Source organism: Nocardia higoensis NBRC 100133 (genome assembly GCF_000308595.1).
Taxonomy (GTDB): domain Bacteria; phylum Actinomycetota; class Actinomycetes; order Mycobacteriales; family Mycobacteriaceae; genus Nocardia; species Nocardia higoensis.
The window spans coordinates 1-113,625 of record NZ_BAGA01000138.1; the positions used below are offsets into that span (position 1 = coordinate 1).

The window sequence follows — 113,625 nt, forward strand, 5'->3', positions numbered from 1 at the left end:
GCGCCTGGCCGGGCGCTGTCGGCCGCGCCGCTCACCGACGGCACCGCCGCTGCCTCCGCGCCCACCGGCTCTCCCGAGTCGCGCCTCATCGGTCCAGCATCGGCGAGCCCGGCCGCTCTCGCCAGCCGAAGGCGACAAGATCACTTCCGGCGTGTCGGAATCGGCACGGTCTGTCGTACCGGGTGTTTCCGGATGGTCACACAACCGCAACCGGAGGTGGTTACCGTGACCGGCATGTCTGCCGTTGCCGTCGGAATCGTGCTCGCCGCGGGCGCCGGTACCCGTTACGGATATCCCAAGGCGCTGGCCGAGGACGGCGCCTGGTTGCGGGCGGCGATCGCGGCATTGCGCGAGGGCGGTTGCGAGCGGGTGGTCGTCGTGCTCGGGGCGACCGGGCCGCATCACGACGGGCTCGGTATCCCGGAGGCCGTGCAGACGGTGTGGGCGCACGATTGGGCGCGCGGGCTGTCGGCCTCGCTGCGCGCGGGCCTGCGCGCGGCCGCGGGCGGCGACTACGCGGTGATCATGCCGGTGGACACCCCGGACGTCGGCGCCGCGGTGGTCGCCCGCGTTGTCGAGGCGGCCTTACACGCGCCCGGCGGACTGGCCAGGGCGGTTTTCGCGGGTCGTCCCGGCCATCCCGTTGTGATCGAGCACAGCCACTGGGCGGGCGTGGTCGCGGCCTCGACAGCAGATCACGGCGCCGCCACCTATATCCGGTCGAGGGGCGATATGGTGTGCGTCACGTGCGATGATCTGGCGACGGGCGTCGACCATGACTTCCCGGCCACTACCGCACGTTGAGCGGAGTTGAGAACTGATGCGCGACATCGTCGACGACCTCTTACGGGTGTGGTATTCGGGTCGGACGGGTGGGCTGGCGACCGTCGTGCGCAGCGTCGGGGACGGCCGCTGGCCGGTCGGCAGCGCGCTGCTGGTCGACCCGGACGGCGTGGTGTACGGCGCGGGCCTCGGCGGTTCGGTGGACGACGCCATCCGTGACGCGGCGGCAACCGCCGCCCGCACCGGCAGGCGCGCCATGCACCGGCTGCCCGTCCCCTCCGGCGAGCCGGGCGTCGCGGCGGGCGCCACCATCGACGTCTTCGCCGAGCCCTTCTCCCAGCAGGACTTCATCGAGTTCCCCACCGTCGCCGCCGAGATCGCCGCGCACCGGCGGGTCACGGTGTTCACCGTGGTGTGGAACCCGGACACCGATCTGATCGGCCAGCACCTGATCACCGACAAGCGGCACAACACCGAGCTGGTCGCGCTACCCGAATCCGATATCTTCGTCGCCTCGTTCGCGCCCGCGCCGCGCATGATCATCTTCGGCGCCAATTCCTATGCCGCCGCGCTCACCGTGCAGGCCCGGCTGCTCGGCTATCGAGTCACCATCTGTGATTCCCGCGAAGAGTTCGCCGTGCCCGAGGCCTTCCCGGGCGCCGAGATGGTCGTCGATTGGCCGCACCGCTATCTCAACACCCTGGCCGGCGCGGGCGAGATCGACGCGAGCACCGCCATCGTCGCCTTCGCCCACGACCCCAAATTCGAGATCCCGCTGCTCACCGTCGCGCTGCGCCTGACCGACCTCGGCTACCTCGGCGCGGCCGGTTCCTACGCGGCGCACCTGCGCCGGATGGAGGACCTGCGCGCGGGTGGTTTCGACGAGGCGGCACTGTCGCGGCTGCACTCCCCCGCCGGGCTCGACGTGGGGGCGCACACGCCCGCCGAGACCGCGGTGGCCATCATCGCCGAACTGCTGGCCGTCCGCACCGGCCGCGACGGCGGATCGCTGTCCCAGCACGGCGCGGCGCTGCCGGCGACGGGGATCTTCGACGGACGAGCGACCGTGGGACTGTAATTCCCCCGAGGGGGAGCCGATTCGCACCCGGCGGTGAGGACGAACCACAGTTGCGCCCGGTGCCCGATGGGGGACAGTGGTTGACGTGATCCTCACTGTGACAATGAATCCCGCCTACGACATGACCTACCGGGTCGAACGATTCGAACGCGGACGCCCGCATCGGGTCCGTTCGGTCGAGCAGCGCATCGGCGGCGAGGGCATCAATGTGACGCGGGTGCTCAACCAGCTGGGCCGATACGCGCGTGCGACGGGCTTCTCCGATCATTCCTTCGCGGCCGCAGCCGAGCTGGAACTGCCGGTGGACTTCGTGCACGCGCTGCCGTGGGTCCGGCGCACCGTGGTGATCAGCGAATCCGACGACGGCACCGCCACCGCCCTGGCCGAACCGGGCGCCCGGGTGACCAACCCGCACGCGGGCGATCAGCTCGCGGTCCGGGTGGCCGGGCTGCTGCCCGATATCGGCGGCCTGGTGATCTCTGGATCGCTGCCGGGAGGAATCGATGCGAGCCTCCCGGCAGCGATCGCCGATACCGCCATCGCGGCCGGGGTGCCGACCATCTGCGATGTCGAGGACGAGGCACTGCGGCTGGCGGCCAAGGTGCCCGGCGTGGTGCTCATGCCCAACCGCGCCGAACTGCGCACCCTGACCGGGCAGGATCCCGCCACGCCACGCGAGGTCGCCCTGTGCGCGCGCCCGCTGGTGGAGTCCGGAGCACGGGCGGTGGTGGTGACCAGGGGCGCGCACGGCATGGTCGCGGTCACCGCACGGGGCGCCTGGACCGCCTGCCTGCCGCGGCCGCTGGCGGGCAATCCCACCGGAGCCGGTGACTCCGCGGCCGCCGCGGTGATCTCCGCGCTGTCCGGAACCGGCGAGCCGGACTGGCCCGCCATCCTCACCGACGCCGTCGCCACGGCCGCGGCCGCGGTGGTCATCCCGGTGGCGGGCGAGATCGACCGGAGCCTGCGCACCCGGCTCGCACCGACCGTCCGGGTCGAGGAACTATCGCTGCTCTAGTCCGGGGCGGTGGCACCCCGGCCCGGGTCGGTCGCGTCGGCGGCGGGCGGATCGGCGAGGGTGTCCTCCAGTAACCAGCCACCGGCGGCCAGGTGCTCGGCGACCCTGGCCACATCGCCCGGATCGGGCTGTTCCATCGCGAAGCGGGCGATGGCCTGCACGATGGCCTCGCGGGTGATCTCGGCCTCCGGATTGCGGCGCACCAGTTCCTCGGCGACCATCACGACTTCGTAATCGGTCAGATGCCGGTGCAGCACCGCGAACAACGCGACGTAATCCGATGTGGGCACGCCCTGCGGATATCCGGCCCGCAGCCAGTCCAGGATGCGCGCGAGCAGCCCGGGGCGATCGGCGGACGCAGTTTCGCGATCGGTCCCTCCCACCGGGTCCGCCGTCACGGCGCCCGGCGCCGCCGGGTCCGCCGTCACCGGGTCCGACGCCGTCGCATTCGTCTCTGGCTCGGTCACTGGACGACGCCTCCTACTCTCCGAACAGGTGTATACCCAGCCGGGCGGCCAGGAATGCCTTGGCGGTGTAGAGGATGCCGGTGAGCACCGCCGCGATGATCAGGGCGAAACAGGCGTACGCCCCCGCCATCGCGACATTGTTGCGTCGGGCGACACCGCCTTCGTCGACCGTATCGGCAGCCGACAACCAGCGCACGCCGAGTGCGAAGACGGCGGGCAGCCCCGCACCGAGGATCAGCGCGGCCACGACGACATGCCATAGCGAGCTCAGACTGGTGAGCAGTGTCTGCACGGGCTTGCTCCTTCTACGGCCGCGCTCGGCGGGTCGGCAACGATGCCCGGTCGGCCTCGGCCGGTTCGGCGGGCCGCGCTTCGGCGCGTTGTGATCCGACGGAGGTCGACGCCACGCTCGGCGACCCGACCGGCTGGGCTCCGACCGGCTGGGATGCGACCGAGGACGGCACCACGGGCTGCGCGGTGGCCGGCTGTGATGGCGCGGACCGGGGGTCGGCGGAGTCGGCCGCCGGGGCGGTGTCGCTCGGCCAGACGTTGACATTGCCGGTGTCCACCCGGTCCCGGCGCGAACGCAGCCACATGAACCCGCACAGTCCGACCAGCAGGGCGAACACCACCAGCACGCCGGGCAGGCCGCCGATGGAGTGCGCCAGCGCCCAGCAGATCGCCCCCACCAGACCGGCCATCGGCAGCGTCAGCAGCCAGGCCACCGCCATCCGGCCCATCACCGACCAGCGCACCTCCGCGCCCTTGCCGATGCCGGAGCCCAGGATCGAGCCGGTCGCGGTCTGCGTGGTCGACAGCGGCAGGCCGAAGTGCGCCGAGCTGAGGATGATGGCCGCCGACGAGGTCTCCGCCGCTAGGCCCTGCGGCGACTCGATGTCCACCAGCCCCTTGCCCAGGGTGCGGATGATCCGCCAGCCGCCGAGATAGGTGCCCGCCGCGATGGCGACCGCGCAGGAGGCCATCACCCACAGCGGCAGCTCGTCGTCCTTGGCCACCGTGCCGTGCGCGACCAGGGCCAAGAAGATCACGCCCATCGTCTTCTGCGCGTCGTTGGTGCCGTGCGCGAGCGAGACCAGCGAAGCCGAGCCGACCTGACCCCAGCGGAATCCTTTGCGCCTGACGTCCGCGTCGGCCGATGCGGTGATCCGGTAGACCGCCCAGGTGCCGATCGAGGCGACCAGCGCCGCGACCACCGGTGCCAGCAGCGCGGGCAGCACGATCTTGCCGAGCACCCCCGAGGATCCCGACGACCAGATGACCCCGTTCCACCCGAGCGCGGCGATGGTGGTGCCGATCAGACCGCCGAACAGTGCGTGCGAGGAACTCGACGGCAGCCCGAACAGCCAGGTCGCGACATTCCACAGGATGCCGCCGACCAGTCCGGCGAAGACGATGAGCAGCAGATCCTGCCCACTGACGGCATCGAGTTGCACAATCCCTTTGGCCACCGTCGCGGCCACCTCGACCGAGAGGAAGGCGCCGATGAGGTTGAGCACCGCGGAGAGCCCGACCGCGACGCGCGGCTTGAGCGCGCCGGTGGCGATCGAGGTCGCCATGGCGTTGGCGGTGTCGTGGAAGCCGTTGGTGAAGTCGAACGCGAGGGCCGTCGCGATGACGATCAGCAGCACCAGTAATTCGGCGGTCACCCGTCCAGTGTGCGGTAACCGAAAGTTCGATTGCCATGCAGTTGCCATACGAACGCGCGCCGGATCGGCACCCTATAATGCCGAACCCGCCTCCTCGGCGGCGGCGTTTTCGTGCAGGTAGAGCCGGGGACCAGCCGGTCAGGGCAGCAGGCCGCGCACGGTGTCGATGCTGTCGACCTGATCGGGGGTCTTGTCCGGCCGGTACCGGACCACCCGCGCGAACCGCAGCGCGACGCCGCCGGGATAGCGCGGACTCACCTGCACGCCGTCGAGCGCCACCTCCACCACCAGCTCCGGCCACAGATACACGGTGCGCTCGTCGCGGGCGCGCTCGTGGCGGGGGAACTCGGCGGTCTGCCAGGCCAGCAGCGCGTCGGTCAGGCCCTTGAAGGTTTTACCCACCATGACCGGCTCGCCGGTGCGCGGATCGCGCGCGCCGAGGTGCAGGTTGGACAGATAGCCCGTGCGCCTGCCGTAGCCCCATTCCGCGCCGAGCACGATCAGGTCCAGCGAATGCACCGGTTTGATCTTCAGCCAGGACCGCCCGCGCCTGCCCGCCGCGTACGGCGCACTCAGCGACTTGACCATCAACCCCTCGTGCCCGGCTGCCAGCGCGCCGTCGAGGTACTCCGCGGCGGTCTCGCAATCGGGCCGGATCAGCGCCGGGATGGCATGCGGCCCGGCCACCGAGAGCAGCGCCTCCCGCCGCTCCGACAGCGGGGCGTCCAGCAGATCCCGCCCGTCCAGGTGCAGGCAGTCGAAGAAATACGGATGCAGCAGCAGTTCACGCGAGGAACTGACCGGCGGCAGCAGCAGCGCGCCCGGCGGCAGGTGCCTGGCCGTCGCCGCGTCGAACTCCGGAGCGACGGTGAACCCGGCAGGACGGGACCGCTCCGCCGCCGCGGCACCGTGCGCCCCGTCGGGACCATCGATTTCGAGGGCGCCCTCGGCGACGTCGATTCCATCGGCGCTGCCGGTGGCGTCGGCGGACGGCGCCGCCGAGGTGGCGAAACGGCTCATCGTCTCCTGGAACGGCCGCGGCCGCCCGTCGTCGGTGAGCGCCAGCGTCTCCCCGTCGAGGACCACCCGCTCGCAGTTCAGGCCGCGCACCAGGGCGACGAGTTCGGGGACGCCGTCGGTGATCTCGCGCAGCGTGCGGGTGAACACCCGGACCAGGTCGCCGTGGCGGTGTACCTGGATGCGGGCGCCGTCCAGCTTGTGCTCGATGCTGACCTCCCCGCCGAACTCGGCGGTGGCCTCCTCCAGCGAGGAGCCCGGCGAGGCCAGCATGGGCTGGATGGGCCTGCCCACCTCCAGCGTGAACGCCGCCAGTTCCGCGGCGCCGCCGCGCAGCGCCGCGACCGCGGTCACCGGCAGCCGCCCCGAGAGCATGTAGGCGCGGCGTACCAGCGGCACCGGCACTCCGGCCGCCTCGGCGACGGCCTCGGCGACCAGCGCGGTCAGCGCGCCCTGACGCAGTTCTCCGGTGAGCAGGCGGGGCAGGTATTCCTGCTCGGCCACGGTCGCCGCCGACCACAGCTCGGTCAGCAGATCCTTGCGCCGCGCTCCGGAACCGGGACCCGACTGCGCCGCCACCCGGTCGAGGATCGACTCCACGGTGGTCACGGTGGTACTGGGCAGCGAGGCGGGCGGCGTGGCGTCCAGCCCGGCCAGCGTGCGCCAGCCCGCGCCGAGGCGCCCCTGGGTCAGTTCGCCGGACAGCCACGCGGCCACCGGCCCGACCTCCTCGGGCGCGGCCGCGCGCAACAGCTCGGCCAGCGCGACGATCTTCGCTTTCCTGGACGGCGTCGACCGCACTGCGGCCGAGGTTCTCACGACGTCGGCGAACAACACACTCTCACGGTAACCGGGCCCGGCGACAGCGCCTGTGACCGCACTGCTAATTTCGCATTGGCAGAGCTGCGAAAAGCGCTCTAAACTGGACGAATGGCCAAGACCTATGTGGGCGCGCGACTGCGCCAGCTGCGCACCGAGCGCGGCCTGAGTCAGGTCGTGCTCGCCCAGCAGCTCGAGATCTCGGCCAGCTACCTCAACCAGATCGAACACGACGTGCGCCCGCTGACGGTGCCGGTGCTGCTCAAGATCAGCGAAGTGTTCGGCGTCGACGCGACCTTCTTCTCCTCCCAGGACGACACCCGGCTCATCGCCGAGCTCCAGGAGGTCGTGATGGACCAGGAACTGGGCATCGAGGCCGATACCCAGGAGATCGCCGAGATGGTCTCCGCGCACCCGAGCATGGCGCGCGCGATGGTGGCCATGCACAACCGCTACCGCAACACCAGCGCCCAGCTGGCCGCCGCCACCGAGGACCGCTTCGCCGACGGCGCGGGCAGCGCCACCATCTCCAAGCCGCACGAGGAAGTGCGCGACTACTTCTACCAGCGCCAGAACTACATCCACGAACTCGACACCGCGGCAGAGGAACTCACCTCACGCATCCGCTTCCACGGCGGCGACATCGCCAACGGTGTCTCGCGCCTGCTGCGCGAGCACGGCGTTCGGATCATCGAGCGCATCGATCTCGGCGAGGGCGTGCTGCACCGCTACGATCCCGACCACCTGCGCCTGGAGATCTCCCCGCACCTGTCCGGCGGGCAGCGCTCGTTCAAGCTGGCCGCCGAGCTGGCCTACTTCGAATGCGGCGAGCTGCTCGAAAAGCTGGTGGAAGACGGCAATTTCGCCTCCGAGGACGCCCGCAAGCTGGCGATGCTCGGCCTGGCCAACTACTTCGCGGCCGCCACCGTGTTGCCCTACACGCATTTCCTCGAGGTCGCCGAGGACTTCCGCTACGACATCGAGCGGCTCTCGGCGTTCTTCTCACAGAGTTACGAGACCATCTGCCACCGGCTCTCGACCATGCAGCGCCCGTCGCAGCGGGGCGTGCCGTTCTCGTTCGTGCGGGTGGACCGGGCGGGCAATATGTCGAAACGGCAATCCGCCACCGGCTTCCACTTCTCCTCCAGCGGCGGCACCTGCCCGCTGTGGAACGTCTACGAGACCTTCGCCTATCCGGGCAAGATCATGACCCAGATCGCGCAGATGCCCGACGGACGAAAGTACCTGTGGGTCGCGCGCACCGTGGAACGCCGCGCGACGCGCTACGGCCAGCCGAGCAAGACCTTCGCCATCGGCCTGGGATGCGAAGTGCGCCATGCCGGCCGGGTGGTCTACGCCGACGGCATCGACCTCGACCAGGTCAAGGCGACTCCGATCGGCGCGGGCTGCCGGGTGTGCGAGCGAGCCAACTGCCCGCAACGCGCCTTCCCGCCGCTGGGCAAAACTCTCGACATCAGTGAGCACCGCAGCTCGGTCTCGCCGTATGTGCTGAAGTAGCAGCGCTCTTCCTGGACAATCAGGATCGAACCGGACACACCGGACGTTTCGTTCACCGAACCGAAACATCGGCAACCCACTTGTCACCGACAGATATTCCGGCGCAACAACTCCTGGCTACCGTTCGCAGCACGGATACAGCCGTTGTATACGCGCTAGAAGGGTTCGCCACATGTCAGATCCACGTTCCACTCGTCGGCAGAAGTCTCGTCGAGTGAGCAAAGCGCTGGTCGCGCCGACCGCACTCGCACTCACCGGCCTCCTGCTGACCGCCTGTGGCGCCAAGGACGACGCCGATTCCGACGTTGCCGCCGCCTCGTGCGTCGACACCTCGGGTCCGACCATCAAAGTCGGCTCGCTCCATTCCCTTTCGGGCACGATGGCCATCTCCGAGGTCACCGTCGCCAACTCCACCAAGCTGGCCGTCGACCAGATCAACGCCGCGGGTGGTGTGCTCGGCAAGAAGATCGAGCTGGTCCTCGAGGACGGCGCGTCCGACCCGAAGACCTTCGCCGAGAAGGCCGAGAAGCTGATCAGCTCCGACTGTGTCGCAGCGGTGTTCGGCGGCTGGACCTCGTCGAGCCGCAAGGCCATGCTGCCCAAGTTCGAGAGCCTGAACTCGCTGCTGTACTACCCCGTGCAGTACGAGGGTCTCGAGGACAGCAAGAACATCTTCTACACCGGCGCCACCACCAACCAGCAGATCATCCCCGCGCTGGACTACCTGAAGCAGAAGGGCGTGAAGTCGCTCTACCTGGTGGGTTCGGACTACGTCTTCCCGCAGACCGCCAACCGTGAGATCAAGGCCTACGCCGAGGCCAACGGCATCGAGATCAAGGGCGAGGACTACACCCCGCTCGGCTCGACGGACTTCTCCACCATCGTCAACAAGGTCCGCACCGCCGACGCCGACGCCGTCTTCAACACCCTCAACGGCGACTCCAACGTCGCGTTCTTCCGCGAGTACACCAACGCGGGCCTGAAAGCCGCCGACATGCCGGTGGTCTCGGTCTCCATCGCCGAGGAAGAGGTCGCCGGCATCGGCGCCCAGAACATCGCGGGCCAGCTGACCGCCTGGAACTACTACCAGACCGTCGACACCCCGCAGAACAAGGCCTTCGTCGACGCATACAAGGCCGCCTTCGGCGCCGACAAGCCCACCTCCGACCCGATGGAAGCCGCCTACGCCTCGGTCTACCTGTGGAAGAACACCGTCGAGAAGGCCAACTCCTTCGCGGTGGCCGACATCCAGGCCAATGCCGACGGCGTGACCTTCGACGCCCCGGAAGGCCTGGTCACCATCGACGGCTCCAACCACCACATCACCAAGACCGCCCGCATCGGCGAGATCCGGCCCGACGGCCTGATCTACACGGTCTGGGATTCGGGTCAGCCGATCCAGCCGGATCCGTACCTGAAGACCTACCCGTGGGCCGACGGACTGTGATCGAGGAGCGCTGACCTGACGTGGACGTGATTGTCGGACAACTCTTCACCGGATTGAGCCTCGGCTCGATTCTGCTGCTCGCCGCTCTCGGCTTGTCGCTGACCTTCGGTCAAATGGGCGTGATCAACATGGCCCATGGGGAATTCATCATGGCCGGCTGCTACACGACCTATGTCGTGCAGAAGGTGTTCACCTCTGCCGGTGTGTCGCTGTTCGTGGCGCTGGTGATCGGATTCCTCGTCGGCGGCGCGCTGGGCGCGGCGCTGGAGATGGGGTTGATCCGCTGGATGTACGACCGGCCGCTGGACACGCTGCTGGTGACATTCGGTGTGGGCCTGGTATTGCAGCAGCTGGCCCGCGACATCTTCGGCGCACCCGCCAAGAACGTGCTGGTGCCCGAGTTCCTGAGCGGCGGCGTCGAGATCATGGGCGCCGTCGTTCCGAAAACACGAATCTTCATCCTGGTGCTGGCGATCGTCGCGGTGACGGTGCTGGCGGCGGTGCTGAAGGCGACGCCGCTCGGCCGCCGGATCCGGGCCGTGGTGCAGAACCGCGGCCTGGCCGAAACCAGTGGCGTGTCCAGCCGATTCACCGACATCAGCACCTTCTTCATCGGTTCCGGCCTGGCCGGCGTGGCCGGTGTGGCGCTGACGCTGATCGGCTCGACCAGCCCGACCATCGGGCAGAGCTATCTGATCGACGCATTCCTGGTGGTCGTGATCGGTGGCCTCGGACAGATCAAGGGCACGGTCATCGCGGCCTTCGCCCTCGGCCTGCTCAATTCCTTCATCGAGTACTCGACCACCGCTTCGATCGCGAAGGTCATCGTCTTCGTGATCATCGTGATCGTGCTGCAGGTCCGCCCGCAGGGTCTGTTCACGGTCCGGACAAGGAGCCTCGCATGACCTCACTCATCGGGACCGTCCGGGAACGGCTCGGCGGATCGCAGCGGGAATCCTCCCCGCTCACCGTGCTCGCCGGCTTCGCTGTCGCCGCGATCCTGCTGTTCGCGGTGGCGCCCGCGGTGCTCAGCGACTTCCGGCTCAATCTGCTCGCGAAGTTCCTGTGCTTCGCCATCGTGGCGGTCGGCATCGGCCTGGCCTGGGGGCGCGGCGGCATGCTGACCCTCGGCCAGGGCGTGTTCTTCGGTCTCGGCGCCTACATCATGGCCATGCACATGCAGATGGCCGATGCCGCCAGGATGAAGCAGGACGTGCCCGGCTTCATGCAGATCGCGGGCATCCGGGAACTGCCGACGCTGTGGCAGCCGTTCGCCTCCGCGCCGGTCACCCTGATCGCCATCCTGGTGGTGCCCGGCCTGGTGGCCGCGGTGCTCGGCTACGGCGTGTTCAAGCGCCGCGTCAAGGGCGCCTACTTCGCCATCCTGAGCCAGGCGCTCGCGGCGGCGATGGCCATCCTGCTCACCGGCCAGCAGATGCTCGGCGGTTTCACCGGCCTGTCGGATTTCCGCGCCTTCTTCGGCTTCAAGCTCTCCGACCCGGCCAACCGGCAGATGCTGTTCTTCATCGCCGCGGGCACCCTGCTCGTGGTGGTCGCCATCGTGCGCCAGTTGATGTACAGCCGTTACGGCGAACTGCTGGTGGCGGTGCGCGACCAGGAGGAGCGGGTCCGCTTCCTCGGCTACGACCCGGCCAACGTCAAGATCCTGGCCTACGTGGTGGCGGCGGTCTTCGCCGGCGTCGCGGGCGCGCTGTTCACCCCCATCGTCGGCATCATCTCCCCCGCCGATATCGGCGTGGTGCCCTCGATCGCCTTCCTGATCGGCGTCGCGATCGGCGGCCGGACCACCCTGCTCGGCCCCGTGCTCGGCGCGATCGGCGTGGCCTGGGCACAGACCACGCTGTCCGAGCAGTTCCCCTCGGGCTGGACCTACCTGCAGGGCATCCTGTTCATCGTCGTAGTCGGCTTCATCCCCGCCGGTCTGGCCGGCGTCTGGCCGATGGCCAAGGGGTTCTGGCAGTCCCGCTTCGGCACACCCGCGACCTCGGACACACCAGTCACCCCGGTCGAGGCGGCGCCCGCGGATGATGCCGTGCCCGCGGCCGCCGAGCCGAAGACACTCGCCGCGCCGGAGACGGCCGCCGCCGGGGAAAGCGTCTCGGACGAGGCCGGATCGGTCGAGGCCGCACCGGACGAAGAGCAGAAGGTGGAATCGCGATGACCGCTCCCACGCAAGAGCCCAAGCTCGGCGGCAATGCCGGCATGGACAGCGAATATCTCGAGATCCGCGGCCTCTCCGTGAGTTTCGACGGCTTCAAGGCCGTGACGGAGGTCGATCTGACGGTGCTGCAGGGCGACCTGCGGTTCCTCATCGGTCCCAACGGCGCGGGCAAGACCACCCTGATCGACGCCATCACCGGACTCGTGCCCGCCACCGGCTCGGCGCAGAAGTCCGGCGCCGAACTACTCGGCAAGAAGGTGCACCAGATCGCCCGGCTCGGCGTCGGGCGAACCTTCCAGACCGCCAGCGTCTTCGAGGAACTGTCGGTCCTGCAGAACCTCGACATCGCCGCGGGCGCGGGCCGATCCTTCCTCACCATGCTGCGCAGGCGTAAGTCCGTGCTGCCCGCCATCGAGGAGGCGCTGGAGACCACCGGCCTCACCGCCCTGCGCGACAAGCCCGCCGGCGTGCTCGCCCACGGCCAGAAGCAGTGGCTGGAGATCGGCATGCTGCTGGTGCAGAACGCCTCGGTGCTGCTGCTCGACGAGCCGGTCGCGGGCATGAGCGCCGAGGAGCGCGAGGAGACCGGAAACCTGTTGCGCCGCATCGGCGCCGAGCGAGTGGTGGTGGTCGTCGAGCACGACATGGAGTTCATGCGCCAGTTCGCCACCTCGGTGACGGTGCTGGCGGGCGGGAAGGTGCTCAGCGAGGGCACCGTCGAACAGGTGCAGGCCGATCCGAAGGTGCAGGAGGTCTACCTCGGCACCGCCGCGGCGATCGGCACCGAACTCGAAACCGAGGACGCCGCGCCCGAAGCCGTTGCGCCCGAGTCCGTTGCGTCGGAGTCCGATGCGACGCGGGACGGCAAGCCCGAACTCGAGAAGGAGGCCGACGATGCTCGAGCTCGTTGACATCAAGTCCGGCTACGGCCGCACCGAGGTCATCCACAATGTGTCGCTGACCGTTCCCGACGACAGCGTGGTCGCCATCATGGGCCACAACGGCGCGGGCAAGACCACCCTGCTGCGCACCGCCGTCGGGCTGATCGGCGCCAAGTCCGGCGAGATCCGGTTCGACGGAGAGAACATCACCAAGTACTCCCCCTCCAAGCGCGTCAAGCGCGGCATCGCCTACGTCCCGCAGGGGCAGCAGAGTTTTCCCCAGCTGACCACAGCCGAGAATCTGCAGGTGGTGGCCGACGGCCGCAAGCGCGGCAAGGCGCTGATCGAGGAATCCCTCGAGCTGTTCCCCGCGCTGCGCGAACTGCTCACCCGCAAGGCCGGTCTGCTCTCCGGCGGTCAACGCCAGCAGCTGGCGATCGCGCGGGCGCTGATCACCGAGCCGAAACTGCTGATCCTGGACGAGCCGACCGAGGGCATCCAGCCGTCGGTGGTGGCCGAGATCGAGCGCACCATCATCGATCTCACCAATCGCGGCGGGCTCAGCGTGCTGCTCGTCGAACAGCACATCGGCTTCGCGCTCCAGGCCGCGCAACGCTATTACGTGCTGGAATCCGGCAGAGCGACCTCGAGCGGCGAAGGCGGCAAGGGCGCGGAAACCGCGGTGCGCGCCGCGATGGCGATCTGAGGGGCGATGATGACGCGCCGGGGGCGGGTGCCGCTGGGTGAACAGGTCTATCACCAGCTGCGCCACGATCTCGCCTCCGGCGCCGTCGTGCCCACCGAACGGCTCAGCGAGGAGCGGCTGGCCGGCGCCTACGGCGTCTCCCGCACTCCGGTGCGCGAGGCGCTGACCCGCCTGCAGGCCGACGGCCTGGTCGAACGCCACCCCGACGGCCTCTATCCCTACCGTCCGCGCCTGGAAGATCTCGACGAGCTCTTCGAGTTGCGTATCACCCTGGAAGCACGCGGGATCCAACGCGTCGCCGGCCCGCACCGCGCCTCGGGCGCGCCCCGCACCCACGACCTCGACGAGGTGCGTGCCCAGCTACGCCACTGGCGCCGCCTGCACGAGAACCCGCCCGCCCCGAGCCTGGACCTGCTCACCGAGGACGAGCACTTCCACACCACGCTGCTCGCCGCCGCGGGCAATACCGCGCTGGCCGACGCCCTCACCTCGGTGCACGTCCGCCTGCGCCCGGTCCGCATCCTCGACCTGCCCACCCCCGAGCGCATCGTCGACATGATCGCCGAGCACATCACCATCGCCGAGCACCTGCTGGCCGGCGAACCCGAGACCGCCCTGTCGGTGCTGATCGACCACATCGAATCCTCGCGCACACACGTACTGACCCGCACCGGCCATGCCTTGGAGATGGCCGAACTCGGCCGGGCCGTGCGCGATTGAGCACGACCTACCACCCGGCGCAGGCGACGGCGAACACCACGGCGGCCGCGATCACACCCACCGCCGCCGCGATCCGGACCAGCGCCCGGCTCCGCCGGTAGAGCGTCTCGGCGACCCAGTAGAGCCCGCCGAAGAACAGGATCGGCAGCACCGCGAGCAGCAGGATCGCGGTGATCGGGCCGAGAATCCAGCCCGCGACGCGGAATCTGCCCCACAGGGTGCCGAGCGCGAGCGGAATCACCACGCTGCCCGCGAACCCGCCGAGGAAGCCCTGCCACGGCCCGCCCGCGTCCTGGACTGCGATCTCCATCACTTCATGGTGGCACCGAAATGGCACGCCCCCGCGCACCCACGCCGCCCGCGACGAGAATGCATCACGTGATCACCGAACACGTAGTGCTGCCCGTCATCCCGGGCCGCGAAGCGGACTTCGAAACGGCCTTCGCCCAGGCCCGCACCATCATCGAGTCGATGCGGGGCTTCCTGCGCCTGACCCTGTCCCGCTCCATCGAATCCCCCAGCAGCTACCTGCTTCTCGTCGACTGGGAACGCATCGAGGACCACACCGAAGGCTTCCGCCTGTCCCCCGAGTTCCAGCGCTGGAGGGAACTGTTGCACCACTTCTACGACCCACGCCCCACCGTCGAGCACTTCCACCAGGTCGCCTGAACGACTGGCTCGCGGCCGAACTCGGAGCACGGGGCCGGCCGGAACACGGCCCACTCGTTCAGTCGGTCACCTTCGGGTGCCCGGCCGAAGCAGCTCGGAGCCACAGGGTGCGCGTCTCGACATCGACCAGATAAAAGATGCGACCGCCGGCGGTGACTTCGAATTGCCACTGCTCCATCTCGACCCCGCGATGCCGCGCCGTCGAGAGCCGACCCTTCAACCGGTGGTGCCGCGAGGTCGGCACCGGCGCATCGGGCCGCGCGCGCAATACCTCCCATGCGGCCAGGGTGTTTGCCGGCGCTTGCTGACACAGGACTTCCCATCCCTTCGCCGCCTCGCCGGTCGCGAACCGCAGCTCCCAGTGTTCGCGGCCCGCCGGCGGCGCGACCCGATCCCCCCGCTTCCCGCTCATGCCCTTTCCGGCTCAGGGACCGGGCCCAGGTCCTCGTCGGAGTCCCGGCCGAGGATGGCGGCCAGCTCGGGATCGGCCAGGACTTCGGCCGTGTGGCGCCAGCTCTCGATCACCTGCACGACGGGCGCGGGGTTGTGCAGCGAATCCGCAGCCCGCATCGTCGAGACCAGTTCGAGGACGAACTCCTGGACCTCCGAGCGGGATAGGAACGCGACCCAGGGAAACACCTCCGGTAAGACATCGGTGACCAGCCGACGAGCCTCGGGGGCGCGCTGCATCATCGCGACGAACATCTGCGTGGTGACCGAAGCGGCCGTGCGCTCGAGCTGTGCGCGCGCGGCAGTGGTCAGCACCAGATCTTCGGCGTCCCGGCGACGGACGAGCAGCGCCTGTTCAGGAGTACGACGCAATCGCTCGACCGTGGCCTTGCCGTGCAACTGCAGCTCCGAGAAAAGCACCTCTTGAACGGTCATACTTATAAAGTACTTTAAAAGTATCGAGCTGTCGATCGCTACCGCCTGCACGGCGCGCCGTTCCGGATCGTCAGCGGCCGCCGCTGCCCGGGGCGCCCGCGCCGGGGAGACCACCGCCGACACCGCCGACATCGGTGATGGTCCAGTTCGAGGCGCGGTCCATGGTGACCGTGTAGGTGGCGGTGGCGGCCACGCCGTCGGGGGTCTGCTTGCTCTTGGAGGTCATGTCGACGAAGACCTGGACCACGAAGCGGTCGCCGTCGGACTCGGAGACATCGGCGGCGAGCAGGCGGGCGGTCGCGGTGTACTCCATCTGGCTCAGCCAGGGGCCGACCACGTCGACGGCGGCTTCGAGCTTGGGGGCCAGCTGTTCGGTGACGCCGTCGGTCAGCGCCTTGCGCCAGGCATCGAGGTCGCGGTAGTCGACCTCCGAGACGCGCAGGGCGTACTGCGAGGCGGCGGTTTCGGCCGCGGCCTCGGTGTCCAGGCGGGATTGCAGGGCTGACAGCTGGTCCGCTGAGTCGTCGGTAGCCCAGAGCACGCCGAACGTGACGGCCGCGACCAGGGCGAGGACCGCCAGGACCGCGACGGCGCGGACGGACTGCCACCACGGCGTGCGGGAGTTGTTCGCCTCCCGCGCATGGGGTTCGGCGGCTTCACGGCCTCCGGCGCTCCGGGAATCGGCGCCTTCGGTCTCGCCCGCCGCACCCTTGTCACTCGCGACCTTCACCGTTGCGACCTTCGTGGCCGCGACAGGCGTGGTCGCGGTCTCCGCAGTCCCGGCCTTCGCGGTATCGGCTTGGGTGGTCTCGCTCTTCGCGGTCTTGCTCTCGGCGGCCGCCGTCTCGGCGATCTCGTCCGTCGAGGTCTCGTTCAGCACGCCCTCGTCGGTGTCGGGAGCATCGGTCATGATTCTTCGTCTCTTCTCATCGGGGAACGGTCACGGTGAAGCGGACGCTCTCGCCCGGCAGTGTCGCAATCGCCTGTTCGAGCAATGTGCCCAGGTCGATCGTTCCGAGCAGCGGGCCGGTGGCCTGGGTCGCGGGCCGCAGCGCCACGCCGATGGCGCCGATCTCGGGAGCCATCTTCGCCAGATACTCGAACAGTTGCTCCTCCTGATCACGCCAGGACCCGAGGATCTCGTCGCCGCGCAGCACCTGCGAACCGGCGAACAGATACTTGTAGGAGACGCCGAGAGTCTCACCGAACTCGTCGAGCATCGGCGGCGCCTCGGTGAGCGCGGCGCGGGCCCACCCCACGTCGCCCATCATCCGCACCATCTCGCGCAGCACCGTTTCGAGCGAGCCCTCGTGCCTGGACAAGGTCGCCAGCAGCAGTTCGGCGCCCCGGCGGGCCTGCGGGACCGTGTCGTCGAGACCGACGAGCGCCTCGGAGAAGGCGTCGGTGAGCCTGCGCACGGACTCGGCGTCCACCTGATCGAGCAGGCTCGAGGTGTTGGCGAGCAGATCCGGCACCGAGGTCGGCAGTTCCACCGCCTCGGTCAGGTGTGCGCCGTCTTCCAGCCACGGTCCCTCGGTGGTCTGCGGGAGCAGCGCGAAAACCGGTTCGCCGAGCGCGGAGAGGTTCTCCACCCGCATCTCGCTGTCGACCGGGATGCGGTATTTCGCGTCGTAGGAGAAACGCATCCGGACCAGTCCGTCGTGGCTGCGCACCTCATCGACCCGGCCGATGTTCACACCGCGGTAGACGACCTCGCTGCCCGCTCGCAGCCCGGCCGCGTCGCGCAGATCCACGATCGCGTGCTGGCGGCGTTGCGTCGGGTCGATGGTGAGCACATCGACGACGAGATACCAGGAGCCGAGGATCATCACCGCGACCAGGGCCACGGCCGACAGCCAAGGGGGAATCCGGGTCATGGCAGAGCTCCGATCATCCGCAGGAGAACCAGCCCGTCCTTGGCGGGATCGCCCTCGCCCGCGCCGGCGATGCCGACCTGGCGGATGTCGACGCCGGGACCGAGCAGGAACGGCAGCAGTTTGTCGTTGACCAGCGCGAGCATGTCGGCGGCGTTGCCCGCCAGCTCGTTCGCGCTGGGTGAGGGATCGCGGAGCAACGGCACGATCGTCTCGAGGTTCTCGTTGATGTGCGGCAGGCGCGGTATCAGCCACTCCAGGCCGGAGACCAGCGTGCCCGCGTCGATGACGGTGTTGAGCACCGCGTCCATGAACAGCGGCACGCGTTGCAGGCGCCGGCGGGCGACATCGGAGAAGACGAAGCCCACCTCGTCGCGCGCGGCGTTCAGGCGCTGGGTCAGGTCGTCGGTGGCGACCACGATCCGGTCGATCTGGTCCAGATTCGCGGCGGCCGCGCTCACGTCCGTCGCCACCGCGGCCGCGAGCACGCGGGTCTGCGCCGGGTCCTCGGGCAGTACCTCGTTGAGCCGGGCGATCGAGTCCTGCAATCGCATCAGGCTGCCGCCGTTGACGAATGTCGCGATCCGGTCGAGCATCTCCTCGATCTGCGGACCGGGATCGGTCTGCTGGAGCGGGATGGTGTCGCCGTCGCGCAGCGGACGGTCGCCGTCGGTCTCCGGCGGCAGCAACGCGATGTAGATGTCGCCGAGCACGGTCGTCTGGCGCAGTTCGGCCCTGGTGTTCGCGGGGACGACCACCGAGTCGCGCACGTCGATGTGGGCGACCGCGCTGTGCGGCTCGAGGCTGATGGAGTCCAGGGTGCCGACGGAGACGCCGCCGCTGCGCACGTCGGCGCCCGCGGGCAGGCTGAGCAGCGATTCGAACTCGAGGTGCAGCCGGTAGGTCGGCCCGCGCACACCCGCACCGGGCAGCGCGTGATCGCTGGGGTCGAAACCACAGCCGCTGAGCACGAACACCATCGCCAGCGGGGCGGCGATCAGACGGCCCAGCCGGGTGCGTGTGCTGGTCCGCGTGCGGGTGATGGTCACGGAGTCGCTCCGATCGTCGACAGCACCAGTTGGGGAAGGGGAACCGAGACCGACCGCTCCGACAGCACGGTGCAGCTGTCCGGCGCGACCTGTGCCAGCGCGGCGCACACCAGCCCCGCGTCCGGGGTGGCCACCTCGGCGCGCGCCGGTTCGAGTTCGACGCCGAGCGATCCCTCGTGTGACCCGACCATCGTCTGCAACATGCCCACGACGCCGGGGATCTTGGCGAGCAGCTCGCCGGAGTTCTCGGCCCGGGTGCGCACCATCGTCAGGATCGGCAGGGTCGAGTTCAGCGTGTTCATCAGGTACGGGAAATGGTCGTGGAAGAGCCGGTCCAGCGGACCCACCGCGGCGGACAGCCGCTCGACGAGGTCCTTGACGACGACGAGCATCTCCGCGATCGAGCCGAGGCCCGGCCCGAAGGTCTGCAGGGTGATCTTGACGTCTTCCCAATCCCGGCTGACGAACTCGCTCATCGCGGCCGAGTTGTCGAGCAGGTCGCCGAGCTGGGCCATGAAGCTGTCCGGTGTCGCCAGCAGATCGGCCAGGTCCCGCAGCTCGCGGTTGAGCGTGGGGCCGAGTCCCTCGACCTGGCCACCGGCGTCGCGCAGCACCGCTTCCAGCGGCGCGGTGCCGTCGGGGCCGAGTTCGGTGATCTGCCTGACCAGTGTGGAGAACGATCCGAGGGCGTCGGAAACGCTGACCGGCGTGCGGGTTCGGCTCTGGTCGATGCACGTGTCCGACGGCAGCTTCGGTCCCGCGCCCGGATCGGCGTCGACGAGTTCCACCCGCCGATCGGTCAGGATCGAGGCATTGGCGATCACCGCGCCGGTCTCGGCGGGCAGTTCCCGCCGATCGGTGCGCATGTCGACCCGCACTCGCGCGCCGTCGGGCTCGATACCGCGCACGGTGCCGACCGTGACGCCGCGGATGGTGACCGGCGAGCCGGGATAGAGACCGAAGGAATCGTCGAAATACGCGCACAGCGAGCTGGTTTCGCTCCCGCTCACGGCCCGCACGGTGGCCGCTCCCGCGAGGGCGAGCGCTGTCGCGGTCACGGCCGCCACGGCCAGTCGTCGTTTTCCGGTGAAATGTGTACGCACGTCAGCACCGTGTTCCCGGCATCGGGAGGCAGGCATCGGGCCGCTGGACCGTCAGCCCGCTCTGATCGATCAGCACCTGCCCCTCGGGCCCCGCGACCCCCGCGAGTCCGTTCAGGGTGGTGGCTATGGACGTCATCATCGAATCGACCTGGGCGCGCAATTGTTCGCCCTGGTCCGCGGCCTCCTCCAGCGGCGGCAGCAACGGCTCCACCTTCTCGGCGTAGGGGCCGCTGAGGAAGTCGAAGAGCGCACCGCTCAGGCCACCGAGCACCTCGGCGAACAGGGCGACGTCGTCGCGTGCGGCGATCATCTGGGGAGCGAGCGTCGCGTACCCGCGGATGATCTCGAGAGCCAGTTGCTGATTGTCGATGGCCGTGTGCAGGTATTCGTTCGACAACTCGAGCAGACCCTCGATCTGGCTCTTCTGCTGGGCGAGCACCCGCATCACCGCTTCGAGGTCGATGACCGTGGAGTTGATCGCCTCGGGCGATTCCGACAGTGCGGCGGAGGTCTTGTCCAGCGCGTTGCGCAATGCCTCGGCGTCGAGTTCCTCGAACACCGCGTCGGCCTCGTCGAACAGATCGCCGACCAGGAAGGGCAGTTCGGCGCGCTGCTGCGGAATGGCTTCGCGCAGCGGCTCGTCCCCCTCCGGACGCACGGCGAGGTACAGGCCGCCGATGGGGGTGAGCATGCGCACCGCCACCGAGGTCCGGTCGCCCAACGCGTACTGCGAGTCGACGGTGAAGGTGACGTCCACGTGATCGTCGGCGAGCGCGACCGAGGCCACCGAGCCGACCGGCACGCCGGCGATCCTGACCTCGTCACCCTCGGCCAGACCGCCCGCTTCGGGCAGCTCCAGCGAGTAGGTGGCGGTGCCGGGCGGGTGCAGATACAGCGCGAGCACGATCGCGAAGATCACCCCGAGCACTCCGAGTCCGGCCAGCGCCCAGCGTGTCTGGGCGGCCGGGTCGGCGTCCTCGGAGCCGAGATCGAACGAGGCGAACCACTGGGGCAGGCCCATCAGGCACCTCCGTTGCAGACGACCAACTGCCTGCCGTGCAGCAGGACGTCGGCGGTGACGGGCAGCGGGAGCAGGCCGTTGCTGCACTGCCGCTGCGGATCGGTGTTCGGGATGAGGGCGTTGAGCCCCTCGAAGACGCCGGGCAGCACCGACAGGGTGCGCATGGCGATCGCCGGATCGGGAATGACCTCCGACACCCGTCGGGTGAACTCGTCCTTGTAGTCGGTGGCTCCCAGGCCCAGCCGCGCCAGCGCGTTCACGGTCCTGCCCACCTCCGACATCTCCAGCGCGCCCTTCTCGACCATGTCGAGGAACTCGCCCATCCGGGTCACCAGCGGCGTGAAGATCGAGTGGAAGACCTGCAGGATGTTCTCCAGGTTCTGCGAGCGCCCCTGCAGGCGATCCGACAGCGCCTGCAGGTTGGTGAGCATGGTGCTCATCAGCGCGCTGCGGTCCTCGGCGTAGGTCGCCAGCGTGGCGATATCGCGCATGACCGGCGTGACGCTGTCCTCGCTGCCGTCGATCACGGCGGCCACGTTCATGGCCAGACGGTTGTACACGGCGGGATCCGCCTCGCGCAGCAGGGGTTTGAGGCCGTTGAAGACGATGGTGATGTCGAACGAGTCCACCGTGTTGGTGACCAGTTCCCTCGGATCGAGTTCCGGGCCGTCCTCGTCGGCGCGCTCGAGTTCGAGATAGCGCTGCCCGGTGAGGTTCTGGAACTTGATCGCGAGCAGGTCGGGTTCGCGCAGCCGGTACTCGTCGAGAACGGTGAATTCCACGATCGCCCGACTGTTCTCCGCGATCGCGATATCGACGACCTTGCCGATCTGAACGCCGCGCAACCGGACGTCGGTGTTCTCCTTCAGCCCGAACACATCGCCGAACTCGGCGCGATAGGTGGTGGTCGACCCGGAGACCGGGCGCTGGATGGCCTGCACGACCAGCACGATGATCGCGACGACCACGCACGCGAGCACGCCGAGCCGGATCGCCGCCTGTCCCGGTGTCCTCATCGCGGCACACCGCCGATCGCCTCGATCGGCATCCGGAAGGCCGGGAATGTCTCGACCAGCACATCCACGCCCAGCACCACCTTGTCGCCGTTCTTGTACAACGCGCCGTCGAGTCCGTCGATCAGGCGCGTCATCTGGTCGGGGGTGACATTGCTCAGCGACCGGTTCAACGGGATGATCAGGTCGAGCAGCATGTCGACCGCGTCCGCGGTAGGACCGAGCTCGTCGGCCACGGTGCCCGACAGGGCGAGCACGAGATTCGAGACCTCGGTGATCGTGTCGCTGGCCTGCTGCGCGCGGGCTTCGTCGTCGAGTTCCTCGACGGCAGCCAGGGAGTACAGGATGCCGAGCGCCGAGGGCGTGAAGACCGCCGTTCCCTCGGACACGTCGGCCATTCTGGGCAGCATTTCGCTCAGTGACATATTCCTCGCCCGCGCCGTCGTGCGCGCCACCAGCAGGGCCGAGGCGAGCAGCGGCGCCATCTGCTCGGTGAGCGCGACCGAACTGTCGATCGAATCCGACAGCTTCGTGGTCACCGCGTCGAGCAGCAGGCGGCCCGAGTCGCGCAGCACGGTGGTGACGGTGTAGTCGCCGACCTCGCCCAGATCGAGCACGGTGCTCGGCCCGATGGGCGTTCCGCCCGGCATCGGGATGAGCTCCAGGGCGGTCGAGCCGAAGATGTTCGACGAGACGAAGCGCGTGTGCATGGCTGTGGACAGCTCACGCACCCGCTCCTCGTCGACGCTCAGGGTGACCACCTGCATGTTGGGACCCTGTGCCTGGACGTCGACCACCGAACCGATCGGCATGCCACGCAGGCGCACCGCGGTGTCGGTGGACACGCCGTCGCCGAGATGCGCGGCCCGCACCGCGAATTCGATCTGCCCGTCCCGATCCGGCCGGCTGATCTGCCACGCGCCCGCGAGCACGACCGCGACGACCGCGATCACCCCGATGCCGCGCACCCGCAGACCCCACGGGGTCGGGCCGTGCGCTGAATACAATGCTGCTCTGCTCATCTCACCTCACCCCGAGAAACTGACCGTCGCGTTGAGTCCCCACATGCACAGCGTGAGGATCATGTCGGCGGTCACGATCAGCACCAGGCTGGCGCGGATCGCCCGGCCCGAGGCGATGCCGACGCCCTCCGGTCCGCCGCTGGCGTGGAAGCCCTCGTAGGCGTGCACCAGCGTGACCACCAGAACGAACACCACCACCTTGATCAGCGAATAGATCAGGTCGCTCGGCTCGGTGAACATGTGGAAGTAGTGGTCGTAGGCGCCGGAGGCGTTCCCGGCGACGAGGGCCACGGTCGCGCCGGTGGTCGCGAAACCCAGGGCCAGCGCGATGAGGTATGACGGGATGACCGCCCCGACAGCGGCGATGAGCCGGGTGGAAACGACATACGGGATCGGGTCGATCGCCTGCGACTCCAGCGCGTCGATCTCCTCGGAGATGCGCATCGCGCCGACCTCGGCGGTGATCCGGCACCCGGCTTGGGCGGCGAAGCCGACGGCGGCGATCAGTGGCGCCAGCTCGCGCGGATTGGCCAGCGCCGACATCGCACCGGCCAGCGGCCCCATGCCGAGCATGTCCAGGGCGGAGAAGCCGACGATACCGACCACACCGCCCGCGACGATGCCCATGATGGCCAGGACCGGGGCGACACCTCCGCCGACGATGACCGCGCGGCCGTTGCCCCAGGTCAGGTCGGTGAAGATCGCGACGGCATGGCGACGGTGGCGGCGCAGCGCGTGCCCGATGCCGAGAATCGCCTGCACGATGAAATGCATGACGTGCCCGAGGGATTCGATCGGTGACCACAGCCGTTCGGCATGCCGCGTCCAGCGCAGCGCCCTCGGCCGGTATCGGGTCGGCACCGCGACCTCACCGGCGTGCGGAGAAGACATCAGAGAAACCTCATGGGGACGAACATCAGAACGATTTGGGTGATCACGAGATTGGCGACCATGCAGGCGAGGATGCCGAGCACGACCGCGGCATTGACGCTGTCGGCCACGCCTTTCGGCCCGCCCTTGGCCTCGAGCCCGCGATGGCTGGAGATCACCGCGACCACATAGCCGAAGACCGCGGCTTTGCCGAGGCAGACGATCAGGTCGGTGACCGAGGCGAAGCTGCCGAACGACATCCAGTACGAACCGGGCGCCACGCCCTGCCCCAGCGAGGCCACCGCGAAGCCGGCCACGATGCTCATCAGGATGATCAGCACCGACAGCATCGGCGCGACCACGACCATGGCCAGGATGCGCGGGGCGACCAGGCGCCGGTGCGGGTCGACGCCCATCGTGCGCAGCGCGTCGATCTCGTCACGGATGGTGCGCGAGGCCAGGTCGGCCGAGATCGCCGAGCCGCCCGCGCCGCCGATCAGCAGCGCGGCGGCGAGCGGGGCGATCTGCTGCATGACGCCCATGCCGCCGACCGCGCCCGCCATCGAATTGGCGCCGACGTTGTCGGTCATGCTGCCGACCTGGACGGCGATGACCACGCCGAGCGGGAGGGCGACGAGCACCGCGGGCAGGGCGGACACCGAGACGAAGAACCAGCCCTGGACGACGGCCTCCCGCAGCGGGAATCGTCCGCGCACGAGGTCGACGACCAGCAGCGTCGAGGAGCGCACGCCGAGCCGGAACAGTCGTCCGAAGGTGCGCGTGGACTCGGTCGTGCGCGTCGTCGCGGCCCCCTCGGGGCGGGCGTCGACTGGAGCAGTCATCGGGAATTCCTCTCCGTACGGAGGATCGGGCTGGTGCGTGGGGCCGGCTGCGGACGCATTCGGCTGCCGTGGGCGGGCGCGCGCGGGCGCGCGGTAGCGACGGCTCTCCGGGTCCGGGCTGAAGGCGGCAGCTGTCGCCCGATCGGACTTCGTATGTGCGGTGGACGGGTCTCGGTGGTCGTTGCCCTCAGTGGGTGTCGTCGGGGGCTCGCGGAACGAGCAGGAAGGAGAACATGGTCCGGGCGAGCTTGCGCACCCCGGCATCGGTGGCGGCGGCGGTCCCCAGATCCGGTGTGAGCCAGACGCTGGCGAAGAAGCGGGAGACGAGTTCCGCGGCCACCTCGGTGTCGATCTCGGCGCCGGTGCGTTCGGCAACGCCGTCGAGTTCGTGTCCCACCGCGGCGATCAGCATGGCGGCGACCTCGGGATCGCGTATCACCGGAAGCGCGCCGTTGTCGGCGACCAGCCTGCGCGCCACCGGATGGGTGCGCGCCACCCGCACGGCCTGCACGATCCACTCGATCGCGCGCTCCAGCGGGTCCTCGATCGCGTCGGTGGCCTCGTGGAACCGGTCGACGACGCGCGCGAGCTCCCAGGCGAGTGCGCGGCGCACGAGATCCTCTTTGGAGACGAAGCGCCGGAACACGGTCGCCCGGCCCACGCCGGCCTCCGTGGCGACGTCGGCCACGGTCATCCTCTCGATGCCGTGCCTGCTGAGGCAGTCGATGGCCGCTCGCAGGATGGCCGCGTCGGTCGTATCCCCTTCGTCGGGAGAGGAGGCCAGTGCATCGATCAGCAGCGAACGCACCGGTTTGAGACTCATAGTTCGGTGAGAGTATCACCGATCTCACCCGCCGAGAAGATCCATTTTCGGCGGGCTCGATTCACGGACGGAATACAGCCGCCCGGACCGTGGTCAGCAGTCGGTCTGGAAGGGGAAGCAGGCGTTCGGCCCCGGCGGGACCGTGGTCGGCTCGACGGTGACCGTGCCGGAGACACGCGTGCTGCTCGGGACCGGCTCGGATACGCCGTCGTCGGTCGTCTGCGCGGTGACGATCATGGCGACCACCGCGATCAAGCCGAGCCCCGCGATCACCAGCACAATCCAGGCCGGCGCACCCCGCAGGCGCGACCGCGGCTTCGGGGCCGGGGCCGGGGGCGGCGGCGCGAAAGGTGGCGGAGCCATCTCGTCGCGCGGCAGCGGTTTCAGCCTGGCGGGGCCTGCCGTCGGGTCCGCCGGGTCCGCGGGCGTCGGATCCCATCCGGACTGCGCGTATCCGGGCGGCGGGGACGAGGGCGGAGCATCCGGCTGCGCCTGCGGGGCCACCATCTCTTCCTGCGGCAGCGGCTTCAGCCGCGTGGGGTGGGCCGTCGGCTCCGGGGGGTCCGTGGGCGACGGCTCCCATTCCGGCGGCGCGTATCCGGGGGACGAGGGCGGGGCGTCCGGCATCGGGGGCGCCGCGGGTGAGGATGTGACGCCCGGAGGCGGCGGTGCGGCGGGCGGGGGTGTGTCGCCGGGCGAAGGAGGCGGCGGAGCCATGGGCGAGTGGGTGTCGCCCGGGGACGGGGGCGGCGGGGCGAACGAGGTCGCCGGCGGCACATAGGGCGGCGGGGTGCGGTCGGTCGGTGTCGCGGGGTCCGGCGCGACCGCGGATCCACTCCCCGCTCCCGACTGCGTGGGTATCGGGACGGCCTCGGCACGATCCCATCCGGACTCCCCCGGCGACGCGCCGGAGGACCCGGCCGCCGCGTGCGGCGGCGCGGGCATCGGGATGGCCCCGGACGGAGTTCGCTCGGGCTCGGAAGCAGACACCGGCACGGCCGCGAAAGGCTCCTCGCCGGACCCCGGGGCCGCGAACTCGGGAGCCGCGGGCACCGCGGACGCGGACTGCTCCCGATCCGACGGATCCGAAGAGACGGCCGCGGGCGGAGACGACTCCCCGACCGACGCCGGAGCGGACGGTCCCGGGGCGGGCCGGGGCGAGGCGGAAGTCCGCCTGCGCGGCTCGGGCCCGCCGGGATTCCGGTCGACGAACCCGTCGTCGCGCAGATCGGCGCGCGACAACCCGTCCCCCATGTCGAGCGCGTCGACCGCACCGAGCACCCGGTCGATATCCCACACCGCGGGTTCGTCGCCGAACTTCTCGATATAGGAACGGAACTCGGCGGTGTCGGTGACATTGGCGACGACCACGTCGAGGCCGGGGCGCAGAGTGGTGCGCGCGGGACGCACCACGACGCCCCGATAGGGCAGCAGCGCGACGAATCCGCACACATGACCCGGGTCGAGCAGCGCCCGTTCCAGGGTGGCGCGCACCGCGTAGATCCCGTGTTCGAGCTGTTCCGACGGCGAGGACTCGTCGTCGAGCACCACCGGCTCGCCGCTGATCTTCCACGGACCGTCCGCCCGCGCGCTCAGGATGCCGCTCTGGCGTCGCTGGAAACCCCTGACCTCCGCGACCGTCATTCCGCGCGGGGTGAACAACACGGCGTCGACCCGTCGGCCGCCGCGATCGACCCGCACGTCGACGAGCGTGAGACAGGTGGTCGGCACGGCGCGCAGGCAGTCCACGAATTCTCGTTCGGCCGCGGACAATTCCGCCTCCGGCCTGATCCTCACCAGCATCGCGTCGCCTCAGCCCCTGTTCGTGACCCGTGTGGGGCGCATCGACCCCCTGCCCCGGTACTGATGATGCCGGGCCGGGGCGCCGAAAACCACCGCAGCGCGAGGAACATCGAATCGAAGGGCCCGGCGGGTAGGCTCGGCGCACGGTCCGGCGGCGCCGCCCGGGCCGATCCGACGGCGGGAGGCAGCGACGATGACGTCCACGTCACGGGCACGGATCGATCCGGGCCGATTCCGTGCCCTCGGGCCGGTCAACTGGGTTGTCTGGCAGGTTCTTTCGCGCGCGGCAGGCACCGCGGACGCCCAGCTGTTCAGCACCCTCGGCCGCACCGGTGGCCTGTTCCGCGGCTGGTTGCACTTCTCCGGCAAGCTCATGCCGGGCGGGAAGCTGTCGCGCCACGAGTCCGAACTCGTCATCCTGCGCGTCGCCCACCTGCGTGAGTGCGACTACGAGATGGACCATCACATCCGCCTCGGCAGGCGCGCGGGCGTCACCCCGGAAATTCTCGACCGGGTGCGCATCGGCCCCGCCGCCCCGGCCTGGTCGGACAAGCGCCGCGCACTGCTGAAGGCGGTCGACCAGTTGGTCGCCACCCGCGATATCGACGACGCGACCTGGGCCGAACTGTCCGCGCACTACGACGAACGCAGGCTCATCGAGATCGTCCTGCTGGTGAACCAGTACGAGGGCCTGGCCTCGACCATCACGGCACTGCGCGTGCAACGCGACCGCTTCTGATCACCACCGAGGTCGGCGGCGGCTCGGCGCACCCGAAATAACCGTACGCCGTACGGTGTACTATGTACGGAGTTGCCCGCCACGACCCGTTCGGAGTCTCCTTTGCAGATCACCGGCACCGCCCTGTCCCTGAACGTCGCCGACCCCGCCGCCTCCGCCCGCTTCGTCACCGATCACTTCGGCTTCACCGAGCAGATGTCCGCCGACGGCTTCGTCTCGCTCGCCCGGCCGGACGCCGGAAACCTGATCTTCCTGCGCACCGGCCTGCCCACCTTCAAGCCCGCCGAGATCGCGGGCAGCGCGGGCGAGGGCCTGCTCGTCGTGTTCGTGGTCGAGGACATCGACGCCGAATACGACCGCTTGCGCGGCGAGGGCGTTCCGATCGTCACCGAGATCGAGACCGAGGAGTGGGGCGAGCGCTACTTCCAGATGCGCGACCCGAACGGCATCATCTTCCAGCTGGTGCAATGGGTCTGACCCGACCCCGGCGGGCCGCCCGCACCGGCGGCCCGACCCCACCGGGAACGCGTCCGGCGCCCGCGTGGTTGCACCGACCATGGAACTCAGCCACGCAGTCGAATTCGCCCGCACCACCCGCAATTCCGTCCTGACGGCCCTGCGCCGCGACGGCCGCCCCCAGCTCTCCAATGTCCTGCACGTGGTCGACGACAACGGCCTGGTCCTCATCTCCATCACCGCCGACCGCGCCAAGTACCACAACCTGCGCCGCACCCCCTGGGCCGCCCTGCACGTCACCGGCGACGACTTCCGCTCCTACGCCGTCCTGGAATGCGAGGTCGACCTGACCGACATCGCCACCGATCCCCACGACGCTGCCGTCGAAGCCCTCATCGCCTACTACCGCGCCGGCGCGGGCGAACACCCCGACTGGGACGACTACCGCCGAGCCATGGTCGCCGACCGCCGTGTCCTGGCCCGCCTCACCCCGGTACGCGCCTACGGTCTCCTCCGCGAGGTCAGCTCTTCATGAGTTCGGAGACGGTGACGAAGCGGTAGCCCTGGGCGCGCAGGTCCTCGACGATCTGCGGGACGGCGGCGAGGGATTCGGCGGCGTTGCCGTACATGACGTGCAGCAGGATGATCGAGCCCGGGCCGGCTTCACGGACGGCCTGCTCGGCGATGGTCTCCGCGGTCGCGGTGACGCCGGAATCCGGTTCCACGTCCCACATGACGGTGGTGCGGTCGTGGTCGGCGAGGTAGTGGGGCAGGCTCCAGAGCTTCTTGCCGTAGGGCGGGCGGAACGTGATCGGGCCCTGGTAGCCGATGCCGCGCAGGGCCGTGTCGGTCTTCTCGACCTCCTCGCGGACGGCGCCGGGCGAGACGAAGACCATGCGGCGGTGGGTGTAGGTGTGGTTGCCGAGTTCGTGACCGGCCGCCATGATGGCCCGCGCGTGCTCGGGCCTGGCGTCGACGTCGCGGCCGTTGAGATAGAAGGTGGCGGTCACATCGAGTTCGTCCAGTACCCGCAGCACGTCGGGGGCGCGGTCGCTCGGGCCGTCGTCCAAGGTCAGCGCGACGACCTTCCGCTGGGTGTCCACGCGGTCCACGAGCGTGCCGGCCAGCTGATAGGAGCGGGCACTGATCAATTGGTATCCGCCGATCGCCACCACCACGACGATCACCAGGCCGACAGCAATACCGATCCATCCTCCGCGACGCACCGGCCCATGGAAGCACATCACGCGCCCGGCCGCAGGCCCCGGAAACGACGGCAGCGCCCGGCCCGGGAAGGGCACAGGCGCTGCCGCGCAGGGAGACTCAGAAGTTGATCATGTGTCCGGCCAGGCCGTGGATGGCCTCCTGCATGGCTTCGCTCAGCGTCGGGTGCGTGTGCACATTGCGGGCGAGTTCGTTGACGGTGAGGTCCCACTTCTGGGCCAGCGTCAGCTCCGGCAGCAGTTCGGAGACGTCGGGGCCGATGAGGTGGCCGCCGAGCAGTTCACCGTAGCGGTTGTCGGAGATCAGCTTGACGAAGCCGTTGGGGTCGCCGAGGCCGTGCGCCTTGCCGTTGGCGGTGAACGGGAAGGTCGCGACCTTCACGTCGTAGCCCTCGGCGCGGGCCTGCTCCTCGGTGAGACCGAAGCTGGCCACCTGCGGCTGACAGAAGGTGGCGCGCGGCATCATCCGGTAGTCGCCCAGAGGCAGCGTCTCGGCGCCGCCGATGGTCTCGGCGGCCACCACGCCCATCGCCTCGGCCACGTGCGCGAGCTGGAGCTTGGCGGTGACATCGCCGATGGCGTAGATGTGCGGCACGTTGGTGCGCATGTAGTCGTCGATGGCGATGGCGCCACGGTCGGTCAGCGCCACACCGGTGTTCTCCAGGCCGTAGCCCTCCACGCGCGGGGCGAAACCGACGGCCTGCAGCACCTTGTCCACGGTGACGGTCTCGACGGCGCCGGACTTGTTGTCCTTGATGGCGACGGTGACCTTGGCGCCGTCGTCGTCGATGGACTGCACGGCCGCACCGGTGGTGATGGTGATGCCGAGCTTCTTGTAGGCCTTGGTGATCTCCTTGGAGACGTCGGCGTCCTCGTTGGGCAGCGCGCGGTCGAGGAACTCCACGATCCGCACGTCCACGCCGTAGTTCTTCAGGACGTAGCCGAACTCCATGCCGATGGCGCCGGCACCCACGATGAGGATCGAGCCGGGCAGGTCACGGGTGGTGATCTGCTCCTCGTAGGTGACCACGTTCTTGCTCAGCGAGGTGCCGGGCAGCAGCTTGGTGACGGTGCCGGTGGCGATGATGGCGTTGTCGAAGGTGATCGACTCCGTACCGCCCGCGCTCAGCTCGACCGAAAGGGTGTTCGCGTCGACGAAACTGCCCTTCCCGTCGTACTCGTCGATCTTGTTCTTCTTCATCAGGAAGTGGACGCCCTTGACCCGGCCGTCGGCGACCTTACGGCTGCGGTCGAATGCCGCGCCGAAGTCGAAGCTGACGTCGCCGGAGATTCCGAACGTCTTGGCTTCCTTGTGGAAGATATGGGCGAGCTCCGCATTGCGCAGCAGCGCCTTCGACGGGATGCAGCCCACGTTCAGGCACACGCCACCCCAGTATTTCTGCTCGACAATCGCTGTTCGCAGGCCGAGTTGTGCGGCGCGGATCGCGGCGACGTAACCGCCGGGACCAGCACCGAGAACGACGACATCGTAGTGGGAAGTCACGCTGTCGAGCCTAACTCTGCCGATGCGAGTTCACCCACCGCGCCCCCGCATCGATGAGATTCGGGCCACATCGCGCGGCCCGGCCGAGCATCATCCCGGCGCGGCGACACGACAGGATTCATACATATCGGCTATCACCGCCCGGCCGGGCCTCGCCGGCGGCTCGGCGGAAGTTGCCGCCGAAGACCGTGGCCTGGTCCTCGGGGCCGAAACCGCGCCCGCCGGTACCTCGGCGCGTCCGGGACGCCGGCCGAGCCGGTCGGCTCCGCCGGCCCCACCCACTGCAGCGGCCGCACAGACAGCAGTGCTGTGCGCAGCGGAAAGGCGCCGACTCGAGAACTCCTTGTCGCCGCCGCGGACCCGATCCTGTTGAGCCGCACCCGGAATCCCGCGCGGGCCCGGGCAAACGCCGGGCAGCCCGCGCGCCGGGCGCGTCGCCCGCATCGGCCGACCGAGCACACACCTGTCGATCGGCTCGGCGACAATATGGGAATGAGCGGCGTGGAGCACAACGTGACCGATCCCTACCTGTGGCTCGAGGAAGTGACCGACGAGCGCGCTTTGGACTGGGCCAGAGCCCACAACGAGGTGGTCGCGCAGCGGTTCGCGGCCACGGACCGGTTCGCCCGGCTCGAACAGCGCATCCTCGACATGCTCGACACCGACACCAAGATCGCCTACCCGGGCCGTCGCGGACAGTGGCTGTACAACTTCTGGCGCGACGCCGATCACCCCCGCGGGCTGTGGCGGCGCACCACCTTCGAGGAGTACGCGCGACCCACTCCGCGGTGGGACGTGCTCATCGACCTGGATGCCCTGGCCGAGGACGAGGACGAGAACTGGGTGTGGGGCGGGGCGGCCGTGCTGCGCCCGCAGCAACATCGCGCGTTGATCAGCCTGTCGCGCGGCGGCGCCGACGCCAAGGTGGTGCGCGAGTTCGACATCGAGACACGGCGGTTCATCCCGGCCGCGGACGGCGGCTACGTGCTGCCCGAGGCCAAGTCCGAGATCCGCTGGATCGATATCGACCAGGTGTACGTCGGCACCGATTTCGGGCCGGGGTCGCTGACCGACTCGGGCTATCCGCGCATCGCCAAGCGCTGGACGCGCGGCACCGATCCGGCGGACGCGGAGGTGGTCTTCGAGGGCGAGCCCGGCGATGTCGCGGTCTCCGCGGGCTACGACCGCACCCCCGGTTACGAACGGCATTTCGTGGGCCGCGCCACCGACTTCTTCAACGAAGAGGTCTACCTGATCGACCCCGAGGACGGCAGCTCGCACCTGCTGGACGTGCCGACCGATGCCAGCGAATCCTGGTACAAGGACTGGCTGTTGGTGCGGCTGCGCTCGCCGTGGGAAGTCGGCGGGCGGATCTATCCGACCGGCGCGCTGCTGGCCACCGACTTCGAGCGCTTTCTCGCCGGCGAGCGCGAGTTCGAGGTGCTGTTCACCCCCGACGGGCACACCTCCCTGCACGGCTACGGCTGGACCGAGAACTATCTGCTGCTGATCACCCTGCAGGACGTGCAGACCAAGCTGCATGTGCTCACCCCGGGCAGCTGGGAGATCCAGCCGCTGGCCGATGCCCCGCCGATGGCCACCACCAGCGTGATCAACCTCGACCCGCTCGAGGGCGGCGACGAGTTCATGCTCACCACGAGCGGTTTCACCACCCCCGCGACCCTGCTGGCCGGCTCGGTGGGCGGGCCGACCACCACGCTCGCGCAGGAGCCGCAGTTCTTCGACGCCGAGGGCATCGAGACCGAGCAGTTCTTCGCCACCTCCGACGACGGCACCCAGGTCCCCTACTTCGTGATCCGGCACCGGGACCGCAGGGGCACTCCCGGCCCCACGGTCATGTCGGGCTACGGCGGCTTCGAGGTCTCCCGGACCCCCGCCTACAGCGGCGCCTCCGGCATGGGCTGGCTCGAACGCGGCGGCACCTGGGTGATGACCAATATCCGCGGCGGCGGCGAGTACGGCCCGGAATGGCACACCTCCGCCCAGAAGGAGCACCGGCACCGGGTGTACGAGGACTTCGCCGCCGTCGCCCGGGATCTGGTGGCGCGCGGCATCACCACCCCCGAGCAGCTCGGCGCGGTCGGCGGCAGCAACGGCGGCCTGCTCATGGGCGTCATGCTCACCCGCTACCCGGAATTGTTCGGCGCCATCGTGTGCCAGGTGCCGCTGCTGGACATGAAGCGCTACCACCTGCTGCTGGCGGGCGCGTCCTGGATGGCCGAGTACGGCGACCCGGACAAGCCGGAGGAATGGGCCTACATCAGCGAGTACTCGCCGTACCAGAACGTGCGCGCCGACGCGCAGTACCCGCCGATCCTGCTCACCACCTCCACCCGTGACGACCGGGTGCATCCCGGTCACGCCCGCAAGATGGCGGCCTTGCTCGAGGAGCAGGGCCACACCTTCTGGTACCACGAGAACATCGAGGGCGGGCACGGTGGCGCGGCCGACAACAAGCAGTCGGCCTTCCAGGCATCGCTGATCTACGAGTTCTTCACCCAGATGCTGATGGAGAAGCAGGGCTGAGGTCCTCCCGGCCGGTAACGGCCGAGCCGGATCGACGGCCTGCCGGGCTCACACCGGCAGGCCGGGCACCTCGGCCGGAGATATTGTCGAGCTCGTTCGTTGCCACGCACCGCGACGATGAGGAGGATGAGCGCCATGAGCAGGGCGATGAGGACGCCGACCGTGGTGGTGACGGCGGATCGGTAGACGTCGGGGTGGCCGAACCGGCCGGCGGCGGTTCCGCCGCGCTCGGCGGGCACCACCGCGAGCGCATGACCGTCGACCAGGCCGATCGGCAGACCGAAGCCGAGGCCGAGCAGCACCATCGGCACGATGATCCAGAGCACCGAGCGGTCCTGCGCGAGCGCGAGCACGCCGGCATTGCCGAGGGTCAGCGCGGCCAGGCTCAGGTAGACGACCTTGCCGATGGTCAGCGCCGGGAAGCGGGTGATGAGCCGCCCGACGGCCACCGGCGCCACGAAGACCGGGATCGTCATGGCGAGCATGAGCAGCCCGGCGTCCGGCAGACGGGTTTTGTTCCCGGGTGATTCGTATATGTATCCGCTGCTCTGTGCCGGCTACCCCCTCAGCGATCCCGCAGCCACTTCTCGATCCGGTCGACGGTGCCCGCCGGATCGGGAATCCAGCCGTTGTGCCCCAGCCGTTTCGGCTCGTGCCAGGTGGTGACCTCGGCGTCGGGCATCTTGGACAACAGATGCCGCGCCGAGGACGGCGGGGTCAGTTCGTCGCCCTCCATGGTCACCGACAGCACCGGCAGCTTCAGCCGGGAGATGCGCTCCTCGTAGTCGATGTCGGCACCGACGGGGACGAAGCGGCCGGTGCGCGAGAGCCGCGCCCAGTCCGAGATCAACACCTTGGACTGCGGTCCGAATCCACCCACGTCGATCTTGTGCCCCGGCCAGAAGCCGACCAGGCTCGCGGTGAGCGTGGCCGCGGTGGTGCCGAACAGCAAGCCGGGGCCCGCGATACCGCGATAGCCGCGGTAGTAGGGGGTGCCGGAGGCGATCAGGATGAGCCCGCCGAGCCTGCCGCGCACCCGCGCCGCGTACATCACCGACAGCTGCCCGCCCATGCTGTGGCCGAGCAGATACGGAGTGCTGTCCGGGAATTCCTCGCGCACCACGGCGAAGATCGCCGGGAAATCGACCGAGACGAGTTCGTGGTAGCCGTAGGTGCTGGCGGGGCCCGGCCGCGGCTTGCTGTCGCCGTTGCCGCGTAGTTCGCCGATGGCGGCATCGAACCCGCGCGCGGCGAGCTGGCGGGCGAAGTATTCGTAGTAAGCGCCGGGCACGCCGAGGCCCGGCATGATCACGACCACCGGTCGCGGCATGTCGGGGGTGACCGCATGCCGATGACTGCCCTCGGCCGGGATCAGCCGCACCGGAATGCTGCTGCCGTCCGGCATCTGGATGGGAACGGTCCGCATTCGCGCAGGGTACCCCCGTCGGCGCGGCGCCGGAGCGCGTTGCCGGTCAGGCGCGCACGGCCCCCATGATGACCCGGCTGAGCACCCGGATCACATCATCGAGAGGCGGGCGCGGATCCGCCCCGCTCCAGGAATCGACCACGTAGTTGACCGCGCCGATGATCGCCAGCACCCGCATCTCGTAGTCACCGGGCGGTATCTCCCCCTGCAGGGCCGCGTCCTCGGTCGCGCTGGCCAGCAGCGCGCCCCACATACGGCGCAGATCGAGACGGAACTTCTCCACTTTCGGCCCGGCGCCGACCACCTCGACCAGCGCCACCCGCGCCTTGCGGGGATCCGAGCCGATGGTCTCGATATAGGCGCGCACCGCCGCGTCGAGCCGTTGCAGAGCGGTGGCTGTGGCACTGCCCTCCAGGGCCGCGGTCACCGCCTCGCGCGACTCGCGGTCGATCTGCTCGTAGAGCTCGAGCAACAGGGATTCGCGGCCGGTGAACTCCTCGTAGAACTGCCGCGAGGAAAGTCCGGCGTCTTTGCAGATAGCGCCCACCGAGCTGTTGGCGTAGCCGTCGCGCGCGAAAACCGTCAGTCCTGATTCCAGAAAACGCGCACGCCGCTGGCGTTGCCGGTCCTCTACGGGTTGCCCGGCATACATTCGTCCCGTATTCGCATCCTGTGACATTGGGCCAGACAATACCGAAGGGCCCGATCCCCTCGTCATGGATCGGGCCCTTCGTTCCAACGTCCGACCCACCGCGCGTTAGCCGAAAGTTGTCTGGCACCGGGGAATCGATCGTCGGGTGATCTTTTCGCCGGCGAGCATGCACAGTTGTCGTCGCACGACCCGGGACGACGAGCAGACTTCCCCGCCCCGCCGGTGCGACCGAGTGGCCCGACGAATCGTCACCACCTGTTTGCCGAAATGGACGATAACCGATCGGCGGGGGCACGCGAAAGAGTTTGCCGAAGCTTTCTAGTGTTTTTTCCGCGACGGCCTCCGCCCCGGCATCGGCAGGGATGACAGGCGAACAGCGCGCTCCGAACCTAGGGTTTGTCCCATGAGGGTCCCCGGATGCTGACCGCGCTGCTCTACGGGCTCGGCGCCGCGGTCCCACTGCTGGCGGGCGCGGCTGTCGGCCTGCGCTGGACGCTGCCGAGGCCGGCGCTCGGCGCGCTCATGGCCTTCGGCTCGGGCACCATGATCGCCGCGGTCTCCCTGGAGTTGTTCCAGCCCGCCTTCCATCGGACCGGGATGCTCGTCGCGGGCGCGGCTCTGTTACTCGGCGCGGCGTTCTACGTGGTGGCCGACCGGTTGATCGAAACCAGACTCGGCTCGGGCGCGATCGGCTGGGCACTGCTGCTCGGCGTCGTGCTCGACGGCGTCCCCGAGAGCAGCGCGCTCGGCGTCTCCCTCGGTGCGGGAGAGGGAATCGCGCTGCTGGTCGCCATCGCCGTCGGCAATGTGCCGGAAGCGATCAGCGGCGCGTCGCTGATGCGTGAGCGCTCCCGTGCGTCCACATCCGTCATGCTGTGGTTGTGGACGGCGATCACCGCCGCGCTGGTCGCGGTGACGGTGCTGGGACACCTGCTCTCCGAACAACTGCCCGAGACCCATGTGGCCACGGTGCAGGCATTCGCGGGCGGCGCGACGATCGCCGTCCTGGCCGATTCGCTCATGCCGGAGGCCTATCGAGAAGGCGGCTGGTGGATCGGAATGGCCACCGCCGCAGGTTTTCTGGTCTCGTTCGTCCTCGCGAGTTGAATGGACACGCCGATGAGCGACTCTCCCGCGGGTAGCGGTATCGACGCCGGTGGAATACGCTTTCGCGCGGAGCAGACCGCCGCATGGAGGAAAGAGTGACCACTCCGAGTACGCCGGAGGGCGGTGCGGACGGAACCGATGTTCGGCGCACAGTGTCTTTGACGCAGCTCGTGCACCTGATGTCCGAATATCTCGCACTCGGCGCGCACCGGCAGACATTTCTCGCCGCACCCATCAGTGACACTTTCGTGCGCGGTTGCGGAATCGTCGCCGCCTGCCTCGGCGCGGTGGCGATCATGACCGCCGCCGTCGGAGCGGTGGGCGGCGGCGCGGCGGTCGGCATCGTCGCCATGGTCCCCGCGGGCCTCGCCCTCTACCGGGGCCATCTGAACAACCGTAATCGCGCGGCCCGCCTCGACCTTTTCGACCACGGCATGACCGTCTACCGAAAGGGCGAGCGGGTCGCCGGATTCCGCTGGGATTCCGCCGAAGTACGCCAGCAGGTCATTCCTTTCCAGAACACCGCGCACATCGAATACGCCCTGGAGATGTCCGGGCCCGACGGCTCCACCGCCCGCTTCGACGAAACCCGCTTCGCCGAAGGCCGGGAATGGGCCCGTGCCATCCAATCCGCGGTCACCGCCACCCAATTGCCCCGCGCGGTCGCCACCATCGACGAGGGCGATACCGCGCATTTCGGCGACATCGCCCTGAATCTCGACGCCCTGATCTTCGCCGGAAAGTCCTACTCCTGGGACCACATCCAGCTCATCGACGCCCGGAGCGGGCTGGTCCGCATCAAATACGACGGCACCTGGATTTCGCTGGCCCCGGTCGGCACGATTCCGAATTTCTACATCTTCAACGAACTCGCCGAGCGACTCCGGTTGCCCGCCACGGCCTGAGCCGAATTCCGCGCCGCCCGCTCGCCGGTGACCGGTGCCGCCCCGGCGCGCGGGCCGCGCCCCGGATCGACGACGAACGACCGCACGACACGCAGCACTGAACACCCGGTACCGAACAAGGCCGAAGGCCGGCCCACCAGATGGTGGACCGGCCTTCGGGGTGAAAAGGTTGCCGTGCGGCGAGGACTCAGAAGTCCATGCCACCCATGCCACCGGTCGGGTCGCCGGCGGGAGCGGCGGCCTTCTCCGGCTTGTCGGCGACGACGGCCTCGGTGGTCAGGAACAGGGCCGCGATGGAGGCCGCGTTCTGCAGAGCCGAGCGGGTGACCTTGACCGGGTCGGCGACGCCGGCGGCCAGCAGGTCCTCGTACTCGCCCGAGTCGGCGTTCAGGCCGTTGCCCGCGGGGAGGTTGGAAACCTTCTCCGCGACCACGCCGGGCTCGAGGCCGGCGTTGAAGGCGATCTGCTTCAGCGGGGCCGACAGCGCGACGCGCACGATGTTGGCACCGGTCGCCTCGTCGCCGGTGAGCTTCAGCTCGTCCAGCGCCGGAGCGGCCTGCAGCAGGGCCACGCCGCCACCGGCGACGATGCCCTCTTCGACGGCGGCCTTGGCGTTACGCACGGCATCTTCGATGCGGTGCTTGCGCTCCTTGAGCTCGACCTCGGTGGCCGCGCCCGCCTTGATCACCGCGACGCCGCCGGCCAGCTTGGCCAGGCGCTCCTGCAGCTTCTCACGGTCGTAGTCCGAGTCGGAGTTCTCGATCTCGGCCCGGATCTGCGCGACCCGGCCCTTGATGGCCTCCGCGTCGCCCGCACCCTCGACGATGGTGGTCTCGTCCTTGGTGACGACGACCTTGCGGGCCTGGCCCAGCAGCTCGACGCCGGCGGTCTCCAGGGAGAGGCCGACCTCTTCGCTGACGACCTCGCCGCCGGTCAGGATGGCGATATCGGCCAGCTGCGCCTTACGGCGGTCGCCGAAGCCCGGAGCCTTGACGGCGACGGACTTGAAGGTGCCGCGGATCTTGTTCACGACCAGGGTCGACAGGGCCTCGCCCTCGACGTCCTCGGCGATGATCAGCAGCGGCTTGCCGGCCTGGATGACCTTCTCCAGCAGCGGCAGCAGGTCCTTGACAGTGGAGACCTTCGAGCCGACGAGCAGGATGTACGGATCCTCGAGGACCGCTTCCTGACGCTCGGGATCGGTCACGAAGTAACCGGAGATGTAGCCCTTGTCGAAGCGCATGCCCTCGGTCAGCTCCAGCTGGAGACCGAAGGTGTTGCTCTCCTCGACGGTGATGACACCTTCCTTGCCGACCTTGTCCATGGCCTCGGCGATCAGTTCACCGATGGACGCGTCGCCGGCCGAGATACCGGCGGTGGCAGCGATCTGCTCCTTGGTCTCGACCTCCTTGGCGGTGTCGAGCAGCTTGGCGGTGACGGCCTCGACGGCCTTCTCGATGCCGCGCTTCAGACCGAGCGGGTTCGCGCCGGCCGCGACGTTGCGCAGACCCTCGCGCACCAGCGCCTGGGCCAGAACGGTGGCGGTGGTGGTGCCGTCGCCCGCGACGTCGTCGGTCTTCTTGGCGACTTCCTTGACCAGCTCGGCGCCGATCTTCTCGTACGGGTCCTCCAGCTCGATCTCCTTGGCGATGGAAACACCATCGTTGGTGATCGTGGGGGCGCCCCACTTCTTCTCGAGGACGACGTTGCGACCCTTCGGGCCCAGCGTCACCTTCACGGCGTCGGCGAGGGCGTTCAGGCCCCGCTCGAGGCCGCGGCGAGCCTCTTCGTCATACGCAATTGTCTTGGCCATGGCGTTGTTGAGATCCTCCATGTGTATGGCTGACACACAGGACGACCGCCGGTTGGGCCGCCCCATTTACGCTGGCCAGGTTCGGTGCCCGCGACGGACGACCGAGGGTGTCGATGAAACCCGGTCTCACCGTCCCGACCTGGCACTCACACGTGGAGAGTGCCAAAGCCATTTCTAGCACTCACCGGGTGAGAGTGCAAGGTGTAGATCGGCGTCGATTCGAAGGTCAGAGGCCGTCGTCGATACGCAACAGCAACGCCACGAAGGCGTCGGTCCGGCGCTCCTCCGGCGTACGCGGCTGCTCGTTGCCGACGGTCACGAGCTCCGCGTCGCCGAGCAACAGTTCGGCCTCCACCCGCATGACGGCCCGGATGAACGGCGGCGCCACCTCGGGGGGCAGATCGCCGTGAATGATGAATTCGCCGTCCGGACCGGACTCGGTCTCCACATAGGACAGCGCGCGCAGCAGGTCGATACGGCGTTCTCCCGCTACCAGGTCGGAATCCTCGGCCGTTTCATCCGGCATCGCTATAGCTTAACCGGCCGTCCGGCGTTATCCCCGGCGCGACTTACAGTTGGCCGCGTGAGTGTGAGACCCGGTCGGGACGCGATCGACAGCGTCCTGGCACAGCTGTACGGAGCGACCGAACCCGAACACTGGACGGTGTCGCACCACTGGACCGTAGGCAGCGCCGACCCGCTGGAGGGCATTTCGGCCTATGCCCGCACCGATCCCGTGCCGCACTGGCACTACATCAGCTACGGCATGTCCGAATTGGACGAGAAGGCCTGGGGCGAGCCGTCGATATCCGGCTGGGGTTTCGAATTCACCTTCCGGCTGCTCGGCGACATCGACGTCGATCCGGCGCCGGTGTGGCCGGCGAATTTCATCCAGAATCTGGCCCGCTACGTATTCACCTCGGGCAAGCGCTTCGCTCCCGGGCAGACCATCAAGGCCAACGGGCCGATCGCGGCCGATCACGCCGAGTCGCCGATCCGGGCGGTGGGATTCGCGACCGATCCCGAACTCGGCATCATCGAGACGGTCAACGGGCGGGTGGAGTTCCTGCAGATCATCGGGCTGGCCGAGACCGAATACCAGGCCGCGCGGGGCGGCAAGCTGCTCGGCGTGCTCGACGCCTTGCGCGACCGATTACCGCTGCTGGTGACCGACATCGACCGGGAGTCGCTACTGCCGCCGCCCGCCCCGCGCGCGCAGTGGCCGCGCTGGGGCGGCGGACTGCGCGGGCGGGGCTGACGTCCGGGCGCCCGGAAAGCCGGGCGCCCTGGATCCGGCTCAAGCCGTGGGGTCCGCGGGGATCAGCTGGGCGAGCAACTCCACCAGATGGTCCTCGACCGCACCCTTCTCGATGCCGAGGCCGCTGATCGGGCCGCTGCCGTGCTCCTCCTCGAGCAGCGCGAGCAGCACGTGCTCGGTGCCGATGTAGTTGTGGCCGAGTCGCAGCGCTTCCCGGAAGGTCAGCTCGAGCACCTTTTTGGCGTCGGCGGCGAACGGGATCAACCCGGCCTCGTGTTCGGGCCGCTCGGCCGGAGCGGGCGGCAGCGCGGCGGTGGCGGCCGCCCGCAGCGCGTCCTCGGTGACGCCGCGACCGGCGAGCTCGCGCATCGCCAGCCCCTCGGGCTCGGCGATCAGGCCGAGGATCAGATGGGGTGCGCCGATCTCGGCGTGCCCGCTGATACGCGCGGCTTCCTGCGCGGCCACCACGACCTTGCGGGCGCGGGGCGTGAAGCGCGCGAAACCGTCCTTCGGGTCCATCGCGGCGTTCGGCCCCTTGGGGACGAAGCGCTTCTGAGCGGCCTGTTTGGAGACGCCCATGCTGGCGCCGATCTCGGTCCAGGAGGCGCCGGAGCGGCGAGCCTGGTCGACGAAGTGGCCGATGAGGTGGTCGGCCACTTCGCCGAGGTGATCCCCGACGACGACGGCGTCGGAGAGCTGTTCGAGCACATTGTCGGGGCGAGCGGTCTTGATGCCTGCGATGAGGTCGTCCAGGCGAATCTGCGAGGTCATGCGTCAACCGTAGGTTGACGAACCTCGTGCGTCAACCCTTGGTTGACGGCTCTTTCAGCGCAATCCCGCCATGGGGATCGTGCTGCGCACCACCAGCTCTTTCACCATCGCCGCGGGCCTGCCGCGCAGCATCCAGCCGGCCGGGCGATCGTCGGCACGCAGCCCCTGGATGAGGCCGTCGCCGCGACCCAGGCTCAGGCACTGCGCCTGGTACCGGAAGCTCAGCGGCTTCGGTGCGCGTCCGCGTAGGCGGGCGGCGATCACCGCACCGGCGTGCGCGCCGGTCGGCAGCGCGGTCGCGCAGGCCATCCGCAGTTCGCGGCCGCCCGGACCCGCGATCACCGCACTGTCGCCTGCCGCGTAGATGTCCGGGTGCGAGGTCGAACGCAGGTACGCGTCGGTGCGTACCCGCCCGGCCTGGTCGACGTCCAGGCCCGCTCGCGCCGCGAGATCCGGCACCGCGAAACCGGTGGTCCACACCGTGATCGCGGCAGGCACCAGGCTGCTGTCGGCCAGGCGCGGCCCGTCCGCGGTCACCTCGACCACCTTCGCGCCCGCGCGCACCTCGACGCCGAGCTCGCCGAGCACCCGCCGCACATGAGCGACCGCCTTGTCCCCCAGCCACGCGGCCGGCTCGTCGGCACCCAGCAACACGACCCGCGTCCCCGGTCGCGCCTCGGCGAGTTCGGCCGCCAGCTCGATGCCCGTCGCGCCCGCCCCGACGACGGCCACCGGCCCCTCGGTCCCGGCGACCCACCGCGCGTCCTCCGGGGTGGCGATCGATCGGGCGTATTCGGCAACGCCGGGAACATGATTCGGCGCCGTGCTGCCGAGCGCGTAGACGAGGGTGTCGTAGCCGAGCGTGCCGCCGGTGTCCAGGCGCAGCGTGCGGGCGACGGGGTCCAGATCGGTCGCGCGAGCCCGCACGAACGCGGCGCCGTGCCGGTCGAGGGCGCGCGCCAGATCCCACCGCCGCACGTGCTGCCCGGCGACCCGCTGATGCAACCGCACCCGCTCGGCGAACTCGGCCCTGGCGTCCACCACGGTCACCCGCGCCCCGCGCGCCCGCCCGAGTTTCCGCGCCGCGGCCAGGCCCGCGTACCCCGCGCCGAGCACGACGATCCGATGCTCTTCTCCGGTCATGATGAGGCTCCTTCCATCCGCCTTCATCAGCAAGACCGGACAGCCCCGCCGAATCTGACCGCCACGGATGTGATCTGCGCCATAGTCGTGCGGCGACGCCGGGCATGGTCGGCGCGATCAGCGCCGCGTCAGCGCGAAGATGCGCAATGTCCGGTCGGTGCGCCCACGGTAGGCGTCGTAGGCGGCGGTGTAGCCGGAAAACCACGCCGGTCACCGGAGCCGAGTACGACCGCGTCTTCGCGGTGTTCGCGAGCGATCACGCGGTCGCGGTGGCCCGGGTGTAGTAGGCGAGCTTCTCGGGGTTCACCGACAGCCACAGCGCGTGGATCTCGCCGTCGCGCACGTCGAGGCTCATCACCAGCACCGGCAGGCCGTCCACCCGGACCACCAGCGCCGGTGCGGCATTGACCTCTTCGAGGCCGAGCACCATGCCGGGCACCCCGCGCCGGGCCACGCCGTGCAGGTAGGCGGCGACCCGGTCGCCGCCGACGACCGGGCGCCGGGCGGCGTGCACCGCGCCGCCGCCGTCCGCGGTCGCGGTCGCGTCCCTGGACAGCACCGAGCGCAGGAGGTCGACGTCGCCGGTGTTCGCGGCTGTGAGGAAGCGCTCCAGCAGTTCTCGCGTGGCCGCACCGGAGGGCTGGAACCGCGGGCGGCCGCGCCTGACCCGTTCCGTCGCACGATGCAGCGCCTGCTGGGAGGCCGCCTCGGAGATCTCGAGCATCTCGGCGATCTCCCGGTGCGGATAGCCGAAGGCCTCGCGCAGCACGAACACCGCGCGTTCGAGCGGGTTCAGCCGTTCCAGGGCGGCGAGCAGGGCCAGCGAAACCGACTCGCGCAGTTCGACGGTCTCCAGCGGGCCGAGTTCCGAGGTGGGCACGGGTTCGGGCAGCCAGGGCCCGGTGTAGGTCTCCCGCCGGGCGCGGGCCGAGACCAGCCAGGTGCGGCAGAGGTTCACCACGGCGGTGGTCAGCCAGGCCTCGGCGGAGTGGATCCCGGAGCGGTCGGCGCCGTCCCAGCGCAGGTAGGTCTCCTGCACGGCGTCCTCGGCTTCGGTCGCCGAGCCGAGCATCCGGTAGGCGAGCGCGAACAAGCGCCTGCGCTGCGCCTCGAATACGCGCAGCCCGTCCTCGTCCACCGGCGCCTCCTTACCGGATCAGCCCTCGTGACTCTCGGTCAGCTGCTTGGCCCCCGGCCTGCGCAGCCGCAGCCGGGCGCTGGAGCCGCGGATGGCGGGGCGCATGGCCGGGATGCGCCGCTGGGCCCGCCGCTGCGCCCTGCGCTCGGCCGGCTTGTGCTGCCAGGTCTCCGGCCGCGCGGCGACCCAGCGCTGCGAATGCCAGGCGAACGGAATGTGCGCCAGGTAGACCGCGACCAGCACCATGAGCAGGATCAGTGGGTAGGTGACCAGCAGCGCGGCGGCCAGTGCGACCAGCACCAGCAGTCCGGCCGCGGCCTGCGGAGCCACCGACACCGACTTCATCGCCAGTGTCGGGATGGTGCTCACCGCGAGCGCGGCCGCCAGCACGGTCCACGCCGCGACCTCGTAGAAGCCGACCCACCAGCCGTCGCCGAACTGCACCAGCAGCGCGATCGGCACCAGCGCGATCAGCGCCGCCGCGGGCGCGGGCACGCCGACGAAGTACTCGCGCGCCCAGTCGGGGCGGTTGTCGTCGTCGAGCAGAGTGTTGAACCTGGCCAGTCGCAACACGATGCTGACCCCGAACAGCAACGCCACGATCCAGCCGATGCTGTTGTCGTCCAGCAGCGCCACATACAGCACCAACGCGGGCGCGACGCCGAAGGAGATCGCGTCGGACAGCGAATCCAGTTCGGCGCCGATCTTGGTGGTCGCGTCGAGCATCCGCGCCAGCCTGCCGTCGAGCATGTCGAACACGGCGGCGGCGCCGATCATGGCCAGCGCCACGGCGAGATCGCCGTCGAGGGCGAACTTCACCGACGACAGCCCCGAGCACAGCGCCAGGATCGTCACGACGCTCGGCAGCAGGCGAATGCTGCGACGGCGGCGCCTGGGGGACGGCGTGGCCGCCTCCATCACGGCAACTCCCTTACGTCAGCTGGGCGAGGACGGTCTCGCCGCCGATGGTGCGCTGGCCCGGCTGCACCAGCAGCTCGGTGCCGACCGGGAAATAGGTGTCGACCCGGGAGCCGAAGCGGATCAGGCCGTAGGTGTCGCCGATGGTCAGCACGTCGCCGACCTGGGCGTCGCACACGATGCGCCGGGCCAGCAAGCCGGCGATCTGCACGACCACCACGGTCGCGCCTTTCGCCGTCTCCAGAACCATGCTGTTGCGCTCGTTGACCGCACTCGCCTCGGGCAGGTCGGCGGACTTGAACTGCCCGCTCTGGTGCCTGACCTCGCGCACCACGCCGGAAACCGGGGTGCGCTGCACGTGCACGTCGAGCACCGAGAGGAAGATGCTCACCCGGGGCAGCGGCTGATCGCCCAGGCCTAGTTCGGCGGGCGGTGCGGCGCTGTCGACCAGGGCGATCTCACCATCGGCCGGAGCGACGACGACGCCGGCCCGGTTCGGCGGCACCCGATGCGGATGGCGGAAGAAACCCGCGCACGCGGCGGCGGTGACCAGACCGGCCCGGCGCAGCCACCTGCGTTTGCCCGCGGCGACCGCGACCGCGAGCGGAACGGCCACGAACGGCAGTCCGGCGGGGTGCAGCGGTGGGATCGTGGATCGCACCAGATCGACGATATGGCCGACCCCGGTGGTCTCGGGTGTGCCGGGCGGGGTGGGACGGCGTGCCACAGACTCCTCTTTCGTGCTCGATGCGCTCGGTTGCAAGCCACCACACAGTACGCCGAACGTCCACTCGGGCGCTCTGCGCTCGTCCCGGTCCGGTTCCCGAAGTCCGGTCCCGCTCACCGATATGGCGATCCGGCGGCGCGTCCGCAACCCGGGGGCTAATATGAGGGTGCCTCATGTCTAAGGGAGTTCGAAGCAGAATCCGCAGGTAACCAGGAGACGCACATGTCCGTACGCATCGCCCAGACGACCGGCGTCGAAAACACCGCGATCCTCGGACTCGGCGTCTATCGCCCGGCCCGGATCGTCACCAACGACGAGATCGCCGGTCCGATCAACTCCAGCGACGAATGGATCCGGACCCGCTCCGGGATCAGAACCAGGCGATTCGCGGACGCCACGGAAACCCTGCGATCGATGAGCGTGGCCGCCGCGCGCGACGCGCTGGCCGCCGCCGAGGTCTCCGCCGACGAGATCGACTGCGTCATCGTCGCCACCTCCACACACCTGCTGCTCACTCCCGCCGCCGCCCCGCGCATCGCCACCGAACTCGGCATGAACGGCGCCGCCGCCTTCGACATCTCCGCGGGGTGCGCGGGCTTCTGCCACGCCCTGGCCATGGCCTCGGACCTCGTCCGGGCGGGCACCTCGAAGAAAGTACTGGTCATCGGCGTCGAGAAGCTCACCGACACCGTCGACATGACCGACCGCTCGACCGCCTTCCTGTTCGCCGACGGCGCGGGCGCGGTGGTGGTCGGCCCGGCCGATGAGCCGGGGATCGGCCCCACGGTGTGGGGTTCGGACGGCACCCAGCACCACGCCATCCGCCAGACCAAGGACTGGGTCGAGTTCTTCGCCGAGATCGAGGAGAAGGGGCTCGAGGCGGTCCGCCCCTATCTGGCGATGGAGGGCACCGCGGTGTTCCGCTGGGCGGCGCACTCGCTGGAGAAGGTCTGCCGCGACGCGATCGACCGGGCCGGACTCACCACCGACGACCTGCAGGCCATGATCCCGCACCAGGCCAACGGCCGGATCATCGAGATCATGGCGCGGGTGCTGAAGCTGCCGGAGAACTGCGCGCTCGCCAACGACATCGAGGAAACCGGTAACACCTCGGCCGCCTCGATCCCGCTGGCGATGGAAGCACTGCTGCGCAAAGGAGATTCACGTCCCGGCGACACCGCCCTGCTGATCGCCTTCGGCGCCGGACTCTCCTACGCCGCGCAGGTGGTCACCCTGCCGAACTGGAAGTAGCCCGGCGACAACGGCCGGTCAGGCCGTCGTCGTCTCGGCGGCGGCCTTGATCCTGGCCAGCGTCGTGGTCATGCCGCCGATCAGTTGCTTCTCGAAGGCGGTTTCGCCACCGAAGAGCAGGTCGATGGCCTTGCGAGGCGCCCAGCGCACGCCCGCCGAGGCATCGCGCAGCTGGGTCAGCCGGGTGCCGGTCGAGGTGGGCTCCAGGGTGAAGCGCCAGGTGACGCCGTTCTCGTTCATCCGGAAGGCGAATTCGCGCTCGGGTTCGTAGGAGACGATGCGCGAGCTGGTCGGCCACACCCGCCAGCCCGCCTTGTTCCAGTTGACCGTCCAGGTCCCCGCCTTCGGCGTGCCCAGCGGCTTCATGGCCTTGGTCGTCGGACTGAACTCCGGCATCCGATCGAGATCGGTGAGGATCTTCCAGACTCTTTCGGGCGGAGCGACGATGTCGACTTCTGCTTCGAGGCTTTCGGCCATGGGCACCTCCGTTGTCGGACGGATCGGTCCCGGCCCATCGTAGACCGCGCGGCCCGCGCCACACCCCGACGACATTTGCATCACGAATCGGCACGACACGGCAGAGACGTTGTCGCATCGGGCATCCCGAGACCGATGAGACAACTGTCAGCGTCCCACCTACTCGAGTGAGGTGATCAGGCCGTGAATCTGCGATCCCTGCTCCACCACCACCGCCGCCCGGAAACGGCCCCGCCGCTCACCCTGATCGAATCCGACGACCGCCGCGTCGTGGAACCCGCCGCGGCAGCACCGCCCCCACCCCCGCGCACGCCTCCGCTCACCGACGAGGAACGCCTCGAACGCCTGCCCACCGCGACCGAACTCGAACTGGTCCTCGAGCACCGGATGGGCCCCGATCCCGATTCCGCTCCGCCACGCCGCCACGACGCCGCTGCCCCCTGACTCCCGCGACCCCCAGCGCTCTTCCCGATACCCGCGGGTAGGCTCTGCGATCGCGCCGGAGGCTCCGGCGCCTGATAGCACCCCCGGGAAGAGCGAGCATGAAGCGATTTTCCGTCGTCCTGTCCACCGCAGCGGCGCTGACCCTGGCCCTTTCCGGCTGTGGCGGTTCGGATTCCGGCGAGGCAGCCGCCGACTCGGCAGACAAGACCGCGCAGACCACCTGCGCGGAGTTCAAGACCCTCGACACCGAGGCCGAGCAGGCCGTCGTCGAGGCGATCCTCACCGAGCACCCGGACAGCCAGTACGCGGGCAGCCCGAACGTCGCCCTCGGCACCGCCAAGCTGGTGTGCCTGGCGGAAGCGAACGCCGACAAGACCGTCGCCGAGGCGGCGGGGCTGCTCACTCCGGCCGCGAAGTAGTCCCGGCACCCAGGATCGGCCCGAGCGCGAGGACCGTCTCCGCCCCAAAGCGGTGACGGAACCGGGCGCGATGGCGGACTCCCGGACAGCGGGCAGAATGGCACAGTGGCAGAACTGGCGCTCACCGCTCGCTTGAATCCCTCCGCCGCCGACGCCAGGCGCGGGGTGGTGCGGCTGCACCCGGAAGCGCTGGCGGCGCTGGGATTGCGCGAGTGGGACGGGATCGCGCTGTCGGGAGCCAGGCATACCGCGGCCGTCGTCGCGCTGGCTCCGGCGGGGACTCCGGCCGGAGTGGCGCTGCTCGACGACGTCACGCTGTCCAACGCGGGCATCAAGGAGAACCAGACCGTCGTCGTCGCGCCCGCCCTCGTGCACGGCGCGCGGCAGGTCGTGCTGAGCGGATCGGTGCACGCCACCCGCAGTATTCCCGCGGCGACGCTGCGCCAGGCGCTGCTCGGCAAGGTGGTGACCGTGGGCGACACGGTGTCGCTGCTGCCCCGCGATCTCGGCCCCGACATGCCCACCGCGACCGCGGGCCAGGCCCTCTCGCGCACCTTCGGCATCGCCTGGACCACCGAGCTGCTGACGGTGACCGCCACCGATCCCGGGCCGGGCCCGGTCAGCGTGCAGCCGAACACGGCGGTGTCGTGGACGGCGGGCGCGATGGCCGCGCGCGAGGCCGTGGACCGAGCGGCGGCGGGCGACCCGATACCCAGCGGTCCGGCCTCGCACGCGGCCACCGAGGCGGCGGTCTTCGACGCGACCGCCGTGCAGTCGCCGAGCGCGGCCATCGCCGGCCGCCGCTGGACCTCCGCCGAAGCGCCGATCCCGACGGAGGACCTGACCGGCGTGCACGCCCAGGCCGCCAAGCTCGCCGAATGGCTGAGCCTGGCGCTGGACGAGCCCGAACTGCTGCGCGCGCTCGGCGCGAACGCCCGCCTCGGTGTCTTGATCACCGGACCCGCGGGCGTCGGCAAGGCCACCCTGGCGCGCGCGGTCGCGGCTCCGCGCAGGCTGATCGAACTCGACGGCCCGACCGTGGGCGCGGCCGAGAGCGGCGCCCGGTTGCGGGAGGTCGCCGCGGCGGTGGCCGAAGTGGGTTCCGGGCAGGGCGGGGTCCTGCTGGTCAGCGACATCGACGCGCTGCTGCCCGAACAGCCCGAGCCGGTGGCCACCCTGATCCTCGACCAGCTGCGCGCCGCCGTGTCCGGGCCGGGCGTGGCGTTCCTGGCCACCACCGCGCACCCGACCCGGGTCGACGCCCGGCTGCGCGGCCCCGAATTGTGCGACCGGGAACTCGCGCTGCCGCTGCCGACCGCGCCGGTGCGCCGGGCGCTGCTCGAGCAGGTGCTGCGCAAGGTTCCCACCGGGGAGCTGGCACTGGACGCGGTCGCCGCGCGCACGCCGGGTTTCGTCGTCGCCGATCTGGCCGCGCTGGCCAGGGAGGCCGGGTTGCGGGCGGCCTCGCGAGCCAGCAGGCACGGAGCCGCTCCCGAGCTGACCCAGGACGACCTGCTCGGCGCGCTCGAGGTGATCCGCCCGCTGTCGCGCTCGGGTACCGAGGAGCTGGCCGTCGGCAGTCTCGGCCTCGACGACGTGGGCGACATGGTCGAGACCAAGCAGGCGCTCACCGAGGCCGTGCTGTGGCCGCTGCGCCACCCCGACTCCTTCGCCCGGCTCGGCGTGGAGCCACCGCGCGGGGTGCTGCTCTACGGCCCGCCCGGGTGCGGCAAGACCTTCCTGGTGCGCGCGCTCGCCGGTTCCGGCCAGCTCAGTGTGCACGCGGTGAAGGGCGCCGAACTGATGGACAAGTGGGTCGGCTCGTCCGAGCGCGCCGTGCGCGAGCTGTTCCAGCGCGCCCGTGACTCCGCGCCCTCGCTGATCTTCCTCGACGAGGTCGACGCGCTCGCCCCGCGGCGCGGCCAGACCGGCGACTCCGGGGTGGGCGATCGGGTGGTGGCCGCCCTGCTCACCGAGCTCGACGGCGTCGAACCGCTGCGCGATGTGGTGGTGCTCGGCGCGACCAATCGCCCCGAACTCATCGACCCGGCGCTGCTGCGCCCGGGCCGCCTGGAACGGCTGGTGTTCGTGCCGCCACCGGACGCCGAGGCCCGGCTGGCGATCCTGCGCACCGCGGGCAAGTCGGTGCCGCTGGCCGCCGACGTGGACCTGGCCGCGCTGGCCGCCGATCTCGACGGCTACTCCGCCGCGGACTGTGCTGCGTTGTTGCGCGAGGCCGCGCTGACCGCCATGCGCCGCGATGTCGAGGCCGCCGATGTGACGGCCGCCGATGTCGAAACAGCGCGCCGCGCGGTGCGTCCCTCACTGGATTCGGATCAAGTGGAGTCGTTGCGTCGCTACGCCGACTCGCGCGGATGAGCGGCGTCCCCGCCGTCGCGGTCGCACACTCCCGACAGTCCAGGACGGGCGTGCCAATCCGATGGTGTGGGTGGCGTGCCGAGTGGCAGTACGGATACCCCGACTGACCAGCCGTTACACAAAGAAGAGCCGACCCGCCCGACTTCCGGCTGGAAACGCCACATAGGATGAGCAGACAACCACCCCGCCGCTACTACCCGACGGAGTGCAGTTTTGCTCATAATTCTGCTCGCACACGCCTGTGCCGCGCTTGTCGCGCCCGTTTGCGTGCGGATGTGGGGTCGCCGGTCTTTCGCTGCACTCGCTCTCGTGCCTTTCCTCTCACTCGGCTGGGTGATCGCGAACTGGGGTACGACCAGCGATGTCCAGCTCGAATGGGCGCCCAGTATCTCGATGAACTTCGACCTGCGATTCGATTCCCTGGCCGCGGTGATGGCCGTGCTCGTGCTGGGGATCGGCGCGCTGGTCCTGCTGTACTGCATGCGCTACTTCGAAGACGACGAACCGGGGCTCGGGCAGTTCGCCGCCTACCTCGTCGCCTTCGCCGGCGCCATGTTCGGCCTGGTCACCAGCGACAACATGCTCCTGCTGTTCGTCTTCTGGGAGATCACCACGGTCCTGTCGTTCCTGCTGGTCGGCCACAACACCGCCCGGCCGAGCAGGCGCGCGGCACTGCAGGCGCTGCTGGTCACCGGTTCCGGCGGCCTGGCGATGCTGGTCGGCATCATCATCCTCGGCCAGTCGGCCGGCACCTACCGGCTCTCGGAGATCATCGCCATGCCGGAGCCGCCCGGCGGGACCGCGGTCACCGTGGCGGTGGTGCTGCTGCTGGTCGGCGCGCTGAGCAAGTCCGCGATCGTCCCGCTGCACTTCTGGCTGCCCGGCGCGATGGCCGCGCCCACCCCGGTCAGCGCGTATCTGCACGCGGCGGCGATGGTCAAGGCCGGCGTCTATCTGATCGCCCGCCTGGCGCCCGGCTTCGCCGACTCACCGCTGTGGCATCCGATCGTGCTCACCCTCGGCGCGGTGACGATGATCCTGGCGGGCTGGCGCGCACTGCAGGTCACCGACCTGAAACTGGTGCTGGCCTTCGGCACCGTCTCCCAGCTGGGCTTCATGGTGCTGCTGGTCGGCATCGGCACCCCCGCGGCCGCACTGGCCGGTGTCGCGATGATCGTCGCGCACGCGCTGTTCAAAGCGTCGCTGTTCATGGTGGTCGGCATCATCGATCACAGCGCGGGCACCCGTGACCTGCGACAGCTGACCGGGCTCGGCAAACGCGAACCCTGGCTGCTCGGGTTCTCCGCACTGGCCGCGCTGAGCATGGCGGGCATCCCGCCGCTGTTCGGCTTCGTCGGCAAGGAAGCCGCCCTCGCCGCGGAACTCGAGGCGGGCAATCTCACCGATCCGGCGCGGATCGCGCTGGCCGCCGTCCTGGTCGTCGGCTCGGCGCTGACGGTCGGCTACAGCGCCCGCTTCGTCTGGGGCGCCTTCGCCGACAAGGCGGATGTGCCGGAAGTCGACTGGCACCGTCCCGGCCGTCTGATGGTCACACCGCCCGCCCTGCTCGCGGTGGCGAGTCTCGCGGCGGGCCTCGCCGCGCCGTGGATGGACGAGCTGCTCACCCCCTACGCCCGCACCCTGCCCGGCGAGCTGCGCGATCATCTGGCGCTGTGGCACGGCCTCACGCTCGCCCTGGCCTTGACGGTGGTCATCGTGGCGGGCGGTGTCGCGCTGTTCCTGGTCCGCGGGCGCATCGTCGATCCGAAGCATCACATGCTCGGCAACGCCGACCGCGCCTACGACGCGACACTGCGCGGCATGACCACGCTGTCGCTGCGGATGACCGGCGCGGTGCAGCGCGGTTCGCTGCCGCTGAGTCAGGCGACCATCCTCTGCACGCTGGTCCTGCTGCCGGTGATCCTGCTCGCCTTCGGCACCCGCACCGGCGTGGACCTGCGGTTGTGGGACAACCCGCTGCAGGTGGTCATCGGCGTGATCATGGTGATGATGGCGCTGGCGGCCACGGTCCTGCGCAACCGCTTGGCGTCGGTCATCGTCGTCGGCGCCACCGGCTACGGCTGCGGTGTGATCTTCGCGCTGCACGGCGCCCCCGATCTGGCGCTCACCCAGTTCCTCGTGGAGACCATCACCCTGGTGGTCTTCGTGCTGGTGTTGCGCGGGTTCCCCGCCGAGATCGAGGCGAGCCGGGTGGCCGCCTTCAAAGTCCGCCGCGCGATCCTGGCCGTGCTGGTCGGCGTCACGGTGGCGGTGCTGGCCGGTTTCGCGATGGCCGCCCGCACGGCCGAGCCGATCTGGAAGACGATCCCGGAAGCCGCCTACGACTTCGGCGGCGGCAAGAACGCGGTCAACGTGCTGCTGGTCGACATCAGGGCCTGGGACACCCTCGGCGAGATCACGGTGCTGATCGTCGCCGCGACCGGCGTGGCCTCGCTGGTGTTCCGCACCAGGCGGTTCGGCAGCGCGCCGCGCGCCGCCGACTCCCCGAACTACGATCCCGACGCGGTGAGCTGGCTGCCCGCCGGACGGTTGGTCGATCGCCGCGAGCGCTCGATGGTCCTGCAGGTCACCACCCGATTGGTCTTCCCGACCATCATGGTGCTGTCGATCTTCTTCTTCTTCGCCGGGCACAACGCTCCCGGCGGCGGTTTCGCGGGCGGTCTGACCGCAGGCCTGGCGCTCACCCTGCGCTATCTGGCCGGCGGTCGATACGAACTCGGCGAGGCGCTGCCGGTCGACGCCGGACATCTGCTCGGCGCGGGCCTGACGCTCGCGGCCGGCACCGCGGTGGGTTCGCTGCTGCTCGGCGCGCCGCCGCTGTCCTCGTCGATCATCGAGGTGACGCTGCCGGTACTCGGCCACATCAAGCTGGTCACCGCACTGTTCTTCGACCTCGGCGTCTATCTCATCGTGGTCGGCCTGGTGCTGGATGTGCTGCGCAGCCTCGGGGCCCGCTTGGACCTCGAACTGCCCGAGACGGCCTCGTCGGTCGGCACCGGCGCCAAGGCCGCGACCGCCGATGACACGGCGGCCAAGGGCGCCGCGGCGAACGGCAGGACGGCCAACGGCATGACGGCGAACGGCCGCGAGAGCAACGGCACCACCGCCAACGGTCACGCGAACAGCGGGGTCGCCGGCAACGACAGCGACACGGAGGGCGCCCACAGATGAGTGCCAACCTGACGATCCTGATCATCATCGGCGTGCTCACCGCGTGCGGTGTGTATCTGATCCTGGAGCGCGCGGTCTCGCGCATGCTGCTCGGGATGATCCTGTTCGGCAATGCCGTCAACCTGCTCATCCTCACCGTCGGCGGCCCCAGCGGCGCCGCGCCTTTCCTCGGCTCGGGAGCGGAGACCGACGAGATGGCCGACCCGCTGGCCCAGGCGATGGTGCTCACCGCCATCGTCATCACCATGGGCCTGGCCGCGTTCGTGCTCGCCCTCGCCTACCGCTCCTATCAGCTGACCACCACCGACGACGTGCAGACCGATCAGGACGACGCGGAGATCGCCGCGCGTCGCGACGGCGAGGAGCCCGATCAGTGACCCTCTCCGCCGACCTCATCACCGTCCTGGCGCCGCTGCCGGTGCTGGTGCCGATGCTGGCCGCCGCGCTGTGCCTGATCTTCGGCCGCAGCCCGCGCGTGCAGGGCACCGTCATGCTCGTCGCGCTGACCGCCATCGTGGTCATCTCGGGCATGCTGCTGTTCCTGGCCGACCGCGACGGCACCACCGCGCTGCAGGTGGGCGGCTGGGACACCCCGATCGGCATTACCCTGGTGGTCGACCGACTCTCCGCGGCCATGCTGCTGGTCTCGGCGATCGTGCTGCTGGCGGTCGCGATCTACGGCGCGGGCCAGAACATCCGCGACGGCGACGACCGCCAGCCCACCTCGATCTACCGCCCGAGTTATCTCGTTCTGACCTCCGGGATCGCGGTCGCCTTCCTGGCCGGCGACCTGTTCAACCTGTTCGTCGGTTTCGAGATCCTGCTGGCCGCCTCGTTCGTGCTGCTCACCGTCGGCGCGACCACCGAGCGCATCCGCGCGGGCATCGCCTACGTGATGGTCTCGATGACGTCGTCGCTGATCTTCCTGGTCGGCATCGCGCTGGTCTACGCCACCACCGGCACGGTCAACCTGGCCCAGCTGGCCCTGCGGCTGGAGACGATTCCCGAGGGTGTGCGCACCGCCGCCTACGCGGTGCTGCTGGTGGCCTTCGGCATCAAAGCGGCCATGTTCCCGCTGTCGAACTGGCTGCCCGACTCCTACCCGAGCGCGCCCGCCCCGGTCACCGCCGTCTTCGCCGGCCTGCTCACCAAGGTCGGTGTGTACGCGATCATCCGCACCAACAGCCTGTTCTTCCCCGACGGCGCCTTCGACAACATCCTGATGGTCTGCGGCCTGCTGACCATGCTGGTCGGCATCCTCGGCGCGATCGCCCAGAACGATATCCGGCGAGTGCTGTCGTTCACGCTGGTCAGCCATATCGGCTACATGATCTTCGGCGTCGCGCTGTCGAGCACCGCGGGCATGGCGGGCGCGGTGTACTACGTGGCCCACCACATCCTCGTGCAGACCGCGCTGTTCCTGGTGGCCGGTCTCATCGAACGGCAGGCCGGATCCACCTCGCTGCGCAGACTCGGCGGACTTGCGGCCGCCAGCCCGCTGCTCGGCCTGCTCTACCTGGTGCCGGCCATGAACCTGGGCGGCATCCCGCCGTTCTCCGGTTTCATCGGCAAGGTGGCGCTGTTGCAGGCGGGCGCGGACGACGGCGGCGTGCTGGCCTGGGTGCTGGTCGCCGGTTCGGTGATCACCAGCCTGCTCACCCTCTACGTGGTGGCGCTGCTGTGGGCGAAGGCGTTCTGGCGCCCCCGCGCCGAGGCCCCCGAAGGTCATCTCGCGGCCGCGCGCCCGCCCACGCTGGTGGAGGACTCGACCGACGTGCTCTACGACGAGCGTGTCGACCCCGGCCGGATGCCCGCGCTGATGCTGCTGTCCACCGCCGGGCTGATCGCCGTCGGCGTGGCCATGACCATTCTGGCGGGTCCCATCCTCGGCATCGCCGACCGAGCCGCCGTCGAACTACGTGACCCGGGTGTGTACACCGGCGCCGTACTGGGCGACCCGCAGGAGTACCGATGACCGATGTCGAAGCCATGAGCACCGCCGACCGGTCCTCCGGGCCCTGGTGGCAGCCCAGCCGCGAGCAGCTGGTCCGCGTCGGCGTACTGCTGTGGCTGGCCATGGTCTACACCGCCCTGTGGGGCGATCTGAGCGTGGCCAACGTGCTGGCCGGATTGGCGGTCGGCACGATCGTCATGGTCGCGTTGCCGTTGCCGCGCATGCCGGTCACCGGCCGGTTCCATCCGTTCGCGATCGTGCAGGCGAGCGTCATCGGCACCTATTACGCCATCGAGTCGAGTCTGCAGATCGCCTGGTTCGCGCTCCGGCCCGGCCCGCCGCCGGTCTCCGGCGTGCTGCGGGTGGGCCTGAGCACCCGCTCGGATCTGGTGCTGGTGCTCACCACCGACCTGCTCAACCTGATCCCGGGCACCATGGTGCTCGAGATCGACCGCGCGCGGTGCCTGGTCTACGTGCACGTACTCGACGTGGGCAGCGAGAAGGCCGTGGAGAAGTTCTACCGCCAGACCCGCACCCTGGAGCGGCTGCTGATCACCGCCTTCGAGCGGTCGGTCCCCAAGCACCCGCTGCGCAAGAAATGAGCCGCCACTATGCAATGGACGAGGAGGTGACCAGTTGACCGTCGTCATGACCATCGCGGCCGTGCTCCTGTCGGCCGCCGCCGTGATCACCAGCTATCGCATACTCGCCGGTCCCAGCACCCTGGATCGCATGGTCGGCATGGACTCGCTGACCGCGATCTTCGCCTCCGGCCTGGCGGTGTGGGCCGCCTACACCGGCACCACCCTGGTGCTGCCCGGGATCATCGCGCTGGCGCTGGTCGGCTTCCTCGGCTCGGCCGCCGTCACCCGCTTCCGAGTGAAGGACGACTGATGACCATTGTCCGCGACGCGCTGTCTGGGCTGTTGATCCTCGGCGGATCCGGCCTGTCGTTCACCGCCGCCATCGCCATCGTCCGTTTTCCCGACTCACTGACCCGCATGCACGCGGCCACCAAGCCGCAGATCGTCGGTCTGGTCATGGTGCTGTTCGGCGCGGCGATCAACCTCTACGGCCGCGGCAACATCTGGCTGCTCGCGCTGGTCGGCCTGTTCACCCTGCTGACCGCCCCGGTGATCGCCCATCTGCTCGGCCGCACCGCCTATCGCGAGCAGCGTCACCGTGACGGCCTGCTGCGCGTCAACGAACTCGGCAACGCCCTCGACGGTCCCGAAGTGCCCTGAGCGAACGCCCCGGGGTCGGCCTCAGCGCACCGCGCCGACCGACTCGCCGAGGGGGACGTCCTCGCGCTGCCGCCTGGCGAACCACGTCGCGTGGTACGCCGCGATCATCGCGGCCAGCAGTGCGAGCACGATGCCGCCTGCGGGCACCGGATGGTCGGCCATCTGCACCGCCAGATAGCGGTAGGCCAGCAGCAGCGCGACGAACAACGCGGCGCCGCCCGCGACCAGCCGCACCCGGAACGCCCCCCAGCCGCGCTCGGGATCGCGCAGCGCCGAGTCCACGGTCAAGCACAGCACCGCGCCCGCCACCAGATCGACGCCGTAGTGATAGCCGAAGCCGAGGGTCGCGGCCAGCGTGGCCACCAACCAGAAGGTGCCGCCCCAGCGCAGCAGCCGCGGCGCGAGCGAGCCGTCGATGTCGCGACGGCTGTGCAGGAACACCGACAGCGCCCACGCGGTGTGCATGGACGGCATGCAGTTGCGCGGCGTCGCCTCGTCGAAGGCCAAACCCGAGGGGTTGCGGTCGATCGGCGGCACCATGTCCGGCCAGTAGTTGCCGACCTGGAGTCCGTGCCCGTCGGCACCGAAGGCGAACATCGGTCCGACGACGGGGAAGAACACATAGATCAACGGACCGACCAGACCGAGCACCAGGAAGGTGCGGACCAGGTAGTGACCGGGCCAGCGGCCGGAGTCGACCACCCGCCGCAACTGCCATGCCGCCACCACGATCGCGGCCACCGGCAGTTCGATGTAGACCCAGTGCAGTACCGCGTAGACCACCGGGCCGAGGGTGTCGAGCACGCGGCCCATCACCCAGGACGGGTCGCCGAGCGCGTGGTCGGCCAGCATCACGTATTCGTCGAGCACTTCGGGCGAGGCGGTCACCGTCAGGCTCAGCCACACATCGCCGACCTTGGTCGCCAGGATCAGCAGCGCGCCGAGTCCGGCCGCCCGCAAGGCATTGCGCTGGTCGACGCCGCGCCAGCGCAGCCAGGCGATCAGCGCCAGGGCGGTGAGCACGAGCACCGGGCCGTTGCCGATGGTGGGCGGCGCACCGGCCAGCAGCCGCGCCCCCGCCGCGACCAGATCGATGGCGACCGCCGCGCCGAGCGCGATCAGCCTGCGCCGCATCGAGATTCCGACCAGCGCCAGCAGCAGCCCGGCCCACGGCACCGACATGGACTTCGGGGTGCCCGCGTAGTCCTTCCACAGGCTCTCCAGCGGCCCCTCGAAACCGTTGCGCAGCGCGACGATCTGCAACGCGATCAGCAGCAGCGGTACACCGGCGAGAATCATCCGAATCCGCAGACGAGACGACAGCACCGTCCGCGAGGCGCGCTTCTCTGTGGAATTCGGGTTCTCGACCAGCACGCCGACCATAGTAAACGGACGGTGAACGGCGCCCCGCCGGATGACTGAACAACCGACAACCGACGGGCACGCTCGTCGGCGCCGACGTCACGCGAGCCGGTCGTCGAGGGTCAGTGCTCGAGTTCCTTCACCAGAGCGTCCACGACCGCCACCAGATCGCCCTGCGCGGCCGCGGCGACCTTGCGCTGACGCTGATACGAGGCGCCGCGTTCGGGAATCTCGGCCACCGCGGCGAGTTCGTCCGCGCAGCCCAGCTTCTTCGCGGTCGGCTCCAGCCGGTTCAGCAGATCCATCAGGTCGTCGGTCACCAGCCGCTCGTTGCTGTCGGCATCGGTGATGACGATGGCGTCGAGCCCGTATCGCGCGGCCCGCCACTTGTTCTCCTGCACATGCCAGGGCGGCAGCGTGATCAGCTGTTCCCCGTTCTCGACGCGCGCGTCCAGATCCACCACCAGGCAGTGGATCAACGCCGCCAGCGCCGCCAGCTCGGCACGGGAGGGCACGCCGTCGCAGATGCGGACCTCGATGGTGCCCCACTTGGGCGCGGGCCGGATGTCCCAGTGCAGCCCGCCGAGATGTTCGAACACACCGGTTTTCGTCTCGTCGTGCACGAAACTCTCGAATTGGCTCCAGTTCTCGAACTGGAACGGCAGGCCCGCGGTGGGCAGCTGCTGGAACATCAGCGTGCGATTGCTGGCGTACCCGGTGTCGGCGCCCGCCCACATCGGCGAGGACGCCGACAACGCCAGCAGATGCGGGTAGGTCGTGAGCAGCGCGTTCAGGATCGGGAACACCTTCTCCCGATGGGAGACCCCGACGTGCACGTGCACGCCCCAGATCATCATCTGCCTGCCCCACCACTGGGTGCGCTCGATGAGCTCGTCGTAATGCGCCGAGCGGGTGAGCTGCTGGGTGGACCATTGGGCGAAGGGATGGGTGCCCGCGCAGAACAGGTCGACACCGAGGCCGTCGGCGGCGCGGCGGACCTTGTCCATCGTGCCGCCGAGATCCTCGACCGCGCCGCCCACCGTCTCGTGCACGCCGGTGACGAGCTCGACGGTGTTGCGCAGCAGTTCCTTGGAGACCTGCGGCGTGCCGTCCCAGGCCCGCGGGTCACCGACCGCGTCGAAGACCGCGGCGGCGGTGTTGGACAGATCCCTGGTGACCTTGTCGACCAGCGCGATCTCCCACTCGATCCCGATGGTCGGCCGGGGTGATCCCCCGAACTCGATGTTCTGGATTGCCCCGGCCATCTCGATCCCCCGTCCGGCTACTGGACGACGCCGCAGGCGACCCTTCCGCCCGCGTCGCCGGTCGACAGCGTGGTGGCGTCCGGACCGGCGCCCCCTTCACGCTGGTATCGATCAGGAATGTTACCGAAGTTGTCGGCGCCCGCGTGGATGATCAGGGCCTTGCCCTTGATCTGGTCCAGGCTCACCGAGCTGGTGGTGGTGACGAGCTTGGCCGAGCCGTCCGAGCGCACCTGCAGCGAGGTCAGGTCGCCGCTGGCCGGATGCGCGTCGTTGCCGCCGACCTGGAGGTGGCCGCCCGCGGAGAGGAAGTCGCCGGCCGGGCCGCCGCTGGGGGCGGTGGAGTTGGGCTCACACTTGCCGACCTGGTGCAGGTGCAGGCCGTGGAAGCCGGGCTGCAGACCGCTGGCCTCGACGGTGACCACGAGGTGGCCGGGTTCCTCGGTGAAGGTGGCGGTACCGACGGAGGAGCCGGAGGCGTTCTTCAGTTCGGCGGTGGCGTCCGCGTGCGGCTTACCGGAGTCCGCGCCCTGCCCGTGCTCCTCGCCCGTTGCCGCGGGCCCGGACGAACCGGTCCACACCGGTGGCGTCGTTCCTTTGACATCGCTGGATTCCTGGCTGTTCGAGCAGGCGGCGAGGCCGAAGACCGCGACCGCAAGCACCGGGGGCACAGTCCGCCAGGACGGGCGACGAGTTGTGGACGAGGCCATCGGGGAACTCCTTTACGAGTACCGAGTTCGAATAGGGCTGGGTGGACGCGTTTCGTTACCGGTCACGATGATGCCACGCCCGTCACGCCCTCCGGCTGAGCGCCCCCTCGCCGGGCCGTGGCCGTGTCCGCGCCGCGCGGTCAGTTCCCGGTCAAGATCACGACCACGCCTGCCGAGCCGTCGCCGAGACCGGGGGACTTCGGCGCGACAGCGGCGCCGAGTTCGGCGGCGATGGCTTCCGCCGCCGCCTTATCGCTCGGCGAATTCCCGTAGTACACAGTGGTTTCCGCGATCGTACCGGCCGCGTAGTTGTCCGCCCTGACGTTGGTCCAGCCGCTGGCCGCCAGCTTGTCGGCGGTGCGTCCGGCCAGGCCGACGACCAGGCTGTTGTTGAGCACCTGCACCGGCACCGACCGGTCGAGGCCGGGGGCGGGCGGCGCGGCCAGCGGCGTCTCGGGCGGTTCGGTCGCGCTGGTCGCCACGGTGGTCTTTTCGGCCTCGGCCGTCGCGGTCGGCGTCCGGGCCGCGGTGGTGGTCGTCGTCGGCGCGGCGGCCGCCGTGGAGGTCGCCGGGGCGGCGGAATCCTCGCCGTCGGAATCCGCACTCGACATCGACATCGCGCCCAGGCCGGCGAACACGATGGCCAGCGCGATCAACACCATCGCCAGCGCGCGCAACGGCGGCCCGCCGGAGGTGGGATTGGGGTAGCTCACCGTGCCGACCCTAGTCGCTCGAACCCCGAGCGCGCCCGCATCGGGCCCGCGAAACGCGCGATCGCCGCCGACATCGCATCCACCGACCGCGAGCTCATACCTGGAAACCGAGGCGCCGCGCGGCCCGCGCCTTCTGCCTGCTCGCCCGCAGCCTGCGCAGTCGCTTCACCAGCATCGGGTCGGCGGCCAGCGCCTCCGGCCGGTCCACCACGGCGTTGAGCACCTGGTAGTAGCGGGTCGGGGACATGCCGAACAGTTCGCGGATGGCTTCTTCTTTGGCGCCGGCGTACTTCCACCACTGCCGCTCGAAGGCCAGGATGTCGAGTTCGCGGCGGGACAGTCCGCTGGGGTCGGGCGCCGCGTCGCCTGCGCTGTTGCCGTCCACACCACTTGCACCCGCGTCGCCGCCGGTGGGTAGGTCGTTGCCGATCGCGGAAGGATTCCGAGCCGCTGCGCCGTCCATCTCGCTCCCTCGCCGAGTGCTCTCCAGACGAAAAATAGGGTGCTCGTCCGTCGCGGTTCATTGAACCACGGTGACCGTAGGCGTCCCGGGCCAAACCGCGGCGTGTTGCTTACCGGCCGGTAGGTCCGCGCTTCGGGGTTCCGGTCCGCCGCTGGTCAACATGGCACGGCGGGTAGGCTTTCCGGTCATGGCAATCCTCCCCATCGTGATCGTCGGCGACCCGGTGCTCCACAATCCGACCCAACCGGTGGACCGTTCCCCGGAGGAACTGGCGGGTCTGGTCGCGGATATGTACGAGACGATGGACGCCGCCAACGGCGTCGGCCTGGCCGCCAATCAGGTGGGTGTCCCGCTGCGCCTGTTCGTCTACGACTGCCCCGACTTCGGCACGGACGGCAAGCCGGTACGCAGGCGCGGCGCGGTGATCAACCCGGTGCTGGAGACCTCGGAGATCCCCGAGACCATGCCCGACCCGGACGACGACGAGGAAGGCTGCCTGTCGGTGCCCGGCGAGCAGTTCCCGACCGGACGCGCGAAGTGGGCCAGAGTCACCGGCACCGACGAGAACGGCGACCCGGTCGACATCAGCGGCGAGGGCTTCTTCGCGCGGATGCTGCAGCACGAGGTCGGCCATCTCGACGGCTTCCTCTACGTCGACAAGCTGATCGGCCGCCACGCCCGCGCGGCGAAGAAGACGATCAAGCGCAGGGGCTGGGGCACGCCGGGCCTGAGCTGGGTCCCCGGCGACGTGCCGGACCCGTTCGGCCATGACGACTGATCCGGCTCCCTCGCCGGCGATCGAACCCGGCCGCCGGGTGGTGCTGCGCTACCGGCTGCCCGCCGGCAGTTCCCCGCCGCTGACCGACGTGATCGGCGAGGTACTCGCGCTGGACCCGCTGACCGTGCGCGACAGCGCGGGCGGCACCGTCACCGTCACCGCCGACCAGATCGTCGCGCTGCGCGCCCTCGGCCCCCGCCCGGTCCGCACCGGCGAGATCCGCGCACTGGAAGCGGCGGCCGCCGACGCCTGGCCCGGCCTGGAATACGAGATGATCGACGGCTGGCTGGCCCGCGCCGGGCACGGCTACACCGACCGCGCGAATTCGGCTGTGCCGCTCGGACTTCCGGGCCGACCCGCCCTGCTGGGCCGCGACGTGCTGCACCGGCTGACCGAATGGTTCGCCGCGCGCGAGCTGCCGCCGCGCCTGGTGCTGCCCGACCGGCTGGCGCCCGCGCCGCCGGGCTGGCACACCTGGGGCGAGACCCTGGTGCTCGGCATCGATATCGAGAACTTCGTACTCCCCCAGGGTCCGTCGATGGTCCGCATCGCGCCCGAACCCGACGAGGCCTGGCTGCAGATGCACGCGCTGCGCGGGGAGGCGCCGCCCGAGCAGCCGGTCGCCCCGCCCGACTACGAGGTGCTCACGGCGGTCCGTGAGGGCGCGCTCGGCTTCGCCTCGCTGGGCCTGCCCCGCCCCATCGCCATCGCCCGCGGTGCGCTGACCACCGCCCCCGACGGCCGCCGCTGGGTCGGGCTGACCTGTGTCTCGGTCGCCGCCGAGCATCGCAGGCACGGCTTGGCCGTCCTGGTGAACGCGGAGCTGATCCGCTGGGGCCGCGATCGCGGCGCCACCCACGCCTACGTCCAGGTCGCCGCGAACAACGCGGGCGCGCTCGCGCTCTACCGCGACCTCGGTTTCGTCGACCACCACCACTACCGCTACGCCGCCCCGGCGTCGTGACCCCGGCACCGCCCGCGGTGAGGAAGGCTCTTTCGTGCGACTGGCCACCTGGAATGTCAATTCGATCCGCTCCCGAGTGGACCGGGTGACCGCCTGGCTCGACGAGCACGACATCGACGTGCTGGCCATGCAGGAAACCAAGTGCCGCGACGACCAGTTCCCCTTCGAGCGCTTCGACGAACTCGGCTACGAGGTGGCCCACCTCGGCGTGAACCAGTGGAACGGCGTGGCCATCGCCTCCCGCGTGGGACTCGACGACGTGGCGAGCGCCTTCCCCGGCCAGCCCGGCTTCGACAAGGAAGCCGCGACCGCCCTGCTGCCCAGCCCGGTGGTGGAATCGCGGGCGCTGGCGGCGACCTGCGGTGGCGTGCGGGTGTGGAGCCTGTATGTGCCCAACGGCCGCGCCCTCGACGATCCGCACTACACCTACAAACTCGAATGGCTGTCGGTGCTGCGCGACAATGCCGAGCGGTGGCTGGCCGAACGTCCCGAGGCCAGGATCGCGCTGGTCGGCGATTGGAACATCGCGCCGACCGATGACGACGTGTGGAATCCGGAGCTGTTCCGGGACAAGACGCACACCTCCGGTCCCGAGCGCGCGGCCTTCACCGCCGTCCTGGACACCGGATTCACCGATGTGATGCGCCCGTTCGCTCCCGGCCCCGGCGTCTACACCTACTGGGACTACACCCAGCTGCGCTTCCCACGCAAGGAAGGCATGCGCATCGATTTCGTGCTGGCCTCTCCGGCTCTGGCGGCCACCGTCGTCGACGCGGGCGTCGACCGAGAAGCCAGGAAAGGCAAGGGCGCCAGCGACCACGCGCCCGTGATCGCCGAATTCGACATCCCGGCCGAGGCGGGCGCTCGGGGCGCCGACTCCCGCTGAATCAGCCGCTTGCACACCGGGATCGCCCGCTGCGCAACCCGACGGACCGCCCTGCCAGGGCGTTTGTCCCCGGGTGGCCAATGCCCATGGAGCTGGCTATGCTTTGGCCCGATTGATGCTTGTCGGGGCGCGTATTTCGATCGACTCGGCGACGCAGAAGGGGAGCTGCGACAGCACGGGCCAGCCCCCGCGAGCGTGAAAGTGCAGGGCGTGTCAGATTCATCGAATCCGTCGGCGGACGAACAGACGGTTCCCGGGCGTGCGGCCCTCGCAACGGTCCCGGCACTGTGTATCGCCGTCACCGCCGGATCGGCCGCTGCGGCCTACCTGCTCACGGAGGGATGGGCCCGCATCCCGCTCACCGTCGGCATCGCCGTCGTCGGCGCCCTGCTGACGATCGCGGTGTTCGCCGCGCTCTGGTTCCGCCGTAGAGCCGCGATGACCGCGCGTGCGGTGACCGCCGCCGAGAGCCGGGCCGCCGAGGCCGAGCGCAGCCGTCAGGATGCCGAGAGTCGTTGCGCGGCAATGGAATCAATGGTGGCCGAGGAGCGCGCCGCAACGTCCAGGGCGATCGACGTCGCCCGCCGCGACGAGAGCCGCAGGACCGCCGCGCTGGCCGCCTTCGCCGGCGCCGCCGGACGCATCCAGGCGATGACCACCAGCATGCTCGCCGAGTTGCGCGAGATGGAGCACCGTCACGAAGATCCCAAGGTGCTGGCCGATCTGCTGCTGCTCGACCACCGCACGGCCCAGGCGGGCAGGCTGGCCGACTCCATCGCGGTACTCAGCGGCGCGCGCTCGGGTAGACGCTGGGCCAAGCCGATCAGCATGGAGTCGATCCTGCGCGGCGCGATGGGCCGGGTCGCCGGTTACCAGCGGGTGCGGCTGCGCGCGATCGCCGAGATCGCCGTCGCCGGGCACGCCGCCGAAGGCGTGATGCACGCACTCGCCGAGCTGCTCGACAACGCCTGCAACTTCTCCCCGCCGACCACCGAAGTGCACGTCTACGCCGCCGAAGTCCCCGCGGGCGTCATCGTCACCATCGAGGACAGCGGCCTGGTGATGGGCGAATCCGCGCTGCGCCGAGCCGAACTCGCGGTGTCGAGCGGGCGCGACGGCAACACTCAGGCCGAGGCCGACCTGGCCGCGCTCACCGGCACCCGGCTCGGCCTCGCCGTCGTCGGCCACCTGGCACGCAAGCACGGTCTCACCGTCTCCTACCGCCCGTCGGCCATCGGCGGCACCGCGGTGGTCGTGGTGGTCCCGCGCGAACTCACCGCCCAGCTCGACAACGCCCACACACCCGCCTCGGTCCGGGCCTCGGCCCCCGCTCCCATCGCGGCCGTCGCGTCCGCGCCGCAAGCGCACCAGGAACCGGCCCGGGCTCAACTGCTCGGCGACGACGCACCGCTGCCGAAGCGCAAGCGCGGCCAGACGCTGGCCGCTGCCCACCCCGAGGGCCTGGTCGAAAAGCGCACCCCGGGTTCGGCCACCCTGCGCGCCGCGCAGGAACCGACGTCGCCGCCCACGCGGCCCGCCGCGCTGGGAGCTTTCCAACGGGCGTTCGCCGGGCGTGACGCCCAGGATCACGTCCCCCCGTCCCCGCCCGTCGCTCTGGAGAACGATCGATGACCTCTTCGACCACCCCCGCTCAGCTCGGCTGGCTGCTCGAGCAGTTGCTACAGCGCACCCCGCAGACCAGGCACGCGCTACTGCTGTCCGGTGACGGCCTGAAGATCTGCCACACGCCGGAGCTGACCATCGACAAGGCCGACCAGCTGGCCGCCATCGCCGCGGGCATCCAGTCCCTCGCCCACGGCGCCTCGGCCGAATTCGGGGACGGCAGAAGCGGTGTGCGCCAATCGATGACCGAGTTCTACGGCGGCATCCTGTTCATCGTCGAAGCCGGCCTCGGCGCGCATCTGGCCGTGCTGGCCGACGAGGACGCCGACGCCGGACTGATCGGCCACAACATGCGCGAACTCGTCGAGCAGCTCGGCGATCAGCTCACCGCCGCACCGCGAGTAGCCGGGGCGAGCAGAACGTGAGCAGATCCAGACCGGGACGTGACGACAGCCCCGACCGGCTCTACACGCTCACCGGTGGCCGCAGCCAACCCGACACGGACTCTTTCGATCTGGTGACCCTGGTGGTCAGCGAATCCGAGCCTGCGCCGGGCATGCCCTCCGAGCACGCCGCGATCCTGCGCATCTGCCGTTCCCCCACCTCGGTGGTGGAGATCGCGGCCGAGTTGCGGCTGCCGGTCGGCATCACCACGGTGTTGCTCTCCGACCTGCTGGCGGCGGGCAAGATCACCGTGCGTCATCCACGAGCCGGGCGCTACGGCGACCACCTGGTTCTCGACTCCACCACCCTCGAGAAGGTGCTTGTTGGACTCCGCAGTCTCTAACACATCGATGGCGACGACCGCGCCCCTGCGGTCGGAGGTGCCACTGCTCGGCACCGCCAGCCAGGGCCTCAAAATCGTCATCGTCGGCGGTTTCGGCGTGGGCAAGACCACCATGGTCCGTTCGGTCAGTGAGATCCGCCCGTTGGACACCGAGGCCACCATGACCGACGCGGGCGTGGGCATCGACGATCCCACCGGCGCCCCCGGCAAGTCGACGACCACCGTGGCCTTCGACTTCGGCCGCATCACCATCGACGCCGAGAACGTGCTCTACCTGTTCGGCGCCCCGGGCCAGCAGCGCTTCTGGTTCCTGTGGGACCGGTTGTTCAGCGGTGCGCTCGGCGCGATCGTGCTCGTGGATCGCCGCCGGATCTCGGACTCGTGGTATGCCATCGACCGGCTGGAGAGCCAGGGCACCGCTTTCGTGGTGGCCTGCAACAACTTCGGCGGCGAGACGCAGCAACTCGACGAGGTACGCGACGCACTGGACCTGGATCCCGATGTGCCGCTGCTGGATTGCGACGCGCGCTCACGCGAGTCGTGTAAGCAGGTACTGGTCACCTTGGTCGAGCAACTGTACGCGCGCGCCCGGGCGAACGGAGGGCTGTCGTGAGTTCCCCCGAGCAGGCCACCGCCCCGCCGGTCGGATGCCCCGCGCATCCGGGCGCGGTGCCGTTGGACGGCCCCGAATTCCTCGCCGATCCCTACGGCCTCTACGCCCGCGTGCGGCGCGAGTACGGCCCGGTGGTGCCGGTGGAGCTGTTCGGCGGCTTCCCGGCCTGGCTGGTGATCGGTTATCGCGAACTCCACCAGGTGACAAGCGATTCCGAGCTGTTCAACCGCAAGTCCGACAACTGGAACCAGTGGCCGAACGTCCCCGAGGACTGGCCGCTACGCCCGATGATCGGCATGCCGGTGCCCTCGATCTACTACACCGTCGGCGCCGAGCACCGCAGGCACTCCGAAGTGGTGGAAGCCGCGCTCGACGGGGTGGATCCGTTCGCGCTGCGTCGCACCGTCGAGGACATCGCCGACCGGTTGATCGACTCGTTCTGCGGGCGTGGCCGGGCCGATCTGGTGCCCGAGTACGCCGAGCCGCTGCCGCTGCTGGCGCTGGCCTCCACACTCGGCCTGTCCCCCGAGGAGGGCTCGCTGCTGGCCTGGACCATGCGCGCGTTCTCGCAGGGCGGCGCCGACGCCCAGGCCGCGCACGTGCGCTTCTACGAGCAGATCTCGCGCCTGGTCGCCAAGGCCAGGGTCACCGGCGGCGACGACATCGTCACCCGCATACTCGACTACCCCGCGCCGTTCACCGAGCAGGAGACCATCCACAACCTGATGGCCATCACGGCGGCGGGCTACCTGCCCACCTCCGACTGGTTGGTGAACTCGGTGCGCCTCATGCTCGTCGACGACCGCTTCGCGGCCGCACTCGGCGGCGGCAGGCACAGCATCGGCCAGGCCATGAACGAAGTGCTGTGGGAGGACGCGCCGACCCAGATCCTGGCCGGCCGCTGGGCCACCCGCGACACCCGGCTCGGCAACCAGGTCATCCGGGCAGGCGACATGCTGCTGCTCGGGCTCGGCGCCGCCAATTCCGACCCGCACGTGCGCCAGCAACTCGGCGACGCGCCCGAACCGGCGCAGTCGGGCAACAGCGCGCACTTCGCCTTCAGCCACGGCGAATTCCGCTGCCCGTTCCCGGCCCAGCAGATCGCCGAGGTGATCGCCCGCACCGGTATCGAAGTGCTGCTCGACCGGCTGCCCGATATCGATCTCGCCGTCCCCGAGCACGAACTGGTCCGCAAGCCCAACCCGTGGCTGCGCGGTATGAGCAGCGTGCCCGTCCGCTACACACCGGTTCCCGTCGTCGGAGGTTTTTAAGTGAGTTGCCCGCACACAGACCCAGATCATGCCGGGAGCGACAGCTCCGACACCATCGTCATCGACCCGCTGATCTCGGACCTGGCGGGCGAGACCAGCCGGCTGCGTGAGTCGGGTCCCCTGGCGAAGATCGAATTGCTCGGCGTGCCCGCCTACACCGTCACCCGGCACGCGCTGGCCAGACAGCTGCTCACCGACAGCAGGCTGGTCAAGGACATCAACTCCTGGTCGCTGTGGCAGACCGGCGCCGTCACCAGGCAGTGGCCGCTGATCGGCATGATCGATGTGGACCGCTCGATGTTCAGCGTGGACGGCACCGAGCACCGCAGGCTGCGTATCAAGACCACGCAGGCGCTGACCCGCCGCCGCCTGGACGCGCTGAAGCCCCGCATCGAGCAGTACGTCGCCGAACTGCTCGGCGATCTGGAGCGCGCCGCCGCCGGGGGCGAGCCCGTCGATCTGAAGGCGATCTTCGCCTATCCGCTGCCGATGCAGGTGATCGGCGACCTGATGGGCGTGCCCGAGTCCGATCAGCAGATGCTGCTCGACTGGTACAAGGCGTTCTTCTCGATCATGACCCCGCAGGACGAGCGCCTGCAGGTGATCGATCTGCTGGACGAGTACTTCACCGCGATGGTGCGCGCCAAGACCGCCGAGCCGGGCGACGACTTCACCTCCGCGCTGATCTACTCCACCGACGAGGAGACCCCGCTCACCGAGGAAGAGGTGATCGGCAACCTCAAGGCGCTGGTCGCCGCGGGCCACGAGACCACCGTCAACCTGATCCTGGCCACGGTGCGCGCGCTGCTCGCCGACCCGGATCAGATGGCGCTGGTGCGCTCGGGCGAGGTGTCCTGGGAGACCGCCATCGAGGAGACGCTGCGCTTCGACGGCCCGGTGATCCACCTGCTCATGCGCTTCGCCACCGAGGACATCGACCTCGGCGACGCGGTCGTCCCGAAGGGCGCGGGCGTGGTCATCTCCTACCGCGCGATCGGCCGCGACACCGAGGTGCACGGCGCGGACGCGGACGTCTTCGACATCACCCGCGCCACCGCCAACCGGCACATCTCCTTCGGCTACGGCCCGCACATCTGCCCCGGCGCGGCCCTGGCCAGGCTGGAAGCCTCGATCGCGGTGCCCGCCCTGTTCGAGCGCTTCCCCGAGCTGCGCCTGGCGGTGCCGGTCGAGCAGATCGTGAACATGCCGGTCCTCACCCAGAACGACCTCGCGCAGTTCCCGGTGCACCTCGGCGGCTGACCCGCCGCGTTCGGTTCCGGCCGGCTGGGCGATGACCTTTCGCTCAGCCGGAATACAACTCGTCTCCGCAGGTCAGCGGCCTGCCGTGGACATTTCCGAGCACGGCGGGCCAGGTGCGCGGACCTACTCTCGACGCGTCAGGTGCCGGTGTCCCGCACCGGTTTTTCGCGTCTACGAGGAGTTCGCGCATGACCACCTCCACCTCCGCGCTGGGCGCGGTGATCGCCGCCAACCACGACGCCGTGACCGCCGACGCGTCCCAGGCCGCCGTCGTCTTCAAGGCGTCCGCGACCGCGCACGACGCCGTGGCCAGTACCGTCACCGCGCGCCGGTTCCAGGTCGAGGTGGACGAGCCGCCCGCGCTCGGCGGCGCCGACAGCGCGGCCAACCCGGTCGAGTACTACCTGGCCTCGCTGCTGTCCTGCCAGGTGGTGACCTGGCGGGTGTGGGCGGACAAGCTCGGCATCGCCGTGGACGACATCCGCGCCACCGCCGAGGGCGATCTGGACGTGCGCGGGTTCTTCGGTTTCGACGACGCGGTGCGCCCCGGCTTCGGCGAGGTGCGGGTGCGCGTCGAGATCACCGGCCCCGAGTCGCGCGAGCGCTACCTCGAACTCCAGCGGGCCGTCGACGCCCACTGCCCCGTTCTCGACCTCACCCGCAACCCGACCCCGGTCGTCACCACCCTGGTCACCCCGGAGGTCTGAACCCCTTTCCGAGGGCCGTGACCGGACTCACCCTCGTTGATCGAAGTGGCCAGCATCACCGAGTAACGGCGTTCTGTTCGGACGACCGTACGGTTTACCGTTCGGGGAAACGTTTCTTCGGATGGGGAGCTCGAGTCGATGCTGACCACTCTCGCTCGGTTCGCCACCACGCGACCGCGCGTCGTCCTGGCGGCCGCACTGCTGCTGATGCTGGCCTGCGGCGCCTTCGGCGCGAGCGCGGCGAGCCATATGAAGGCGGGCGGATTCGTCACCGGAGAACTGGAATCGGTCCGCGCCGGCGAATTCCTCAGCGACCATTTCCCCGGCGGCGCAACCAATTACATCCTGCTGGTCACCGCCGAGGAGGGCGCCGACTCGCCTGCCGCCAGGGCCGCGGGCGAGAAGGCCGTCACCCAGCTGGCGCAATTCGCCGAAGTCAGTGGCGTGCAGTCGTATTGGACGACCCGCGCCGACCTGGCCCCGGCCCTGCGCAGCAAGGACGGCAAGAGTGCCCTGGTGATCGCCTACATCGCCGGCGACGACTCCGAACTCACCGAACGCGCCGACCGCATCAGCGAGCAGGTGCAGACCGACGAGAACGGCGTCACCGTGCGCGCGGGCGGCCTCGGCGCGGCCTTCGCCGATATGAACACCCAGATCAGCCAGGACCTGGTCATCGCCGAGGCCATCGCCGTCCCGCTGACCGGTCTGCTGCTCGTCCTGGTGTTCGGCAGTGTCGTCGCGGCCGCCATGCCGGTGGCCATCGGTCTGTTCGCGGTCGTCGCCGCGCTCGGCATCCTGCGCACCCTCACCGTCTTCACCGACGTGTCCATCTACGCGCTGAACATGACCACCGCGCTCGGTCTCGCGCTCGCCATCGACTACAGCCTGTTCATCGTCAGCCGCTATCGCGAGGAATTGGGCCGCGGCCTGGATCCGGCCGCCGCCGTCGTCCGTTCGGTGCAGACCGCGGGCCGCACGGTCGTCTACTCCGCCCTGGTCGTGGCGCTCTCGCTGGCAGCGCTGGCGGTGTTCCCGCAGTACTTCTTCAAGTCCTTCGCCTACGCGGGCGTCGCCGTGGTCTGCGCGGCCGCCGCGGCCGCGGTGATCGTGCTGCCCGCCATGCTCATGCTGCTCGGCGACCGGGTGAACGCCTGGGATCTGCGCGCGGGCGTCCGCAAGCTGCTCGGCAGGCCCGAACCCGTCGCGGTGCCCGCCGAGCGCAGTTTCTGGTACCGCTGGGTGGTCGCGGTGATGCGCCGCGCCGTCCCGATCGCCCTGCTGACCACCGTGCTGCTGCTCCTGGTCGGCTCACCGTTCCTCGGCGCGCGATTCGGTTACCCGGACGACCGCGCCCTCTCCGACGCGCCGAGCCGGGAAGTCGGCGACGAATTGCGCGCGAACTTCCAGGCCGACATGGCCACCAACATCATCATCACGCTGCCCGAATTCGACGGCGAGGTCTCCGAGATCGGCGAGTACGCCGCGGCGCTGTCCAAGGTCCCCGACGTGCCCGCCGTGCTCTCCGGCGCGGGCGTCTACCTCAACGGCCTGAAAGTGGCCGCGCCACTACCGGACATGGTCTCCGAGGCGGGCGCGTTCGTCTCCGTCGGCACCCGCATCGACCCGTACTCCGGCGCGGGCAAGGACCAGCTCGACCAACTGCGCGCCGTCCCCGCCCCCGGCGAGACGGCCTTCGGCGGACCGGGCGCCCTGAACCAGGACTCCCTCGCCGCCATCGGCGAACGCCTCCCGCTGGCCGCCGTCCTGATCGCCATCACCACGCTGGCCCTGCTGTTCCTGTTCACCGGCAGCCTGCTGCTGCCGATCAAGGCGCTGGCCCTGAACATGCTCTCGCTGGCCGCCACGTTCGGCGCGATGGTGTGGGTGTTCCAGGAGGGCCACCTGTCCGGGCTGCTCGGCTTCACCCCCACCGGCAATCTCGACCTGTCCATGCCGATCCTCATGTTCAGCATCGCCTTCGGCGCCTCCATGGACTACGAGGTCTTCCTGCTCTCCCGCATCAGGGAGGAATGGCTGGCCGGCCCGAAGACCACCGAGGGCAACACCCACGCCGTCGCCATGGGCGTGGCCCGCACCGGCCGTATCTTCACCGCCGCCGCGCTGCTGATGAGCATCGTCTTCTTCGCGGTCGCCACCTCCGGAGTGACAGCGATGAAACTGTTCGGCATCGGCTGCGCACTGGCCGTGCTCAGCGACGCCTCGGTGATCCGCGGCCTGCTCGCGCCCGCCCTCATGCGGCTGCTCGGCACCGCCAACTGGTGGGCCCCCGGGCCGCTGGCCGCCCTGCACGCCCGCTTCGGCCTGCACGAAGCCGACGAGCAGCCCGCGGGCGCGCCGGCCGAGCGGGAAGCCGTCTCACTCGGTAAGTGAGGCGCTGCGCCGGGCGGCCACCCGCCCGGCGTAGACCACGCCGACGAACTCGGTGAGATCGTCGATCAATGCCTGTGCGGCCCAGTCGTTTCCATCGAACGTCCCGGCCGATGCGGACTCGTCACCTCGCCCCGCACCGTCGGCGATCCCGGCCGTCCGACCGGCAGCGGCATCGACGCCGGCCTCGACCTGATGCCGGGACCAGTCGGCGACGAGTTCGAACATCCCGCCGATGGTCGCCATCGCCACCGCGAACCTGCGCCGGGTCACCCGCAAGCCCGCCCCCGGTTCGGCAGGCCACTGCGTGTCCAGGAACGCCGCGGCCCAGCGCCGATGTACCCGGCGCTGCCGCCGGACCGCCGACGGCACCTCGGCGACCTCCGCGAACGCGACCTTCAGCAGTCGCGGGTCCTCGGCGATGGTGTGCACGAACGACGTCACGATCGCTGGGCCACGCTGACCGAACGGCCGGTCGGCATAGCGCAGCGCCGTCGTGCTCACCCGGTCGCGGATCCGCGCGGCGAACTCGTCGAGCAGCACCACGTAGCACTGCGTCACCCCGTCGAACGCGGCGTCGAAATCCGGCGTGGCCAGGCCCGCCCGCGCGCAGATCTGCTCCCTGGTGGTCCGCGAGAATCCCTGTTCGGCAAGCACTTCCGTCGCGGCATCGAGCAGCGCTCGTCGCCTGTCGTCTGCTGCCGGGCCGTCGGGCCGCGCGGCGCGATCGTCGCGGGTCACGGGATCCGACTGTAGTGCCCGCCACGGCGATGAATTCGGTGGCTCCGCGTCGTCATTACCAAGAAGACGACCCGACCGGCACAGACAGGAGTTCCGCCATGCAGAAGATCGTCACGAATCTCTGGTACGACGGCGATGCCGAGGAGGCGGCGAAGTTCTACTGTTCGCTCATCCCCAACTCCCGCATCACCACCGTCACCCGCTACACCGAGTCGGGCATGGGCGAGCCCGGCGCGGTGATGACCGTCGATTTCGAACTCGACGGCCAGCGCTTCACCGCCATCAACGGCGGCGGCGAGTTCCACTACACCCACGCCATGTCCCTGCTGATCAACTGCGCCGACCAGCAGGAGGTGGACCGCCTGTGGGAGGCCCTGCTCGACGGCGGCAAGGAGATCGAGTGCGGCTGGCTCACCGACCGCTACGGGGTGCACTGGCAGATCTGGCCCGCCGCGGCCGACGCTCTGATGACCGGCGATCCGGCCGCCGTGGACCGCGCCACCAAGGCCATGCTCGGCATGAAGAAGATCGACTTGAAAGCCATGCAGGACGCCTATAACGGCTGAGTAACGCGCCCGGTTGGTCCTTCTGCACGGAATCGTCCGTTCGGCGGGCGGTCCGGGCACGACGGCGGGTATGGTCGTGCCCGGACGATTTCGTCAGCACAATTCCATCACCAACGGGGGCTCGCACCAGCGGGCTGAGAGGACGGCTAGCCCATCGCGGGCGGTCAGGGCCGTCGACCGTATGAACCTGACCGGGTAATGCCGGCGTAGGGAGGAACAACCATGGCATCGGCCGATCGCACGAACATGCCCGTCGACACCGTCACCACCGGACCGATCGAGGGCAGCGTCAAGCACTATCTCGAGGTCGACGATCTCCGGATTCCGGTGCGTCGCGTCCATCTCACCAACGGCGAGACCTTCGACGTCTACGACACCTCGGGCCCGTACACCGACGACACCGCCGTCATCGACCTGGAAGCCGGGCTGCCCCGGTTGCGCGACGGCTGGACCAAGCCGTCCGCCGAAGGCCCGCGCACTCAGCTGGCCTGGGCCAGGGCCGGCATCGTCACCGACGAGATGCGCTATATCGCCGCCCGCGAGGGCGTCGAGCCCGAACTCGTGCGCGCGGAGGTCGCCGCGGGCCGCGCGGTCATTCCCGCCAACCACAACCACCCCGAACTCGAGCCGACCATCATCGGCAAGAAGTTCCTGGTGAAGATCAACGCCAATATCGGCAACTCGGCGGTCTCGTCCTCGATCGCCGAGGAGGTGGAGAAGATGGTGTGGGCCACCCGCTGGGGCGCCGACACCATCATGGACCTGTCCACCGGCAAGAACATCCACGAGACCCGCGAGTGGATCCTGCGCAACTCCCCCGTCCCGGTCGGCACCGTGCCGATCTACCAAGCGCTGGAGAAGGTCAACGGCGACCCGGCCGCGCTGACCTGGGAGATCTACCGCGACACCGTCATCGAGCAGGCCGAACAGGGCGTCGACTACATGACCGTGCACGCCGGGGTGCTGCTGCGCTATGTGCCGCTCACCGCCAAGCGCGTCACCGGCATCGTCTCCCGCGGCGGTTCCATCATGGCCGCCTGGTGCCTGGCCCACCACCAGGAGTCGTTCCTCTACACGCACTTCGAGGAACTCTGCGAGATCCTGGCCCGCTACGACGTGACCTTCTCCCTCGGCGACGGCCTGCGCCCCGGCTCCATCGCCGACGCCAACGACGAGGCCCAGTTCGCCGAGCTGCGCACCCTCGGCGAGCTGACCAAGATCGCGAAATCCCACGGCGTGCAGGTGATGATCGAAGGCCCCGGCCATGTCCCCATGCACAAGATCGTGGAGAACGTCCGCCTGGAAGAGGAACTCTGTGAGGAGGCCCCCTTCTACACCCTCGGCCCGCTCGCCACCGATATCGCGCCCGCCTACGACCACATCACCTCGGCCATCGGCGCGGCCGTCATCGCCCAGGCGGGCACCGCCATGCTCTGCTACGTCACCCCCAAGGAGCACCTGGGCCTGCCCGACCGCGACGACGTGAAGACCGGCGTCATCACCTACAAGATCGCCGCCCACGCCGCCGACCTCGCCAAGGGGCACCCGCACGCCCAGCAGCGCGACGACGCACTGTCCAAGGCGCGCTTCGAATTCCGCTGGCGCGACCAGTTCGCCCTCTCGCTCGATCCCGACACCGCCCGCGAGTACCACGACGAGACCATGCCCGCCGAGCCCGCCAAGACCGCCCACTTCTGTTCCATGTGCGGTCCGAAGTTCTGCTCGATGCGCATCTCCGCCGACGTCCGCGAATACGCCGAAGCCCACAACCTCACCGATGTGGCGGCGATCGAAGCGGGCATGGCGGAGAAGTCCGCCGAGTTCGCCGGCGCGGGCGGAAAGGTGTATCTCCCGGTCGTGTCGTAATCGACTGCGCGGCCCGGGTTTCGATACTCGCGACCCGGGCCGCGCCGACGTGTCCGGCCCGGAGGAACATCGGCCGGCGGTCAGCCGAGAACGGTGTCGATCAGCCGACGAGCCGCGCGGTCGGTGCGCCGAACGTCGCCGGTGATCAGCCGATCCTGCAATACCCCGCGCAACCCGGAAACCAGTAGCGTGGCAACCACTTCCGGATCTTCGACGGACTCGATCGTGCCCAATGCGGCCGAGAGCGCGCCGATGAACGCGGCGATCGCCTCGATGGCGTAATCCTGGAACGGTCCGTCGGCCGCACAGGCCGCACCGAGCACCTGCATCCGAGCAGCACGCGCGAGCCCGAGGCGCGCGAGCCCACGCCCGAGTCCTGGGCGCGGGCATCACCTCCGACGCCCACCACATCGTCGCCTCCGACCCGACCGGCGAAGGCGCCGCCCGCGCCATCCGCCGCGCGATCCGCGCCGCCGGCCTCACCCCCACCGACATCACCCACGTGAACGCCCACGCCACCTCGACTCCGATCGGCGACGCCTCCGAGGCCGCCGCCCTCACCGCCGTCCTCCCACACGCCTCCGTCTACGCGCCGAAGTCCGCCCTCGGCCACTCCATCGGCGCGGCAGGCGCCCTCGAATCCGCCCTCACCGTCCTCACCCTGCGCGACCGCGTCGTCCCGCCCACCCTCAACCTCGACAACCAGGACCCGGCCGTCGACCTCGACATCGTCGCCGACAAGCCCCGCGAGCAGCGGATCGACTACGCCGTCAACAACTCCTTCGGTTTCGGCGGTCACAACACCGCCCTAGTCTTCGGCCGCCCCTGACCGCCCGGCCCGCCGAGGCGCATCTCTCCGAACGACCGGACGCTGGCAGAATCGTTTCCCGAACGAAGTATCCGTGCCCGGCGGCCCGCCGGCCAGATGGACGGGACCGACCATGACCGACCTCCCCGAGGCCTTCTACCTGCCCGACCCCGAGCAGCCGGGTCGCTTCGTGTCCACCGAACTCACCCGCGGCCCGTGGTCCCCCGACGCCCAGCACGCGGGCCCGCCATCGGCCCTGATCGGCCACGCGCTCGAACGCTGCGAGCCGCGCGAGGGATTCCATATCGGCCGGGTCGCGGTGGAGATCCTCGGCCCGGTGCCGCTGGCCCCGCTCACCGTCGAGACCAGGGTCACCAGACCGGGGCGCAGCGTGGAACTGCTCGAGGCCACGCTGTCCGCCGACCGGGGCCCGGTGATGAAGGCCAACGCCTGGCGCTTCCGCCGCGCAGACCCGGATCTGGACGTGCCCGAGGAGTTCCGGCCCACCGGCAACCGCCCGCACCCCGATACCGCGCCGCCGCCGACCCCGTTCCCCTCCCGCCAGCCGATCGGCTTCCACACCGGCATCGAATACCGTTTCGTCCGCGGCGCTTTCGCGGAGCCGGGCCCGGCGGTCTGCTGGATCCGGCTGAAGTACCCGATCGTCGCGGGCACCACGCCGAGCCCCCTGGAGCGCACCCTCGCCGCCGCCGACTCGGGCAACGGTGTCAGCGCCGTCCTGGACTGGTCGAAATACCTGTTCATCAACACCGATCTGACGGTCACCCTGCACCGTCAGCCCGCCGGCGAATGGGTCTGCCTCGACGCTGTCACCCACCCCCAGCCCGGCGGCATCGGCCTCGCCGAATCAGCGCTCTTCGACGAGCGGGGCCCGCTCGGCCGCAGCACCCAGACCCTCTTCCTCGGCCCCCGCTGACCTGTACCCGCGCCGGGTCCGATCACCGATCCACGGCATACGGCTCAGTCGTCGGCAGGTTCGTCGCGCCACAGCCGGTGCCCCGAGATCGCTCACACCGCGATGCGCTGGTCCACGAGGAACGGCACGACGAAGGCGCGCAACATCTCCCGTTCCTCCTCGGCATCGGAGGCGGGCAGGGTGAGCAGCGAGACCACCGCCCGCACCGTCCACCGGCCGAGCCTGCGCGCGCCGGGCGCGTCGAGATCGGGCCGCAGCGTGGCCACGAAATCGCGGGCCAATCCCTCGACCACCGTCGACGAATCGGCGAGCCGCGCGACGACACCGGCGTTCACCGGCTCGAACCAGACGGCCAGATGCGGGGTGTCGCGCACTTCGGCCAGAATCGCTGTCAAGGTGTCGAGCAGAGCGGCGGCGGGATCGGCTGCGGCGCCGCGATCCCGCCACACCCGGGCGACCACGCGGCGCGCCTCCCGCCCGGCGAAGGCGACGAACAGCTCCTGCCGGTTCGGGAAGTAGCGGTAGAGCGTGGCGCGGGAGCACCCCGCGGCGGCAGCCACCTCGGCCATGCCGATCCCGGACACTCCCCGCACGCCGCGCTCCAGGAACAGACCGCGCACCGCGTCGAGAATGCGTTCGGCAGCCAGCTCGGTGCGTTGACCGGCCAACCAGTCCCCGCTCACGCCGCACTCCGGAACGGCACCCGGGTGGGGCGGCGAACGTAGGGGCCGTCGGCGTATTCGACACCGTCGATGTCCACGATGAAACGGGGATAGCGGGCCAGCAGCTCCTCCATCGCGATACGGGCCTGCATGCGGGCCGCGGCCGCCCCGAGGCAGTGGTGCGGGCCGTGGCCGAAGGTGAGGATGTGCTGCGGATTCCGGGTGATGTCCAGGTCGGCGGCGTCGGAGCCGAAGACTCGTTCGTCGCGATTGGCGGAGCCGTAGACGAGCAGCACTTTGCGGCCCGCGGGAATGGTGACGCCCTCGATCTCCACCTCACGCGTGGTGGTGCGGGCCAGGCCCTGCACCGGGGAGGTGAGCCGGGCGAACTCCTCGATCGCGGGGCGGATCAGCCCGGGGTCAGCGGCCAGCGCATCGCGCTGCGCGGGGTTCAGGTGCAGGAGCCCGACCGCCCCGCCGAGCAGTCCGGTGGTGGTGTCGTTGCCGCCCGCGACCATCGTCCAGGTGTAGGCGAGCAGTTGCACCAGCCCGGTCACATCCTCGTCGGTGGCGCCCAGACCAGCCTGGACCAGCAGCGAGACGGTGTCGTCACCGGGTTCGGCGCGCCTGCGCCGGATCAGCTCGGCGAAGTAGCCGACCATCTCCATCGAGGCCGCCTGGGCCTGCTCGGTCGTCCTGCGCGCTCCGGCCGCCACCACGGCATCGGTCCATCCGTCGAACCGCTCCCGATCCTGTTCCGGCACACCGAGATAATGCGCGACGACCATGCTCGGCAGCGGCTTGAACAGCGTCTCGACGATGTCGCCGCCCGCCCCGAGCCGATCCAGCCGCTCCCGGACGAAGGCCCGCACCATCGGCTCCAGCGCCTCCACCCGCCGCGGCGTGAACCCGCGCGCCACCAGGGTGCGGAACTCGGTGTGCTGCGGCGGATCCTGCATGACCATCGGAGGATTCGCGGTCAAGCCGATCCGCTCCAGCTCGCCGTATTCGATGGTGAGGCCGTCGCGGGAGGAGAAGGTCGCGGTGTCGCGGGCCGCGGCGACGACGTCGGCGTGCCGGGTGAGCACCCAGTAGTCGTTCTCCGGCCGGCTCTCGGGAACCACGTGGTGCACCGGCTCGTGCGCACGCAGCGCCGCGTACATGGGCCACGGGTCGGCCCAGGTGGCGCTGGTACACGGCCGAAAGACAGGAGTACTTCGAGACTCCACAGGCGACATGTTTCGACGGTAAGACATATCGCACTATCTGTCTAGACACGGCACATCGCCGGACACTTCTCACGCGTGCTCGTGCAACTCACCCCAAGCAGGCAACGGATCCTCGTACGCCGCCCACTCGGCGGGCCCGGCCTCGAACTCGTCATCGGTGACCAGCGCCCCGTCCAGCAGTCCCCGCACCCGGTCGCCGTCGAGCCGCACACCGATGAAAACGATCTCCTGCCCGGGCGAACCATCCAGTTCCGACCACCATGCGGCCGGCTCGACCGTGAGATTCGGGCCCGCCTGCGACCACACCGCCGCGAACTCGGCACGACTGGCGATCCAGCAGAAACCCTTGCTGCGCAATACTCCTCGCATCTGCACGAGAGCGTCGGCGAGCCGCGCCGGATGAAACGGCCGCTCAGCGGTGAAAGTGATGCTGCGTATCCCGTACTCCTCGGTCTCCGGGACGTGGCCACCCGCCAATTCCTCGTCCCAGCCGTCGGATTCCGCGGCGAGCGCCGGACTGTAGCGGCCGGTGCCGAGCACCTCGGACAAGTCGACCACGCCGCGCTCGGTCCGCAGCACCCGCGCGCGCGGATTCATCCGGCGCACGGTCGCCTCCACGGTTCCCGCCGCGGACTCGCTCACCAGATCGGTCTTGTTGATCAACAGCACGTCGGCGAACTCCACCTGGTCGACGAGCAGATCGGCGATCGTGCGCCCGTCCCCCTCGCCCGCCTGCAGATCGCGCTCGGCCAGCGCCTGACCGCGCACCACCTCCGCGAGAAACGTCGAAGCGTCCACCACGGTCACCATCGTGTCGAGCCGAGCCAGATCGCCGAGCCGGAACCCGTCCTCGAATTCCCACTCGAAGCTCGCCGCCACCGGCATCGGCTCGGAGATCCCCGTCGACTCGATGACGAGCTGATCGAAGCGCCCTTCGCGCGCCAGCCTGCCTACCGACTCGATGAGGTCCTCACGCAATGTGCAGCAGATACAGCCGTTGGTCAGCTCGACCAGTTTCTCCTCGGTGCGATCCAGATGCCCCTGGCCCGCCACGAGCGCGGCGTCGATGTTCACCTCGCTCATGTCGTTGACGATCACCGCTACGCGGCGACCTTCCCGATTGGCGAGGACATGGTTGAGCAGCGTCGTCTTGCCCGCTCCGAGAAAGCCGGAGAGAACGGTCACGGGCAGCGGATCGACGCGCAGGGATTCACTCATGCCGCAAACGATAATCATTTTCAATAAACTTCCGCAAGCCGCTCCGCCGACCGCTGCCGCCCGAGACGGGCGGTCGCATTGCCACGCGTTCCAGCGGGACCGGCGCAGCGGCGAGGCGGCCGGACCGTAATGTGCCTGTTGTGAAACTGCTGCCCATCCCCGCCGAAGGACGGACTCCGGTCCGCGTCCTCACCATCGCCGGCACCGACTCCGGTGGCGGCGCAGGCATCCAGGCCGACTCCCGCACCATGGCGCTGTGCGGGGTGCACGCGTTGGTCGCGGTAGCCGCGGTCACCGTGCAGAACTCGGTGGGCGTCAGCGGTTTCCACGAGATTCCGCCGCAGGTGGTCGCCGATCAGGTGCGTTCGGTGGCCGGGGACATCGGCGTCGACGCCGCCAAGACGGGCATGCTCGCGTCGACGGCGATCATCGAGGCGGTCGCCGCGGTGTGCCGGGAGGTCGGGATCGGCGGCGACGGGCCGACGCCGCTGGTGGTCGACCCGGTCGCGGCTTCCATGCACGGCGATCCGCTGTTGCACTCCGAAGCGCTCGACGCTGTCCGCAACACCCTGTTCCCGCTGGCCACGGTGGTGACCCCGAACCTCGACGAGGTCAGGCTGATCACCGGCATCGAGGTCACCGACCACGCCACCGCCCGCAAGGCCGCCGAGGCCCTGCACGCGCTCGGCCCGCGCTGGGTGGTGGTCAAGGGCGGGCACCTGCGCTCTTCCCAGGTCAGCACCGACCTGCTGTTCGACGGCCACGCCTTCCACGAGTTCACCGCGCCTCGCATCGCCACCGGCAACGACCACGGTGGTGGCGACACCCTGGCCGCCGCCATCGCCTGCGCGCTCGCCCACGGCTACCAGGTCCCCGACGCCCTCGCCTTCGCCAAGGAGTGGACCCGTCGCTGCCTGGAAGCCGCCTACGACCTGGGCGCAGGCCACGGCCCGGTGTCCCCGCTCTGGCGGCTGCACGAGTCCTGAACCGCGCCGCGCCGGGCGTGCGCGGAATTTGTCGTACCCCGGCGCGACACTGGATTCAGTCGCCGTCACGCAAACCCGCAACGGCGCGGCATCGGAACAACGGCGTTCCTTCGTGACGACGGCGCCGACCCGAATCGACACTTCCGTCGAACGGAAGCATGCCCGTGCGCCCGCTGGTCAGCGCGGCCGATACTTTCAGTAGTCGCCACCACCATCCGCAATGGCGCGGACGAGCCGGAACAACGATGTTCCGCACGGTGGCGGCGACGAGAATTTTTGCCGAACCGGCAACACAACTTGCCAGCCAGCGGCGGCGGAGCGCACCCTCGTGTCACGACCCCCCGTGACGAGGAGAAACGATGTCCGAATCCACACCCGAGCAGTTCTGGGAAGACTTCTACCGAGAGCGCGACAACATCTGGTCGGGCAAGGTGAACCCGCTGTTCGCCCGCGAGGCCGAGGCCTTGGCCCCCGGCACGGCGCTCGACCTCGGGTGCGGCGAAGGCGCGGACGCGATCTGGCTGGCCGAACGCGGCTGGCAGGTCACCGCGACCGACATCTCCGCGACCGCACTCGAGCGCGCCGCGAAGCACGCCACCGACGCCGAGGTGGCCGACCGCATCACCTTCGTCCGCCACAACCTGCTCGAGTCCTTCCCCGAGGGCGCCTTCGACCTGGTGTCCGCGCAGTTCCTGCACTCTCCGGTCGCCGCGGCGGGCGAGCGCGACTCGATCCTGTTCCGCGCCGCCGAGGCCGTCGCGCCGGGCGGAGTGTTCCTGATCGTCGGGCACGCGGGCTGGCCGAGCTGGATGACCGAGCCGCCCGCCTTCGAGTTCCCCACCATCGAGGGCACGCTCGCGCTGCTCGAGCCGTCCGGGCCGTGGACGGTCGAGACCAGCGAACGGGTCGAGAAGGACATGGTCGGTCCCGAAGGACAGGCGGGCACCCGCGCCGACACCGTGTTGCGTCTGCGCCGGCCGGTGGCGGTTCCCCAGCCCTAGCGGCTCGACGCAACACCGGGCCCGATGTTCCCAGGAACCTCCCAGCTCGGTCCCAGCGAGGCGGGAGCCACGGGCTCGATCGTGGAAGCCATGACCGAGACCGTGGCAACAGTCGCCCCCGTGGCGGCCCGGATTTCCGCCGCCGGGGACCGGGCGCCGGTGCTGGACATCGTGATTCCCGTCTACAACGAGGAGGCCGGGCTCGCCGACTGCGTGCGCAGGCTGGACGCATACCTGGGCAACGGATTCCCGTTCTCCGCACGCATCACCATCGCCGACAACGCGAGTACCGACGCCACGCTGCGCATCGCCGACGACCTCGCCGCCTCGATGCCGGGCGTCCGGGTGGTGCACCTCGACGCCAAAGGCCGCGGTCGCGCCTTGCGCGCGGTCTGGGAGCGCTCCGACGCGCAGGTGCTCGCCTACATGGACGTCGACCTGTCCACCGATCTGGACGCGCTGCTCCCCTTGGTCGCCCCGCTGGTGTCCGGCCATTCGGACCTGGCGATCGGCACCCGCCTGGACGCCGCGTCGCGGGTCGTGCGCGGCCCCAAGCGCGAGATCATCTCCCGCTGCTACAACCTCATCCTCAAAGCCGCGCTGCGGGCGCACTTCTCCGACGCCCAGTGCGGCTTCAAGGCGGTCCGCGCGGAGGTGGCGCATCGACTGCTGCCGCTCGTCGAGGACGGCGAGTGGTTCTTCGACACCGAACTGCTCGTGCTCGCCGAGCGCGCCGGGCTGCGCATCCACGAAGTGCCGGTCGACTGGATCGACGACCCCGACAGCCGCGTCGACATCGTGGATACCGCGCGCAAGGATCTGCGCGGCGTGTGGCGGCTGGCCAGGGCGATCTCCACCGGCGCGCTGCCGCTGGAGGAACTGCGCGCGGCCATCGGACGAGAACCGCTGGTCCCCGGCGTCCCGCTCGGCATGGTCGGGCAGGTCGTGCGCTTCGCGCTGGTCGGCGTCGGCTCGACCCTCGCCTACATCCTGTTGTATCTACTACTGCAGCCGGCCATCGGCGCGCAGGCCGCCAACTTCGGCGCGCTGCTGCTGACCGCCGTCGCCAATACCGCCGCCAACCGCGCCTTCACCTTCGGCGTGCGCGGTTCGTCCCGCGTGCTCACCCACCAGTTCCAGGGCCTGCTGGTCTTCTGCTTCGGCCTGCTCGTGACCAGCGGATCACTGTTCGCCCTGCACCGCTGGGCCGTCGACGCCCCCGTCTACGTCGAACTGGCTGTGCTGGTCCTGGCCAACCTCGTCGCCACCATTGCCCGCTTCGTCGGCTTGCGCTGGGTGTTCCGCGACGCGGGCAGTTCCCGCACCGTCCGGTCCGCCACCCCGGCCACGGCCGAGTTCCCTCGCACCGACGACCCGTCAGGAGCCACCTGGTGACCGCGACGCTCACCCACTCCGCACCGACCCCCTCCCCCGCGCACCGGGCTTCGACCGCGCACACCCCGCTCCGCCGCGAATACGTCCTGCTCGCCCTGCTTCTCCTCGGCACCACCGCGGCCTATCTCTACAACCTCTCCGCCAACGGCTGGGCCAACGCCTTCTATTCGGCGGCGGTGCAAGCCGGTTCCGAATCCTGGAAGGCGTTCTTCTTCGGCTCCTCCGACGCCGCCAACTCCATCACCGTCGACAAGCCGCCCGCCTCGCTGTGGCCGATGGCGTTGTCCGCGCGAGTTTTCGGGCTCAACAGCTGGAGCATGCTGGTGCCACAGGTCCTGCTCGGCGTGGGCAGTGTGGCGCTGTTGTGGGCGACGGTGCGCCGGGTCTTCGGCCCGGCCGCCGGCCTGCTCGCCGGGCTCGCGCTCGCGGTGACGCCGGTGGCGGCGCTGATGTTCCGTTTCAACAATCCCGAAGCGCTGCTGATCTTCCTGATGGTCGCGGCCGCCTGGGCGATGACCCGCGCGGTGGCCGACGGGCGCTGGCGCTGGCTCGTGCTGACCGGCGCGTTCATCGGATTCGGCTTCCTGACCAAACAGCTGCAGGTGCTGCTGGTCGTCCCCGCACTCGCGCTCACCTACCTGATCGCCGGGCCGCCACGGCTGGGCAAGCGCGTCGCGCAACTGTGCGCGGCTGGTGCGGCGATGGTGGTGGCCGCGGGCTGGTGGCTGCTGGCGGTGGAGCTGTGGCCCGCGGCGTCACGACCGTGGATCGGTGGCTCCCAGAACAATTCGATCATCGAGCTGACCCTCGGATACAACGGCCTCGGCAGGCTCAACGGTCACGAGACGGGCAGCGTCGGCCGCGGCGGTGAACTACCGCCCGGCGGCAACGGGATGTGGGGGCGGACGGGCATCACCCGGATGTTCGACAACGCCCAAGGCGGTCAGATCGCCTGGCTGATCCCGGCCGCGCTGGTCCTGCTCGGCACCGGTCTCGTGCTGCGCGGCCGCGCTCCCCGCACGGACGACAAGCGCGCCGCGCTGATCCTGTGGGGCGGCTGGCTGATCGCCACCGGCCTGGTCTTCAGCTTCATGCAGGGCATCTTCCACCAGTACTACACCGTGGCACTTGCCCCCGGCATCGCCGCTCTCGTCGGCGCGGGCACCGTCCTGGCCTGGCGCGAACGCGACCGGCTGTGGGTGCGCCTCGCACTCGCGGCGACGGCGGCGCTGAGCACCGCCACCGCGTGGATGTTGTTGTCGCGCAGCGCGGATTTCGTGCCGTGGTTGCGCTGGGCGATCCTGGTCGCGGGCGTCGCCGCCACGCTCGGCGTGCTCGCCACCGTTGCGCGCAAGGCACTGGCCGTGGTCGCCGTGGCAGCGGCTTTCGCGAGCCTCGGTGGTCCGGTGGCCTACACCGTGCAGACGCTCGGCGGCTCCCACCAGGGCTCCATCCCCATCGCCGGCCCCTCGACCGGCGGCTGGGACGGCCCCGGAGGACCGCGCATGCCCGGCGAGATGCGCGCCATGCCCGGCGGCTCCCCGATGCCGGGCGGACCGTTCCCCGGCCGAGGCACGCCCGACGACGAGGCCACCGGCGACATCCTCGCGCCCCTCGGCGCCGCACCCAATGCGAACGGATTCCCGGACTCGGCGACCACGCCGGGCGAGGCCACCGGCGGACCGAACGGCTCCCCCGCGGGCACTCCCGACGGTCGCCCGGGCGGACCGGCCATGCGAGGCGGCCCCGGCGGACTCCTCGGCGCGACGACACCCGGCAGCGAACTGCTGACCCTGCTCGAGACCGACGCCTCCAACTACACCTGGATCGCCGCCGCCGTGGGATCCAACAGCGCGGCGGGCGCCCAGCTCGCCACCGGCAAGCCCGTGATGCCCGTCGGCGGCTTCAACGGCAGCGACCCGTCCCCCACCCTCGGGCAATTCCAGCAGTACGTGCGCGACGGCGAGATCCACTACTTCCTCGGCGGCGGCCGCGGCGGCCCGGGCGGAAGCACCGAGTCGGAGAGTTCCCGGATCAGCGACTGGGTCGTGCAGAACTTCACCGCGCTCGAGGTCGACGGCGTCACCGTCTACGACCTGACCACCCCGAACTGACCGTGGCCGGCTGTGGAGCCGGGCTACACCAGCCGAGGCGCCTTGCTCCCGTTGCCGACCGGCGCGTGACCACTCGACCCAGCCCAGCTCCCGCTGTGCATCGATCGACCCCGGCTTCGCCGAACCTTCTGTCACCCAGGCGCACTGGATCCGGCGGATCGACGGCAGTACGGCCGATGTGGCGCCGGCGGCCGCGCCGCGTCATCTGCTCGGGGTACGCCGCTCGAGGCCGACGCCTCCCTGCCGCTGCGTCACCCGGTTGTGGGTGCGCGGTCAGCAGCGGAGGATCGAGGCGGCCTCCGGCGACAGGCCGTACTTGCCGGCGCAGTCCATGCCGCCGTAGCCGTGTTCGACGAAGCGCCAGTGCCCGTGCGCCTCGGAGTACTGGAATATGTACAACTCGGGATGGAGGGCGCCCTCCGGCCAGTTGTTCGCCGAGGCGAAGGTGCCGACGCAGCGCGAGTCCTGGAGCGGGACCAGTGAGTCGGGCGGGCCTGTCATGCGGAGCGAGGTGATCAGGTATTCGTCGGTCACGATGGCACAGTGGTCGTCCGACGACGCCGGGGGTTCGGTCACGCCGGTGTCGACGGGCACGGTCGGCTCCGGAGCGGGCACCGTCGCCTCGGGGGCGGGCTCCGTCGCCTCGGGAGCGGGCACGGTGGCATCGGGAGCGGGGGCCGCGGTCCCCGCGTCGGGACCGGGTGCCGGAGTGCGGGGGGTGGTCGCCGGGGCCGAGGCGTTCGGGGACACGGTGCTCGAGGCCGCGGAGCCGTTGTCCGAGGCGTCTTCGCCGCCGCACGCCGTGAGCACGGCCGCAGCGGTGGCGGTGGCGGCGATGAGCAGAACTGATCGCGTCATGTTTCCTCCGAGGATTGGGCCCCGCCTGGTGGCAGGTGCCAACCGAATCATCGGAGGCACAAGACGTTTCGTTTCATGTGCGAACCATAGGTCCGGGGAACGGTTCGGTATCAGCTCGGTGACGAGTCGGGGTCGACGAAGCGGAGAGTCAGCTCGGCCGAGGTCGGGCGGGCCACACAGGGCAACGTTCTGCCCGCGGATCGCTGGGCATCGGTGAGCGCGAGCAGCGGATCGTCGGGGAGTTCCACCGAGCCGGAATCCACCGCGGCAAGACAGGTTCCACAGGATCCGCCGAGGCAGGAATAGGGAAGGTCTTCGCGGTGCGGCAAGGCGGCGTCGAGAACGGTTGCGCTGCGCGGCATCTCGTATCGCAGGTCGAATCCGTCGCCGACGAGCGTGACGGACGTGGTCGGACCGTCGGCATCCGCGGCGCTCGGCGCGCTCGGGTGGGCGGTGTCGAACAGTTCGAAGGAGATCGCCGCCCGCGCAACGCCGCGCTCCAGCAGGGCGTCGACGGTGTCCGTGACGAGTTTGCGCGGGCCGCAGAGCATCCAGTGGTCGGCGTCTTCGGCGGTGACGACCTCGGGGGTGATGCGGCCTGAGCGGAAGGCGGGGTCGCCGGGGCAGGCGTTGGCGCGGGAGAGGTGGTGGACGATCCGGAGCCGGTCGGCGTGGCGGGCCAGCAGGTCGTCGAGCTGCCTGCGCAGCATGATGGTGCGGTCGTCGCGGCTGCCGTAGTGCAGAGTGACGGTGGTGTCCGGTTCGGCTTCCAGGATCGCGGCGATCTGCGCGACGATCGGGGTGATGCCGCTGCCCGCCGCGACCGCCACATAGCGGGCGCCGAGGCAGGGATCGACGGTGAACGCGCCGGTGGGCTCGGAGACGTGCAGGACCGTGCCGGGCGCCAGTTCATCGATGGCGTAGCTGGAGAACAGGCCGCCCTCCTGGTATTTCACCGCGATCCGGAGGACGCCTGCTGTCGGGGCGTCGCACAGTGAGTAGGTGCGGCGGACCGAGGCCGTCGTGCCCGCTCCCCGGATCACCACGTGCTGCCCGGCGCGGTATCGGAAGCGTTCGGAAAGGTGTCCGGGTACATCGAATTCGACGATCACGCTGTCGGCGGTGTCGCGCCGGACTTCGCGAACGGTCAGGCGATGGAAGCCACGAGCGGGGCCGTAGGGCACCGGATCGAAACCCGATGACTCGGGAAGGCTCGCGCGAGGGGCGCCGGCGGGCAGAGGTGCCAGGCCGCGCAGGGGTGCAGGAAGCGCGGCGACCATCGAACGCATCGGCGCGGAATTACGCAGCGCGACAAAATAGTTCGCGCCCAGCGCCGCCGCGGCGCGACCGAGCAGCATCGGATCGAGCACACTGACCGGCTCGTCGAGCAGTCCCGCGATCCGCGCGATCTGCCTGCCCACACGCGCATCCCGCGCACCCACCGACATCGCGACGTGGGTGGCGAACTCCAATGCGCGCGTCGGAATCCGGCCGCCCTCGTCCACATGCGGCATGGCCAGGTCGAACAGCCGGGTGATCATCCACGCGTCGTCGATCTCGGCGGCGACCGCGCGGAACCAGCGCGTGGCGAGCGGCTCGCCGGAGGACTCCGCGAGCACCCGGCGCAGGCACAGCGATTGCAGCGCCGACACGCTCATGCCCTGGCCGAACGCCGGGCTGAAACTGCACACCGCGTCGCCCATCACGAGCAAGCCGTCCGGGAAGCGGGTCAGCAGTTCGTAGCGTCGACGCTGATTGGCCAGGTAGCGGTAGGTGGAGACGGGCGTCAACGGCTCGGCGTCGAGCAGCGCTTCGCGCACATCGGGCGGGGCGACCGAGGCCGCGAACCGCCAGAACCCGTCGTCGCCGGTCGGTGGATGGTCCGCGCCGTAGCCGATCAGGGTGAGGATGTGCCGATCGCCCTCGACTTCGAACAGCGCCAAGCCGCGCGCGGGATTCTGATTCGCGACCACGATCTCCTTGTCGGCGACCGCACCCGCGGGCAGCCGCACATACCGGCTCGCGTACTTCATGTCGATCCGCACGCCGTCGGCCCGCGGCCGCTCGTAGCCCAGCCCTTCCAGCCAGTCCTCGATCGGCCCGTGCCTGCCCATGCAGGAGACGACCAGATCGGCCTCGACCTCCCGCGTCCCGTCCCGCCCGGACTCGATACGAACCCCGCGCACCCGCCGGTTTCCGTCCGCGGTGAGCAGGCCCGACGCCGAGCAGCCGACCACGAGAGTGACGTTCGGCAGCGCCCGGACGCGCTCACGCACCCGCCATTCCAGAAACGGCCTGCTCGCCTGCAACAACGAATAGCCCGCATCGGCCTGCCGCAAGGTCTGCCCGGCGATCGTCATCCGCATCTGCGTCAGCGACCGGCACTCGACCGCCCCGTCCGCGAGCGCTTGCTCGGTGAACCCGGGGAACAGTTCCTCGAAGATCTGCTTGCCCCGCGCCAGCAGTGCATGCACGTGCCGCCCCTGCGGAACCCCCTGCCGGTCCCCCGGCTCCGACAGATCGTCGCGCTCGATCACGGTGACCCGCTCGAAACTCTCGCTGAGCACCCGCGCCGCGAGCAGCCCGGCCATGCTCGCGCCGAGCACCACCACGTGCCGCCGGCCCGCCTGATCGATCGCCACAGCCCGCACCTTCCGACGTCATCGTCCGTGGCGTCCGCACACAGCCGTGGACGTCACCGAAGGTCAGTATCCGTCACACCGGCAATACAGGAATCAGGTGGTGCCAGTCCGAGGCCCAGCGGGGTAGCCGCCGCACCCTCGGTGCACCTACAGCGCCGCGATGTTCTCGCGGTCCTCTGTGCCATGCCCGGCCGGCGACCGGTCCAACCCCATTTTCCCCGGTCGGATCCTGCGCCGCAGGTCGGCGGCCTGCACGGAAGGTCCCAGAGTCGCCGAACCGGTGATGCCGATCGACGGCCTCCCCAGATTCTCGAGGATCTGCTTCGCGACGACGAGTGCCGGGGATTCCCGGTGCGATCTCGGCCTGTTCATCGGACACCCCAATCGCTGCTACGGCCATGACACCTGTGTATTCGTTGCGACTTCGGCGCGGTACGCCTCGTTGTGTTCGAAGACGATGTCATCGCCGTCACGGCGAAGGGTGGCCGCCGAGCGGCCCGATTCGTAGACGTCGGCTTCCACGACATCGCGCGTGCGCTCCGGGTCACGGCGAGAGTGGGGGAGCTCTTTCCGCTTTCGAGCGTCCGCACGGACGACAACCCGGCCTCGGCAGGGTCGGCGACGTCCATGCCTGGTCCGGGACAAATCCCCTATACGTCAGGCGGGCTTCGCGGCGGAGGTGGCGGCGAGGGCCGTGTGCAGGGTGGCGGCCCACTGCTGCACGATCTGTTTGCGGCGCTGCGAGTCGTCGGTGAGCACGTCGGCGAGGCCGAGGCCGCGGGCCAGGTCGAGGGTGGCCTGAACCAGGTGGTGGGTCACCGGGTCGGAGTCGTCGACGCGGAGTGCTTCCACCGCACGGCGGTGGGAGGCCCGGCCGAAGTGGGCTTCCAGCGGGACGATGCTCTCGCGCAGGGCGGGGTCGGCGGCGGCGTGGGTCCAGACCTGCAGGGCCGCTTTGAACAGCGGGCTGGTGCAGGATTCGACCAGGCCGGTGACGACGGCTTCGGTGCGGGCCAGGCCGTCGAGATGTTCGGAGAGGGCTTCGGCCTCGCGCAGCGCCTGTTCGGTGCGGATGTCGAACATGTACTCGAGGGCGGCGGTAATGAGCTCTTCCCTGGTCGGGAAGTGGTGCTGGGCCGCGCCGCGGGAGACGCCCGCGCGCTCGGCGACCACCGCGACCGTGGCTGCGGCCCAGCCCATTTCGGCCAGGCAGTCGATGGTCGCCTCGAGCAGCCGCTGCCGGGTGGCCCGGCTGCGGTCCTGCTTGGGTTCGTGCGGTGTCGCCATGATCGTCATTCTGCCCAGTGCGGCGGTCGACGCTGCAGGAAGGCGGTCATGCCCTCGTGCACGTCGGGGGTGCCGAAGAAGGAGGCCGAGCGTTGGGCGAGTTCCTCCGCACTCCGGTCGAATTCGGCCAGAATCGCCGCGTTCACCAGTCGCTTCGCCTCGGCGAGCCCCTGCGGCGCGCCTTTGCGCAGTTCGGCGCACAGCCGGGCCACCTCGGCGGCTGGGTCGTCGGCGGCGAGGGTGACCAGCCCGATGCTTTCGGCGGTCGCGGCGTCGAACTTCTCACCGGTCAGGTAGTAGCGGCTCGCGGCGCGCGGGTCCAGGCGCGGAAGCAGGGTCAGCGAGATCATGAAGGGCGCCAGGCCGATACGTACTTCGGTGAGGGCGAACGAACTCGACGGGCCCGCCACGACGAGATCGCAGGCGGCGACGATGCCCATGCCGCCCGCGCGCACATTGCCGTCGATCCGCGCGATCACCGGCTTGGGCAGTTCCACCAGCCTGCGCAGCACGCCGATCATGGTCCGGGTCCGCTGGTCGGCGGCCACGGCCGGATCGGCGTCGCTCGCCTCGGTGAGATCGGCTCCGGCGCAGAAGGTGTTGCCGGTGTGGGTGAGCACGATGCCGCGCACCGCCGGATCGGCCGCCGCGTCGTCGAGACCGCGCAGCAGTTCGGCGACGAGACGGGTCGACAGGGCGTTGCGGTTGTGCGGCGAGTCGAGAGTCAGGACCGCGAAACGGTCGCGGATCTCGTAGCGCACCAGCATCGTGTTCTCCTCGGGACGGCTGTGGATCAGTACGAGCGCGGCAGGCCGAGCGAGTGCTGGGCGACGAAGTTGAGGATCATCTCCCGGCTGACCGGCGCGATCCGCGCGATGCGGGCCGCGCCGAGCATGGCGGCCAGGCCGTAGTCGGCGGTCAGGCCGGCGCCGCCGTGGGTCTGGATGGCCTGGTCGAGCGCGTTGATACTGACCTCGCCCGCGGCGTACTTGGCCATATTGGCCGCCTCCGCGGCGCCCATCTCGTCGCCGGCGTCGTAGAGGGTCGCGGCCTTCTGCATCATCAGCTTGGCCTGCTCGAGCTCGATCTTGACCTTGGCGAGCGGGTGCGAGATGCCCTGGTGCGCACCGATCGGGGTCTTCCAGACGGTGCGTTCCTTGGCGTATTCGACGGCGCGGTCGATGGCGTAGCGGCCGACGCCGATGGCCATGGCGGCGCCCATGATGCGCTCGGGGTTCAGCCCGGCGAACAGCTGCATGAGGGCCGCGTCCTCCTTGCCGACCAGGGCGGTCGACGGCAGGCGGACATCGTCGAGGAACAGGTTGTACTGGTGGTCCGGCTCGATGATGTCCATCTCCTGGGCCACCTTGGTGAAGCCGGGGGCGTCGGTGGGGACGATGAACAGGGCGGGCTTGAGTTTGCCGGTCTTGTGGTCCTCGGTGCGCGCGACGATCAGCACGGCCTCGGCCTGGTCGACGCCGGAGATGAAGATCTTGCGGCCGGTCAGCAGCCAGTCGTCGCCGTCGCGGCGGGCGGTGGTGGTGATCTGGTGGGAGTTGGAGCCCGCGTCGGGTTCGGTGATGCCGAAGACCATCTTGGCCGAGCCGTCGGCGATGCGCGGCAGCCAGTTCTGCTTCTGCTCGTCGGTGCCGTAGCGGCTGATGATGGTGCCGCAGATGGCCGGGGAGACGACCATGAGCAGCAGGCCCGCGCCCTGGGCGGACAGCTCCTCCATCACCAGCGACAGCTCGTACATGCCCGCACCGCCGCCGCCGTACTCCTCGGGCAGGTTCACGCCGAGGAAGCCGAGCGCGCCCGCCTCTTCCCACAGTTCGGTGAGCGGCTCGCCCTTGCGGGACTTGGGCAGCACGTAGTCGCGGTAGGTGTACTTCAGGGCCAGCTGGGCCACCGCGGCGCGCAGCGCCTTGCGTTCGTCGGTCTCGATGAAACTCATGGTCGGTCCTTACTTCTCGTCGATCGCGTCGTCGGGATCTACGACGGCCAGTACTTCGCCGAGCTCGACCTGACGGCCTACCTCGACGTTCAACGCGCTGAGCACGCCCGCGGCGGGCGCGGCGATGGTGTGTTCCATCTTCATGGCCTCCAGCCAGAGCACGGGCTGTCCGGCGCTCACCCGCTCGCCCGCCGCCGCGCCGAGGCGGATCACGGTGCCGGGCATGGGGGCCAGCAGCGAGCCGGTGGCGAGCTGATCGGCGGGGTCGCTGAAACGCGGCAGCCTGCGCACGCCGACGGGGCCGAGCGGGGAGTCGACGCAGACCAGGTCGCCGTAGCGGGCGATGTCGAAGCTCCGGCGCACCGGGCCGCGTTCACCGGGCACGGACAGGACGACGCGCTCCGGGGTGGCCTCGATCAGCTCCAGACCCTCGTGTCCTTCGACGAGGACACCGCCGCGGGTGTGGCGGTAGTCCACGTCGTGGGCGCCGGTGAGGCGGCTCTCGTAGGACTTGCGCTGCGGCTGGGAGGGCAGATTGCGCCAGCCACTGGGGAATCCGCCGCCGGTGCGGGCGGTCGCGCGGTTGGCGGCGGCGTCGGCGAGAGCGGCGGCGACGATGGACAGACGTTCGCCGTCGGGGTCGGCCAGCGGGGCGGCGAGGGTGTCGAGACCGTGGGTGGCGAAGAAGGCGGTATCGGTGTCGCCCGCCAGGAAGGCGGGATGGCGCAGCACCCGGACCAGCAGGTCGCGATTGGTGACCAGGCCGTGGATACGGGCGCCCTGCAACGCCGAAGCCAGCAGACGCGCCGCTTCCGTGCGGGTTTCGGCGTAGGAGATGACCTTGGCGAGCATGGGGTCGTAGTGCACACCGACCACCGAGCCGTCCAGCACGCCGGTGTCGAGACGGATGCCCGGGGTGGTCAGCGGCGCGAATTCCGTTGCCACCCGCGGGATGTCGATGCGGTGCACAGTGCCGCTCTGCGGCTGCCAGTCGTGCGCGGGGTCCTCGGCGTACAGGCGGACCTCGATGGAGTGGCCGCGCATCGCCGCCGGCTCGGCGGGCAGGGGGTCGCCGCAGGCCACGGCCAACTGGAGCCGGACGAGATCGACCCCGGTGGTGCACTCGGTGACCGGATGTTCCACCTGCAGACGGGTGTTCATCTCCAGGAAGTAGAACTCGCCGGTCTCGTCGGCCAGGAATTCGACGGTGCCCGCACCGGTGTAGCCGATGGCGGAGGCGGCCAGGCGCGCCGCCTCGAACAGACGATCCCGCATCCCCGGGCCATCGTCGTGCCACGCCGGCGCATCCGACGGCCGGTGCGCACCGCCGGGAACCTCGCGGCGGCCGGAGTCCGCACCCTCGGCGTGCGTACGGCTCGCAGCCGCGGCCGCGCGCGCGGAGTCGATACGCTCGACCAGCGGTGAGGGCGCCTCCTCCACGACCTTCTGATGGCGGCGCTGGATGGAACACTCCCGCTCCCCCAGCGCCCACACCGTGCCGTGGGTATCGGCCATGACCTGCACTTCGATGTGCCTGCCGGTCTCGAGATAGCGCTCGCAGAACACCGTGGGGTCGCCGAAGGCGGATTCGGCCTCGCGCCGTGCGGCTTCGATCTGCGCGTCCAGCTCGGCCAGGTCGCGCACCACGCGCATACCGCGGCCACCGCCACCGGCCGACGCTTTGATCAGCACCGGGAGGTGGGCGTCGGTGACCTCGGCCGGATCGAGTTCGGGCAGGACGGGCACGCCCGCGGCGGCCATCATCTTCTTCGCGGCGACCTTCGAACCCATCTCCTCGATGGCGGCCACCGGTGGGCCGATCCAGGTGAGCCCGGCATCGAGCACGGCCTGCACGAATTCGGCGTTCTCGGAGAGGAATCCGTATCCCGGATGCACCGCGTCGGCACCGGCGGACAGCGCTGCCGCGACGATCAGCTCCCCGCGCAGATAGGTCTCACCGGGAGTGTTGCCGGGCAGGCGAACGGCGGCGTCGGCATCGCGGACATGCGGGGATTCGGCATCGGCGTCGGAGTACACCGCGACCGTGCCCAGCCCCATGCGACGGCAGGTGGCGAAGACCCGGCGCGCGATCTCACCGCGATTGGCCACCAGCACAGTGGAAATCGTCATCTGCCGCTCACCACCACGACTGCCTCGCCATCATGAATGCTCACCTTCACGACTGCCTCACATCCGGAAGACGCCGAAGCCCGCGGCGCCCTCGATCGGGGCGTTGTGGACGGCCGACAGCGCCATGCCCAACACCGTGCGGGTATCGCGGGGATCGATGACACCGTCGTCGTAGAGCCTGCCGGACATGAACATCGGCAGCGACTCGGCCTCGATCTGCGCTTCGATCATGGCGCGCATGCCCGCGTCGGCCTCCTCGTCGAAGGCCTTGCCGCGGGCTTCGGCGGCGGCGCGACCGACGATGGAGATCACGCCGGCCAGCTGCGCTCCGCCCATGACGGCGGATTTGGCACTGGGCCAGGCGAATACGAAGCGCGGGTCGTAGGCGCGCCCGCACATGCCGTAGTGGCCCGCGCCGTAGGAGGCGCCCATGAGCAGGGTCAGGTGCGGGACCTTCGAGTTGGACACCGCGTTGATCATCAGCGCGCCGTGCTTGATGATGCCCTTCTGCTCGTACTCCTTGCCGACCATGTAGCCGGTGGTGTTGTGCAGGAACAGCAGTGGGGTGTCGGACTGGTTGGCCAGCTGGATGAACTGGGCCGCCTTCTGCGCTTCCTCGGAGAACAGCACGCCGCGGGCGTTGGCGAGGATGCCGACGGGGTAGCCGTGCAGGCGCGCCCAGCCGGTCACCAGGCTACTGCCGTACAGGGGCTTGAACTCGTCGAAATCGGAGTCGTCGACGATGCGGGCGATCACCTCGCGCGGGTCGAACGGGATCTTCAGATCCGAGGGCACGATGCCGAGCAGTTCCTCGGCGTCGTAGCGGGGTTCGAGCACCGGCTGCGGGGCCGGGCCGCGCTTGCGCCAGTTCAGCCGCGCGACGATGGAACGGCCGATGCGGATCGCGTCCTGCTCGTCGGCGGCCAGGTAGTCGGCCAGGCCGGAAACGCGGGCGTGCATGTCGGCGCCGCCCAGGGATTCGTCGTCGGATTCCTCGCCGGTGGCCATCTTCACCAGCGGCGGGCCGCCGAGGAACACCTTGGAGCGTTCCTTGATCATCACCGTGTAGTCCGACATGCCGGGCACGTACGCGCCGCCCGCGGTCGAATTGCCGAACACCAGGGCGATGGTCGGGATGCCCTCGGCGGACAGCTGCGTGATGTCGCGGAACAGCCGACCACCGGGAACGAAGACTTCCTTCTGGGTGGGCAGGTCCGCGCCACCGGACTCCACCAGGTTCACCAGCGGCAGCCGGTTCCGGCGGGCGATGTCGTTGGCGCGCAAGTTCTTGCGCAGCGTCCACGGATTGGAGGTGCCGCCGCGCACGGTGGGGTCGTGCGCGACGATCATGCACTCGACGCCTGCCACGATTCCGATGCCGGTGACGACGCTGGCGCCGACATGGAATTCGCTGCCCCACGCGGCGAGCGGGCACAGTTCGAGGAACGGGGAGTCCTCGTCGATGAGCAACTCGATGCGCTCGCGCGCGGTGAGTTTGCCCCGCTTGCGGTGGCGGGCGAGCTTGTCCGGGCCGCCGCCTTCGACGGCCTTGACGAACTCGGCCTCGACCTCGGTGAGCTTGGCGCTCATCGACTCCGCGGCCGCGCGGTATTCCGCCGCGGCGGTGTCGAGAACGCTGCGCAACACGGTCATGCCCGCCACCCTTCCGATCAGGCCTGGTAACCCAGGCGCTTGCCTGCCAGGCTCAGCAGGATCTCGCTGGTGCCGCCGCCGATGCCGAGCAGGCGGATGTCGCGGTACTGGCGCTCCACCTCGGACTCGCGCATGTAGCCCATGCCGCCGTGCAGCTGAACCGCCTGGTGGGCAACCCATTCGGCGGCCTCGACGGCGGTGTTCTTGGCGAAGCACACTTCGGCGATCAGGTCGGTCTCGCCCTCGGCGGCGCGCCGGGCGACCTCGCGGGCGTAGACGCGGGCCACGTCGATGCGCCGGGCCATCTCGGCGACGGTGTTCTGCACCGCCTGGCGGCTGATCAGCGGACGGCCGAAGGTCTCGCGGTTGCGCACCCACTCCAGGGTGAGGTCGAGGCAGCGCTGCGCCTGCGCGTAGCCCTGCACGGCCAGGCCGAGCCGCTCGCTGACGAACGCGCCCGCGATCAGGTAGAAGCCGGCGTTCTCCGGGCCGACCAGATTCGCCACCGGCACCTTCACGTCGACATAGGACAGTTCGGCGGTGTCGGAGGCCTGCCAGCCCATCTTCTCCAGCTTGCGGCTGACGGTGAAGCCCGGGGTGTCCTTGTCGACGACCAGCAGCGAGATGCCGCCCGAACCCTTGCCGCCGGTGCGGACCGCGGTGACCACGAAGTCGGCGCGGCAGCCGGAGGTGATGTAGGTCTTGGAGCCGTTGACGATGTAGTGATCGCCCTCGAGGCGCGCGGTGGTCGACAGGTTGTTCACGTCGGAGCCGCCGCCGGGCTCGGTGATGGCCAGCGAGCCGATCATGTCACCGGCGAGGGTGGGCTTGACGTAGCGGTCGATGAGGTCCTGGTTGCCCGAGGCCACGATGTGCGGGACCGCGATGCCGCAGGTGAACAGCGAGGCGAACAGGCCGCCGGAGCCGCCGGCCTGGTGGATCTCCTCGCAGACGATCGCGGTGTCGATGGCCGTGCCGCCGCCACCGCCGACCTCCTCGGGGAACTGCAGGCCGAGCAGGCCGAGTTCGCCCGCCTTCTTGTGCAGCTCGCGCGGGAGCTCGCCGTCACGCTCCCACTGGTCCAGGTGGGGCAGCACCTCGCGCTCGACGAAACCGCGCACGGTGGCGCGTAGTTCGCGACGTTCGGGTGTGTTCCAGGGGTTTTCGGTCATGACAGCAACTCCACGGGGATATCGATGTGACGGGACCGCAGCCATTCGCCGAGTCCCTTGGCCTGCGGATCGAACCGGGCCTGATACGCCACGCCCTTGCCGAGCAGGCCCGTGACGAGGAAGTTCACCGCGCGCAGGTTCGGCAGGAGGTGTCTGGTGACGGTCAGGTCGGCGGTTTCGGGCAGAAGTTCTTTCAGTGTCTCGACGGTGAGGGTGTGCGCGAGCCAGCGCCAGGCTTCCTCGGTACGCACCCAGACGCCGATATTGGCGTCGCCGCCCTTGTCGCCGCTGCGGGCCAGCGCGACAGCGCCCAGCGGGACCCGCCGGACCCGCCCGCCCGGGAACGGCTGCGGCAGTTCGGGTTCGGCGACCGCTTCCAGCGGCTTCGTCTGCTCGGACGGGGCGATCTCGGCACGTGAGCCGTCGGGCAGAACCGCCACGTGGGCCGTCTCGGCCGCGTCCACGTAGCCGGCGGTGTAGACGCCGTAGGGCGAGCCGTTGCCGGGCGGGGTGGTGAAACTGCAGCCGGGGTAGCTCGCCAGCGCCAGTTCCACCGCCGTGCCCGAGAACGCGCGGCCGACCTTCTTCGGGTCCGGATCGCGGACCACGCAGCGCAACAGGGCGCTGGCCTGCTCCTCGGTGTCGGCGTCGGGACGGTCGAGGCGGGCCAGGGTCCATTCCAGTTCGGCCGGGCGCACCGGAAGCCAGGACTCCAGCTGGCGGCGGGCGAGGTCGGCCTTGGCCTCGATGTCGAGGCCGGTGAGGACGAACTCCATCTCGTTGCGGAAGCCGCCGAGGGTGTTCAGCGAGACCTTGAGCTGCGGGGGCGGCGCCTCGCCGGTGACACCGGAGACCAGGACCCGATCCGGGCCTTCCTGGCTGAGCCGCACGCTGTCCAACCGGGTGGTGACGTCGGGTCCGGCATAGCGAGCGCCCTGGATCTCGTACATGAGCTGGGCTTCGACCGTGTCGACGGTGACCGCGCCGCCGGTGCCCTCGTGTTTGGTGATGACGCTGCTGCCGTCGCGGCGGATCTCGGCGATCGGGAAGTCCGGCCTGCCGAGGTCGGCGATCTCGGTGAAGAAGGCGTAGTTGCCGCCGGTGGCCTGGGTGCCGCACTCGATGATGTGGCCCGCGACGACCGCGCCCGCGAGCGCGTCGAAATCGGTTCGGGCCCAGCCGAAGTGGGCTGCGGCGGGGCCGACGATGACCGAGGCGTCGGTGACGCGGCCGGTGACCACGATGTCGGCATCGGCACGGAGGCATTCGACGATGCCCCACGCGCCGAGGTAGGCGTTGGCGGTGAGCGGCGCGCCGAGGCCGAGTTCCTGCGCGCGCGGCAGCAGGTCGTCGCCTTCGACGTGGGCGATCTTCGCGTCGAGCCCGAGTTCGGCGGCGACCTCGCGCACCTTCTCGGCCAGGCCCGCGGGATTCAGGCCGCCCGCGTTCACGACGATTCGCACGCCGCGGTCCAGGGCGAGTCCGAGACAGTCGCGGATCTGGGTGAGGAAGGTCTTGGCGTAACCGAGGCTCGGGTCCTTCATCCGGTCCCGGCCGAGGATGAGCATGGTCAGCTCGGCGAGGTAGTCGCCGGTGAGCACGTCCAGCTGCCCGCCCTCGAGCATCTCGCGCATGGCGGAGAGGCGGTCGCCGTAGAACCCGGAACAGTTGCCGATCCTGATGACATCCGGATCGGCGGCCAGCCTACGCATCAGCCCGGTGCCTCCCTGTCGATGAATCGGTCGGTTGTCGCGCCCAGCATCACACTCGCGCCAGAAAAAATCAAGCTAGCGTGCTTGTTACTTGTTCCCGCAGATCAGCGCGCTATCCGGAGAGCCGGAACCCGGCGCGAAACCGCACCGGCGAGCCCGCGTCGGACGCGCCACCCGCCTATCGTGCACCCGCCGACCCGAGCACACGGCAGAATCGGCCCAATGTCCACCGACGTGACGATGATCCTGCTGCTCGCCCTCGCCGGCTTCCTGCTCGGCGGCGCCTACTCGCTGTGGAAGACCTCCCGGCCCGTCGCCATCGGCCTGGCAATCTGCGGCGCGCTGGCTGCCGCGGCCGGGCTCTTCTGGGGCCTGGGCTGACATCCTCCGCCGTGGTGTGAGCCGCGCGGGCGCCCATGAGCACACGGGATCGGGACAGCTCGTCGTACCCGGACACGAGGTCGCCGTTGTCCCGGATCAGTCGAAGGGAGATCGGTCGACAGCGCAACCGGTGTCCTCGGGCGGCGGCAACGCGGTGAACAGGTACTCCCGCTTGACCTGTTCGGCGCAGGTGCTCGGCGCGTACATGGTGCTGTGGCCCGCGCCTTCGACGATCACCACCCGCGCGTCGGCCAGTTGCGCGGCGCCCGCCCGCGCTCCGGGCAACGGGGTCGCGGGGTCGTAGCGAGTGTTGAGCACCAGGATCGGGGCGGCGGTGCGGCGATTCCACGGGCCGGTGTAGCGATCGGGGTCCGGGCCGGGCCAGAACGCGCAGGCGGTACTGCTGAAGACCGCGATCCGGCCGAAGTAGGGCACGCGCTGGTCTTCGGAGATCGCGGCGCGGCTGTAGGCGGCCGGGTCGGTCGGGACGGTGCTGTCGGCGCACTGGATCGCGTGGTACGCCTCGGTCCGGTTGCCGGGGTAGGGGCCGCCACTCGCCACCGGCAGCACACCCTGGACGGTGGTGCCCGCGTCGAACAACCGTTGCAGCAGGGTCGCGAGGGCGGGGTAATTCGACGACTGCGAGAGGCTCGACGCGGCGCCGAGGACCGCCGCGTAGGTCCACGCCTCGCCATCGAGGCGAATAGGTGCCAGCCGAGCGCGCTCGGCCAGCACCGTCCATTTGGACTTCGGATCGCCGGCCGAGAAAGCGCACCGGGGTCCGGCGGCGGCGCATTGCCGCAGGAATTCGTCGAAGGTGGCGGCGATTCCGGCGGCGACATTCTGCCTGGCGTCCAGCGGAACGGCCGATCCCTGGTCCCCGTGGCCGGTGACATTGCCCTCGAAGTCCAGCGAACCGTCGAACGCCATCGCCCGCACCCGGCTCGGGAACATGTTCGCGTAGATCGCGCCGACCTGCGTCCCGTAGGAAATACCGTGGTAGGTGAGTTCCGGGTCGCCCACGGCGCGCCGCAACAGGTCCAGATCCCGCGCCGTGTCGACGGTCGACACGTGATCCAGGATCCGGCCCGCATGCCGAGTGCACCGCTCGGCGAACTCCCGGGACCAGGCGAAGAACGGCGCCTCTTCGCCCGGCACGGTCGGCAGCTCGGGCATGGCACCCAGGAACGCGCGCTGCTCCTCGGCGTCGGCGAAACAATCGACCGGCGAGCTGCGCGCCACCCCGCGCGGATCCCAGGACACCAGATCGAACCGTGCGCGCAATTCCTCCGAGAACAACCACGGCCAACGCGCCCGCTCCCGTAACCGATCCACGCCGGACGGCCCGGGGCCGCCGAAATTCACGAACAACGTCCCGATACGCCGCCCCGGATCGGTCGCGGGCAGTTTGATCACCGCCAATTCGATCTGCTCGCCACCGGGTTCGCGGTAATCCAACGGCACCCGGGCGGAGGAACACTCGAATCCGTCCGCGCAATCGGCCCAGTGGAATTCCGGCGTCTGCGCATTCTCGGCGAGTTGATCCATATAGGGATCGACACCGTCCCCGGCCGCCGCGAATCCCGGCGCACCGAGCACTCCCACCCCGACCACCAACACCGAAATCGCCACCCGGAACCAGCGAGAACCATTGGCTCCCAACGACAGAACCAACGAAAAGTCCTCCTGCTGCAGATCGCCGAACCCCCGTGATCCTGTCACATCGGCATCGGCGACCACCTCGTCGGAGCAGACGCGACGCCGAGCCGCAGCGGCTGTCCGGCGGTGTCCGACGACCATCGACGAGAACGACGACGGCCCGGCGTGGAAGGTAGTCCTTCGCACGCCGGGCCGTTCGGGGCGCGATCACCGGGCAGTGGTGACCGCGCCGACGCGGAGCGGACCTCCCGACAAGGTCGCATCCGCGATCCCCGGGCGGCGAGGGCGCTGCCCGGGAGGCTTGTTGTGTCAGGCGTCGCGCCTGTTGACCACGACCACCGCGGCGGTGAAGACGATCGCGACGAAGGCTGTGAAGTACAGGAGCGCGGCCCAGGCTCCCCAGTGCCAGGGCAAGCCGGTGTCCTCCATGCCGAGGAAGCGGTTCGCGTTCTGGAACGGCAGGAACACCTGAATATTACGTCCGTACTTACCGAACGCGCCGACAATCGGTTCGATGAGCACCGGCCAGACGATCAACAGGGAGATCGCGCCCGCCGACTGGCGGATGAGCGCGCCGACACCGACCGAGAGCACGGCCACCAGGGCGATGAAGATCGGGACCGCGTAGAAGATCTTGGTATCGCCGTCGGTGAGGCTGAGATTCACCCCGACCTCGTCGGTGGTGACCACCTTCAGGATCAGGAAGCTCAGGAAGGTGAGCACCCCCGACAGCACGGCCGCGCCGACCGCGAGCATCCCGGCCTTGGTGGCCAGCACCGCGGTCCGGTTCGGCACGGCCAGGAAGGTGGCGCGCATGGTGCCGAAGCGATATTCGCTGGTCACGGCCAGCGCGCACATGATCATGATGAGGATGTAGCCGAAGCCGGGCAGGAAGGCCGCGCCGGTGATGCCGAGCGCGGAGAGCACATTGTCGGCCAGCGGCGGTTCCGGCGCGATGGACGGATCGTCCTTCCACGCGTTCATGGTGACGTTGAGCAGCAGGCCGAACAGCGCGGTGATGCCGAGAGAGAACACGATCGCCAGGCCGGTGCACCACCAGGGCGATCGGGTGGAGGTCAGTTTGATTCGTTCCGCGGCCAATACGCTCATCGGAGCGCACCTCCCATCGCTGCGATCTGCGCGCCGGGTCCCGGCACGCCCACCTGGTCGGCGCCTTCGCCGTGATACTGCACCGAGCCGCCGGTCATCCGCATGAACGCCTCCTCCAGCGAGGCGCGCTGCGGGGACAGCTCGAACAGGGTGATGTTGTTCTTGCTCGCCAGCGTGCCGACCGCGTCGCTGGTCACGCCGGCCACCAGCAGCGCGGGGCCGTCCGCACCGGCGCCGTCCTCGCGCACGGTCAGGTTCTCCGAGGTCAGCACGCTGCGCAGTTCGTCGAGCTGCGGGCTGCGGACCCGGACGCTCTGCTCGGAAGCGCGCTCGATGAACTCCTTGGTGGTGGTGTCGGAGATGAGCTTGCCGCGGCCGATCACCACCAGGTGCTCGGCGGTCTGCGCCATCTCCGAGAGCAGGTGGCTCGACACCAGAACCGTGCGGCCCTCGGCGGCCAGGCGCTGCATGAACCGGCGGATCCACAGGATGCCCTCGGGATCGAGGCCGTTCACCGGCTCGTCGAACAGCAGCACCTTCGGATCGCCGAGCAGCGCGCCCGCCAGGCCCAGCCGCTGGGACATGCCGAGGGAGAACCCGCCCGCGCTGCGACCCGCGACCTCGGTCAGGCCGACCAGCCGCAGCACCTCCTCGACTCGCGACTTCTCGATGCCGTTGGACGCGGCCAGCCATTGCAGGTGGGCGCGCGCCGAACGATTCGGGTGCACCCATTTGGCGTCGAGCAACGCGCCGACGGTGCGCAGCGGGTTCTCGATCTCGTGGTACGGCTTGCCGTCGATGAGCGCGGTGCCCGCCGTCGGCCGGTCCAGGCCGAGGATCATCCGCATCGTCGTCGACTTGCCCGCGCCGTTGGGTCCGAGGAAGCCCGTCACCTGTCCGGGCCGGACGGTGAAGGTGAGATCCTCGACGGCGGCGGTCCGGCCGTAATGTTTGGTCAGACCCCTCACTTCGATCATGGGCACCAGCATTCCCTACCGAGGGGCCTTCCGCGTCACCACTCAGGGGTGGAATCCGGTCATCCTCGAGAATGACCGGAGTCCCGGCCGTCTAAGGGGTCAGTGGGGAAGAGGCCTGAGCCCAGAAGCGCTTCGGAATGCGGCCCGCCTGCCGGGCGAGCAGGCCCGCGCGCACGGCGGCGGCCATCGCGGCGGCCATCAGCGGGGGCTGCTTGGCGCGGGTGACGGCGGTGGCCAGCAGTACGGCCGAGCAGCCGAGTTCCATGGCCAGGGCGGCGTCGCTGGCGGTGCCGATGCCCGCGTCGAGGATCACCGGGACGCCCGCCGCGGCCACGATCATCTCGATATTGTGCGGATTGCCGATGCCGAGCCCGGTGCCGATGGGGGCGCCGAGCGGCATGACGGCCGCGCAGCCTGCGTCCTCGAGACGGCGGGCCAGGACGGGGTCGTCGTTGGTGTAGGGCAGGACCGTGAAACCGGCATCGACGAGTTGCTCTGCGGCGGTGAGCAATTCGATCGAGTCGGGCAGCAGGGTGCGCTCGTCGGCAACGACCTCGAGCTTGACCCAGGTGGTGCCCAGCGCCTCGGCGGCCAGTTGCGCGGTGAGCACGGCCTCGGCGGCCGTGCGGCAGCCCGCGGTATTGGGCAGCGGCATGATGTCCAGGCGCTTCAGCAGATCGAGCACGCCGGTGCCGCCCGCGGCGTCGACGCGGCGCATGGCGACGGTGGTCAGCTCGGTGCCGGAGGCGATCAGCGCCTCCTCCAGCACGGTGAGATTCTCCGCGCCGCCGGTGCCCATGATGAGCCGGGAGCCGAATTCGCGGTCGGCGATGCGCAGCGGCGGCAGGGCGCCCGCCGCCGTTGCCGGATCGGACAACCCGGGACCGGACAACCCGGAATGGGACAGCTCAGCCACCCTGGACCGCCGTCAGCACCTCGATCGACCAGCCGCGGCCGACCTGCTCGTCCCAGCGCGACTTCGGGAAGACCGCGCCGTCCACGGCCACGGCCACACCCTGGCAGGGCAGCGTCAGACGCTCGAGCAGCTCCCTGATGGTCAGCGGCTCGGGGAACTCGTGGTCCTCGCCGTTCACCGTGACACCGATGGGGATGGACATGGCGGTCATCGAACTCCTCCTGTGACGGACGGCGACGCGGTGGACGACGTCGCGGTGAAGCGGTGCGGGTCGGCGCCCGCGGCCTCGGGCAGTATGTCCCCGGCGAGCAGGGCGAGGGTCGCGTCGACGGTCAGCGGGACGGCGAGCATGCCGTTACGACCGTGACCGGTGGAGGCGACGACCTTGTCGGTGAGCCTGCCGATGAGCGGCAGATTGTCCGGGGTGCCAGGACGCAGGCCGGCGGAGGCCTCGGCCAGCTCGTATTCGCCGATGGCCGGGAATATCGCCTCGGCATCGGCGATCAGGTCGCGCACGCCCGCGACGGTGACGGTGGTGTCGAAGCCCACCTCGTACTGGGTGGCGCCGACGACCATCCCGTGCGCGCGAGGCACCAGATAGACCGGGCGGCCGTGCACCCTGGCACGGATCACCCTGGTCGGCGCGGGCGCGACGCCGGGGCGATGCCGCAAGCGCAAGATCTCGCCCTTGACCGGACGCACCGGCAGGTCCGGCCACAACCCGCCGGACGCGGCGCCCGCGGCGACGATCACCTGGTCGAAGTCCAGCGCGGCGGGATCGGTCACGGCGTGCTCGCGCAGCTCGACCCCGGCGGCCACCGCGGCGTCGCGCAACGCACCGAACAGCAGCCGGTTGTCGATGGCGGGCTCGCTCGACAGCAGCCCGGCGCGGATCGTCCTGGCCAGGGCGGGTTCGAGTTCGCGCACCCCGGCGCGATCGAGCAGCCGCAGGTGGTGGCCGCGCTCGCCCACCCAGTCGGCGACCGTGCGCAGGTCGGCAGCATCGGCGGCGTCGAGCGCGACGGTCAGGGTCTCGTCGGCGACGAAGACGGCCACGCCGGTGGCGGCCTCCACCCGCGCGGCGAATTCCGGCCAGCGGGCCAGCGAGGCCGCGCCGAATCCGAGAACGCTGTCCTCCCCCGGCCAGCCCTCCGACAGCGGGGCGAGCATGCCGCCCGCCACCCGGGACGCGCCCGAGCCCGCGGCGGCGTCGAACAGCGTGACCTGCCACCCGACCTCGGCGGCCCGCCAGGCCACCGCGAATCCGATGGCACCGCCGCCGACGACGGCCAGAGTCCGCATGTTTTCCACCTACCTGATCGGCGTCGCATATCGGCACGGGAACGCCCTGTGCTCGCTTCCCCACCGTAGCGCGGCTACCGTCTGTGACGTGCAACCCTCCCACCCGAACCGCCCCCTGCCGCCCCGTGAGCGCCTGGCCACCGCGCGGCTCTACCTGTGCACCGACGCGCGCCGGGAAAAGGGCGATCTGGCCAGGTTCGCCGACGCCGCCTTCGCCGGTGGCGTCGACATCATCCAGCTCAGGGACAAGGGCTCGGCAGGCGAAGCCGAGTTCGGCACCCTGGAAGCCAAGGCCGAACTGGGCGCGCTCGCCGAACTCAAGGCCGTCGCGCGCAGGCACGGCGGACTCGTGGCGGTCAACGACCGCGCCGATATCGCACTGGCCGCCGGCGCCGACGTCCTGCACCTCGGCCAGGGCGACCTACCGCCCGCCTACGCCCGCCGCATCCTCGGCCCCGACGTGGTGATCGGCCGCTCCACCCACAACCGCGCCCAAGCCGGCCTCGCCGCCATCGACGAGAGCATCGACTACTTCTGCACCGGCCCGGTGTGGACCACCCCGACCAAACCCGGCCGCCAAGCAGCCGGCCTGGATCTGGTCCGCTCCACCGCCGAGTCCCATCCCACCCTCCCCTGGTTCGCCATCGGCGGGGTCGACGCCGAGCGGCTGCCCGAGGTGCTGGCGGCCGGCGCGCAGCGCATCGTCGTGGTCCGCGCGATCACCGAAGCCCGCGATCCGGAAGCCGCGGCCCGCGAACTCAAGGACGCTCTGGTGGCCAACGCCGCACAGTGACACCCGAGCTCGTCGCGCCGACCACCCGCTTACACGCGGCGTGGCTGCGGGCGCATCGGGAATGGGGGCCGGCACTCCACGAAGACGGCCACGTGCTCGGGCGGCATCGCGCTCAGGCACGGGAACGGAGAGCTCGTGCGGCGCGTCGGCCACATCGGCTACGGCATCAGGCCGTCGGCGCGCGGGCGCGGCCTGGCTACCTGGGCTCTCGGCCGAATCCTCGATCAGGCGCGCACGCTGCGCATGGACCACGTGTTGCTGGTCTGCGCGACGGACAATGTCGCCTCGGCGAGGACGATCGAGCGGAACGGGGGCGCGTTCGAAGGCCTCGTGGACACCGGCCTCGGTCCGGTGCGGCGCTACCGGATCACGCTCACCGGCACGGCCGAGTAGCCCGGCGAGCTCAGGCGAGGATCTGGCGGACGGTCATCAGCAGGGTGGATACCGATGCCGCGGACTCGCCTTCCTGGGCGGAGACGATGCGGGCGTCGCCGCCGGGACCGTCGGGATCGGTGTGCAGCCAGACGAACCCCTGGTCGGCGAGGTCGACCGTGCGGGGCAGGGCGGCGGCGATCGCGTCGGCGTCACGGCCGTCGGAGTCGAGTTCGTCCAGCAGGGCGCGGGCCGGGGTGGCGCGCAGGGCGGGCCACGCGGCGGCGAAGCCGGGGTGCAGGGGGCGGTCGGTGACCTCGTCCTCGGGAACCCAGGCGAGTTCGAGGCTCTCGCGGTTGGCGCTGGTCTCGAGGGTGGACGGAGCGTCGGCGACGACGGTGGTGTAGGTCCAGCCGCTGGGCACCGATGCCGTCACCCGCTCGGCGCGCACGCGGATCTCGGTGTGCGCGATGCCCGCTTCCTCCTCGGCTTCGCGGACCGCGGCGTGCACCGAGGATTCGTGGCTGTCCTTGGCGCCGCCGGGCAGCGCCCAGGTGCCGCCCTGGTGGCTCCAGGGGGCGCGGTGCTGCAGGAGCACGGCCGAGCCTCCACCTGCGAGCGGGGCTCGCAGCAACAATCCGGCAGCACCGTACTTACCCCAGTGCCGTAGGCCGTCCGGGCCGATGGACCACCCGTCGCCGTCACCACGCATCGCAACCATCCTGTTCCGCCCACGGCACACCACCCCCCTCGCACCCGCTCCGGGGGTGTACAACGCGCCGCGGCATCGATAGGACCACAATAAACTGCGATGCAGGCGCACGGCCGGGACGCGGACCGCGGAGGTGGACGGATGACACGGGCGGGAAGCGGCGCCGGCGCGTGGGCCGAATCGAAGACCGGGGAAGATCCGGGCGCCGAGGCAGACGCGCAGGCGGAGACGGCAAGTCGGGGGCGGACGGGCCGGCCCCGGGGCGGGGGGCGGGCGAGAGCCGGGACGGACCGGGATGGGTACGCGCGCGCCGTGGCCGACCCGGCACGCGCGACCGCCGGAGAAACCGGGCGCCAGGCAGCGCGCCGCCGCGGCCGCCGCGCTGCGGGAGCGGCTGGACCCGGAGAACGTGCGCGCCTTCGCGAATTCCTCCCCTGGCTTGCTGATTGCGGCGGGATTGCTGTTGATCGCGTTGTGCGCGAGCGCGGCCGTGGTCGCCTCGGGCACGGTCGGGGATCGACAGCTGGCCCTCGACGTGCTGCTGACCGAGACCGAACCGGACGCGCACTCCGCGCACCGGCTCTACACCTCGATGTCGATCGCCGACGCCGCCGCGGCCACCGCCTTCATCTCCGGCGGGCTGGAACCGCAGACGGTGCGCGACCGCTATACCCGGGCGGTCGGCGAGGCCGCGGCCGAACTGGTGATCGGCGCGGGCGACAGTGCCGCCGACATCAGGCTGCGCACCGGCATCGCCACCGGCCTGCCGGTGTACACGGGCCTGGTCGAAACCGCCCGGGCCGACAATCGCAGCGGTTACCCGGTGGGCGCGGCGTATCTGAGCGAGGCATCGCACCAGATGCAGGGCACGCTGCTGCCGATGGCCGAGGAATTGGAGGACCACCGGTCGGCGGCGGTCGACGAGGCCGCCCGCAGGCATGTTGTGCCGCCGTGGACGGCCATCGTGCTGCTGCTCGTTGCGCTCGGGGCGTTGGCGTGGGTGCAGACGATGCTGGCGCGGCGGTGGCGGCGCATGCTCAATCCCGGTCTGCTGGCCGCCTCGGCGGCGATGCTGATCCTGCTGGCCTGGACGGTGATCGGCGGGTCGATCTCGGCGGCGGCGATGACCAGCGGACGCGACGAGGGCACGGTGCCCGGTTCCCGGCTGGTCGAGAGCCGCATCCTCACCCACCAGGCGCGCACGGCGGAGACCTTGAAACTGGCCCGGCGCGATGCGAGCGGCGACTACGACCGGATCTTCGACGAGAGCACCGCCCGGATCACCGACCTGCTCGAGGGCTACTCGGACAGCGCTCCGGCCACCGACGAGGTCGGCGAAGCGGGCGTGGCGCTGGCCCGCTGGCTGGCATCGCACGAGCGGATGAACGAGGCGCTGGCGCGCGGCGACTACACCGGGGCGGCCGAGGTCGCCACCGGTTCCGGCGCTTCGGAGTCCGCGGCGGCGGTCGACATGCTGGACTCCGCGCTGGACGACGCGCTGGCGCAGACCCGCGCCCACCAGCGCGAACACACCTGGCGGGCGGCGCGCGCGCTGGACTTCCTCGCCCCCGGCGCCCTGGTGCTCGGGCTGCTCGCGATCGGCGGCGTCTGCGCCGGTCTCTGGCCGCGACTGCGGGAGTACCGATGAGGGCCCGGCGCGCGGTGTGCGCCGCGCTGCTGGCCGGGTGCACGGTCCTCACCGGCTGTGCGTCGGCGCCGGAGCCGGTCGGCCGTCCGTCGGGATCGGCGTTCACCAGTCCGCCGCTGCCCGCGGGAGCGGAATTGCTCGACACCGCCGCGCCGCTGCCGCCGGGCGAGGAGCAATCCTGCGACGACCCGACCGCTAGCCTGCGCCCGACCGGCGCGACCAGCGGTCCCACCCTCGACGCCATCCGCCGCCGCGGCAGGCTCGTGGTGGGCCTGGACACCGGCAGCAACCTGTTCAGCTTCCGTGATCCGACCACCGGCCGAGTGGTCGGTTTCGACGCCGACATCGCCCGCGAGATCGCCGCCGACCTGCTCGGCGATTCCGAATCGGTCGAATTCCGCACGCTCAGTTCCGGTGATCGCGAGCAGGCGTTGCAGGACCGGACCGTGGACGTGGTCGCCAAGACCATGACCATCACCTGCGAACGCAAGGAGAAGGTGGCGTTCTCGACGGTGTACCTGCGCGCCGACCAGCGGGTGCTGGCGATGAAGGATTCCGGCATCAACGGCATCGCCGACCTGGCGGGCAAACGGGTCTGCGTGGTGCGTGGCACCACCTCGCTGGAGCGCATCCGCCGCGAACAGCCGGCCGCCGCCGTGCTGACGGTGCCGAGCTGGGCCGACTGCCTGGTGGTCTTGCAGCAGCGCCAGGTCGACGCGGTGAGCACCGACGACGCCATCCTCGCCGGCCTGGCCGCCCAGGACCCCTACACCGAGGTCGTCGGCGACAGCATCAGCGCCGAGCCCTACGGCATCGGCATCCCCAAGGACGCCGACGATCTGGTGCGCTTCGTCAACAGCACGCTCGAACGCCTACGCTCCGACGGCACCTGGACCAGCCTCTACAACCGATGGCTCTCGGTCCTCGGACCCGCGCCGACCCCGCCCGCCGCGACCTACGAGGACTGAGCGCCGATGAACGAACCCGACGCCCCGCGCCCCGACGCCGCGTATCCCGACCGCTCGCACGCCGGTGGCTTGCGGCCCGCCGCGCCGAGCCGCGACGACGACACGGCCGAGACCCGCACCGAGCCACTGCGCGTCGGGCGGCCCACCCCGGAGGCCGCACCCGCCACCGTCGCCTGGCCCACGCGGGAACGCGACGACCTTCCTGCCACCGGCCTGCGGCCCCGACCGGCCACCGAACAGTTCCCGCCGACCGGCACGGAATACGGCGCCCGCGCCGAAAACCTGCCCACGCCGGAACCCATGCCCGGGCCCGGCGCCGAGTACTTCCCGCCGACCGGCGTGATGCCCCGGCCCGAAGCCGGTGGCACACCCACCGGCTTGACCCCGCGCCCGACCGGGTTCGAGCTTCGCCCCGCCGAAGTCGCCCCGCGATCGGGCTCCGGCTCCGAACCGGAGCGCGCACACAGCTCCGGCCCGCAGGCCGAGCCCGCCTCCGGCGCGAGCCCGGCCTCGATGCCGACCGCCTCGGGCCGCAGTGTGCGGACCTCCCGCTCCCGGGCGACCGTCCGCAGACTCGGCGGCGGCCTGGTCCCGGTCCCGGCGATCCCGCCCGCCGACCCACTGGCCGCCGTACTGACCGACCCGGTGGTCAGCGAGGGCAGGCGCTATTGCGGGCGGTGCGCGAAGCCGGTCGGCCGGGCCACGGCGGTGACTCCGGCGACATCCGCGGGAGCATGCGAGAACTGCGGCGCCCCTTACGATTTCCGTCCGTCGCTGCACACCGGCGAGATGGTCGCCGGGCAGTACGAGATCCAGGGCTGCCTCGCGCACGGCGGGCTGGGCTGGATCTATCTGGCGATCGACCGCAATGTGAGCGACCGCTGGGTGGTCCTCAAGGGACTGCTGCACACCGGTGACGCCGAAGCGCAGGCGGTCGCGGTGGCCGAGCGGCAGTTCCTGGCCGAGGTGGCGCATCCGAGCATCGTCAAGATCCACAATTTCGTGGAGCACCCGGGCAAGGACGGCGAGCCGGTCGGCTACATCGTGATGGAGTACGTGGGCGGCCGGTCGCTGCGTTCACTGCTCGACGATCACGAGCGTCCCGAGCGGATGCCGGTCACCGTGGCCATCGCCTACCTGTTGGAGATCCTGCCCGCGCTCGAATACCTGCACTCGATCGGCCTGGCCTACAACGACCTCAAGCCGGACAACATCATGGTCACCGAAGACCAGGTCAAACTGATCGACCTCGGCGCGGTGACCGCCCTGGATGCCTACGGAACCCTCTACGGCACCAAGGGTTTCCAGGCCCCGGAGATCGCCTCCACCGGCCCCACCGTCGCCTCCGACATCCACACCGTCGGCCGCACCCTGGCGGTGCTGACGCTGGATATGCCGATGGACCACGGCTACTACACCGACGGCATCCCCGATCCGGCCCACCATCCCGTGCTCGCCCGGCACGAGTTCTTCCACCGGCTGCTGCTGTGCGCGACCGATCCCGACCCGGCCCGCCGGTTCCCTTCGGCGCGCGCGATGTCGGCGCAGGCGGCGGGCGTGCTGCGGGAGATCCTGGCAGCGGAGTCCGGCGCGGAACATCCCCAGCTGTCCACAGTGTTCAGTCCACAGCGCGGCGGGTTCGGCACCGAGGAACTGATCAGCGGTACCGACGCCTACGTCGACGGAATCGCGCGCGACGCCCGGTTGCGGGCCACCGAGGTCGCTCTCGCGCTGCCGATCCCGCTCATCGACCCGGCCGATCCCGCGGCCGGCCTGCTGGCCTCGACCCTGCAACCGGATCCGGAGCAGGCGCTGGAAGCGCTCCTGGCGGCTCGCGATCGCATCGAGTCCGATCCGCAGCACGCCCCCGAGACGGCGCACACGGAACTGCGGCTGGCCGAGGCCCGTATCCGCCTCGATCAGGGGCAGGCCGCCGAAGCGCTGCGTCTGCTCGCCGGTCTCGAGCCCGCGGACTGGCGGGTGCACTGGTTCCGCGGCTTGGCCGACCTGCGCGAGCAGCGGTTCGAGGCGGCGTTCGCCGGTTTCGAAGAGGTGCTGCGGGTGCTGCCCGGCGAGATCGCACCCAAGCTCGCGCTGGCCGCCACCGCCGAACTGATCCTCGAGCACTGGGATGCCCCCGACCGGGAGGAATGGCGCGCCTACGCCGAGAAGTACTACGAGACCGTCTGGCGCACCGATCGCGCGGTGGTCAGCGCCGCTTTCGGCCTGGCCCGCCAACTCGCCGCCGCGGACCGGGTGGACGACGCGGTGCGCGCCCTCGACGAGGTCCCCGCGACCTCCCGCGCCTACACCACCGCCCGGCTCACCGCGATCCTGCTGCTGCTCACCGCCGCCCCGGTCGCCGAACTGCCCGAGACCACCCTGCACGTCGCCGCCGACCGGATCGCCGCGCTGCCCGCGGGCGAGGGCAGGGTGCCACAGATGCGCGTCATCGTGCTCGGCGCCGCCCTGACCTGGCTGCAGGCGGGCCGCGAACCGGCCCGCCACGACGCTCATTTCCTCGGCGCGCCGTTCACCGAGCGCGACCTGCGCGAAGGCACCGAAGCCGGGCTGCGCTCGCTCGCCCGCGTCGCGCCCGGGCGCGCCCACCGCTACGCGCTCGTCGACCTCGCCAACTCGCTGCGCGCGAAAACCCTGTTCTGAGCGAGACCTCGGCCCCTGATCAGTGCGCGCGCTGCCGCAGTTCGGTGAGGTAGTCGTCGATGGCGTCGCGATTGCGGGTGAGGACGTCGATGCGCCCGGTCAGCCGTTCGCGCTCGTGTTCGAGCAGCGTCACCGTTTCGGGGAGCACGCCTTCGAAGACGATGGGGTCGCGGGGTGATTCCAGGCAGGGCAGGATCGCGCGGATCACGTGGATCGACAGTCCCGCGTCCAGCAGTTCGCGGATCTGCCGGACGCGGCCCAGAGCCGTCTCGCTGTAGTCGCGATAGTTGTTCGCCGCCCGGGTCGAGGTGATCAAGCCCTCCGCCTCGTAGAACCGCACCTGCCGTGCGGACGCCCCTGCCCGGGCGGCCAGCTCACCGATACGCACGTGCGCAGGCTAGCACCGGATTCCCTTGACCCTGACACATATGTCAAGGT

110 protein-coding genes and 1 pseudogene are annotated in these 113,625 nt (G+C 70.1%); 53 read left to right on the top strand and 58 right to left on the bottom strand.

Translation table 11 applies throughout. The features are described from left to right. Window positions 1-234: 234 nt before the first annotated feature. The 3 genes from ON26_RS24620 to ON26_RS24630 all read left to right on the top strand — a co-directional run bounded on the left by ON26_RS24620 (window position 235) and on the right by ON26_RS24630 (window position 2,879). Window positions 235-804: a nucleotidyltransferase family protein gene (locus tag ON26_RS24620; protein ID WP_040799295.1), complete on the top strand. Its 570-nt coding sequence runs from the start codon at window positions 235-237 to the stop codon at window positions 802-804. Window positions 805-820: 16 nt separating this feature from the next. Then, a complete protein-coding gene (locus ON26_RS24625) occupies window positions 821-1,861 on the top strand; it encodes an XdhC family protein (protein ID WP_040799087.1) in 1,041 nt (346 codons plus the stop codon). An 85-nt stretch (window positions 1,862-1,946) separates the two neighbouring features. After that, on the top strand, window positions 1,947-2,879 hold the full coding sequence (locus ON26_RS24630) for a hexose kinase (RefSeq protein ID WP_245546028.1): 933 nt from the start codon (window positions 1,947-1,949) through the stop codon (window positions 2,877-2,879). On the opposite strand, the gene ON26_RS24635 is transcribed toward ON26_RS24630, so the two are convergent. The 4 genes from ON26_RS24635 to ON26_RS24650 all read right to left on the bottom strand — a co-directional run bounded on the left by ON26_RS24635 (window position 2,876) and on the right by ON26_RS24650 (window position 6,867). Beyond that, window positions 2,876-3,262 carry a DUF3349 domain-containing protein gene (locus ON26_RS24635; protein ID WP_040799299.1) on the bottom strand — a complete coding sequence of 129 codons (387 nt, stop codon included), beginning with the start codon at window positions 3,260-3,262 and terminating at the stop codon, window positions 2,876-2,878. The genes ON26_RS24630 and ON26_RS24635 overlap by 4 nt on opposite strands. Window positions 3,263-3,359: 97 nt before the next feature. After that, window positions 3,360-3,638: a hypothetical protein gene (locus ON26_RS24640; protein ID WP_040799301.1), complete on the bottom strand. Its 279-nt coding sequence runs from the start codon at window positions 3,636-3,638 to the stop codon at window positions 3,360-3,362. A 13-nt stretch (window positions 3,639-3,651) separates the two neighbouring features. Then, on the bottom strand, window positions 3,652-5,013 hold the full coding sequence (locus ON26_RS24645) for an inorganic phosphate transporter (protein ID WP_083884335.1): 1,362 nt from the start codon (window positions 5,011-5,013) through the stop codon (window positions 3,652-3,654). Window positions 5,014-5,151: 138 nt separating this feature from the next. Further along, window positions 5,152-6,867, bottom strand: coding sequence for an ATP-dependent DNA ligase (locus tag ON26_RS24650; RefSeq protein WP_040799089.1), 1,716 nt, complete (start codon window positions 6,865-6,867; stop codon window positions 5,152-5,154). Window positions 6,868-6,960: 93 nt separating this feature from the next. On the opposite strand from ON26_RS24650, the gene ramB reads away from it, so the two are divergent. The 7 genes from ramB to ON26_RS24685 all read left to right on the top strand — a co-directional run bounded on the left by ramB (window position 6,961) and on the right by ON26_RS24685 (window position 14,303). Then, window positions 6,961-8,367 carry an acetate metabolism transcriptional regulator RamB gene (ramB, locus tag ON26_RS24655; RefSeq protein WP_040799091.1) on the top strand — a complete coding sequence of 469 codons (1,407 nt, stop codon included), beginning with the start codon at window positions 6,961-6,963 and terminating at the stop codon, window positions 8,365-8,367. Between the two features lie 172 nt (window positions 8,368-8,539). Beyond that, complete coding sequence (gene urtA, locus ON26_RS24660) at window positions 8,540-9,814, top strand: urea ABC transporter substrate-binding protein (protein ID WP_051027502.1); 1,275 nt, start codon at window positions 8,540-8,542, stop codon at window positions 9,812-9,814. Window positions 9,815-9,834: 20 nt separating this feature from the next. Then, window positions 9,835-10,719, top strand: a complete 885-nt coding sequence (gene urtB, locus ON26_RS24665; protein WP_040799096.1) for an urea ABC transporter permease subunit UrtB — start codon at window positions 9,835-9,837, stop codon at window positions 10,717-10,719. Next, complete coding sequence (urtC, locus tag ON26_RS24670; RefSeq protein ID WP_083884336.1) at window positions 10,716-11,996, top strand: urea ABC transporter permease subunit UrtC; 1,281 nt, start codon at window positions 10,716-10,718, stop codon at window positions 11,994-11,996. The genes urtB and urtC overlap by 4 nt, the downstream gene beginning before the upstream one ends. Then, window positions 11,993-12,907: an urea ABC transporter ATP-binding protein UrtD gene (gene urtD, locus ON26_RS24675; RefSeq protein ID WP_245546029.1), complete on the top strand. Its 915-nt coding sequence runs from the start codon at window positions 11,993-11,995 to the stop codon at window positions 12,905-12,907. Before urtC ends, urtD begins: the two co-directional genes overlap by 4 nt. Beyond that, a complete protein-coding gene (gene urtE / locus ON26_RS24680; protein WP_040799098.1) occupies window positions 12,891-13,583 on the top strand; it encodes an urea ABC transporter ATP-binding subunit UrtE in 693 nt (230 codons plus the stop codon). Before urtD ends, urtE begins: the two co-directional genes overlap by 17 nt. Before the next feature lie 9 nt (window positions 13,584-13,592). Continuing rightward, window positions 13,593-14,303, top strand: coding sequence for a GntR family transcriptional regulator (locus tag ON26_RS24685; protein ID WP_051027549.1), 711 nt, complete (start codon window positions 13,593-13,595; stop codon window positions 14,301-14,303). A 7-nt stretch (window positions 14,304-14,310) separates the two neighbouring features. On the opposite strand, the gene ON26_RS24690 is transcribed toward ON26_RS24685, so the two are convergent. After that, complete coding sequence (locus ON26_RS24690; RefSeq protein WP_040799102.1) at window positions 14,311-14,613, bottom strand: hypothetical protein; 303 nt, start codon at window positions 14,611-14,613, stop codon at window positions 14,311-14,313. Window positions 14,614-14,681: 68 nt separating this feature from the next. Between ON26_RS24690 and ON26_RS24695 the strand changes: the two genes are divergently transcribed. Further along, the gene (locus ON26_RS24695) at window positions 14,682-14,972 is read left to right on the top strand and encodes an antibiotic biosynthesis monooxygenase family protein (RefSeq protein ID WP_040799309.1); all 291 of its coding nucleotides are present in this window, start codon (window positions 14,682-14,684) and stop codon (window positions 14,970-14,972) included. A gap of 58 nt (window positions 14,973-15,030) precedes the next feature. Here the strand turns inward: ON26_RS24695 and ON26_RS24700 are convergent, their stop codons facing one another. From ON26_RS24700 to ON26_RS31810, 13 genes are all read right to left on the bottom strand, one after another. Further along, the gene (locus tag ON26_RS24700) at window positions 15,031-15,384 is read right to left on the bottom strand and encodes a hypothetical protein (RefSeq protein WP_040799104.1); all 354 of its coding nucleotides are present in this window, start codon (window positions 15,382-15,384) and stop codon (window positions 15,031-15,033) included. Further along, complete coding sequence (locus ON26_RS24705) at window positions 15,381-15,857, bottom strand: hypothetical protein (protein WP_040799311.1); 477 nt, start codon at window positions 15,855-15,857, stop codon at window positions 15,381-15,383. Before ON26_RS24705 ends, ON26_RS24700 begins: the two co-directional genes overlap by 4 nt. Window positions 15,858-15,927: 70 nt before the next feature. Then, window positions 15,928-16,767 (bottom strand): hypothetical protein, encoded by an 840-nt coding sequence (locus ON26_RS24710; RefSeq protein WP_051027505.1) that lies wholly within the window; start codon window positions 16,765-16,767, stop codon window positions 15,928-15,930. Window positions 16,768-16,783: 16 nt separating this feature from the next. Then, on the bottom strand, window positions 16,784-17,734 hold the full coding sequence (locus tag ON26_RS24715; protein WP_040799105.1) for an MlaD family protein: 951 nt from the start codon (window positions 17,732-17,734) through the stop codon (window positions 16,784-16,786). Further along, complete coding sequence (locus ON26_RS24720) at window positions 17,731-18,780, bottom strand: MlaD family protein (protein WP_245546030.1); 1,050 nt, start codon at window positions 18,778-18,780, stop codon at window positions 17,731-17,733. The genes ON26_RS24715 and ON26_RS24720 overlap by 4 nt, the downstream gene beginning before the upstream one ends. Then, window positions 18,777-19,883 carry an MCE family protein gene (locus tag ON26_RS31805; RefSeq protein WP_157171994.1) on the bottom strand — a complete coding sequence of 369 codons (1,107 nt, stop codon included), beginning with the start codon at window positions 19,881-19,883 and terminating at the stop codon, window positions 18,777-18,779. The genes ON26_RS24720 and ON26_RS31805 overlap by 4 nt, the downstream gene beginning before the upstream one ends. Before the next feature lies 1 nt (window position 19,884). Next, window positions 19,885-20,904 (bottom strand): MlaD family protein, encoded by a 1,020-nt coding sequence (locus ON26_RS24730; RefSeq protein WP_040799107.1) that lies wholly within the window; start codon window positions 20,902-20,904, stop codon window positions 19,885-19,887. Then, window positions 20,904-21,920, bottom strand: a complete 1,017-nt coding sequence (locus ON26_RS24735; RefSeq protein ID WP_040799109.1) for an MlaD family protein — start codon at window positions 21,918-21,920, stop codon at window positions 20,904-20,906. Before ON26_RS24735 ends, ON26_RS24730 begins: the two co-directional genes overlap by 1 nt. Then, window positions 21,917-22,939 (bottom strand): MlaD family protein, encoded by a 1,023-nt coding sequence (locus ON26_RS24740; RefSeq protein ID WP_040799111.1) that lies wholly within the window; start codon window positions 22,937-22,939, stop codon window positions 21,917-21,919. Before ON26_RS24740 ends, ON26_RS24735 begins: the two co-directional genes overlap by 4 nt. 6 nt (window positions 22,940-22,945) lie before the next feature. Continuing rightward, entirely contained in the window at window positions 22,946-23,830 is an 885-nt protein-coding gene (locus tag ON26_RS24745; protein WP_040799113.1) for an ABC transporter permease, read from the bottom strand. Continuing rightward, entirely contained in the window at window positions 23,830-24,651 is an 822-nt protein-coding gene (locus tag ON26_RS24750; RefSeq protein ID WP_051027508.1) for an MlaE family ABC transporter permease, read from the bottom strand. Before ON26_RS24750 ends, ON26_RS24745 begins: the two co-directional genes overlap by 1 nt. Before the next feature lie 187 nt (window positions 24,652-24,838). Continuing rightward, window positions 24,839-25,474 (bottom strand): TetR/AcrR family transcriptional regulator, encoded by a 636-nt coding sequence (locus ON26_RS24755; RefSeq protein ID WP_040799115.1) that lies wholly within the window; start codon window positions 25,472-25,474, stop codon window positions 24,839-24,841. Window positions 25,475-25,567: 93 nt separating this feature from the next. Further along, window positions 25,568-27,277, bottom strand: coding sequence for a hypothetical protein (locus ON26_RS31810; RefSeq protein ID WP_051027513.1), 1,710 nt, complete (start codon window positions 27,275-27,277; stop codon window positions 25,568-25,570). A gap of 193 nt (window positions 27,278-27,470) precedes the next feature. Here ON26_RS31810 and ON26_RS24770 point away from each other — a divergent pair, with 193 nt between their 5' ends. The 3 genes from ON26_RS24770 to ON26_RS24780 all read left to right on the top strand — a co-directional run bounded on the left by ON26_RS24770 (window position 27,471) and on the right by ON26_RS24780 (window position 29,007). Then, entirely contained in the window at window positions 27,471-28,016 is a 546-nt protein-coding gene (locus ON26_RS24770; RefSeq protein ID WP_040799119.1) for a carboxymuconolactone decarboxylase family protein, read from the top strand. A 102-nt stretch (window positions 28,017-28,118) separates the two neighbouring features. Then, window positions 28,119-28,493 carry a VOC family protein gene (locus tag ON26_RS24775; RefSeq protein WP_040799121.1) on the top strand — a complete coding sequence of 125 codons (375 nt, stop codon included), beginning with the start codon at window positions 28,119-28,121 and terminating at the stop codon, window positions 28,491-28,493. Window positions 28,494-28,572: 79 nt separating this feature from the next. Continuing rightward, complete coding sequence (locus ON26_RS24780) at window positions 28,573-29,007, top strand: PPOX class F420-dependent oxidoreductase (protein WP_040799123.1); 435 nt, start codon at window positions 28,573-28,575, stop codon at window positions 29,005-29,007. Here the strand turns inward: ON26_RS24780 and ON26_RS24785 are convergent. Both ON26_RS24785 and lpdA read right to left on the bottom strand, forming a co-directional pair. Further along, window positions 28,994-29,698 carry a polysaccharide deacetylase family protein gene (locus ON26_RS24785; protein WP_040799324.1) on the bottom strand — a complete coding sequence of 235 codons (705 nt, stop codon included), beginning with the start codon at window positions 29,696-29,698 and terminating at the stop codon, window positions 28,994-28,996. The two genes, ON26_RS24780 and ON26_RS24785, sit on opposite strands and share 14 nt — an antisense overlap. 97 nt (window positions 29,699-29,795) lie before the next feature. Then, window positions 29,796-31,199, bottom strand: coding sequence for a dihydrolipoyl dehydrogenase (gene lpdA, locus ON26_RS24790; protein ID WP_040799127.1), 1,404 nt, complete (start codon window positions 31,197-31,199; stop codon window positions 29,796-29,798). A 492-nt stretch (window positions 31,200-31,691) separates the two neighbouring features. On the opposite strand from lpdA, the gene ON26_RS24795 reads away from it, so the two are divergent. Then, a complete protein-coding gene (locus tag ON26_RS24795) occupies window positions 31,692-33,746 on the top strand; it encodes a prolyl oligopeptidase family serine peptidase (protein ID WP_051027517.1) in 2,055 nt (684 codons plus the stop codon). Here the strand turns inward: ON26_RS24795 and ON26_RS24800 are convergent. The 3 genes from ON26_RS24800 to ON26_RS24810 form a co-directional block, all read right to left on the bottom strand. Next, on the bottom strand, window positions 33,704-34,222 hold the full coding sequence (locus ON26_RS24800; protein WP_157171995.1) for an MFS transporter: 519 nt from the start codon (window positions 34,220-34,222) through the stop codon (window positions 33,704-33,706). The genes ON26_RS24795 and ON26_RS24800 overlap by 43 nt on opposite strands. Window positions 34,223-34,311: 89 nt before the next feature. Next, complete coding sequence (locus ON26_RS24805) at window positions 34,312-35,172, bottom strand: alpha/beta hydrolase family protein (RefSeq protein ID WP_040799129.1); 861 nt, start codon at window positions 35,170-35,172, stop codon at window positions 34,312-34,314. Window positions 35,173-35,218: 46 nt separating this feature from the next. Next, entirely contained in the window at window positions 35,219-35,824 is a 606-nt protein-coding gene (locus ON26_RS24810) for a TetR/AcrR family transcriptional regulator (RefSeq protein ID WP_051027520.1), read from the bottom strand. Window positions 35,825-36,241: 417 nt separating this feature from the next. Here ON26_RS24810 and ON26_RS24815 point away from each other — a divergent pair, with 417 nt between their 5' ends. Together ON26_RS24815 and ON26_RS24820 are read left to right on the top strand one after the other, a co-directional pair. Continuing rightward, window positions 36,242-36,931, top strand: a complete 690-nt coding sequence (locus ON26_RS24815; RefSeq protein WP_040799133.1) for a ZIP family metal transporter — start codon at window positions 36,242-36,244, stop codon at window positions 36,929-36,931. A 179-nt stretch (window positions 36,932-37,110) separates the two neighbouring features. Next, complete coding sequence (locus ON26_RS24820) at window positions 37,111-37,836, top strand: DUF6585 family protein (RefSeq protein ID WP_245546032.1); 726 nt, start codon at window positions 37,111-37,113, stop codon at window positions 37,834-37,836. A 187-nt stretch (window positions 37,837-38,023) separates the two neighbouring features. On the opposite strand, the gene groL is transcribed toward ON26_RS24820, so the two are convergent. Together groL and ON26_RS24830 are read right to left on the bottom strand one after the other, a co-directional pair. Further along, a complete protein-coding gene (groL, locus tag ON26_RS24825; RefSeq protein WP_040799330.1) occupies window positions 38,024-39,649 on the bottom strand; it encodes a chaperonin GroEL in 1,626 nt (541 codons plus the stop codon). A 226-nt stretch (window positions 39,650-39,875) separates the two neighbouring features. Continuing rightward, a complete protein-coding gene (locus ON26_RS24830) occupies window positions 39,876-40,175 on the bottom strand; it encodes a hypothetical protein (RefSeq protein ID WP_040799138.1) in 300 nt (99 codons plus the stop codon). 57 nt (window positions 40,176-40,232) lie between these two features. Between ON26_RS24830 and ON26_RS24835 the strand changes: the two genes are divergently transcribed. Then, window positions 40,233-40,907: a suppressor of fused domain protein gene (locus tag ON26_RS24835; protein WP_040799141.1), complete on the top strand. Its 675-nt coding sequence runs from the start codon at window positions 40,233-40,235 to the stop codon at window positions 40,905-40,907. Window positions 40,908-40,946: 39 nt separating this feature from the next. Here the strand turns inward: ON26_RS24835 and ON26_RS24840 are convergent, their stop codons facing one another. The 5 genes from ON26_RS24840 to ON26_RS24860 all read right to left on the bottom strand — a co-directional run bounded on the left by ON26_RS24840 (window position 40,947) and on the right by ON26_RS24860 (window position 45,604). Beyond that, window positions 40,947-41,678 (bottom strand): Clp protease N-terminal domain-containing protein, encoded by a 732-nt coding sequence (locus ON26_RS24840; RefSeq protein WP_040799143.1) that lies wholly within the window; start codon window positions 41,676-41,678, stop codon window positions 40,947-40,949. A 54-nt stretch (window positions 41,679-41,732) separates the two neighbouring features. Next, on the bottom strand, window positions 41,733-42,821 hold the full coding sequence (locus ON26_RS24845) for an NAD(P)/FAD-dependent oxidoreductase (protein ID WP_040799144.1): 1,089 nt from the start codon (window positions 42,819-42,821) through the stop codon (window positions 41,733-41,735). A 256-nt stretch (window positions 42,822-43,077) separates the two neighbouring features. Continuing rightward, a complete protein-coding gene (locus ON26_RS24850; protein ID WP_040799146.1) occupies window positions 43,078-43,959 on the bottom strand; it encodes an RNA polymerase sigma-70 factor in 882 nt (293 codons plus the stop codon). 18 nt (window positions 43,960-43,977) lie between these two features. Beyond that, the gene (locus ON26_RS24855; protein WP_040799148.1) at window positions 43,978-44,877 is read right to left on the bottom strand and encodes a CDP-alcohol phosphatidyltransferase family protein; all 900 of its coding nucleotides are present in this window, start codon (window positions 44,875-44,877) and stop codon (window positions 43,978-43,980) included. A gap of 13 nt (window positions 44,878-44,890) precedes the next feature. Next, complete coding sequence (locus ON26_RS24860; protein WP_040799149.1) at window positions 44,891-45,604, bottom strand: phosphatidylserine decarboxylase; 714 nt, start codon at window positions 45,602-45,604, stop codon at window positions 44,891-44,893. A gap of 222 nt (window positions 45,605-45,826) precedes the next feature. On the opposite strand from ON26_RS24860, the gene ON26_RS24865 reads away from it, so the two are divergent. Next, window positions 45,827-46,855 (top strand): beta-ketoacyl-ACP synthase III, encoded by a 1,029-nt coding sequence (locus tag ON26_RS24865; protein WP_040799151.1) that lies wholly within the window; start codon window positions 45,827-45,829, stop codon window positions 46,853-46,855. Window positions 46,856-46,873: 18 nt separating this feature from the next. On the opposite strand, the gene ON26_RS24870 is transcribed toward ON26_RS24865, so the two are convergent. Beyond that, window positions 46,874-47,332 (bottom strand): SRPBCC family protein, encoded by a 459-nt coding sequence (locus ON26_RS24870; RefSeq protein ID WP_040799153.1) that lies wholly within the window; start codon window positions 47,330-47,332, stop codon window positions 46,874-46,876. A 183-nt stretch (window positions 47,333-47,515) separates the two neighbouring features. Between ON26_RS24870 and ON26_RS24875 the strand changes: the two genes are divergently transcribed. The 9 genes from ON26_RS24875 to mnhG all read left to right on the top strand — a co-directional run bounded on the left by ON26_RS24875 (window position 47,516) and on the right by mnhG (window position 56,964). Continuing rightward, window positions 47,516-47,776 (top strand): hypothetical protein, encoded by a 261-nt coding sequence (locus ON26_RS24875; RefSeq protein WP_040799155.1) that lies wholly within the window; start codon window positions 47,516-47,518, stop codon window positions 47,774-47,776. A 98-nt stretch (window positions 47,777-47,874) separates the two neighbouring features. Beyond that, complete coding sequence (locus ON26_RS24880) at window positions 47,875-48,195, top strand: hypothetical protein (RefSeq protein WP_040799157.1); 321 nt, start codon at window positions 47,875-47,877, stop codon at window positions 48,193-48,195. A gap of 105 nt (window positions 48,196-48,300) precedes the next feature. Continuing rightward, entirely contained in the window at window positions 48,301-50,574 is a 2,274-nt protein-coding gene (locus ON26_RS24885) for an AAA family ATPase (protein ID WP_040799160.1), read from the top strand. 213 nt (window positions 50,575-50,787) lie between these two features. After that, on the top strand, window positions 50,788-53,766 hold the full coding sequence (locus ON26_RS24890) for a Na+/H+ antiporter subunit A (RefSeq protein ID WP_083884338.1): 2,979 nt from the start codon (window positions 50,788-50,790) through the stop codon (window positions 53,764-53,766). After that, a complete protein-coding gene (locus tag ON26_RS24895) occupies window positions 53,763-54,143 on the top strand; it encodes a Na(+)/H(+) antiporter subunit C (RefSeq protein ID WP_040799162.1) in 381 nt (126 codons plus the stop codon). Before ON26_RS24890 ends, ON26_RS24895 begins: the two co-directional genes overlap by 4 nt. After that, entirely contained in the window at window positions 54,140-55,741 is a 1,602-nt protein-coding gene (locus tag ON26_RS24900) for a Na+/H+ antiporter subunit D (RefSeq protein ID WP_040799163.1), read from the top strand. The genes ON26_RS24895 and ON26_RS24900 overlap by 4 nt, the downstream gene beginning before the upstream one ends. Window positions 55,742-55,755: 14 nt before the next feature. Then, the gene (locus tag ON26_RS24905) at window positions 55,756-56,322 is read left to right on the top strand and encodes a Na+/H+ antiporter subunit E (RefSeq protein WP_245546042.1); all 567 of its coding nucleotides are present in this window, start codon (window positions 55,756-55,758) and stop codon (window positions 56,320-56,322) included. 34 nt (window positions 56,323-56,356) lie between these two features. Beyond that, window positions 56,357-56,614 carry a monovalent cation/H+ antiporter complex subunit F gene (locus ON26_RS24910; protein WP_040799165.1) on the top strand — a complete coding sequence of 86 codons (258 nt, stop codon included), beginning with the start codon at window positions 56,357-56,359 and terminating at the stop codon, window positions 56,612-56,614. Beyond that, a complete protein-coding gene (gene mnhG / locus ON26_RS24915; RefSeq protein WP_040799168.1) occupies window positions 56,614-56,964 on the top strand; it encodes a monovalent cation/H(+) antiporter subunit G in 351 nt (116 codons plus the stop codon). Before ON26_RS24910 ends, mnhG begins: the two co-directional genes overlap by 1 nt. A gap of 21 nt (window positions 56,965-56,985) precedes the next feature. On the opposite strand, the gene ON26_RS24920 is transcribed toward mnhG, so the two are convergent. From ON26_RS24920 to napA, 5 genes are all read right to left on the bottom strand, one after another. Then, on the bottom strand, window positions 56,986-58,263 hold the full coding sequence (locus ON26_RS24920; protein WP_040799336.1) for a phosphatase PAP2 family protein: 1,278 nt from the start codon (window positions 58,261-58,263) through the stop codon (window positions 56,986-56,988). A 185-nt stretch (window positions 58,264-58,448) separates the two neighbouring features. After that, window positions 58,449-59,591: a glutamate--cysteine ligase gene (locus ON26_RS24925; protein WP_040799171.1), complete on the bottom strand. Its 1,143-nt coding sequence runs from the start codon at window positions 59,589-59,591 to the stop codon at window positions 58,449-58,451. 17 nt (window positions 59,592-59,608) lie between these two features. Then, window positions 59,609-60,298 carry a superoxide dismutase[Cu-Zn] gene (gene sodC, locus ON26_RS24930; RefSeq protein WP_040799173.1) on the bottom strand — a complete coding sequence of 230 codons (690 nt, stop codon included), beginning with the start codon at window positions 60,296-60,298 and terminating at the stop codon, window positions 59,609-59,611. A 140-nt stretch (window positions 60,299-60,438) separates the two neighbouring features. Next, window positions 60,439-61,011: a LytR C-terminal domain-containing protein gene (locus ON26_RS24935; RefSeq protein ID WP_040799175.1), complete on the bottom strand. Its 573-nt coding sequence runs from the start codon at window positions 61,009-61,011 to the stop codon at window positions 60,439-60,441. A gap of 94 nt (window positions 61,012-61,105) precedes the next feature. After that, window positions 61,106-61,474 (bottom strand): nucleoid-associated protein NapA, encoded by a 369-nt coding sequence (gene napA, locus ON26_RS24940; protein ID WP_040799177.1) that lies wholly within the window; start codon window positions 61,472-61,474, stop codon window positions 61,106-61,108. 187 nt (window positions 61,475-61,661) lie between these two features. Between napA and ON26_RS24945 the strand changes: the two genes are divergently transcribed. From ON26_RS24945 to ON26_RS24995, 11 genes are all read left to right on the top strand, one after another. Then, window positions 61,662-62,252 (top strand): peptide deformylase, encoded by a 591-nt coding sequence (locus ON26_RS24945; RefSeq protein WP_040799179.1) that lies wholly within the window; start codon window positions 61,662-61,664, stop codon window positions 62,250-62,252. Next, window positions 62,242-63,216: an N-acetylglutamate synthase, CG3035 family gene (locus tag ON26_RS24950; protein ID WP_040799181.1), complete on the top strand. Its 975-nt coding sequence runs from the start codon at window positions 62,242-62,244 to the stop codon at window positions 63,214-63,216. The genes ON26_RS24945 and ON26_RS24950 overlap by 11 nt, the downstream gene beginning before the upstream one ends. Before the next feature lie 34 nt (window positions 63,217-63,250). Next, window positions 63,251-64,102, top strand: a complete 852-nt coding sequence (locus ON26_RS24955) for an exodeoxyribonuclease III (RefSeq protein WP_051027526.1) — start codon at window positions 63,251-63,253, stop codon at window positions 64,100-64,102. Between the two features lie 210 nt (window positions 64,103-64,312). After that, window positions 64,313-65,734 carry a sensor histidine kinase gene (locus tag ON26_RS24960; protein WP_040799340.1) on the top strand — a complete coding sequence of 474 codons (1,422 nt, stop codon included), beginning with the start codon at window positions 64,313-64,315 and terminating at the stop codon, window positions 65,732-65,734. After that, a complete protein-coding gene (locus ON26_RS24965) occupies window positions 65,731-66,150 on the top strand; it encodes a roadblock/LC7 domain-containing protein (protein WP_040799182.1) in 420 nt (139 codons plus the stop codon). Before ON26_RS24960 ends, ON26_RS24965 begins: the two co-directional genes overlap by 4 nt. Further along, window positions 66,147-66,512: a DUF742 domain-containing protein gene (locus ON26_RS24970; RefSeq protein WP_040799184.1), complete on the top strand. Its 366-nt coding sequence runs from the start codon at window positions 66,147-66,149 to the stop codon at window positions 66,510-66,512. Before ON26_RS24965 ends, ON26_RS24970 begins: the two co-directional genes overlap by 4 nt. A gap of 7 nt (window positions 66,513-66,519) precedes the next feature. Continuing rightward, window positions 66,520-67,125, top strand: a complete 606-nt coding sequence (locus tag ON26_RS24975) for a GTP-binding protein (RefSeq protein ID WP_245546034.1) — start codon at window positions 66,520-66,522, stop codon at window positions 67,123-67,125. After that, on the top strand, window positions 67,122-68,396 hold the full coding sequence (locus tag ON26_RS24980; RefSeq protein ID WP_040799187.1) for a cytochrome P450: 1,275 nt from the start codon (window positions 67,122-67,124) through the stop codon (window positions 68,394-68,396). The genes ON26_RS24975 and ON26_RS24980 overlap by 4 nt, the downstream gene beginning before the upstream one ends. Further along, window positions 68,397-69,656, top strand: coding sequence for a cytochrome P450 family protein (locus tag ON26_RS24985; RefSeq protein WP_040799189.1), 1,260 nt, complete (start codon window positions 68,397-68,399; stop codon window positions 69,654-69,656). It begins immediately after the preceding gene. A 188-nt stretch (window positions 69,657-69,844) separates the two neighbouring features. Then, window positions 69,845-70,363 (top strand): OsmC family protein, encoded by a 519-nt coding sequence (locus ON26_RS24990; protein ID WP_040799192.1) that lies wholly within the window; start codon window positions 69,845-69,847, stop codon window positions 70,361-70,363. A 138-nt stretch (window positions 70,364-70,501) separates the two neighbouring features. Then, window positions 70,502-72,757: an MMPL family transporter gene (locus ON26_RS24995; protein WP_040799195.1), complete on the top strand. Its 2,256-nt coding sequence runs from the start codon at window positions 70,502-70,504 to the stop codon at window positions 72,755-72,757. Here the strand turns inward: ON26_RS24995 and ON26_RS31815 are convergent. Then, complete coding sequence (locus ON26_RS31815) at window positions 72,743-73,495, bottom strand: TetR/AcrR family transcriptional regulator (protein WP_051027527.1); 753 nt, start codon at window positions 73,493-73,495, stop codon at window positions 72,743-72,745. The two genes, ON26_RS24995 and ON26_RS31815, sit on opposite strands and share 15 nt — an antisense overlap. A 98-nt stretch (window positions 73,496-73,593) precedes the next feature. On the opposite strand from ON26_RS31815, the gene ON26_RS25005 reads away from it, so the two are divergent. Both ON26_RS25005 and thiC read left to right on the top strand, forming a co-directional pair. Next, window positions 73,594-74,061, top strand: coding sequence for a VOC family protein (locus tag ON26_RS25005; protein WP_040799197.1), 468 nt, complete (start codon window positions 73,594-73,596; stop codon window positions 74,059-74,061). A gap of 222 nt (window positions 74,062-74,283) precedes the next feature. Further along, a complete protein-coding gene (thiC, locus tag ON26_RS25010) occupies window positions 74,284-75,927 on the top strand; it encodes a phosphomethylpyrimidine synthase ThiC (protein ID WP_051027529.1) in 1,644 nt (547 codons plus the stop codon). 80 nt (window positions 75,928-76,007) lie between these two features. Here the strand turns inward: thiC and ON26_RS32970 are convergent, their stop codons facing one another. After that, complete coding sequence (locus ON26_RS32970; protein WP_040799199.1) at window positions 76,008-76,256, bottom strand: hypothetical protein; 249 nt, start codon at window positions 76,254-76,256, stop codon at window positions 76,008-76,010. Here ON26_RS32970 and ON26_RS25020 point away from each other — a divergent pair. Then, window positions 76,256-76,756: pseudogene (locus tag ON26_RS25020) on the top strand (beta-ketoacyl-[acyl-carrier-protein] synthase family protein); the annotation flags it as partial. The gene ON26_RS32970 and the pseudogene ON26_RS25020 overlap by 1 nt on opposite strands. A gap of 112 nt (window positions 76,757-76,868) precedes the next feature. Next, entirely contained in the window at window positions 76,869-77,672 is an 804-nt protein-coding gene (locus ON26_RS25025; protein ID WP_040799200.1) for a thioesterase family protein, read from the top strand. A gap of 92 nt (window positions 77,673-77,764) precedes the next feature. Here the strand turns inward: ON26_RS25025 and ON26_RS25030 are convergent, their stop codons facing one another. From ON26_RS25030 to ON26_RS25040, 3 genes are read right to left on the bottom strand one after another with little or no spacing between them, the layout of a single operon-like run. Next, entirely contained in the window at window positions 77,765-78,355 is a 591-nt protein-coding gene (locus tag ON26_RS25030) for a TetR/AcrR family transcriptional regulator (protein WP_040799202.1), read from the bottom strand. Beyond that, the gene (locus ON26_RS25035; protein WP_040799203.1) at window positions 78,352-79,572 is read right to left on the bottom strand and encodes a cytochrome P450; all 1,221 of its coding nucleotides are present in this window, start codon (window positions 79,570-79,572) and stop codon (window positions 78,352-78,354) included. Before ON26_RS25035 ends, ON26_RS25030 begins: the two co-directional genes overlap by 4 nt. A gap of 60 nt (window positions 79,573-79,632) precedes the next feature. Then, window positions 79,633-80,781: a GTP-binding protein gene (locus ON26_RS25040; RefSeq protein WP_040799205.1), complete on the bottom strand. Its 1,149-nt coding sequence runs from the start codon at window positions 80,779-80,781 to the stop codon at window positions 79,633-79,635. A 140-nt stretch (window positions 80,782-80,921) separates the two neighbouring features. On the opposite strand from ON26_RS25040, the gene thiD reads away from it, so the two are divergent. From thiD to ON26_RS25060, 4 genes are all read left to right on the top strand, one after another. Beyond that, window positions 80,922-81,767 carry a bifunctional hydroxymethylpyrimidine kinase/phosphomethylpyrimidine kinase gene (gene thiD, locus ON26_RS25045; protein WP_040799206.1) on the top strand — a complete coding sequence of 282 codons (846 nt, stop codon included), beginning with the start codon at window positions 80,922-80,924 and terminating at the stop codon, window positions 81,765-81,767. Between the two features lie 359 nt (window positions 81,768-82,126). Next, entirely contained in the window at window positions 82,127-82,768 is a 642-nt protein-coding gene (locus ON26_RS25050; RefSeq protein ID WP_040799208.1) for a class I SAM-dependent methyltransferase, read from the top strand. A 90-nt stretch (window positions 82,769-82,858) separates the two neighbouring features. Continuing rightward, window positions 82,859-84,163 carry a bifunctional glycosyltransferase family 2/GtrA family protein gene (locus ON26_RS25055; RefSeq protein WP_051027552.1) on the top strand — a complete coding sequence of 435 codons (1,305 nt, stop codon included), beginning with the start codon at window positions 82,859-82,861 and terminating at the stop codon, window positions 84,161-84,163. Then, a complete protein-coding gene (locus ON26_RS25060) occupies window positions 84,160-86,277 on the top strand; it encodes a glycosyltransferase family 39 protein (RefSeq protein WP_040799209.1) in 2,118 nt (705 codons plus the stop codon). Before ON26_RS25055 ends, ON26_RS25060 begins: the two co-directional genes overlap by 4 nt. Window positions 86,278-86,550: 273 nt before the next feature. Here the strand turns inward: ON26_RS25060 and ON26_RS31820 are convergent, their stop codons facing one another. The 9 genes from ON26_RS31820 to ON26_RS25110 all read right to left on the bottom strand — a co-directional run bounded on the left by ON26_RS31820 (window position 86,551) and on the right by ON26_RS25110 (window position 99,685). Further along, window positions 86,551-87,135: a hypothetical protein gene (locus tag ON26_RS31820; RefSeq protein ID WP_051027530.1), complete on the bottom strand. Its 585-nt coding sequence runs from the start codon at window positions 87,133-87,135 to the stop codon at window positions 86,551-86,553. 110 nt (window positions 87,136-87,245) lie between these two features. Further along, on the bottom strand, window positions 87,246-89,777 hold the full coding sequence (locus tag ON26_RS31825; protein WP_051027531.1) for a 2Fe-2S iron-sulfur cluster-binding protein: 2,532 nt from the start codon (window positions 89,775-89,777) through the stop codon (window positions 87,246-87,248). Between the two features lie 657 nt (window positions 89,778-90,434). Beyond that, window positions 90,435-91,064, bottom strand: a complete 630-nt coding sequence (locus ON26_RS25080) for a TetR/AcrR family transcriptional regulator (RefSeq protein ID WP_040799356.1) — start codon at window positions 91,062-91,064, stop codon at window positions 90,435-90,437. A 5-nt stretch (window positions 91,065-91,069) separates the two neighbouring features. Further along, window positions 91,070-91,831 carry an enoyl-CoA hydratase family protein gene (locus tag ON26_RS25085; RefSeq protein ID WP_040799213.1) on the bottom strand — a complete coding sequence of 254 codons (762 nt, stop codon included), beginning with the start codon at window positions 91,829-91,831 and terminating at the stop codon, window positions 91,070-91,072. A 26-nt stretch (window positions 91,832-91,857) separates the two neighbouring features. Continuing rightward, window positions 91,858-93,018: an acyl-CoA dehydrogenase family protein gene (locus ON26_RS25090; protein WP_040799215.1), complete on the bottom strand. Its 1,161-nt coding sequence runs from the start codon at window positions 93,016-93,018 to the stop codon at window positions 91,858-91,860. Window positions 93,019-93,027: 9 nt separating this feature from the next. Continuing rightward, entirely contained in the window at window positions 93,028-95,148 is a 2,121-nt protein-coding gene (locus ON26_RS25095) for an acetyl/propionyl/methylcrotonyl-CoA carboxylase subunit alpha (protein WP_040799217.1), read from the bottom strand. A gap of 57 nt (window positions 95,149-95,205) precedes the next feature. Next, complete coding sequence (locus ON26_RS25100; RefSeq protein ID WP_040799219.1) at window positions 95,206-96,801, bottom strand: acyl-CoA carboxylase subunit beta; 1,596 nt, start codon at window positions 96,799-96,801, stop codon at window positions 95,206-95,208. 17 nt (window positions 96,802-96,818) lie between these two features. Further along, complete coding sequence (locus tag ON26_RS25105) at window positions 96,819-97,973, bottom strand: acyl-CoA dehydrogenase family protein (protein WP_040799221.1); 1,155 nt, start codon at window positions 97,971-97,973, stop codon at window positions 96,819-96,821. Further along, window positions 97,970-99,685, bottom strand: coding sequence for an acyclic terpene utilization AtuA family protein (locus ON26_RS25110; protein ID WP_040799223.1), 1,716 nt, complete (start codon window positions 99,683-99,685; stop codon window positions 97,970-97,972). Before ON26_RS25110 ends, ON26_RS25105 begins: the two co-directional genes overlap by 4 nt. A gap of 222 nt (window positions 99,686-99,907) precedes the next feature. On the opposite strand from ON26_RS25110, the gene ON26_RS33955 reads away from it, so the two are divergent. After that, complete coding sequence (locus ON26_RS33955; protein WP_169333766.1) at window positions 99,908-100,066, top strand: CG2302 family histidine operon protein; 159 nt, start codon at window positions 99,908-99,910, stop codon at window positions 100,064-100,066. Window positions 100,067-100,162: 96 nt separating this feature from the next. Here ON26_RS33955 and ON26_RS25115 read toward each other — a convergent pair whose 3' ends face one another. The 6 genes from ON26_RS25115 to thiO form a co-directional block, all read right to left on the bottom strand. Further along, window positions 100,163-101,740 carry an alpha/beta hydrolase gene (locus ON26_RS25115; protein ID WP_040799358.1) on the bottom strand — a complete coding sequence of 526 codons (1,578 nt, stop codon included), beginning with the start codon at window positions 101,738-101,740 and terminating at the stop codon, window positions 100,163-100,165. 294 nt (window positions 101,741-102,034) lie between these two features. Beyond that, on the bottom strand, window positions 102,035-102,835 hold the full coding sequence (locus tag ON26_RS25120; RefSeq protein WP_040799224.1) for an ABC transporter permease: 801 nt from the start codon (window positions 102,833-102,835) through the stop codon (window positions 102,035-102,037). Next, complete coding sequence (locus tag ON26_RS25125) at window positions 102,832-103,812, bottom strand: ABC transporter ATP-binding protein (protein ID WP_040799361.1); 981 nt, start codon at window positions 103,810-103,812, stop codon at window positions 102,832-102,834. The genes ON26_RS25120 and ON26_RS25125 overlap by 4 nt, the downstream gene beginning before the upstream one ends. Before the next feature lie 91 nt (window positions 103,813-103,903). Next, window positions 103,904-104,689, bottom strand: a complete 786-nt coding sequence (locus tag ON26_RS25130) for a thiazole synthase (protein WP_085999088.1) — start codon at window positions 104,687-104,689, stop codon at window positions 103,904-103,906. Window positions 104,690-104,720: 31 nt separating this feature from the next. After that, window positions 104,721-104,939, bottom strand: coding sequence for a sulfur carrier protein ThiS (gene thiS, locus ON26_RS25135; RefSeq protein ID WP_040799226.1), 219 nt, complete (start codon window positions 104,937-104,939; stop codon window positions 104,721-104,723). Continuing rightward, a complete protein-coding gene (gene thiO / locus ON26_RS25140) occupies window positions 104,936-106,030 on the bottom strand; it encodes a glycine oxidase ThiO (RefSeq protein WP_040799227.1) in 1,095 nt (364 codons plus the stop codon). Before thiO ends, thiS begins: the two co-directional genes overlap by 4 nt. An 88-nt stretch (window positions 106,031-106,118) precedes the next feature. On the opposite strand from thiO, the gene thiE reads away from it, so the two are divergent. Both thiE and ON26_RS34275 read left to right on the top strand, forming a co-directional pair. Next, window positions 106,119-106,823: a thiamine phosphate synthase gene (gene thiE, locus ON26_RS25145; protein WP_051027554.1), complete on the top strand. Its 705-nt coding sequence runs from the start codon at window positions 106,119-106,121 to the stop codon at window positions 106,821-106,823. 135 nt (window positions 106,824-106,958) lie between these two features. Then, complete coding sequence (locus tag ON26_RS34275; protein WP_051027533.1) at window positions 106,959-107,216, top strand: GNAT family N-acetyltransferase; 258 nt, start codon at window positions 106,959-106,961, stop codon at window positions 107,214-107,216. 10 nt (window positions 107,217-107,226) lie between these two features. On the opposite strand, the gene ON26_RS25155 is transcribed toward ON26_RS34275, so the two are convergent. After that, window positions 107,227-107,907 (bottom strand): NUDIX domain-containing protein, encoded by a 681-nt coding sequence (locus tag ON26_RS25155; protein ID WP_040799368.1) that lies wholly within the window; start codon window positions 107,905-107,907, stop codon window positions 107,227-107,229. Between the two features lie 295 nt (window positions 107,908-108,202). Here ON26_RS25155 and ON26_RS25160 point away from each other — a divergent pair, with 295 nt between their 5' ends. The 3 genes from ON26_RS25160 (at window position 108,203) to ON26_RS25170 (ending at window position 113,187) form a co-directional block, all read left to right on the top strand. Next, window positions 108,203-109,555: a GlnX family signal transduction membrane protein gene (locus ON26_RS25160; protein WP_040799229.1), complete on the top strand. Its 1,353-nt coding sequence runs from the start codon at window positions 108,203-108,205 to the stop codon at window positions 109,553-109,555. Continuing rightward, window positions 109,552-110,523 (top strand): glutamate ABC transporter substrate-binding protein, encoded by a 972-nt coding sequence (locus ON26_RS25165; protein WP_040799231.1) that lies wholly within the window; start codon window positions 109,552-109,554, stop codon window positions 110,521-110,523. The genes ON26_RS25160 and ON26_RS25165 overlap by 4 nt, the downstream gene beginning before the upstream one ends. A gap of 342 nt (window positions 110,524-110,865) precedes the next feature. Further along, window positions 110,866-113,187 carry a serine/threonine-protein kinase gene (locus tag ON26_RS25170; RefSeq protein WP_083884344.1) on the top strand — a complete coding sequence of 774 codons (2,322 nt, stop codon included), beginning with the start codon at window positions 110,866-110,868 and terminating at the stop codon, window positions 113,185-113,187. Window positions 113,188-113,206: 19 nt separating this feature from the next. Here ON26_RS25170 and ON26_RS25175 read toward each other — a convergent pair whose 3' ends face one another. Beyond that, on the bottom strand, window positions 113,207-113,575 hold the full coding sequence (locus tag ON26_RS25175; protein ID WP_040799233.1) for a MerR family transcriptional regulator: 369 nt from the start codon (window positions 113,573-113,575) through the stop codon (window positions 113,207-113,209). Between the last annotated feature and the right edge of the window lie 50 nt (window positions 113,576-113,625).

Excerpts from the sequence above, each read along its gene's own strand:
- ON26_RS24710 (WP_051027505.1), bottom strand. The coding sequence starts at position 16,767 with ATGACCGATGCTCCCGACACCGACGAGGGCGTGCTGAACGAGACCTCG.
- groL (WP_040799330.1), bottom strand. The coding sequence starts at position 39,649 with ATGGCCAAGACAATTGCGTATGACGAAGAGGCTCGCCGCGGCCTCGAG.
- ON26_RS25090 (WP_040799215.1), bottom strand. The coding sequence starts at position 93,018 with ATGAGTTTCATCGAGACCGACGAACGCAAGGCGCTGCGCGCCGCGGTG.
- ON26_RS24870 (WP_040799153.1), bottom strand. The coding sequence starts at position 47,332 with ATGGCCGAAAGCCTCGAAGCAGAAGTCGACATCGTCGCTCCGCCCGAA.
- thiS (WP_040799226.1), bottom strand. The coding sequence starts at position 104,939 with ATGACCGCCATGTCCATCCCCATCGGTGTCACGGTGAACGGCGAGGAC.
- ON26_RS24795 (WP_051027517.1), top strand. The coding sequence starts at position 31,692 with ATGAGCGGCGTGGAGCACAACGTGACCGATCCCTACCTGTGGCTCGAG.
- ON26_RS24755 (WP_040799115.1), bottom strand. The coding sequence starts at position 25,474 with ATGAGTCTCAAACCGGTGCGTTCGCTGCTGATCGATGCACTGGCCTCC.
- ON26_RS24815 (WP_040799133.1), top strand. The coding sequence starts at position 36,242 with ATGCTGACCGCGCTGCTCTACGGGCTCGGCGCCGCGGTCCCACTGCTG.
- ON26_RS24620 (WP_040799295.1), top strand. The coding sequence starts at position 235 with ATGTCTGCCGTTGCCGTCGGAATCGTGCTCGCCGCGGGCGCCGGTACC.
- thiO (WP_040799227.1), bottom strand. The coding sequence starts at position 106,030 with ATGCGGACTCTGGCCGTCGTCGGCGGCGGTGCCATCGGATTCGCGGTG.
- ON26_RS24975 (WP_245546034.1), top strand. The coding sequence starts at position 66,520 with ATGGCGACGACCGCGCCCCTGCGGTCGGAGGTGCCACTGCTCGGCACC.
- ramB (WP_040799091.1), top strand. The coding sequence starts at position 6,961 with ATGGCCAAGACCTATGTGGGCGCGCGACTGCGCCAGCTGCGCACCGAG.
- ON26_RS24805 (WP_040799129.1), bottom strand. The coding sequence starts at position 35,172 with ATGCGGACCGTTCCCATCCAGATGCCGGACGGCAGCAGCATTCCGGTG.
- ON26_RS24965 (WP_040799182.1), top strand. The coding sequence starts at position 65,731 with ATGACCTCTTCGACCACCCCCGCTCAGCTCGGCTGGCTGCTCGAGCAG.
- ON26_RS25165 (WP_040799231.1), top strand. The coding sequence starts at position 109,552 with ATGAGGGCCCGGCGCGCGGTGTGCGCCGCGCTGCTGGCCGGGTGCACG.
- ON26_RS24905 (WP_245546042.1), top strand. The coding sequence starts at position 55,756 with ATGAGCACCGCCGACCGGTCCTCCGGGCCCTGGTGGCAGCCCAGCCGC.
- urtC (WP_083884336.1), top strand. The coding sequence starts at position 10,716 with ATGACCTCACTCATCGGGACCGTCCGGGAACGGCTCGGCGGATCGCAG.
- ON26_RS25025 (WP_040799200.1), top strand. The coding sequence starts at position 76,869 with ATGACCGACCTCCCCGAGGCCTTCTACCTGCCCGACCCCGAGCAGCCG.
- urtD (WP_245546029.1), top strand. The coding sequence starts at position 11,993 with ATGACCGCTCCCACGCAAGAGCCCAAGCTCGGCGGCAATGCCGGCATG.
- ON26_RS24690 (WP_040799102.1), bottom strand. The coding sequence starts at position 14,613 with ATGGAGATCGCAGTCCAGGACGCGGGCGGGCCGTGGCAGGGCTTCCTC.
- ON26_RS24840 (WP_040799143.1), bottom strand. The coding sequence starts at position 41,678 with ATGACCTCGCAGATTCGCCTGGACGACCTCATCGCAGGCATCAAGACC.
- ON26_RS33955 (WP_169333766.1), top strand. The coding sequence starts at position 99,908 with ATGTCCACCGACGTGACGATGATCCTGCTGCTCGCCCTCGCCGGCTTC.
- ON26_RS24625 (WP_040799087.1), top strand. The coding sequence starts at position 821 with ATGCGCGACATCGTCGACGACCTCTTACGGGTGTGGTATTCGGGTCGG.
- ON26_RS25005 (WP_040799197.1), top strand. The coding sequence starts at position 73,594 with ATGCAGAAGATCGTCACGAATCTCTGGTACGACGGCGATGCCGAGGAG.
- ON26_RS24770 (WP_040799119.1), top strand. The coding sequence starts at position 27,471 with ATGACGTCCACGTCACGGGCACGGATCGATCCGGGCCGATTCCGTGCC.
- ON26_RS25040 (WP_040799205.1), bottom strand. The coding sequence starts at position 80,781 with ATGAGTGAATCCCTGCGCGTCGATCCGCTGCCCGTGACCGTTCTCTCC.
- ON26_RS24740 (WP_040799111.1), bottom strand. The coding sequence starts at position 22,939 with ATGAGCAGAGCAGCATTGTATTCAGCGCACGGCCCGACCCCGTGGGGT.
- ON26_RS25055 (WP_051027552.1), top strand. The coding sequence starts at position 82,859 with ATGACCGAGACCGTGGCAACAGTCGCCCCCGTGGCGGCCCGGATTTCC.
- ON26_RS24745 (WP_040799113.1), bottom strand. The coding sequence starts at position 23,830 with ATGTCTTCTCCGCACGCCGGTGAGGTCGCGGTGCCGACCCGATACCGG.
- ON26_RS24715 (WP_040799105.1), bottom strand. The coding sequence starts at position 17,734 with ATGACCCGGATTCCCCCTTGGCTGTCGGCCGTGGCCCTGGTCGCGGTG.
- ON26_RS24685 (WP_051027549.1), top strand. The coding sequence starts at position 13,593 with ATGACGCGCCGGGGGCGGGTGCCGCTGGGTGAACAGGTCTATCACCAG.
- ON26_RS24830 (WP_040799138.1), bottom strand. The coding sequence starts at position 40,175 with ATGCCGGATGAAACGGCCGAGGATTCCGACCTGGTAGCGGGAGAACGC.
- ON26_RS31810 (WP_051027513.1), bottom strand. The coding sequence starts at position 27,277 with ATGCTGGTGAGGATCAGGCCGGAGGCGGAATTGTCCGCGGCCGAACGA.
- ON26_RS25160 (WP_040799229.1), top strand. The coding sequence starts at position 108,203 with ATGGGTACGCGCGCGCCGTGGCCGACCCGGCACGCGCGACCGCCGGAG.
- ON26_RS24855 (WP_040799148.1), bottom strand. The coding sequence starts at position 44,877 with ATGGAGGCGGCCACGCCGTCCCCCAGGCGCCGCCGTCGCAGCATTCGC.
- ON26_RS24820 (WP_245546032.1), top strand. The coding sequence starts at position 37,111 with ATGTCCGAATATCTCGCACTCGGCGCGCACCGGCAGACATTTCTCGCC.
- ON26_RS25050 (WP_040799208.1), top strand. The coding sequence starts at position 82,127 with ATGTCCGAATCCACACCCGAGCAGTTCTGGGAAGACTTCTACCGAGAG.
- ON26_RS25170 (WP_083884344.1), top strand. The coding sequence starts at position 110,866 with ATGCCCCGGCCCGAAGCCGGTGGCACACCCACCGGCTTGACCCCGCGC.
- ON26_RS24810 (WP_051027520.1), bottom strand. The coding sequence starts at position 35,824 with ATGTATGCCGGGCAACCCGTAGAGGACCGGCAACGCCAGCGGCGTGCG.
- ON26_RS24995 (WP_040799195.1), top strand. The coding sequence starts at position 70,502 with ATGCTGACCACTCTCGCTCGGTTCGCCACCACGCGACCGCGCGTCGTC.
- ON26_RS25100 (WP_040799219.1), bottom strand. The coding sequence starts at position 96,801 with ATGACCGTGTTGCGCAGCGTTCTCGACACCGCCGCGGCGGAATACCGC.
- ON26_RS24920 (WP_040799336.1), bottom strand. The coding sequence starts at position 58,263 with ATGATTCTCGCCGGTGTACCGCTGCTGCTGATCGCGTTGCAGATCGTC.
- ON26_RS25125 (WP_040799361.1), bottom strand. The coding sequence starts at position 103,812 with ATGATCGAAGTGAGGGGTCTGACCAAACATTACGGCCGGACCGCCGCC.
- ON26_RS24950 (WP_040799181.1), top strand. The coding sequence starts at position 62,242 with ATGACGACTGATCCGGCTCCCTCGCCGGCGATCGAACCCGGCCGCCGG.
- ON26_RS24800 (WP_157171995.1), bottom strand. The coding sequence starts at position 34,222 with ATGACGATCCCGGTCTTCGTGGCGCCGGTGGCCGTCGGGCGGCTCATC.
- ON26_RS25120 (WP_040799224.1), bottom strand. The coding sequence starts at position 102,835 with ATGAGCGTATTGGCCGCGGAACGAATCAAACTGACCTCCACCCGATCG.
- ON26_RS25110 (WP_040799223.1), bottom strand. The coding sequence starts at position 99,685 with ATGCGTAGGCTGGCCGCCGATCCGGATGTCATCAGGATCGGCAACTGT.
- ON26_RS25035 (WP_040799203.1), bottom strand. The coding sequence starts at position 79,572 with ATGTCGCCTGTGGAGTCTCGAAGTACTCCTGTCTTTCGGCCGTGTACC.
- ON26_RS24705 (WP_040799311.1), bottom strand. The coding sequence starts at position 15,857 with ATGACCGTTCAAGAGGTGCTTTTCTCGGAGCTGCAGTTGCACGGCAAG.
- ON26_RS25080 (WP_040799356.1), bottom strand. The coding sequence starts at position 91,064 with ATGGCGACACCGCACGAACCCAAGCAGGACCGCAGCCGGGCCACCCGG.
- ON26_RS24780 (WP_040799123.1), top strand. The coding sequence starts at position 28,573 with ATGGAACTCAGCCACGCAGTCGAATTCGCCCGCACCACCCGCAATTCC.
- ON26_RS24845 (WP_040799144.1), bottom strand. The coding sequence starts at position 42,821 with ATGACCGGAGAAGAGCATCGGATCGTCGTGCTCGGCGCGGGGTACGCG.
- ON26_RS31820 (WP_051027530.1), bottom strand. The coding sequence starts at position 87,135 with ATGACGCGATCAGTTCTGCTCATCGCCGCCACCGCCACCGCTGCGGCC.
- ON26_RS24700 (WP_040799104.1), bottom strand. The coding sequence starts at position 15,384 with ATGAGCGGGAAGCGGGGGGATCGGGTCGCGCCGCCGGCGGGCCGCGAA.
- ON26_RS25155 (WP_040799368.1), bottom strand. The coding sequence starts at position 107,907 with ATGCGTGGTGACGGCGACGGGTGGTCCATCGGCCCGGACGGCCTACGG.
- ON26_RS24895 (WP_040799162.1), top strand. The coding sequence starts at position 53,763 with ATGAGTGCCAACCTGACGATCCTGATCATCATCGGCGTGCTCACCGCG.
- napA (WP_040799177.1), bottom strand. The coding sequence starts at position 61,474 with ATGGACGGCGCAGCGGCTCGGAATCCTTCCGCGATCGGCAACGACCTA.
- ON26_RS24735 (WP_040799109.1), bottom strand. The coding sequence starts at position 21,920 with ATGAGGACACCGGGACAGGCGGCGATCCGGCTCGGCGTGCTCGCGTGC.
- ON26_RS25105 (WP_040799221.1), bottom strand. The coding sequence starts at position 97,973 with ATGACCGAAAACCCCTGGAACACACCCGAACGTCGCGAACTACGCGCC.
- ON26_RS25085 (WP_040799213.1), bottom strand. The coding sequence starts at position 91,831 with ATGCTGGTGCGCTACGAGATCCGCGACCGTTTCGCGGTCCTGACTCTC.
- ON26_RS24990 (WP_040799192.1), top strand. The coding sequence starts at position 69,845 with ATGACCACCTCCACCTCCGCGCTGGGCGCGGTGATCGCCGCCAACCAC.
- mnhG (WP_040799168.1), top strand. The coding sequence starts at position 56,614 with ATGACCATTGTCCGCGACGCGCTGTCTGGGCTGTTGATCCTCGGCGGA.
- ON26_RS32970 (WP_040799199.1), bottom strand. The coding sequence starts at position 76,256 with ATGCAGGTGCTCGGTGCGGCCTGTGCGGCCGACGGACCGTTCCAGGAT.
- ON26_RS24945 (WP_040799179.1), top strand. The coding sequence starts at position 61,662 with ATGGCAATCCTCCCCATCGTGATCGTCGGCGACCCGGTGCTCCACAAT.
- ON26_RS24750 (WP_051027508.1), bottom strand. The coding sequence starts at position 24,651 with ATGACTGCTCCAGTCGACGCCCGCCCCGAGGGGGCCGCGACGACGCGC.
- ON26_RS24865 (WP_040799151.1), top strand. The coding sequence starts at position 45,827 with ATGTCCGTACGCATCGCCCAGACGACCGGCGTCGAAAACACCGCGATC.
- thiC (WP_051027529.1), top strand. The coding sequence starts at position 74,284 with ATGGCATCGGCCGATCGCACGAACATGCCCGTCGACACCGTCACCACC.
- urtE (WP_040799098.1), top strand. The coding sequence starts at position 12,891 with ATGCTCGAGCTCGTTGACATCAAGTCCGGCTACGGCCGCACCGAGGTC.
- ON26_RS24925 (WP_040799171.1), bottom strand. The coding sequence starts at position 59,591 with ATGGCCGGGGCAATCCAGAACATCGAGTTCGGGGGATCACCCCGGCCG.
- ON26_RS24730 (WP_040799107.1), bottom strand. The coding sequence starts at position 20,904 with ATGGGCCTGCCCCAGTGGTTCGCCTCGTTCGATCTCGGCTCCGAGGAC.
- ON26_RS25095 (WP_040799217.1), bottom strand. The coding sequence starts at position 95,148 with ATGACGATTTCCACTGTGCTGGTGGCCAATCGCGGTGAGATCGCGCGC.
- ON26_RS24880 (WP_040799157.1), top strand. The coding sequence starts at position 47,875 with ATGAAGCGATTTTCCGTCGTCCTGTCCACCGCAGCGGCGCTGACCCTG.
- sodC (WP_040799173.1), bottom strand. The coding sequence starts at position 60,298 with ATGGCCTCGTCCACAACTCGTCGCCCGTCCTGGCGGACTGTGCCCCCG.
- urtA (WP_051027502.1), top strand. The coding sequence starts at position 8,540 with ATGTCAGATCCACGTTCCACTCGTCGGCAGAAGTCTCGTCGAGTGAGC.